This is a genomic window from Pseudomonas syringae pv. tomato str. DC3000 (genome assembly GCF_000007805.1).
Lineage (GTDB): Bacteria > Pseudomonadota > Gammaproteobacteria > Pseudomonadales > Pseudomonadaceae > Aquipseudomonas > Aquipseudomonas avellanae.
This window is the reverse complement of sequence record NC_004578.1, coordinates 5,596,576-5,711,918: the sequence shown is the minus strand read 5'-3', so window position 1 is coordinate 5,711,918 and position 115,343 is coordinate 5,596,576. Positions and strand designations below refer to the sequence as shown.

General features: G+C 59.0%; 82 protein-coding genes, 4 pseudogenes and 1 riboswitch (2 of these 87 only partly in view). Of the genes and pseudogenes, 59 read left to right on the top strand and 27 right to left on the bottom strand.

Features of this window, described 5'->3' with window-relative positions; all coding sequences use genetic code 11:
- Positions 1-340: the final stretch of a dermonecrotic toxin domain-containing protein gene (locus tag PSPTO_RS25965; protein ID WP_011105273.1), read on the top strand. Its footprint begins 2,282 nt before the window's first position; 340 of the gene's 2,622 nt are visible here — the last part of the coding sequence; its start codon lies off the left edge, out of view; it ends in the stop codon at positions 338-340.
- A 22-nt stretch (positions 341-362) separates the two neighbouring features.
- Here PSPTO_RS25965 and PSPTO_RS25960 read toward each other — a convergent pair whose 3' ends face one another.
- Positions 363-2,165, bottom strand: coding sequence for an acyl-CoA dehydrogenase (locus PSPTO_RS25960; RefSeq protein WP_011105272.1), 1,803 nt, complete (start codon positions 2,163-2,165; stop codon positions 363-365).
- 213 nt (positions 2,166-2,378) lie between these two features.
- Here PSPTO_RS25960 and PSPTO_RS25955 point away from each other — a divergent pair.
- A protein-coding gene (locus PSPTO_RS25955) for an IS3-like element ISPsy9 family transposase (protein WP_086005074.1) occupies positions 2,379-3,754 on the top strand; the annotation gives its coding sequence in 2 pieces (ribosomal slippage) (positions 2,379-2,850 and positions 2,850-3,754; 1,377 coding nt in all).
- A gap of 123 nt (positions 3,755-3,877) precedes the next feature.
- Here the strand turns inward: PSPTO_RS25955 and putA are convergent.
- Positions 3,878-7,831: a trifunctional transcriptional regulator/proline dehydrogenase/L-glutamate gamma-semialdehyde dehydrogenase gene (gene putA, locus PSPTO_RS25945; protein ID WP_011105271.1), complete on the bottom strand. Its 3,954-nt coding sequence runs from the start codon at positions 7,829-7,831 to the stop codon at positions 3,878-3,880.
- Positions 7,832-8,281: 450 nt separating this feature from the next.
- Between putA and putP the strand changes: the two genes are divergently transcribed.
- Positions 8,282-9,769, top strand: coding sequence for a sodium/proline symporter PutP (gene putP / locus PSPTO_RS25940; RefSeq protein WP_005762940.1), 1,488 nt, complete (start codon positions 8,282-8,284; stop codon positions 9,767-9,769).
- Between the two features lie 96 nt (positions 9,770-9,865).
- Here putP and PSPTO_RS25935 read toward each other — a convergent pair whose 3' ends face one another.
- The gene (locus tag PSPTO_RS25935; RefSeq protein WP_005762942.1) at positions 9,866-10,537 is read right to left on the bottom strand and encodes a polysaccharide lyase family 7 protein; all 672 of its coding nucleotides are present in this window, start codon (positions 10,535-10,537) and stop codon (positions 9,866-9,868) included.
- Between the two features lie 314 nt (positions 10,538-10,851).
- Between PSPTO_RS25935 and PSPTO_RS25930 the strand changes: the two genes are divergently transcribed.
- Genes PSPTO_RS25930 through PSPTO_RS25920 form a run of 3 tightly spaced genes read left to right on the top strand, consistent with a single transcriptional unit; the run spans position 10,852 to position 13,900 of the window.
- On the top strand, positions 10,852-12,990 hold the full coding sequence (locus tag PSPTO_RS25930; RefSeq protein WP_005762944.1) for a two-component system response regulator: 2,139 nt from the start codon (positions 10,852-10,854) through the stop codon (positions 12,988-12,990).
- A gap of 32 nt (positions 12,991-13,022) precedes the next feature.
- Positions 13,023-13,547 (top strand): M48 metallopeptidase family protein, encoded by a 525-nt coding sequence (locus tag PSPTO_RS25925; RefSeq protein ID WP_007244569.1) that lies wholly within the window; start codon positions 13,023-13,025, stop codon positions 13,545-13,547.
- A gap of 56 nt (positions 13,548-13,603) precedes the next feature.
- Positions 13,604-13,900: a winged helix-turn-helix domain-containing protein gene (locus PSPTO_RS25920; protein ID WP_005762949.1), complete on the top strand. Its 297-nt coding sequence runs from the start codon at positions 13,604-13,606 to the stop codon at positions 13,898-13,900.
- A gap of 57 nt (positions 13,901-13,957) precedes the next feature.
- Here PSPTO_RS25920 and PSPTO_RS25915 read toward each other — a convergent pair whose 3' ends face one another.
- Positions 13,958-14,416 (bottom strand): GNAT family N-acetyltransferase, encoded by a 459-nt coding sequence (locus PSPTO_RS25915; RefSeq protein ID WP_005620970.1) that lies wholly within the window; start codon positions 14,414-14,416, stop codon positions 13,958-13,960.
- Positions 14,417-14,641: 225 nt separating this feature from the next.
- Here PSPTO_RS25915 and PSPTO_RS25910 point away from each other — a divergent pair, with 225 nt between their 5' ends.
- Positions 14,642-15,397 (top strand): substrate-binding periplasmic protein, encoded by a 756-nt coding sequence (locus PSPTO_RS25910; protein WP_005762952.1) that lies wholly within the window; start codon positions 14,642-14,644, stop codon positions 15,395-15,397.
- Here PSPTO_RS25910 and yccS read toward each other — a convergent pair.
- The 5 genes from yccS to aceE form a co-directional block, all read right to left on the bottom strand.
- The gene (gene yccS, locus PSPTO_RS25905; protein ID WP_007244571.1) at positions 15,360-17,558 is read right to left on the bottom strand and encodes a YccS family putative transporter; all 2,199 of its coding nucleotides are present in this window, start codon (positions 17,556-17,558) and stop codon (positions 15,360-15,362) included. The genes PSPTO_RS25910 and yccS overlap by 38 nt on opposite strands.
- A gap of 135 nt (positions 17,559-17,693) precedes the next feature.
- Positions 17,694-18,872: an NAD(P)/FAD-dependent oxidoreductase gene (locus PSPTO_RS25900; RefSeq protein ID WP_005762954.1), complete on the bottom strand. Its 1,179-nt coding sequence runs from the start codon at positions 18,870-18,872 to the stop codon at positions 17,694-17,696.
- A 176-nt stretch (positions 18,873-19,048) separates the two neighbouring features.
- Positions 19,049-20,428, bottom strand: a complete 1,380-nt coding sequence (gene dbpA, locus PSPTO_RS25890; RefSeq protein ID WP_005762956.1) for an ATP-dependent RNA helicase DbpA — start codon at positions 20,426-20,428, stop codon at positions 19,049-19,051.
- Positions 20,429-20,790: 362 nt separating this feature from the next.
- Positions 20,791-22,437 (bottom strand): dihydrolipoyllysine-residue acetyltransferase, encoded by a 1,647-nt coding sequence (aceF, locus tag PSPTO_RS25885; RefSeq protein ID WP_007244575.1) that lies wholly within the window; start codon positions 22,435-22,437, stop codon positions 20,791-20,793.
- Between the two features lie 142 nt (positions 22,438-22,579).
- Positions 22,580-25,225 carry a pyruvate dehydrogenase (acetyl-transferring), homodimeric type gene (aceE, locus tag PSPTO_RS25880; protein ID WP_003377141.1) on the bottom strand — a complete coding sequence of 882 codons (2,646 nt, stop codon included), beginning with the start codon at positions 25,223-25,225 and terminating at the stop codon, positions 22,580-22,582.
- A 384-nt stretch (positions 25,226-25,609) separates the two neighbouring features.
- On the opposite strand from aceE, the gene glnE reads away from it, so the two are divergent.
- The 8 genes from glnE to PSPTO_RS25840 all read left to right on the top strand — a co-directional run bounded on the left by glnE (position 25,610) and on the right by PSPTO_RS25840 (position 35,693).
- Positions 25,610-28,567, top strand: coding sequence for a bifunctional [glutamate--ammonia ligase]-adenylyl-L-tyrosine phosphorylase/[glutamate--ammonia-ligase] adenylyltransferase (gene glnE / locus PSPTO_RS25875; protein ID WP_005762959.1), 2,958 nt, complete (start codon positions 25,610-25,612; stop codon positions 28,565-28,567).
- 129 nt (positions 28,568-28,696) lie between these two features.
- Positions 28,697-29,731, top strand: a complete 1,035-nt coding sequence (waaF, locus tag PSPTO_RS25870) for a lipopolysaccharide heptosyltransferase II (protein ID WP_011105268.1) — start codon at positions 28,697-28,699, stop codon at positions 29,729-29,731.
- A gap of 2 nt (positions 29,732-29,733) precedes the next feature.
- Positions 29,734-30,798 carry a lipopolysaccharide heptosyltransferase I gene (waaC, locus tag PSPTO_RS25865; protein ID WP_007244577.1) on the top strand — a complete coding sequence of 355 codons (1,065 nt, stop codon included), beginning with the start codon at positions 29,734-29,736 and terminating at the stop codon, positions 30,796-30,798.
- The gene (locus PSPTO_RS25860; RefSeq protein WP_011105267.1) at positions 30,798-31,919 is read left to right on the top strand and encodes a glycosyltransferase family 4 protein; all 1,122 of its coding nucleotides are present in this window, start codon (positions 30,798-30,800) and stop codon (positions 31,917-31,919) included. Before waaC ends, PSPTO_RS25860 begins: the two co-directional genes overlap by 1 nt.
- The gene (gene rfaP, locus PSPTO_RS25855) at positions 31,919-32,725 is read left to right on the top strand and encodes a lipopolysaccharide core heptose(I) kinase RfaP (RefSeq protein WP_005762963.1); all 807 of its coding nucleotides are present in this window, start codon (positions 31,919-31,921) and stop codon (positions 32,723-32,725) included. Before PSPTO_RS25860 ends, rfaP begins: the two co-directional genes overlap by 1 nt.
- Positions 32,725-33,459, top strand: coding sequence for a lipopolysaccharide kinase InaA family protein (locus PSPTO_RS25850; protein ID WP_007244579.1), 735 nt, complete (start codon positions 32,725-32,727; stop codon positions 33,457-33,459). The genes rfaP and PSPTO_RS25850 overlap by 1 nt, the downstream gene beginning before the upstream one ends.
- A complete protein-coding gene (locus PSPTO_RS25845) occupies positions 33,456-34,217 on the top strand; it encodes a lipopolysaccharide kinase InaA family protein (RefSeq protein WP_005762965.1) in 762 nt (253 codons plus the stop codon). The genes PSPTO_RS25850 and PSPTO_RS25845 overlap by 4 nt, the downstream gene beginning before the upstream one ends.
- A gap of 30 nt (positions 34,218-34,247) precedes the next feature.
- Positions 34,248-35,693 carry a lipopolysaccharide kinase InaA family protein gene (locus PSPTO_RS25840; RefSeq protein WP_011105266.1) on the top strand — a complete coding sequence of 482 codons (1,446 nt, stop codon included), beginning with the start codon at positions 34,248-34,250 and terminating at the stop codon, positions 35,691-35,693.
- 15 nt (positions 35,694-35,708) lie between these two features.
- Here PSPTO_RS25840 and PSPTO_RS25835 read toward each other — a convergent pair.
- Positions 35,709-38,588, bottom strand: a pseudogene (locus PSPTO_RS25835) (type III effector); the annotation flags it as partial.
- A 101-nt stretch (positions 38,589-38,689) separates the two neighbouring features.
- On the opposite strand from PSPTO_RS25835, the gene tnpB reads away from it, so the two are divergent.
- A complete protein-coding gene (gene tnpB, locus PSPTO_RS25830; protein WP_003409203.1) occupies positions 38,690-39,049 on the top strand; it encodes an IS66 family insertion sequence element accessory protein TnpB in 360 nt (119 codons plus the stop codon).
- A gap of 17 nt (positions 39,050-39,066) precedes the next feature.
- A complete protein-coding gene (locus tag PSPTO_RS25825) occupies positions 39,067-40,620 on the top strand; it encodes an IS66-like element ISPsy5 family transposase (protein WP_003409202.1) in 1,554 nt (517 codons plus the stop codon).
- Positions 40,621-40,676: 56 nt separating this feature from the next.
- Here the strand turns inward: PSPTO_RS25825 and PSPTO_RS25820 are convergent.
- Positions 40,677-43,901: pseudogene (locus tag PSPTO_RS25820) on the bottom strand (DUF6543 domain-containing protein); the annotation flags it as partial.
- A 302-nt stretch (positions 43,902-44,203) separates the two neighbouring features.
- Here PSPTO_RS25820 and PSPTO_RS25815 point away from each other — a divergent pair.
- Genes PSPTO_RS25815 through PSPTO_RS25785 form a run of 7 tightly spaced genes read left to right on the top strand, consistent with a single transcriptional unit; the run spans position 44,204 to position 52,334 of the window.
- Positions 44,204-45,961: a carbamoyltransferase family protein gene (locus PSPTO_RS25815; protein ID WP_003377131.1), complete on the top strand. Its 1,758-nt coding sequence runs from the start codon at positions 44,204-44,206 to the stop codon at positions 45,959-45,961.
- Positions 45,945-47,075, top strand: a complete 1,131-nt coding sequence (locus PSPTO_RS25810; protein WP_011105263.1) for a glycosyltransferase — start codon at positions 45,945-45,947, stop codon at positions 47,073-47,075. Before PSPTO_RS25815 ends, PSPTO_RS25810 begins: the two co-directional genes overlap by 17 nt.
- A complete protein-coding gene (locus tag PSPTO_RS25805) occupies positions 47,075-47,971 on the top strand; it encodes an antimicrobial resistance protein Mig-14 (RefSeq protein WP_005762970.1) in 897 nt (298 codons plus the stop codon). The genes PSPTO_RS25810 and PSPTO_RS25805 overlap by 1 nt, the downstream gene beginning before the upstream one ends.
- A complete protein-coding gene (locus PSPTO_RS25800; protein WP_046463793.1) occupies positions 47,968-49,377 on the top strand; it encodes a PIG-L deacetylase family protein in 1,410 nt (469 codons plus the stop codon). Before PSPTO_RS25805 ends, PSPTO_RS25800 begins: the two co-directional genes overlap by 4 nt.
- A gap of 30 nt (positions 49,378-49,407) precedes the next feature.
- The gene (locus PSPTO_RS25795) at positions 49,408-50,364 is read left to right on the top strand and encodes a glycosyltransferase (protein ID WP_011105261.1); all 957 of its coding nucleotides are present in this window, start codon (positions 49,408-49,410) and stop codon (positions 50,362-50,364) included.
- 31 nt (positions 50,365-50,395) lie between these two features.
- Positions 50,396-51,169, top strand: a complete 774-nt coding sequence (locus PSPTO_RS25790) for a glycosyltransferase family 2 protein (protein ID WP_005762973.1) — start codon at positions 50,396-50,398, stop codon at positions 51,167-51,169.
- A complete protein-coding gene (locus PSPTO_RS25785) occupies positions 51,159-52,334 on the top strand; it encodes a membrane protein (protein WP_011105259.1) in 1,176 nt (391 codons plus the stop codon). Before PSPTO_RS25790 ends, PSPTO_RS25785 begins: the two co-directional genes overlap by 11 nt.
- Before the next feature lie 41 nt (positions 52,335-52,375).
- Here the strand turns inward: PSPTO_RS25785 and PSPTO_RS25780 are convergent, their stop codons facing one another.
- Entirely contained in the window at positions 52,376-53,014 is a 639-nt protein-coding gene (locus PSPTO_RS25780; protein ID WP_005762975.1) for a hypothetical protein, read from the bottom strand.
- Between the two features lie 312 nt (positions 53,015-53,326).
- Between PSPTO_RS25780 and msbA the strand changes: the two genes are divergently transcribed.
- Both msbA and hldE read left to right on the top strand, forming a co-directional pair.
- On the top strand, positions 53,327-55,129 hold the full coding sequence (msbA, locus tag PSPTO_RS25775; protein ID WP_010213170.1) for a lipid A export permease/ATP-binding protein MsbA: 1,803 nt from the start codon (positions 53,327-53,329) through the stop codon (positions 55,127-55,129).
- Positions 55,130-55,253: 124 nt separating this feature from the next.
- Entirely contained in the window at positions 55,254-56,678 is a 1,425-nt protein-coding gene (gene hldE, locus PSPTO_RS25770) for a bifunctional D-glycero-beta-D-manno-heptose-7-phosphate kinase/D-glycero-beta-D-manno-heptose 1-phosphate adenylyltransferase HldE (protein WP_005736892.1), read from the top strand.
- Positions 56,679-56,751: 73 nt separating this feature from the next.
- Here hldE and PSPTO_RS25765 read toward each other — a convergent pair whose 3' ends face one another.
- From PSPTO_RS25765 to PSPTO_RS25750, 4 genes are read right to left on the bottom strand one after another with little or no spacing between them, the layout of a single operon-like run.
- Positions 56,752-57,708, bottom strand: a complete 957-nt coding sequence (locus PSPTO_RS25765; RefSeq protein WP_003377120.1) for a hypothetical protein — start codon at positions 57,706-57,708, stop codon at positions 56,752-56,754.
- Between the two features lie 36 nt (positions 57,709-57,744).
- Positions 57,745-58,560, bottom strand: coding sequence for an aldo/keto reductase (locus PSPTO_RS25760; RefSeq protein WP_011105258.1), 816 nt, complete (start codon positions 58,558-58,560; stop codon positions 57,745-57,747).
- Positions 58,557-59,732 (bottom strand): NAD(P)/FAD-dependent oxidoreductase, encoded by a 1,176-nt coding sequence (locus PSPTO_RS25755; protein WP_011105257.1) that lies wholly within the window; start codon positions 59,730-59,732, stop codon positions 58,557-58,559. The genes PSPTO_RS25760 and PSPTO_RS25755 overlap by 4 nt, the downstream gene beginning before the upstream one ends.
- Before the next feature lie 48 nt (positions 59,733-59,780).
- Positions 59,781-60,113, bottom strand: a complete 333-nt coding sequence (locus PSPTO_RS25750) for an SMR family transporter (RefSeq protein ID WP_005762979.1) — start codon at positions 60,111-60,113, stop codon at positions 59,781-59,783.
- Positions 60,114-60,181: 68 nt separating this feature from the next.
- Here PSPTO_RS25750 and waaA point away from each other — a divergent pair.
- A pseudogene (gene waaA, locus PSPTO_RS25745) lies at positions 60,182-61,459 on the top strand (lipid IV(A) 3-deoxy-D-manno-octulosonic acid transferase); the annotation flags it as partial.
- A gap of 123 nt (positions 61,460-61,582) precedes the next feature.
- On the opposite strand, the gene PSPTO_RS25740 reads toward waaA, so the two are convergent.
- Complete coding sequence (locus tag PSPTO_RS25740; RefSeq protein ID WP_005762981.1) at positions 61,583-63,022, bottom strand: TolC family outer membrane protein; 1,440 nt, start codon at positions 63,020-63,022, stop codon at positions 61,583-61,585.
- A 162-nt stretch (positions 63,023-63,184) separates the two neighbouring features.
- Positions 63,185-63,289: riboswitch (TPP riboswitch) on the top strand.
- A 156-nt stretch (positions 63,290-63,445) separates the two neighbouring features.
- Here PSPTO_RS25740 and thiC point away from each other — a divergent pair.
- Positions 63,446-65,335 carry a phosphomethylpyrimidine synthase ThiC gene (gene thiC / locus PSPTO_RS25735; protein ID WP_011105255.1) on the top strand — a complete coding sequence of 630 codons (1,890 nt, stop codon included), beginning with the start codon at positions 63,446-63,448 and terminating at the stop codon, positions 65,333-65,335.
- A gap of 126 nt (positions 65,336-65,461) precedes the next feature.
- The gene (gene cytX, locus PSPTO_RS25730; RefSeq protein ID WP_011105254.1) at positions 65,462-66,751 is read left to right on the top strand and encodes a putative hydroxymethylpyrimidine transporter CytX; all 1,290 of its coding nucleotides are present in this window, start codon (positions 65,462-65,464) and stop codon (positions 66,749-66,751) included.
- Here the strand turns inward: cytX and PSPTO_RS25725 are convergent.
- Positions 66,720-67,466, bottom strand: coding sequence for an RsiV family protein (locus PSPTO_RS25725; RefSeq protein ID WP_005736885.1), 747 nt, complete (start codon positions 67,464-67,466; stop codon positions 66,720-66,722). The two genes, cytX and PSPTO_RS25725, sit on opposite strands and share 32 nt — an antisense overlap.
- Positions 67,467-67,674: 208 nt before the next feature.
- On the opposite strand from PSPTO_RS25725, the gene PSPTO_RS25720 reads away from it, so the two are divergent.
- From PSPTO_RS25720 to PSPTO_RS25710, 3 genes are all read left to right on the top strand, one after another.
- The gene (locus tag PSPTO_RS25720; RefSeq protein WP_003377112.1) at positions 67,675-68,292 is read left to right on the top strand and encodes an NUDIX domain-containing protein; all 618 of its coding nucleotides are present in this window, start codon (positions 67,675-67,677) and stop codon (positions 68,290-68,292) included.
- The gene (locus PSPTO_RS25715; RefSeq protein ID WP_003377111.1) at positions 68,283-68,735 is read left to right on the top strand and encodes a DUF1249 domain-containing protein; all 453 of its coding nucleotides are present in this window, start codon (positions 68,283-68,285) and stop codon (positions 68,733-68,735) included. The genes PSPTO_RS25720 and PSPTO_RS25715 overlap by 10 nt, the downstream gene beginning before the upstream one ends.
- 302 nt (positions 68,736-69,037) lie before the next feature.
- Complete coding sequence (locus PSPTO_RS25710; RefSeq protein WP_007247571.1) at positions 69,038-70,015, top strand: IS5-like element ISPssy family transposase; 978 nt, start codon at positions 69,038-69,040, stop codon at positions 70,013-70,015.
- 129 nt (positions 70,016-70,144) lie between these two features.
- Here the strand turns inward: PSPTO_RS25710 and PSPTO_RS25705 are convergent, their stop codons facing one another.
- Positions 70,145-75,118: an RHS repeat domain-containing protein gene (locus PSPTO_RS25705; RefSeq protein ID WP_161797791.1), complete on the bottom strand. Its 4,974-nt coding sequence runs from the start codon at positions 75,116-75,118 to the stop codon at positions 70,145-70,147.
- A gap of 32 nt (positions 75,119-75,150) precedes the next feature.
- A complete protein-coding gene (locus PSPTO_RS25700; RefSeq protein ID WP_011105252.1) occupies positions 75,151-78,003 on the bottom strand; it encodes a hypothetical protein in 2,853 nt (950 codons plus the stop codon).
- A 287-nt stretch (positions 78,004-78,290) separates the two neighbouring features.
- Between PSPTO_RS25700 and PSPTO_RS30425 the strand changes: the two genes are divergently transcribed.
- The 11 genes from PSPTO_RS30425 (at position 78,291) to PSPTO_RS25645 (ending at position 89,015) form a co-directional block, all read left to right on the top strand.
- Complete coding sequence (locus PSPTO_RS30425; RefSeq protein WP_226992663.1) at positions 78,291-78,842, top strand: hypothetical protein; 552 nt, start codon at positions 78,291-78,293, stop codon at positions 78,840-78,842.
- Positions 78,835-79,281 (top strand): hypothetical protein, encoded by a 447-nt coding sequence (locus tag PSPTO_RS25690; protein ID WP_046463652.1) that lies wholly within the window; start codon positions 78,835-78,837, stop codon positions 79,279-79,281. Before PSPTO_RS30425 ends, PSPTO_RS25690 begins: the two co-directional genes overlap by 8 nt.
- A 293-nt stretch (positions 79,282-79,574) precedes the next feature.
- A complete protein-coding gene (locus PSPTO_RS25685) occupies positions 79,575-80,237 on the top strand; it encodes a beta/gamma crystallin domain-containing protein (RefSeq protein ID WP_011105250.1) in 663 nt (220 codons plus the stop codon).
- Positions 80,238-80,371: 134 nt separating this feature from the next.
- Positions 80,372-80,758, top strand: a complete 387-nt coding sequence (locus PSPTO_RS25680; RefSeq protein WP_005762987.1) for a hypothetical protein — start codon at positions 80,372-80,374, stop codon at positions 80,756-80,758.
- Positions 80,759-80,845: 87 nt separating this feature from the next.
- Complete coding sequence (gene cpdA, locus PSPTO_RS25675) at positions 80,846-81,652, top strand: 3',5'-cyclic-AMP phosphodiesterase (protein ID WP_080946587.1); 807 nt, start codon at positions 80,846-80,848, stop codon at positions 81,650-81,652.
- A gap of 87 nt (positions 81,653-81,739) precedes the next feature.
- Positions 81,740-82,357: a YqiA/YcfP family alpha/beta fold hydrolase gene (locus PSPTO_RS25670; protein WP_011105248.1), complete on the top strand. Its 618-nt coding sequence runs from the start codon at positions 81,740-81,742 to the stop codon at positions 82,355-82,357.
- A gap of 89 nt (positions 82,358-82,446) precedes the next feature.
- The gene (gene parE / locus PSPTO_RS25665) at positions 82,447-84,351 is read left to right on the top strand and encodes a DNA topoisomerase IV subunit B (protein WP_003377107.1); all 1,905 of its coding nucleotides are present in this window, start codon (positions 82,447-82,449) and stop codon (positions 84,349-84,351) included.
- A complete protein-coding gene (locus tag PSPTO_RS25660; RefSeq protein ID WP_046463655.1) occupies positions 84,351-85,340 on the top strand; it encodes an esterase-like activity of phytase family protein in 990 nt (329 codons plus the stop codon). Before parE ends, PSPTO_RS25660 begins: the two co-directional genes overlap by 1 nt.
- The gene (locus tag PSPTO_RS25655) at positions 85,337-85,870 is read left to right on the top strand and encodes a retropepsin-like aspartic protease family protein (protein ID WP_011105246.1); all 534 of its coding nucleotides are present in this window, start codon (positions 85,337-85,339) and stop codon (positions 85,868-85,870) included. The genes PSPTO_RS25660 and PSPTO_RS25655 overlap by 4 nt, the downstream gene beginning before the upstream one ends.
- A 10-nt stretch (positions 85,871-85,880) precedes the next feature.
- Positions 85,881-88,136, top strand: a complete 2,256-nt coding sequence (parC, locus tag PSPTO_RS25650) for a DNA topoisomerase IV subunit A (RefSeq protein ID WP_005762992.1) — start codon at positions 85,881-85,883, stop codon at positions 88,134-88,136.
- Positions 88,137-88,319: 183 nt separating this feature from the next.
- Positions 88,320-89,015 (top strand): PqiC family protein, encoded by a 696-nt coding sequence (locus PSPTO_RS25645; protein ID WP_007244601.1) that lies wholly within the window; start codon positions 88,320-88,322, stop codon positions 89,013-89,015.
- A gap of 311 nt (positions 89,016-89,326) precedes the next feature.
- Here the strand turns inward: PSPTO_RS25645 and PSPTO_RS25635 are convergent, their stop codons facing one another.
- Complete coding sequence (locus tag PSPTO_RS25635) at positions 89,327-90,868, bottom strand: HAMP domain-containing protein (RefSeq protein ID WP_007244602.1); 1,542 nt, start codon at positions 90,866-90,868, stop codon at positions 89,327-89,329.
- A 130-nt stretch (positions 90,869-90,998) separates the two neighbouring features.
- Here PSPTO_RS25635 and serB point away from each other — a divergent pair, with 130 nt between their 5' ends.
- A complete protein-coding gene (serB, locus tag PSPTO_RS25630) occupies positions 90,999-92,213 on the top strand; it encodes a phosphoserine phosphatase SerB (protein WP_003380690.1) in 1,215 nt (404 codons plus the stop codon).
- Between the two features lie 36 nt (positions 92,214-92,249).
- Here serB and PSPTO_RS25625 read toward each other — a convergent pair whose 3' ends face one another.
- From PSPTO_RS25625 to PSPTO_RS25615, 4 genes and pseudogenes are all read right to left on the bottom strand, one after another.
- The gene (locus tag PSPTO_RS25625; RefSeq protein WP_011105244.1) at positions 92,250-94,037 is read right to left on the bottom strand and encodes a hypothetical protein; all 1,788 of its coding nucleotides are present in this window, start codon (positions 94,035-94,037) and stop codon (positions 92,250-92,252) included.
- A 251-nt stretch (positions 94,038-94,288) separates the two neighbouring features.
- A complete protein-coding gene (gene asd, locus PSPTO_RS30420) occupies positions 94,289-95,152 on the bottom strand; it encodes an archaetidylserine decarboxylase (protein WP_046463663.1) in 864 nt (287 codons plus the stop codon).
- 165 nt (positions 95,153-95,317) lie between these two features.
- Positions 95,318-96,130: pseudogene (locus tag PSPTO_RS30415) on the bottom strand (rhodanese-like domain-containing protein); the annotation flags it as partial.
- Between the two features lie 45 nt (positions 96,131-96,175).
- Positions 96,176-97,711 carry an HDOD domain-containing protein gene (locus PSPTO_RS25615; protein ID WP_011105242.1) on the bottom strand — a complete coding sequence of 512 codons (1,536 nt, stop codon included), beginning with the start codon at positions 97,709-97,711 and terminating at the stop codon, positions 96,176-96,178.
- A 206-nt stretch (positions 97,712-97,917) separates the two neighbouring features.
- Between PSPTO_RS25615 and motA the strand changes: the two genes are divergently transcribed.
- Positions 97,918-98,769, top strand: a complete 852-nt coding sequence (gene motA, locus PSPTO_RS25610; protein ID WP_005763001.1) for a flagellar motor stator protein MotA — start codon at positions 97,918-97,920, stop codon at positions 98,767-98,769.
- 3 nt (positions 98,770-98,772) lie between these two features.
- Positions 98,773-99,798, top strand: coding sequence for a flagellar motor protein MotB (motB, locus tag PSPTO_RS25605; RefSeq protein ID WP_005763003.1), 1,026 nt, complete (start codon positions 98,773-98,775; stop codon positions 99,796-99,798).
- A gap of 63 nt (positions 99,799-99,861) precedes the next feature.
- Here the strand turns inward: motB and rsgA are convergent, their stop codons facing one another.
- Positions 99,862-100,893 (bottom strand): small ribosomal subunit biogenesis GTPase RsgA, encoded by a 1,032-nt coding sequence (gene rsgA, locus PSPTO_RS25600; RefSeq protein WP_005763005.1) that lies wholly within the window; start codon positions 100,891-100,893, stop codon positions 99,862-99,864.
- A 108-nt stretch (positions 100,894-101,001) separates the two neighbouring features.
- Between rsgA and orn the strand changes: the two genes are divergently transcribed.
- Complete coding sequence (gene orn / locus PSPTO_RS25595) at positions 101,002-101,538, top strand: oligoribonuclease (RefSeq protein ID WP_005763007.1); 537 nt, start codon at positions 101,002-101,004, stop codon at positions 101,536-101,538.
- 96 nt (positions 101,539-101,634) lie between these two features.
- Positions 101,635-102,246: a trimeric intracellular cation channel family protein gene (locus tag PSPTO_RS25590; protein ID WP_003380698.1), complete on the top strand. Its 612-nt coding sequence runs from the start codon at positions 101,635-101,637 to the stop codon at positions 102,244-102,246.
- 101 nt (positions 102,247-102,347) lie between these two features.
- On the opposite strand, the gene queG is transcribed toward PSPTO_RS25590, so the two are convergent.
- Complete coding sequence (gene queG / locus PSPTO_RS25585; RefSeq protein WP_007244608.1) at positions 102,348-103,436, bottom strand: tRNA epoxyqueuosine(34) reductase QueG; 1,089 nt, start codon at positions 103,434-103,436, stop codon at positions 102,348-102,350.
- 63 nt (positions 103,437-103,499) lie between these two features.
- Between queG and PSPTO_RS25580 the strand changes: the two genes are divergently transcribed.
- The 11 genes from PSPTO_RS25580 to PSPTO_RS25530 all read left to right on the top strand — a co-directional run.
- Positions 103,500-104,990 carry a bifunctional ADP-dependent NAD(P)H-hydrate dehydratase/NAD(P)H-hydrate epimerase gene (locus PSPTO_RS25580; protein ID WP_011105241.1) on the top strand — a complete coding sequence of 497 codons (1,491 nt, stop codon included), beginning with the start codon at positions 103,500-103,502 and terminating at the stop codon, positions 104,988-104,990.
- Positions 104,978-105,448 (top strand): tRNA (adenosine(37)-N6)-threonylcarbamoyltransferase complex ATPase subunit type 1 TsaE, encoded by a 471-nt coding sequence (gene tsaE / locus PSPTO_RS25575; RefSeq protein ID WP_003380701.1) that lies wholly within the window; start codon positions 104,978-104,980, stop codon positions 105,446-105,448. Before PSPTO_RS25580 ends, tsaE begins: the two co-directional genes overlap by 13 nt.
- 14 nt (positions 105,449-105,462) lie before the next feature.
- Positions 105,463-106,878, top strand: coding sequence for an N-acetylmuramoyl-L-alanine amidase (locus tag PSPTO_RS25570; protein ID WP_005763015.1), 1,416 nt, complete (start codon positions 105,463-105,465; stop codon positions 106,876-106,878).
- Entirely contained in the window at positions 106,878-108,815 is a 1,938-nt protein-coding gene (gene mutL / locus PSPTO_RS25565; protein WP_011105240.1) for a DNA mismatch repair endonuclease MutL, read from the top strand. Before PSPTO_RS25570 ends, mutL begins: the two co-directional genes overlap by 1 nt.
- The gene (miaA, locus tag PSPTO_RS25560; protein ID WP_011105239.1) at positions 108,816-109,787 is read left to right on the top strand and encodes a tRNA (adenosine(37)-N6)-dimethylallyltransferase MiaA; all 972 of its coding nucleotides are present in this window, start codon (positions 108,816-108,818) and stop codon (positions 109,785-109,787) included.
- A gap of 92 nt (positions 109,788-109,879) precedes the next feature.
- On the top strand, positions 109,880-110,140 hold the full coding sequence (gene hfq, locus PSPTO_RS25555) for an RNA chaperone Hfq (RefSeq protein ID WP_002551819.1): 261 nt from the start codon (positions 109,880-109,882) through the stop codon (positions 110,138-110,140).
- A gap of 12 nt (positions 110,141-110,152) precedes the next feature.
- Positions 110,153-111,454, top strand: a complete 1,302-nt coding sequence (gene hflX / locus PSPTO_RS25550) for a ribosome rescue GTPase HflX (RefSeq protein ID WP_005736856.1) — start codon at positions 110,153-110,155, stop codon at positions 111,452-111,454.
- 96 nt (positions 111,455-111,550) lie between these two features.
- Positions 111,551-112,738, top strand: coding sequence for an FtsH protease activity modulator HflK (gene hflK, locus PSPTO_RS25545; RefSeq protein ID WP_011105238.1), 1,188 nt, complete (start codon positions 111,551-111,553; stop codon positions 112,736-112,738).
- On the top strand, positions 112,738-113,607 hold the full coding sequence (gene hflC / locus PSPTO_RS25540) for a protease modulator HflC (protein WP_005763025.1): 870 nt from the start codon (positions 112,738-112,740) through the stop codon (positions 113,605-113,607). Before hflK ends, hflC begins: the two co-directional genes overlap by 1 nt.
- A gap of 268 nt (positions 113,608-113,875) precedes the next feature.
- Complete coding sequence (locus PSPTO_RS25535) at positions 113,876-115,063, top strand: ATP phosphoribosyltransferase regulatory subunit (RefSeq protein WP_005763027.1); 1,188 nt, start codon at positions 113,876-113,878, stop codon at positions 115,061-115,063.
- Between the two features lie 54 nt (positions 115,064-115,117).
- Positions 115,118-115,343: the 5' end (the start) of an adenylosuccinate synthase gene (locus tag PSPTO_RS25530; protein ID WP_003422343.1), read on the top strand. It continues 1,067 nt past the right edge of the window; only the first 226 of its 1,293 coding nucleotides appear in the window; it begins with the start codon at positions 115,118-115,120; the stop codon falls past the right edge of the window.

Sequence of the window (115,343 nt, the reverse complement as noted above, 5' to 3'; positions counted from 1 at the left end):
CACCTCAGTGGTCTTCGTTTTGCCCAAGGGCCGATACTTGAGGGCCACACCGATTGCGCCGTTTTCAGCCTCGCCGGAGGAGGCCGAATCGATCTTTTTGCCCGGCTGCTACTTTCGGATCGACAGCATCGAGGAAGTAAGCGGCGAGTTCTATCGCATCATGAAAATCCAGCTGCAGGAGGTCGATCGGCCAGTTCAGGGACGGGCGCTTTACGACATGCGCACGGGCGAACCCTTCACTCGGGAGCAGTACGCGCTCAAGCTAGGCGCAGACGCCAAGGGACTGGTCGACCGTTTTTTTCCGCAAAAACCGCTGACTGACCTGTTCAGCCCTCACTGATCAAGCGCTAGCCAGGTTTTCATCAGAACCAGTCATCGCGCATTGCCAGACAGGTGTCATCGCGGTTTTCCAGAATCGCCAGTTCATGATGGCAGCCCGGTACTTCCCACGTCAGGAAATACCGGGCTGCTTTCAACTTGCCCTGGTAAAAATCACTGTCCGCCGAATTACCTTTGCCCAGGCCTTCCTCGGCGCGGATTGCCTGTTCCAGCCAGCGCCAGCCGATTACCGTGTGACCGAATGCCTTGAGGTACAGCGCCGAGTTGGCCAGTGTGCTGGTGATCCTGCCTTGCGCCAGATCGCCCAGCAGCCCCAGAGTGACAGCCTGCAAGCGAGCAACCAATTGTTCCAGAGGCTGGCGCAGTTTAACGAGTGACTCGTGAGCCTGCGCGCGCTCGCAGGTGTTGGCGATCAGGCGCAGCAGTTGCTTGAGGGCGGTGCCACCGTTCTGCGCGAGCTTGCGCCCGAGCAGGTCCAGTGACTGGATGCCGTGAGTGCCTTCATGAATCGGATTGAGCCGGTTGTCGCGGTAGTACTGCTCAACGGGATACTCGCGGGTGTAACCATGACCGCCGAGCACCTGAATCGCCAGTTCATTGGCCTTCAGGCAGAACTCCGAAGGCCAGGATTTGACGACGGGGGTCAGCAAGTCCAGCAGCTCATGGGCGTGCTTGCGCACGTCTTCGGTTTCCCCGGTCTGGGTGTCGTCGAACAGCCGTGAGGCATACAGGCACAGGTCGAATGCGCCCTCTACGTAAGCCTTCTGGGTCAGCAACATGCGCCGCACGTCAGCGTGCTGAATGATCGGCACGGGCGCGCTCTCGGGGCTTTTGCTGTCGGGCAGGCGACCCTGAGGTCGATCCCGGGCGTAATCCAGCGCATACAGATAACCGGAGTAGCCCAACATGACAGCGCCCAGGCCAACGCCGATACGCGCTTCGTTCATCATCTGGAACATGTAACTCAAACCGTGATGCGGCTTGCCAACCAGATAGCCGACACATTCACCGTTATCGCCGAAATTCAGCGCTGTAGAGGTAGTGCCTTTCCAGCCCATCTTGTGAAACAGCCCGGCAAGCAGCACATCATTGCGCTTGCCTAGGCTGCCGTCGTCGTTGACCAGAAACTTGGGCACGATGAACAGTGAGATGCCTTTGACGCCACCTGGCGCATCCGGCAGTTTCGCCAGCACCAGGTGCACGATATTTTCCGACAGCGAATGATCGCCCCCGGAAATGAATATCTTGTTGCCACGCAGCCGATACGTACCGTCATCTGCCAGTTCGGCGCGTGTGCGGATGTCTGACAATGATGAACCCGCATGGGGCTCGGTCAGCGCCATCGTGCCGAAAAAGCGCCCCTCGATCATCGGTTGCAGAAAACGTTGTTTGTGCTCGTCACTGCCAAAACTTTCGATCAGGTTGGCGGCGCCCATGGTCAGAAACGGATAGGACGTGGTCCCGACGTTGGCGGCCTGAAAGTGGGCAAAGCAGGCTTGCGACAGCAGGGTAGGCAATTGCATGCCACCTGCGTGGAAATCACGCGATGCGTTGAGAAAGCCCGCCGCAATAAACGCATCCACCGCAGGCTTGACCTCCGGGATCAGAATCGCCTCGCCATGTTCATAGCGCGGTTCGTTTTCGTCGGCCTTGCGGTTGTGCGGTGCAAAGTACTTTTCCGCGATGACGCGCGCTGTCCCCAGGGCTGCGTCAAAGGTTTCCCGCGAGTGCTCGGCAAAGCGCTCGCGACCCGTCAGACCTTCGGCGTCCAGCACTTCATACAGCTCGAAAGCCAGGTTTCGGGAACTGAGCAGCGACTCGGACATGATGGCGTACCTGTTCTTGGAATAGGCTCAGTCTAGGTTGCGTCGCGGGAAGAGGGTAGCAAGATTGATGAGGGTGATAGGCGAGCGTCGGAGAGAGGTATTGCTGTGAATAAAAACGGCACGCCGACACGGAGCGTCGCACGATAGTTGAGATTATCGTTCCTCACGCTCTGGTGTGACCCCCGAAGGTTGGATGCAACCTTTGGAGGCGTCATGGGTAAATACACAGAGCAGGCAAAACTCGCAGCCGTGAAAGAGTATTGTGCCGGCAAGGCAGGTTTGAGGGATGTTGCGCATCGCCACGATGTGGACTTTTCCTGCCTTCGTCAGTGGGTCGCGGCTTATCAGATCCACGGCCCAGCCGCTCTTAAAGAGAAAAGGCGGCAGCGTTACAGTGACGAATTCAAGCTGGCTGTTTTGAAGCGCATGCATGATGAGCGATTATCACTGCGCCAGACAGCGGCCTTGTTCGATATCCGTCAGTTCGGCATCATCAATCTATGGCAGCGCCTTTTTGACGAAGGTGCCCTTAACGCATCCTCAAAGCCCCCTAAGAAAGCTGGACGCCCAAGAAAGATGACGACGCCCCTTCCCCCTGTGAACTCCTCTCCGATCAACGATGAATCGCGCTCGCGTGACGAGTTGCTTGCCGAGGTGAAGCAACTGCGGATGGAGGTCGATTATCTAAAAAAGCTCGATGCCTTGGTTCAGAAGAAGCAACGAATAGCGCAGCAGAAAAAGCGCAAATCGTGATGGAACTGAGGCCTTTGCATTCTCTGGACGGCCTGCTGAAGTTTGCCGGTCTGGCACGCAGCACTTTTTACTATCAACAAAAGGTACTGCTGGCAGATGACAAATACGCCGGGCTGAAAGACCTGATTCAGGCAACTTTCTACGAGCACAAGGGCCGGTATGGCTATCGTCGCATCACGGCAGCTTTGCGCAGGGCGGGCCATCTTGTGAACCACAAGACGGTGCAGAAACTAATGGGGCAGCTAGGCCTGAAGAGCCTGATACGCGTGAAGAAATACCGTTCCTACAAAGGCGAAACAGGCAAGGCCGCGCCTAACCTGCTAAAGCGTGATTTCAAAGCGCAATACCTTAACCAGAAATGGGCCACCGACGTGACCGAATTCAAAGTAGGAGGCCAGAAACTCTATCTGTCGCCGATCATGGATCTGTACAGCGGCGAAATCATTTCCTATGCGATTGCCAGGCGCCCGCTGTACTCCATGGTCGACGAAATGCTTGAAGGAGCATTTAAGCGGCTTGGACCGCATGAAAAGCCGATTTTGCATTCCGACCAGGGCTGGCAATATCGGATGCCTATTTACCAGCGACTGCTCAATGAGAATTCGATCACAGCCAGCATGTCGCGCAAGGGTAACTGCTACGACAACGCGGCTATTGAGAGTTTTTTTAGCACGCTGAAATTCGAATTTTTCTACCTGAACAAATTTAACGATCTGGATGAGCTTCAAGCGGGTATCGAAGAGTACATTGAGTATTACAATCACTCACGCATAAAACTGAAGCTTAACGGCCTGAGTCCTGTGGAATACAGAATGCAGGCCGCCAAGGCAGCGTAGGTGGATAATTGTCCAACCTTCGGGGGTCACACCACTCCAGCGTGGGAATGCCTTGCGTGACGCTCCGCGTCACAAATCTGTGCCACGCTGGGGACTCAATATCAGTCCCCAGCTCCTATCGCATCATCCTATCGTCATCAAGCTCGCATTGCCCCCCGCAGCCGCCGTGTTGACGCTCAGTGCCCGTTCGATCACCAGGCGTTCCAGAGGGACGTTGGTTTCGCCGTGGGACAGACCGTTGACGCCGACGATTGCGCCGCTGCGCTGGGCGATCTGTTGGCAGATGGCGCGCAATTGGTCGGAGTCGCCGTGGTGCAGAACAGCGTCGATAGCGACTTCGTCCTTGGCCCAGTCAGGCACCAGCTTGATGCGAGCCTGAACTTCTTTTGGCAGGCGAGCGAAGAGCGGTTTGCTGATGTCGGTTTCCGGCCATACGGCTGAGCTGCCGACAGCCAGTACGGCTGCCAGTTGGGTCAGCAGGTCGTTCTCGTCGTCAGCCAGGCACAGCACGTGTTCGCGTGGCAGAATGGCGTAGCTGTTGCGCTCGCCGGTCGGGCCGGCCAGTTGGCGGGTGATGCCGCTTTGCGATTGCTCGGCGTACTGGCCGCACAGCACATCCAGTTCGGCGTGCTGGCTGCTCGCTGCCCAGGCCTTCAAGGCTTGCAGCGGTTTGCTCATCACTTCGCGCAGACGTGTATCAGGTGCAACCAATGCATCGCCACGCACAAACGATTTTTCGATGGCATCCAGCGGTCGTGTCGACAACAGGCGATACAGGTACAGCGGGCCACCGGCTTTAGGGCCGGTGCCAGACAGGCCTTCGCCGCCAAACGGCTGAACCCCGACCACGGCACCGACGATGTTGCGGTTGACGTAGACGTTACCGGCGTTGACGTTATCGATGACCTTGGCGATGGTTTCGTCGATGCGCGTGTGAACGCCGAGCGTCAGGCCGTAGCCGGATGCATTGATCTGGTCGATCAAAAGGCCGAGCTCCTTGCGCTTGTAGCGCACCACGTGCAGCACCGGGCCGAAGATTTCGCGTTGCAGTTCATCGAAGCTTTCCAGCTCGATCAAGGTTGGCATCACGTAGGTGCCGCGCTTGAGTTCGGCGCTTTCGGCGATGGCAACCTGATAAACCGTGCGGCCCTTGTCGCGCATCGCCTGGATGTGTTTCTCGATGCCGGCCTTGGCCTCGGCATCGATCACCGGCCCGATGTCCACGGACAGGCGTTCCGGGTTGCCCAGACGGCTTTCGGCCATCGCGCCCTTGAGCATTTCAATGACGCGATCGGCCGAATCTTCCTGCAGGCACAGCACGCGCAGTGCCGAGCAACGTTGCCCGGCGCTGTCGAACGCCGAGGACACTACGTCGATGACCACTTGTTCGGTCAGCGCCGAGGAGTCCACGATCATTGCGTTCTGGCCGCCGGTTTCGGCGATTAGTGGGATAGGGCGACCCTGAGAGTCGAGGCGATCGGCGACATTGCGTTGCAGCAGGCGGGCGACTTCGGTGGAGCCGGTGAACATCACGCCCTTGACGCGCTCATCGCCCACCAGCCCGGCCCCGACGGTTTCACCGCGACCGGGCAGCAATTGCACCACGCCTTCCGGGATCCCGGCTTCAAGCAGCAGGCGTACCGCCTGAGCTGCAATCAGCGGCGTCTGCTCGGCGGGTTTGGCCAGTACCGGGTTACCTGCAGCCAATGCAGCCGCCACCTGACCACTGAAGATTGCCAGCGGGAAGTTCCATGGGCTGATGCAGACCACCGGGCCCAAAGGACGGTGCGCATCATTGGTGAAGTCGTTGCGCGCCTGCACTGCGTAGTAGCGCAGGAAGTCCACCGCTTCACGCACTTCGGCGATGGCGTTCGCGAACGTCTTGCCTGCTTCACGGACCAGCAGGCCCATCAGCGGCTGAATCTCGCCTTCCATCAGGTCGGCGGCGCGCTCCAGAATCGCGGCGCGTTCGGCGGGCGGCGTGGCCTGCCAGATCGGGCCGGCGCTCAAGGCGCACTGGATGGCATTATCGACATCCTGCAAGGAGGCTTCCTGCACATGGCCGACCACGTCACGCAGATCCGACGGGTTCAACGCCGCAGCAAGTGTGCCTTCACTGGCCGGGCAGCCGAGCATTGGCGCAGCTTTCCAGTCGTTGTGCGCGGTCGACAGCAGGGCTGAGGACAGCGACGCCAGACGATGTTCGTTGGCCATATCGATGCCGCTGGAGTTGGCGCGCTCGGTGCCATACAGGTCGCGCGGCAGCGGAATACGCGGGTGTGGCAAGCCGAACCCGCCTTCCTGCGTTGCCATGCGTTCGATCTGGTTGACCGGATCGGCGACGAGTTCCTGAATCGAGATCGAATGGTCGGCAATCCGGTTGACGAACGAGGTGTTGGCGCCGTTCTCCAGCAGGCGCCGGACCAGATAGGCCAGCAGCGTTTCGTGAGTGCCAACCGGCGCGTACACGCGGCACGGACGGTTCAGCTTGCCGTCGGCGACTTTGCCAACAACCTGCTCGTAGAGTGGCTCGCCCATGCCGTGCAGGCACTGGAACTCGTACTGGCCGGGGTAATAATTCTGACCGGCAATCTGGTAGATGGCCGCCAGGGTGTGGGCGTTGTGGGTGGCGAACTGCGGATAGATGACTTCCGGTGCGGCCAGCAGTTTGCGGGCGCAGGCGATATAGGAAACGTCGGTGTACACCTTGCGGGTGTAGACCGGATAGCCTTCCAGACCTTCAACCTGCGCACGCTTGATTTCGCTGTCCCAGTACGCGCCTTTTACCAGGCGGATCATCAGGCGATGACGACTGCGCCGAGCCAGATCGATCACGTAGTCGATCACATAAGGGCAGCGCTTCTGGTAAGCCTGAATCACGAAACCGATACCGTTCCAGCCGGTCAGTTGCGGCTCGAAGCACAGGCGCTCAAGCAGATCAAGCGACAGCTCCAGGCGGTCGGCTTCTTCGGCGTCGATGTTCAGGCCGATGTCGTACTGTTTGGCCAGCAGGGTCAGCGACAGCAGGCGCGGGTAGAGCTCGTCCATGACGCGCTCGTACTGAGCGCGGCTGTAGCGCGGATGCAGCGCCGACAGCTTGATGGAAATACCCGGGCCTTCGTAGATGCCGCGACCGTGGGAGGCTTTGCCGATGGAATGAATGGCCTGCTCGTAGGACGCCAGATATTTCTGCGCGTCGTGTTCGGTCAACGCTGCTTCACCCAGCATGTCGTAGGAGTAGCGGAAGCCCTTGGCTTCGAAACGACTGGCATTGGCCAGAGCCTCGCCAATGGTTTCGCCGGTGACGAACTGCTCACCCATCAGGCGCATGGCCATGTCGACGCCCTTGCGGATCATCGGTTCGCCGCGCTTGCCGATGATCCGGCTCAGCGAGGAGGTCAGGCCTGCTTCGTTGTGCGTGGCGACCAGCTTGCCGGTCAGCAGCAGGCCCCAGGTGGCTGCGTTGACGAACAGCGACGGGCTGTTGCCCAGGTGCGGCTGCCAGTTGCCGTTGCTGATCTTGTCGCGAATCAAGGCATCGCGAGTGCCTTTGTCGGGAATACGCAGCAGTGCTTCAGCCAGACACATCAGGGCAACGCCTTCCTGGGAGGACAGCGAAAACTCCTGCAGCAGGCCTTGAACGATGCCTGCGCGCCCGCCCGCGCTTTTTTGATTGCGCAGTTTTTCGGCAATCGACGCGGCGAGCTTGTTGGTCGCTTCGGCGACAGGCGCTGTCAGGCGTGCCTGTTCCAGCAGCATAGGCACCACTTCCTGCTCCGGGCGACGGTAGGCGGAAGTGATCGCCGCACGCAGCACTGACTGCGGCTGAATGCTTTCGGCAAAATCCAGAAAGCATTGCAGGCCTGCATCTTCTGCCAGCTCACCACGGTCTTCGCTGTCTTTGCCTGTCGCGCCGTTCAGCTCAAGCAAGGTTGCACCACTTTCCAGCTTTTCCAGGTAATTGAAAATCGCCTGCTTGATCAACCAGTGCGGCGTGCGGTCGATCGAATGGGCGGCGGCTTTCAATCGCTCGCGGGTAGGGTCGTCGAGCTTGACGCCCAAAGTGGTGGTGGCCATGTATTGTCCTCATTGTAGCCACTGCAAGTGTGGCGTCGGCTTTCACGCAGATTAGCGTCGAGGCGGGGGTGGGTGCAACCGAGTGCAACCCGTTTTCGAGAATATTTTGTGACATTTCTGTCAGGCAGTCAGATGAGCACCTGCTGTGCCCGGTGATGGTGCGCAATTTTTTGTAACTTATATCGAAAACGCACTAAAGGGGCGCGAAAACGCACAACTGTGTATTTTTTGTAACAGGTGCAACTCATGAGGTGAAATGGGTTGCACCCTGTGCGCTTTGTTTAATAGGATTCGCCCCTGCGGAGCAACCGCCAGTCATTGATTGCCGTACCTCACGGAGCGGTCAGTCAGCGCGGTGTCGGGTGCAAAGGCGCGTATGCACTGATAAGTCGGTCGCTACCCCCTTTTGGCATCGGGTGCCAACATAAAAACAATGCCAAGGCAGAACTCATGAGTGTCAGCAACCCTACCTTGATCACGTTCGTGATCTACATCGCGGCAATGGTATTGATCGGCCTGATGGCGTATCGCTCCACCAACAACCTGTCGGATTACATCCTTGGCGGACGTAGCCTGGGCAGTGTGGTCACTGCTCTTTCGGCGGGCGCCTCGGACATGAGCGGCTGGCTGCTGATGGGTTTGCCGGGGGCTATCTACATGTCCGGCCTGTCGGAAAGCTGGATCGCCATCGGTCTGATCATCGGTGCGTACCTGAACTGGCTGTTCGTCGCCGGCCGTCTGCGCGTGCAGACCGAGCACAACGGTGATGCGCTGACCCTGCCGGATTACTTCAGCAGCCGTTTTGAAGACAACAGCGGCCTGCTGCGCATCATTTCGGCCATCGTGATTCTGGTGTTCTTCACCATTTATTGCGCCTCTGGCATCGTTGCGGGCGCGCGTCTGTTTGAAAGCACCTTCGGCATGTCCTACGAAACCGCCCTGTGGGCCGGCGCTGCGGCGACCATCGCCTACACCTTCGTCGGTGGTTTTCTGGCTGTGAGCTGGACAGACACCGTGCAGGCCACGCTGATGATCTTCGCCCTCATCCTGACGCCGATCATCGTTCTGCTGGCGACCGGCGGGGTCGACACGACCTTCCTGGCGATTGAAGCGAAAGACCCGACCAGCTTCGACATGTTCAAGAACACCACATTCATCGGCATCATTTCCCTGCTCGGCTGGGGCCTGGGTTATTTCGGTCAGCCGCATATCCTGGCGCGCTTCATGGCGGCGGATTCGGTCAAGTCGATTGCCAGCGCCCGACGCATTTCTATGGCCTGGATGATCCTGTGCCTGGGCGGCACCGTGGCGGTCGGCTTCTTCGGCATCGCTTATTTCTCCGCGCACCCGGAGGTCGCCGGGCCGGTTACCGAGAACCCGGAGCGGGTGTTCATCGAGCTGGCCAAGCTGCTGTTCAATCCATGGGTTGCCGGTGTGCTGTTGTCGGCCATTCTGGCTGCGGTGATGAGTACGCTGAGCTGCCAGTTGCTGGTGTGTTCCAGTGCGCTGACCGAAGACTTCTACAAGGCTTATCTGCGCAAGGGTGCTTCACAGCTTGAGCTGGTATGGGTCGGCCGCGCGATGGTGCTGCTGATCGCGATCATCGCCATTTTGCTGGCTGCCAACCCCGAGAACCGCGTGCTGGGTCTGGTGAGCTACGCCTGGGCGGGCTTCGGCGCAGCATTTGGTCCTGTGGTACTGATTTCCGTGCTGTGGAAGGGCATGACCCGTAACGGCGCGTTGGCCGGTGTGATGGTCGGTGCAGCCACCGTGGTGCTCTGGAAGCAATTCAGCACCATGGGCCTGTATGAAATTATCCCCGGTTTCATTCTTGCCAGCATTGCCATCGTGGTGTTCAGTCTGATTGGTACACCGGCATCGGCTTCGATGAAAGCGCGCTTTCTGGCAGCCGAGCAAGAGTTCAAAGCCAACCGTTGATCACGCGCTGTTTGAATAACGGCTGAAATAAAAGCGGCCCGCACTTCCTGTGAAGTGCGGGCCGTTTTTTTTGCTTAAGCGGTGCCTGCGCGCCATTCAGCTTTTGTTGTGATCGATATCAAGGTTATAGAACGTGGCCTTGCCGCCCTCCGAGGTGTACCCGGTATTGTCCTGGGTATAAACACCTGCCTTGAAGTACAGCGGCTTGTCGCGCCAGGTCTTGCTGATGCTCTTGCTCCAGTCGGTGTCGTTGATGCTGACCGTCAATTTGCCGCCCTTGCTCAGGTGAATGACGTAATTGAAGGTCTGATTCAGCTTCACACCTTCGACTATCGTATAGACCTTGCTGTCGTCGTCATCATAACGATTGCGAACTTTCGCAACGATGTCGCCAGTCTTGGTGTCTTCCTTGTACTGGTACTCGACTTTCAGAAGCGGTTCGGTGCTTTCGTAGGCGTGGATCTGGCCGATCACGATCTTGCCCGACGAAGGTACCTGATCGACTTCCAGTTTGGCGTTCAGGTAATTGTCCGCATCCGGGTACACCCAGTTACGCAGCGTGCCGTCGGACCATGTTTCCCGTAACTCGCTGCGTGAATACTTGGCGTTTTCGGTCTTGGTCCCGGTTACCGGTGACCAGAACACAATGGAGTCCGATTTGGATTTGAAGTATTTGCCGTCATAACCTTTCACAAGCTGAGCGGTTGTAATGGTCTTGGGGGGTGAGCCCACTGGAATGCTGAGTTGGTACGATCCGAGATCGATCATTGCTTATCCTTCCGCGCATGTTTTTTTGCTACCAAGGGGGGCCTCTAGCGAGAGGGTTTGAGGGCGTTTTATACGGATTGTAGGGCAATTTGTTAATGGAAAGTTGTCGAACCAATGACGTCAAAGTGCTGTCACTTTTCCTGCAGGGCAGGCCCTGTAAGGCGTGCAGAGAATGACCGTTAGTCGGTTAGATCGAACTTTGAGGGTAGGGAAGAGGTGCCTTGCTTCTGCTTTTGGCGAGACGGGGCTAGAGTTATTCCAAAGTATGACGGTCATCCTGAAACCCAGGCGTCATGCCCACACAGAGAAGCAGCATGGAACGCGTGCCAACCCAACCTCATGATGGCTCTTCGGTTTTACTGGTAGTAGACGATTACCCGGAAAATCTGGTGACGATGTGCGCCGTTCTGCAAAGAACGGACTGGCACATCGTGACTGCAAGCTCAGGAATCGAAGCACTGACAGTGCTTCTGGAACAGGAAGTCGACCTGGTTCTGCTGGATGTGCAGATGCCGGGTATGGACGGTTTCGAGGTTGCACGCCTGATGCGTGGCAGCCAGCGTACCCGTCTTACGCCGATCATTTTTCTCACGGCCAATGAGCAGACTCAGGATGCCGTGCAGAAGGGCTATGCCAACGGTGCGACGGATTACCTGTTCAAGCCCTTCGACCCCAATGTACTCAAGCCCAAGGTGCAGACCCTGCTTGAGCAGCAGCGCAACCGTCGTGCGCTGCAACAATTATCGATGGAGCTGGAATCGGCTCGTGCATTCAACGCGTCAGTGCTGGCCAACGTGGCCGAAGGCATTCTGGTGGTCGATGAAGCGGGCAATATCAGCTTCGCCAACCCGGCCATCTGCCAGTTGTTGAACGCCTCGGTCGATCAATTGCGCGGAACGCAGGTGCTCGACTATGTCATCGAGCCGCAAGTCAGCAGTTGGCTGGAGTCGGGTTTCTACCAGCACTATCGCAAGGCCGACACTTATCGCGTACACGACGCCATCCTGCGTACCGCACAGGGTTCGCAATTACCGGTGGCGCTGTCATGCGCGGCGCTGCCTGCCGAACAGAAGGCGATGGTGTTGACGGTGCTCGACATGTCGGTGGTGCGTGATCTTTATCAGCAACTGGAAAAGCAGGCGGTTACCGATGCCTTGACCGGTTTGCTCAACCGGCGCGGGCTGTATCAGGCGGTTGAAAGCATGCTGTTGCGCAACGAGCGTGCAGACAAATACCTGGTCGTGCTGTTCATGGACCTGGACGGCTTCAAGCAGATCAATGATGCCCTGGGCCATGATGCCGGCGATCAGGTGTTGCTCTGGGTCGCCGAGCAGTTCAAGGACAGCATGCGGCCCTATGACGTACTGGCGCGTATCGGTGGCGACGAATTCACTGTGGTGATCGACGGGCTTGATTACCCCGAACAGGCGGCCAAAATCGCCGAAAAGCTCATTGAACGTGTGTCCGGGCGGCGGCAAGTCAACGGTGTCGACATCACCCTTGGCGCCAGTGTCGGGATTGCCACCTTCCCCGATTGCGGCTCGAATCTGGACGGTTTGTTACGTGCGGCAGATATCGCCATGTACGAAGCCAAGCGTGCCGGGCGTCAGCAATACCGGTTCTACGACCAGAACATGAACGGCCGCGCCCGCTCCAGGTTGATGCTTGAAGAGAGTGTGCGCACGGCCATCGACGGCAAGGACTTTTCGGTGGTGTATCAGCCGCAGATCCACGTCGGCGACGGTCGGCTGCGCGGTTTCGAGGCGCTGTTGCGCTGGCAGCACCCGGCGGTGGGCGAAGTGCCTCCGGCGTTGTTCATTCCCTTGCTCGAAGAAACCCGACTGATTAACCGGCTGGGTGGCTGGATCTTCGATCAGGGCGCCGAGCAGCGTCAGGCATGGAACGGCGTGTTTGCCCCTGATGTGGTGCTGAGCGTGTGCGTCAGCCCCACACAGTTCTGCATGCCCAATCTGGCGTCCGAACTCAAGCGTGCTATGGATCGCTTCGGGTTGAAACCAGGGCAGATTGAGGTGGAAATCACCGAAGGCTCGCTGGTGCACAACCTCACGCACAGCCACAAGCAACTGAAGTTGCTGCATGAAGTCGGTGTGCGCATTGCACTGGACGACTTCGGAACGGGTGAGTGTTCGCTGTCGCACCTGCGCAATCTTCAGCTTGATACGTTGAAGCTGGACAGGCGTTTTGTGGCCAACATCGTGGAGTCCAGGCGAGAGGCGGCAATGGCCAGAAGCATCATCGATTTGAGTCGCAACCTCGATATGCTGGTCATCGCCGAGGGCGTCGAAACCATCGAGCAATATCAGTGGCTGGCCGATAACGGCTGCCAGGTCATGCAGGGCTTTCTGATCGCTCATCCGATGGTGGCGGAAGAAGCCTTACACTTTCCAGCGCACTTTGAGCCGGCAGGCTTGAAGAAGGGTGGTTTGCTGTAGAATGGCGTCTTTCGATTTAATGCCAAGGCCCCATGACTGCATCCAGCCAGGCTCCACTCAAATACCTGCAGGCCTACCCGCAGGCGCTGCAGGATCAGGTGCATCAACTGATCGCACAGGATCGCCTGGCCGATTACCTGCAACAGCGTTACCCTGCGGGCCATCAGATTCAGAGTGACAAGGCTCTTTACGCTTACGCACTGGCCCTCAAGCAGGACCATCTGCGCAACGCGCCAGCCATCAAAAAGGTCCTGTTCGATAACCGCCTGGACCTCACCCACCGCGCGCTCGGGCTGCACACCAAGATATCCCGAGTGCAGGGCGGCAAGCTCAAGGCCAGTAACGAGATCCGCGTGGCGGCCTTGTTCAAGGAAGCCCCGGCAGAATTTCTGAAGATGATCGTGGTTCACGAACTGGCGCACTTTCGCGAGTCGGACCACAACAAGGCGTTCTACCAACTGTGCGAGCACATGCTGCCCGGCTATCACCAGCTGGAATTCGACCTGCGCGTTTATCTGACCTATAACGAGCTGCGAGCTTCAAGCGGCAAGTTTTGAGCTGCAAGCTACGGGCTTGTAGCCGGGCGTTGAATGCATTTAAAAAGGATTCATTGATGGAGATCAGCAAGACCAAAAGCAGCTTCTATCGTCGCCTGTATGTGGCGTACCTGATTGATTCAAAGCTCGCCTGCAGCGTACCGGAACTGACCGCAGTAACCGGCATGCCCCGCCGCACCGCGCAGGACACCATCAGTGCGCTCGCCGACCTGAACATTGAGTGTGAATTCGAACAGCAGGAAGGTGCCCGCAATCACGCAGGCGCTTATCGCATTCGCGACTGGGGCGCCATTGACAAGACCTGGATCGCCCGCAACCTGACCGGCATCAAAGACGTGCTCGGGTATCCCTGAGGAGCCGCTGTGAAAGGGCGTAAAGCAAGGCTTGCAGCTGAAAGCTTGCAACGGCCCCTACTCCAGATCGCGGCGCATGCCGATGTGCGGGATGTCGTCTTCCAGATAGACTTCGCCCACCGGGTTGAAGCCATAACGGCTGTAGTAGCCCTGCAAGTGCGCCTGAGCCGATAGATAGATCGGTTGGTCGGGCCATTTGCGCTCGGCGTTTTCCAGTGCCTGAACCATCAGCTCGTGGCCAATGCCTCTGCTGCGTATCGAAGGCGCGGTCACAACCCGGCCAATGGTCACATCACCACCCTGCTGAATCGGGTCCAGCAAGCGCAGGTAAGCAACCAGTTTGTCTTCCTGCCAGGCCATCAGGTGGCAGGTATCGCCTGTCAGGTCCTGTCCGTCCACGTCCAGATATACGCATTGCTGCTCAACCACAAACACCTCGGCACGCAATTGCAGTACGGCGTAGAGCTGCTGGATGCTCAGCTCGGTGTGATGTTTGCAGATCCAATTGATAGACATGTCGCAGACTCGCAGGGAAACCAGAAGCGAAGTCTAAACGTATCCAGCGACATTCCCAATAAACCCTGTCAACGAAGTGTGTGGCGTTGCAGAACGTGTTCACCTCGCCAGTTGTCTACCGCCGGCTTCAGGTCTTCAATTAAAAGCAGCGGGCACTCTAATGCGTCGCGGTTTTGCTGCCGATAGGATTGCATCGGGCATACCGCTCTTTTCAGGAACCTGAGCATGTCGCAGTGGCTTCGAGCGGTTGGGTTGCTGGTCTTTCTGCTGATGGCAAACGCCACTGCAGCCGAAAAGTTGCGTCTTGTCGCTGACCCCTGGCCTCCGTTCACCGATGCGCTGCTGCTCAATGGCGGGCTGGCGACCGATATCGTCAACACGGCGTTGAAGCGCGCCGGGTACACGACCCTCTACGAACAGGTGCCTTGGGCACGAGCGCTGCTGGGGTTGAGCGAGGGGCGTCACGATGTACTCATCAATGCGTGGTTCAGCGAAGATCGCAAAAAAATAGGCCAGTTTTCTGCCGAATACTTGCTCAATCGTATTCGCTTCATCAAGCGCAAAGAGTCGCCCATCGACGCTCTGACTCACGAGCAACTGCACCATTACCTGATCGCCGTTGTGCGCGGCTATGCCTATTCGCCCGCATTCGACAGCGACGTTCTGCTCAAAAAGGTCCCGGTTCAGAACTTCTCCACGGCAGTGCGCATGCTCGCTGCTGAACGCGTGGACCTGACCCTGGAGGATGAATACGTGGCGCGCTACAACCTTGCGCTGGAGGCCAACGAGGTTCGTGCTCGTGTCGAGTTTCTACCGGGCTCGTTGAGCGAAAACAGCCTGCATATTCTGGTCAGCCTGAAAAACCCCCATCACGCAAAGATCGTCGCCGACTTCGACCGGGAAATTGCCGCCATGAAAGCCGACGGCACCTATGAAGAACTGCTCAGACTGCACGGTCTGCAAGGGCCTCCGGAGCTTTGATCAGGTGAGCGGCGAGGGTGCGCAGCGGCGCCAGTTGACGGCAGATCAAGGCCAGTTGGGCCTGTACCAGACGCTGGCTTTCGTCCATCTCTTCGGGGAGCTGTTCCAGCTGAGTGGCCAGCGCTTCCTCGACGTCGCTTTGCACGGCGACAGACTTCTTGTCGGCCAGTCCTGCGGCAATTTCGTCAATACTGGCTGCCAGTGAGGTGCCCACGTTATCGATCAGGTGCTCGCGGACATCGCTCGGCAATTGAGTATCGCGGTGGGCACCGAGGCCCGACAGGTAGCTCAGCAGCGTGTGTGACAGCACCAGAAAGCGGAAACCGACGTCTGCCTCCTTGCGGAAGTGACCGGGCTCCATGAGCATGTTGGCCAGGGTGGTGGACAGCGCGGCATCGGCATTGTGCGCGTTGCGCCTGGCCAGTCGGTAGGCCAGATCGTCACTTTTGCCCTTGGCGTATTGCTGCATGATCTGCCGCAAATACACGCTGTTGCAGGTCAGGGTATTGGCCAGCACCTTGTTCAGGCGTCGTCCCTGCCAGTCGGGCAGGAACAGGAACACTGCGAGCCCGGCGATCAGGCTGCCCAGCAAGGTGTCGAACAAGCGTGGCAGGAACAACCCGTAGCCGTCGCCGACCTGATTGAAGCAGAACAGCACCATGACCGTGATGGCGGCGGTCGAAAGCGTATAGCGGGTAGTGCGGTTAACGAAGAACACCACGCCAGCCAGCACCGCGCACATCGACTGCAGAATCGGGCTGGTGACCAGATCGAACAGCACCCAGCCGACGGTCAGGCCGATGGCCGTGCCGATGATCCGCTGACCTAGCTTGCGCCGGGTGGCGCCATAACTGGGCTGGCAGACAAAAACCGTGGTCAGGATGATCCAGTAGCCTTGCGACGGGTGAATCAGGTGCACCATCGCGTACCCGATGGTCAGCGCCAGCGGCAGGCGCAGTGCATGGCGGAACAGCAGCGAGGTCGGGGTCATCTGCAAACGCAGGCGCGTCCAGACGTCCTTGAGGTTGCGCGGCGAACGGTCGAGCAGGCTGCTGTCGGTGGCGTCGGCCACGGCGTCGGGGTTGCTGGCGTCGCTGATCAGGCGATCCAGCGTGCCGAGGTTGGCGGCCAGTGCACGCAGCGAGCGCAACAGGCCGCGCCATGCCGGGTTGCTCTGGATGCGCAGGTGCTCAAGCGAGGCCTGCAGGTCTTCCATGGCTTCTGCGAAGCTCGGGTCGTACACGAACGGCTGACGCAGCTGGATGGACTCTGACAGCGCCTGACAGGCAACGCCTTGCTGACGCAGCAGTCGCTGACAGCGGAACAGCACATCGCTATGGAAGAACGCGTCGGCCAGCGAGTTGTAAGGGTAGTGCGATGAGCTGGCGCGCTCGTGGATGTCCTGAGCGATGAAATACAGTTTCAGGTAGCGGCTGACTTTCGAGCCGGGCCGACCACTGCCAACGCGGTGCAGAATGATTTCTTTGGTGGAGTTCAACGCCGCAACAACACGACCGTTCTGCTGCGCCAGTTCCAGGCGGCGGGCCTCCACATTGAGGGTGCGAATCGGCTCGAACAGCGTCGATTTGAGTTTCAGGTACTGCCCCAGTTCGCGGAACAACCGCGCCAGCGCCTGCTGCACCGGCTGGTTGGAAAACAGCATTTGCCACAGCACCGACAACAGGCCGTACCACGCGGCGCCTGCCACCAGCAGCATCGGCTCGTGCCAGAAGTCCAGCACCTCACCGCCGCGCTGATCGACGCCGATCATGGTGTAGACCGAGAGAATCAGCGTGCCGTAGGCAATCGCGCCATAGCGCTCGCCCAGCGCGCCAAGCATGGTCAGGCAGAAGCTGGCCAGCGCCAGAGAGCAGACGAACAGCCAGGGGTAGGGGAACAGCAGCTCTACAGCGAGTGCGGCGATGCTGAAGCACACCAGGGTCACGGCCAGTGCATTGAGCCGGCCTTGCCAACTGTCATCGGTCTCGGCCAGGGCGCTGGCGATAATCCCCAGGAACAGCGGGATCAGCAGGGCCATCTCGTTTTGATACCAGCACAGCGCCATGCTGCCGGTCAGTGCGATAAAAACCCGAACGCTATAGCTGAATTTATCCAGCGCCCACAATCGACGGAGAGTATGACGGAGAGATTTCGATGCCATGGATAAGCTGACGGCCCTGTTCGCAATTGATCGATCGTGCAGAAGGATATGTACAGGCCAAACGGCTGGCTGTACATCCGCTTCGCACGATTTGTACCGGTCTGCGGTGTTGCGATGTTAGTTCAAAACGTTACGTCAGGCGTATTGCGCTGCTGCATAGGCCGACGCCCAGGCCCACTGGAAATTGAAACCGCCCAGATGACCGCTCACGTCCAGCACTTCGCCCACAAAATAGAGGCCGGGTGATTTCAGTGATTCCATGGTCTTGGACGACACTTCACGGGTATCGATGCCACCCAGCGTTACTTCGGCGGTGCGATAGCCTTCGGTGCCTGCCGGGACCACCTTCCAGCTCGCCAGTTTTTCAGCGATGTCGGCCAGTTCAGCGTGGGTGTATTGCTTCATGGGCCTGGAAACGAACCAGTGTTCGGCGATCAGGTTGGCCATCTTCTTGGTGAAGATTTCCCCCAGTAGGGTTTTCAGCTCGCTGTTCGGGCGTTCGGCCTGTTGTTGCGTAAGCCAGGCGGGCACGTCGTGGTCGGGCAGCAGGTTGATTTCGACGGTGTCGCCGGGCTGCCAGAACGAGGATATCTGCAGAATCGCCGGGCCACTGAGGCCACGGTGCGTGAACAGGATGTTTTCGCGAAAGCTGGTGTCGTGGCAGCTGACCAGACAATCCACCGAGGTGCCGGACAGCTCGGTGCACAGCTCCTTGAGCTGATCGGTGATGGTGAACGGCACCAGCCCTGCGCGGGTGGGCAGCAGCGTGTGGCCGAACTGCTTGCCGACCTGATAGCCGAAGCCGGTGGCGCCCAGCGTCGGGATCGACAGCCCGCCTGTGGCGATGACCAGCGACTCGCAGCTCAGCGTACCCAGCGTGGTGTGCAGGCTGTAGCCGGATTCGGTTTTGTCGATCTGCTGCACGGAAGTGTCCATGTGCAGACTGACACCGGCCTGACGGCATTCCTCAAGCAGCATTTCCAGAATGTCACTGGACTTGTTGTCACAGAACAGCTGGCCGAGTTTCTTCTCGTGATACGGCACGCCATGTTTGGCGACCAGCGCGATGAAATCCCACTGGGTGTAGCGGGCCAGGGCCGATTTGCAGAAGTGCGAATTCTGCGACAGGAAATTGGCCGGCTCGGTGTACATGTTGGTGAAGTTGCAGCGCCCGCCACCGGACATGAGAATCTTCTTGCCGGGTTTGTTGGCGTGATCGATCAACATCACCTTGCGCCCGCGAGCGGCAGCGGTGAACGCGCACATCAAACCTGCGGCGCCAGCGCCAATGATTACAACGTCAGTAACGGGCACAGCGTGTTTCCTCGATCTGTAGGTCGCGATCGTTCCCACGCTCCGCATGGGAATGCCTCTCGTGACGCTCTGCGTCACCTATCTGCGCCGCACCAACTATTCAAAATCGGACGCAGGGCGTCCAGAACTGCGTCCCCACGCGGGGCGTGGGGACGATAATCCAGCTAACGACTATTTCAGAGGATTCGTACGCGCAGCGATTTGCCTTTGATCTTGCCGTTGTTCAGTCGCTCCAGCGCCTGTTTGGCCATGCTGCGTTCGACGGCGACGTAGGCCTGAAAGTCGAAGATTGCGATCTTGCCGACCTGGGTGCCCGCAATACCCGCTTCGCCGGTCAGTGCGCCGAGGATGTCGCCCGGACGCAGTTTGTCCTTGCGCCCGGAACCGATGCACAGCGTGGTCATGGCGGGCAGCAGCTTGCCGCCTTCCTTGATGCTCAGGCTGTCGTACTGCTGCCAGTTCAACGGGGCTTTCTGCAATTCTTCGATGGCGCGGGCGCGCTGGCTTTCCGACGGTGCCACGAGGCTTACCGCGATGCCTGTCTCGCCTGCGCGACCGGTACGGCCTACACGGTGAATGTGGATTTCCGAATCGCGGGCCAGTTCGACGTTGAGCACCATATCCAGTGCATCGATGTCCAGACCGCGCGCGGCTACGTCGGTGGCGACCAGTACCGAAGTACTGCGGTTGGCGAACATCGCCAGCACCTGATCACGGTCACGCTGTTCCAGATCGCCATGCAGGCCGACCGCAGACATGCCTTTGGCGGTCAGGTGGTCGACCACTTCCTGAACCTGCTGCTTGGTGAAACAGAACGCGACGCAGGACGTTGGACGGAAATGGCCGAGTACCTTGACCACGGCTTCCAGGCGCTGCTCGGGGGAGATCTCGTAGAAAATCTGCTCGATCTGGCTGTCGGCGTGCAGCGCTTCGACTTTGACAGTCTGTGGATCGCGCATGAACTTCGACGACAGTTGCTTGATACCGACCGGGTAAGTGGCCGAAAACAGCAGGGTTTGGCGGCGCTGCGGGGTCTGCTCGATGATATCGGCGATGGAATCGTAGAAACCCATGTCCAGCATGCGATCGGCTTCATCGAGAATCAGCGTGTTCAGGCCGTCAAGCACCAGCGAGCCTTTGCGCAAATGCTGCTGAATGCGGCCTGGCGTGCCAACGATGATGTGCGCGCCGTGCTCCAGCGAGCCGATCTGCGGGCCAAAAGACACACCGCCGCAAAGGGTCAGCACTTTGATGTTGTCTTCCGAGCGGGCCAGACGACGGATTTCCTTGGCCACCTGATCCGCCAGCTCGCGGGTCGGGCACATGACCAGTGCCTGGCAGCCGAAGAAGCGCGGGTTGATCGGGTTGAGCAGGCCGATGCCGAACGCAGCGGTCTTGCCGCTACCGGTCTTGGCTTGCGCGATCAGGTCCATGCCCTTGAGGATCACCGGCAGGCTCTGCGCCTGAATCGGCGTCATTTCGGCATAACCAAGCGACTCCAGGTTAGCCAGCATGGCAGCAGACAGAGGCAGAGAATTGAAAGCGGTGTTAGTCACGACGGTGGACCTGCAAAACAAAAATGTCGCGCAGTGTATCACCCGCCAGCCAGACCTGGCACCGACCGCTCGGAATCGTACGCAGAGTTGCCAGAACGGCGAGGCTTTTGTGGACCGGGCGAAGCTTCGCTTGTCCGCGAAGGCGGTGTTTCAGACGGCGCATTTTCGGTGAACATACCGCCCCCTTCGCGGACAAGTCCGCTCCCACAGATAGTGAGTTTCAACTTTAGGTCGAGCGAATCTGTGTATGACGCTGGATAGCCAGACAAAAAAATCCCCGCTGGAGGGCGGGGTTGAGGTTCGAGCGTGGCAGCTCGCAAAGGTGTACGGCCTGGCCCGTCGTGGTGACGGGCCTGGCTGGCTTACAGCAGGATTGTGCGGATGTCCGTCAGCAATTCGCTCAAGCGCTTGGTGAAGCGGGCAGCAGCTGCGCCGTTGATCACGCGGTGATCGTAGGACAGCGACAGCGGCAGCATCAGTTTAGGCTGGAAGGCTTTGCCGTCCCAGACAGGCTGGATGGTTGCCTTGGAAACACCGAGGATCGCCACTTCCGGCGCGTTGACGATCGGCGTGAAGCCGGTGCCGCCAATGTGGCCGAGGCTGGAGATGGTGAAGCACGCGCCCTGCATGTCGTTTGCGGTCAGTTTCTTGCTGCGCGCCTTTTCAGCCAGTACGGCTGCTTCGGCTGCCAGTTGCAGCAGGCTCTTCTGATCGACGTCGCGGATGACCGGGACCAGCAGGCCGTCCGGGGTGTCCACGGCGAAGCCGATGTGCACGTACTTCTTGCGGATCACAGCCTTGCCGCTGGGTGCCAGCGAAGCGTTGAAGTCCGGCAGTTCCTTGAGCAGATGCGCACAAGCCTTGAGCAGCAGCGGCAGCACGGTCAGCTTGACGCCAGCTTTCTCGGCAGCGCCTTTCTGCGCAACACGGAAAGCTTCCAGGTCGGTGATGTCGGCCTGGTCGAATTGCGTGACGTGCGGGATGTTCAGCCAGCTGCGATGCAGACCCGACGCACCCAGTTGCATCAGGCGAGTCATTGGCACTTCTTCGATTTCGCCAAAACGGCTGAAATCGACTTCCGGAATCGGCGGGATGCCCGAGCCGCCGCTTGCGCCGCCTGCTGGAGCTTCCTTGGCCTTCTGCATCATGGCCTTGACGTAAACCTGAACGTCTTCTTTCAGTACGCGACCGTGCGGGCCGGTGGCGCTGACTGCGCTCAGCTCGACGCCGAACTCGCGTGCCAGCTGACGAACAGCCGGGCCTGCGTGAACCTTGGCGCCGTCTTTGGCCGGTGCGGCCGGAGCGGGTGCAGCTTCGGCTTTAGGTGCAGGAGCAGCGGCCGGAGCAGCGGCTTCAGCCTTGGCCGGTGCGGCGGCCGGTGCGCTGGCGGCAGGCGCCGGTGCAGCAGCAGGCGCTGCGCCTGCGACTTTCAGTTTCAGGATCAGGTCGCCGGTGCCGACTTCCTGGTCCAGCTTGACTTCGATGCTTTCGATAACGCCTGCGGCAGGAGACGGGATCTCCATGCTGGCCTTGTCGGACTCAAGGGTGATCAACGATTGATCAGCCGTGATGCTGTCACCGACCTTGACCATCAGTTCGATGATCTTGGCCTTGCCTGACGAACCGATGTCCGGAACATGAATGTCTTGAACGGTGGCGGCGGCAGCCGGAGCTGGCTCGGCAGCAGCGGGTGCGGCTTCGGCAGGTTTTTCAGCAGCGGCAGGGGCCGCGGCGGCTGCAGGTTCGGCAGCAGGTGCCGGCGCGGCAGAGGCTTCGCCTTCCACTTCCAGCTCGAACAGCTCGTCGCCTTCTTTCAGGCGGTCGCCCAGCTTGACCTTCATGGCCTTGATGACGCCAGCCTTGGGAGCAGGGATTTCCATGCTCGCCTTGTCCGATTCAAGCGTCAGAACGCTCTGGTCGGCTTCGATGCGATCACCGACCTTGACCATCAATTCAATGACTTCGCCTTCACCGTTGCCGATGTCGGGTACGCGAATTAACTCACTCACTATGTCTCTCCTTAGGAGAACCTGTTCACTCACGAATACGCTGGCTCAGTTACAACGAAACAGCCTGGATGCTCATTTACGGTGGGTAAATTCCGCATCCTCGGCTGTTTACGCTCTGATCAGCGCTCTTGAAGCAGAGCCTTTAGCAATCCAGTGGATTGCGTTTTTCAGGATCGATGCCGAACTTGACGATGGCTTCCGCCACGACTTTAGGTTCGATATCGCCACGATCAGCCAAGGCTTCCAGAGCTGCCAGCACAACGAAGTGGCGATCGACTTCAAAGAAGTGACGCAGCTTCTTGCGGCTGTCGCTACGGCCGAAACCGTCGGTGCCCAACACTTTGTATTCCTTGGTCGGAACCCACTGACGAATCTGGTCCGCGAACAGCTTCATGTAGTCCGTCGAGGCAATGACCGGGCCTTTGCGACCGTTGAGGCATTGCTCAACATAGCTCAGTTCCGGCTTCTGGCCCGGGTGCAGGCGGTTGTTGCGCTCTACAGCCAGACCGTCGCGACGCAGTTCGTTGAAGCTGGTCACGCTCCACACGTCAGCACCGATGTTGAACTCGTCGCGGAGAATCTTCGCCGCTTCGCGAACTTCACGCAGGATGGTGCCCGAACCCAGCAACTGGACGTGGTGCGCCGCTTCTCTGGTGTCTTCTTCGAGCAGGTACATGCCCTTGACGATACCTGCCTCGACACCGGCCGGCATGGCTGGCTGCGCGTAGGATTCGTTCATCACGGTCAGGTAGTAGAAAACGTCCTGCTGTTCTTCGAACATCAGGCGCATGCCGTCCTGGATGATCACTGCCAGCTCGTAACCGTACGTCGGGTCGAAGGTGCGGCAGTTCGGGATGGTCGATGCCAGGATGTGGCTGTGACCGTCTTCGTGCTGCAGGCCTTCGCCGTTCAGGGTAGTACGGCCGGCGGTGCCGCCGATCAGGAAGCCACGGGTGCGGCTGTCGCCAGCGGCCCAGGCCAGGTCACCAATGCGCTGGAAACCGAACATCGAGTAGAAGATGTAGAACGGAATCATCGGCTGGTTGTGGCTGGAATACGAAGTACCGGCAGCGATGAAGGAGGACATGGCGCCCGCTTCGTTGATGCCTTCTTCGAGAATCTGGCCTTTCTTGTCTTCGCGATAGAACATCACTTGTTCTTTATCGACTGGCTCGTAGAGCTGGCCGACCGACGAGTAGATGCCCAACTGGCGGAACATGCCTTCCATGCCGAAGGTACGTGCTTCGTCAGGGATGATCGGCACGATGCGCTGACCGACTTCCTTGTCCTTGACCAGTTGCGTCAGGATGCGCACGAAGGCCATGGTGGTAGAAATTTCGCGGTCGCCCGAGCCGTCAAGGATGGCCTTGAGGGTGTCGAGTGGCGGGGTCGGCAGGTTGAAGCTCTTGGCGCGACGCTGCGGTACGAAGCCACCCAGCGCAGCACGACGCTCGCTCAGGTAACGGGCTTCGGCGCTGCCTTCTTCCGGCTTGTAGAACGGCAGGGCTTCAAGCTCTGCGTCCTTGACCGGGATGTCGAAGCGATCACGGAAGTGACGCAGGCTGTCGACATCGACCTTCTTGGTGTTGTGCGCAGTGTTTTTAGCTTCGCCGGCACCGGTGCCATAACCTTTGATGGTCTTGGCCAGAACCACGGTCGGTTGACCCTTGTGGTTGACGGCTTCGTGGTACGCCGCGTAGACCTTGTACGGGTCGTGGCCGCCACGGTTGAGTTTCCAGATTTCGTCGTCGGACAGATCGGCAACCATTGCCTTGAGTTCAGGCGAATTGAAGAAGTGCTCGCGAACGAACGCGCCGTCCTTGGCTTTGTAGTTCTGGTACTCGCCGTCGATTACTTCGTCCATACGACGTTGCAGGATACCGTCGACGTCCTTGGCCAGCAGTGGGTCCCAGAAACGGCCCCAGATGACTTTGGTGACGTTCCATTGCGCGCCACGGAACACGCCTTCCAGTTCCTGGATGATCTTGGCGTTGCCGCGAACCGGGCCGTCGAGGCGCTGCAGGTTGCAGTTGACGACGAAGATCAGGTTGTCGAGCTTCTCGCGACCGGCCAGGGCGATGGCGCCCAGGGATTCCGGTTCGTCGGTCTCGCCGTCACCCAGGAAGCACCAGACTTTCTGCTTGCCTTCCGGAATGTAACCGCGGTGCTCCAGGTACTTCATGAAGCGCGCCTGGTAGATCGCCTGGATCGGGCCAAGGCCCATCGATACCGTCGGGAACTGCCAGAAATCCTTCATCAGCCACGGGTGCGGGTAAGAAGACAGGCCTTTGCCGTCGACTTCCTGACGGAAGTTGTTCATCTGGTCTTCAGTGATGCGGCCTTCGAGGAACGCACGGGCGTAGACGCCTGGCGATGCGTGACCCTGGAAGTAGATCAGGTCGCCGCCGTGTTCGTCGGTCGGGGCCTGGAAGAAGTAGTTGAAGCCGATGTCGTACAGGGTGGCGCTGGAGGCGAAGCTGGAGATGTGGCCGCCCAGATCCGGGTCGCCGATGTTGGTTTTGACAACCATGGCCAATGCGTTCCAGCGCACCAGCGAGCGAATGCGGCGTTCCATGAACAGGTCGCCAGGCATGCGTGCTTCGTGGGTGACAGGAATCGTGTTGCGGTATGGCGTGGTGATGGCGTACGGCAGCTGCGAACCACTACGGGTGGCCAGCTCGCCCAGACGGGTCATCAGGTAGTGAGCGCGGTCTTCGCCTTCTTTGTCGAGAACCGATTCCAGGGCGTCCAGCCATTCCTGGGTTTCGACGGGATCGAGGTCTTGCATGGCTTGCTCCAGGGCGGAAAGGCTTCCAGAATCGGTTGCCTGAGTTTGCGACTGGCCTTGTGGGCAGACGACATAAATTCTTGGATTACCGGAGGGTGGGATCCGGCGGCGTGTAGTTTTACTACAAATCGACGACGATTTCAGCCCTCCGAGTATCGGACCCAGTAGTAAAACTACAGAGAAGCGACTCAATCGCTCCTGTTGTCTTGTAACTTAAAACGTTACTGTTGATCGCTATTGAATATCTTGCAGGGAAAAAACGGATTTTTATGCTTCTAATTTGATTTTTCCAGCAATTTATAACCTTTGTTCGACAAGCGGTGCTGGCAGACGTATCTCGCCGTCATGGCGAGCGGCCGTTTGCACGCCGATCAAGGATAGACCATGAGCCTACCTTCACTGGCCGATTTTCCGGCTATTTTGCTGCCGTTTATTACCCGTGCCCGGCAAACCTGGCGCACCGCCCTGACTGAATTGTCCGCTGAAGCGCTGGCGTCTTTCGAGGCCTGGCCCGAGGCACGCCGCACGGCATTTGACCGGGTGTGCGCGGCCAGCGACTTTGTTACTGAGCAAATCTGCCGCGATCCGCAGATGCTCCTGCAGCTGGCCGGTTCGGGCGAGCTGGAGCGTAGCTTTTCTGTCGGCGAGTTGCGCGGGCAAATTGCCGATGCGCTGTCGAGCGCCGTCACCGAGGACGAGCTGGGGCGTAATCTACGTCGGCAGCGCGCACGCCAGCAAGTGCGAATCATCTGGCGCGATCTGACCCGTCAGGCAGATTTGATCGAAACCTGCCGCGATCTATCTGAAATGGCCGATGCTTCGATCGACCTTGCCTACCAATGGCTCTATCCGCGCCATTGTCAGCAGTTCGGTACGCCGACCGGTCGCCATTGCGGCCTGCCGCAACAGATGGTCATTCTCGGCATGGGCAAACTCGGCGCGGTCGAGCTGAACCTGTCGTCGGACATCGACCTGATTTTTGCCTACCCGGAAGGCGGCGAGACGGTCGGCACCAAGCGTGCATTGGACAATCAGGAGTTTTTCATTCGCCTGGGCCAGCGGCTGATCAAGGCGCTGGACCCGGTGACGGTTGACGGCTTTGTGTTCCGCGTTGACATGCGCCTGCGGCCCTACGGTTCATCCGGGGCGCTGGTGCTCAGCTTCAATGCGCTGGAGCAGTATTACCAGGATCAGGGCCGCGACTGGGAACGCTACGCGATGATCAAGGCGCGGGTGGTCGGCGGTGATCTGGCGGCGGGTGCCGAATTGCTGGAAATGCTGCGCCCGTTTGTGTATCGCCGCTACCTGGATTTCTCGGCCATCGAAGCGCTGCGCACCATGAAGCAGTTGATTCAGCAGGAAGTGAAACGCAAGGGCATGGCGGAAAACATCAAGCTGGGTGCTGGCGGAATTCGCGAAGTCGAGTTTATCGCCCAGGCGTTCCAGTTGATCCACGGTGGCCGCGACCTGAGCCTGCAACAGCGTCCGCTGTTCAACGTGCTGAAAACCCTCGAAGGGCAGGGCTATCTGCCTTCGGCGGTGACCGAAGAGCTGCGCGAAGGCTACGAATTTCTGCGTTACACCGAGCACGCCATTCAGGCGATTGCCGACCGCCAGACGCAAATGCTGCCTGACAACGAGCAGGATCAGGCGCGCATCGCCCTGATCATGGGCTTTGCCGACTGGGCCAGCTTTCACGAGCGCCTCATGTACTGGCGCAGCCGGGTGTCCTGGCATTTTCGTCAGGTCATCGCCGATCCCGATTCTGATCCGGACGACGAGCTGCAGGACGACAGTGAAGTGGTTGTGGGCGGCGAGTGGCTGCCCTTGTGGGAAGAGTCCCAGGATGAAGACGCAGCAGGCCGTCAGTTGTTGCAGGCAGGTTTCGTCGATACTGGCAAAGCGCTTAAAAGTCTGGCCGACCTGCGCAGCAGTCCGAATCTGCGCTCGATGCAACGCCTGAGCCGTGAACGTCTGGATGCCTTCATTCCCCGGCTGCTGGCGCAGGCGGTGGAGCATGAAAAGCCCGATCTGGTGCTGGAACGGGTGTTGCCGTTGGTGGAGGCCGTTGCCCGGCGCTCGGCGTATCTGGTGCTGCTCACTGAAAACCCTGATGCGCTGCGCCAGTTACTGACCCTGTGCGCCGCCAGCCCATGGATCGCCGAACAGATCGCGCGCTTCCCGCTGCTGCTCGATGAATTGCTCAATGAAGGTCGTCTGTTCAATCCGCCGTTGGCACCGGAACTGGCGGCTGAGCTGCGTGAGCGGCTGGTGCGTATTCCTGAGGACGACCTCGAGCAGCAAATGGAGGCCCTGCGCCACTTCAAGCTGGCGCACAGCCTGCGGGTCGCGGCTTCCGAGATATCCGGCAGCCTGCCATTGATGAAAGTCAGTGATTACCTGACCTGGCTGGCCGAAGCGATTCTGGATCAGGTGCTGGCCCTGGCGTGGCGCTACAGCGTGGCCCGTCACGGCACGCCCTCCCGGCCCGACGGCACATTGTGCGATCCGGGTTTTGTGATTGTCGGTTATGGCAAGGTCGGCGGCATCGAGCTGGGTCACGGCTCCGATCTGGATCTGGTGTTCATCCATGATGGCGATCTGCAGACCGAGACCGACGGCGCCAAACCTATCGACAGTGCGCAGTTTTTCACCCGGCTGGGGCAGCGGGTGATCCATTTACTCACCACGCAAACCAACTCCGGTCAGTTGTATGACGTCGATATGCGCCTGCGCCCCTCCGGTGCATCCGGGCTGCTGGTCAGCTCGCTGGGTGCCTTTGCCCGCTATCAGGCCAATGAAGCCTGGACCTGGGAGCATCAGGCGCTGGTCCGCGCGCGCGTGCTGACCGGTAGCCGTGATGTGGGTGAGCAGTTCGAGAAAGTCCGGGCCGATGTGCTGGGTCGCGAACGTGATCTGGACACCCTGCGTGCCGAAGTCAGCGAGATGCGCGCGAAGATGCGTGACAACCTCGGCACCCGGCTGACGGCGGCGGGCAGGGCGGCCAATGCCTTCGAGGCGTCGGTGCCATTCGACCTCAAGCAGGACGCCGGTGGTATCGTCGATATCGAATTTATGGTGCAATACGCCGCCTTGGCGTGGTCCAGAGAGCATCCCGCGCTGTTGCAACACACCGATAACATCCGGATTCTCGAAGGGCTTGAAGAGGCCGGGCTGTTGCCGGATGTGGACGCCAGCCTGTTGCGCGAAGCCTACAAGGCGTACCGCTCGGCGGCGCACCGTCAGGCCCTGCAGAAGCAGGCGGGCGTGGTCGGCGGCGATCAGTTTCATGCCCAGCGGCGTGAGGTGATGCGGATCTGGGCGCAAATGGGATTGAGCTGAGCCGCAAGGCCGCGCCGTATTCCGCTGCGCCGCTATATAAAGCTATGACAGGGAGGCGACAGGTTGTGTGGGAATGTCACGCAGTCTGCTCGGCCTCCCTGATCGTTTCTGGTCGTTTTTGGATGAAACATGAAAATTCTGATCGTTGGGCCTAGCTGGGTCGGTGACATGGTGATGGCGCAAACGCTGTTCCAGTGCCTGAAACAGCGTCATCCCGAGTGCGAAATCGACGTGTTGGCCCCTGAATGGAGCCGTCCGATACTGGAGCGCATGCCAGAGGTTCGCGCTGCGCTCAGCTTTCCGCTTGGTCACGGTGCGCTTGAACTGGCGACCCGTCGGCGCATCGGCAAGTCCCTCGCTGGCCAGTACGACCAGGCCATTCTGCTGCCCAACTCGCTGAAATCCGCGCTGGTGCCGTTTTTCGCCGGTATCCCGAAACGCACTGGCTGGCGCGGTGAATTTCGTTACGGCCTGCTCAATGACGTGCGCACCCTGGACAAGCAGCGCTACCCGCTGATGATCGAGCGTTTCATGGCGTTGGCCTTCGACAAGGGCACCGAGCTGCCACGTCCTTACCCTCAGCCCAGCCTGCGCATCGACTCCACGACGCGCGATGCGGCCTTGGGCAAGTTTGGCCTTAGCCTCGACCGTCCGGTGCTGGCGCTGTGCCCTGGCGCCGAGTTCGGCGAGTCCAAGCGCTGGCCGGCCGAGCACTACGCGCAAGTGGCCGAAGCCAGCATTCGTGAAGGCTGGCAGGTCTGGCTGTTCGGTTCTAAAAAAGATCATCCGGTCGGTGAGAGCATTCGGCAGGAACTGATCCCCGGCCTGCGTGAAGAGTCCGTCAACCTCAGCGGCGACACCTCGCTGGCCGAAGCCATCGACCTGCTGTCGTGTGCCGACGCCGTGGTGTCCAACGATTCGGGCCTGATGCATGTGGCCGCCGCGCTGAATCGCCCGCTGGTGGCGGTCTACGGTTCCACATCGCCAGGCTTCACGCCGCCGCTGGCCGACGAAGTCGAAGTGGTCCGCCTGGGCCTGGAATGCAGCCCCTGTTTCGAGCGTACCTGCCGTTTCGGCCATTACAACTGCATGCGTCTGCTTGAGCCGGACGCCGTGATTCAGGCTCTGACCCGCCTGAGCAGCACTCCGGTCGAGGTCGCCTGATTTTGCGGGTACTGCTGATCAAGACGTCTTCACTGGGTGATGTGATCCATGCCTTGCCGGCGCTGACCGATGCGGCCCGGGCCTTGCCCGGCATCCGCTTTGACTGGGTGGTCGAGGAAGGTTTCGCCGAAATTCCCGCCTGGCATCCGGCGGTCGATGCGGTCATCCCGGTCGCGATCCGCCGCTGGCGCAAAAACCTCTGGCAAACCTTCCGCTCAGGCGAATGGCGGCGCTTCAAGGCGCGTGTCCGCGAGCAGCGTTATGATCTGGTGATCGACGCTCAAGGCCTGTTCAAGAGTGCCTGGCTGACGCGCTACATTGATGCGCCGGTGGCGGGTCTGGACCGCGATTCGGCACGCGAGCCGGTGGCCAGTCGCTTTTATGACCGTGCCTTGCCGGTGGCACGCGGGCAGCATGCCGTCGAACGGCTGCGTCAGTTGTTTGCCCAGGCGCTGGGCTATCCGCTGCCGTCCGGTATGGGCGATTACGGGCTCAAGCCACTGGCGGCTCTGGACGACACGTTGCAGGCACCGTTTGTGCTGTTTTTGCACGGTACAACGTGGGACACCAAGCATTGGCCCGAGCTTTACTGGCGTCAACTGGCCGAATTGATGGTCGCACGTGGCTTGCATGTGCAGTTGCCGTGGGGCAATCCGACCGAAAAAGCGCGTGCCGAACGCATCGCCGAAGGTCTGGAGAGCGCCCATGTGCTGCCGAAACTGAACCTGGCGGGCGTCGCGCGGGTACTGGCCAGCGCGCAGGCCTGCGTAGCGGTCGATACCGGCATCGGGCACCTGGCCGCAGCGCTGGATGTGCCGACTGTCTCTCTCTTCGGCCCGACCAATCCGGGCCTGACCGGGGCCTACGGCAAGTCGCAGGTGCATCTGGCCAGCGACTATCCGGGCTGCACGCCGTGCCTGCAAAAGAAATGCACCTACCAACCGAGCGCCGACGATCAGCGCCGGTTCGACCTTAAGCGCGAGTGGCCGTTGTGCTTCACTCGCTTGAATCCCGAGCGAGTAGCGAGCCAACTGGGCGCGCTGTTGCTGGCAAAGGAACCTGGCTGATGCAACTGGCTTTTGTACTCTACAAATACTTTCCATTTGGCGGCCTGCAACGCGATTTCATGCGCATTGCGCTGGAATGTCAGCAGCGCGGCCATCAAATTCGCGTTTACACGCTGATCTGGGAAGGCGACGTGCCGCCCGGTTTTGAAGTGCTGGTGGCTCCGGTCAAGGCGTTCTTCAATCACCGGCGCAACGAAAAGCTCACTGCGTGGATGGAAGCGGACCTGGCTGTACGCCCGGTGGACCGTCTGATCGGTTTCAACAAGATGCCAGGGCTGGACGTGTATTACGCCGCTGACGGTTGTTTCGAGGACAAGGCGCAAAACCTGCGCAGCCCGCTGTATCGCAAGTGGGGACGGTATCGCCATTTCGCCGATTACGAGCGCGCCGTGTTCGCCAGGGACTCGAAAACCCAGGTCTTGATGATCTCCGAAGTGCAGCAACCGCTGTTCATCAAACATTACGACACCCCGTTGTCGCGCTTCCACCTGCTGCCACCGGGCATTTCCCAGGACCGTCGCGCACCGCCAGACGCTGCCGCCATTCGCGCCGACTTTCGCAAGGAGTTCGGCCTTGCCGACGATGACCGGTTATTGGTGCAAATCGGCTCCGGTTTCAAGACCAAGGGCGTAGATCGCAGCCTGAAAGCACTTGCGGCTTTGCCGGCAAACATGAAGAAACACACTCGCTTGTTTGTAATCGGCCAGGACGACCCCAAAGTATTCCAGTTGCAGAGCGCTGCGCTGGGGTTGGGCGATCAGGTGACGTTCATGAAAGGGCGCAGCGATATTCCGCGCTTCCTGCTCGGTGCCGACTTGCTGATCCACCCGGCCTACAACGAAAACACCGGCACGGTATTGCTCGAAGCACTGGTGGCCGGGCTGCCGGTACTGGTCAGCGCAGTGTGTGGTTACGCCCATTATATTGCCGAGGCCGATTGCGGGCGGGTTCTGGATGAGCCGTTCGATCAGGTGCAGCTCAATCGCTATTTGACCGACATGCTTCAGGATGATGCTGCACGCGGCGCCTGGAGTCGCAACGGTCTGGCCTTTGCTGACACAGCAGACCTTTACAGCATGCCGCAACACGCTGCGGATGTGATTCTGGCGGAGCACTATTGATGAAGTTGTTCCTTGCTGAACCGTTCAAGAGCCTGTGGGCCGGGCGCGATGCATTCGCTGAGGTCGAGGGCCTGAGCGGTGAGGTCTACCGCGAGCTGGAAGGACGTCGCACGCTGCGCACCGAAGTTGACGGGCGTGGCTACTTCGTCAAGATCCACCGCGGCATCGGCTGGGGCGAAATTGCCAAGAACCTGGCAACCGCCAAATTGCCGGTGCTGGGGGCAGGCAAGGAATGGGACGCCATCGAGCGTCTGCATGAGGTCGGTGTGCCGACCATGACCGCTGTAGCGTACGGCGAGCGTGGCAGCAACCCCGCCGCGCAGCACTCGTTTATCGTCACCGAAGAGTTGGCACCGACCACCAGCCTGGAGGACGTCAGCCTCAACTGGCGCACCGAGCCACCCGAGCCGCGCCTGAAAAGGGCGTTCATTGCCGAAGTCGCCAGACTGGTCGGGATGATGCACCGGGCTGGCGTCAACCATCGCGATTGTTACATCTGTCATTTTCTGTTGCACACCGACAAGCCGGTGACCGCTGACGATTTCAGGCTGTCGGTAATCGATCTGCACCGTGCCCAGACGCGTCGGGCGATCACGCCACGCTGGCGCAACAAGGACCTTGCGGCGCTGTACTTCTCGGCGCTGGACATCGGCCTGACCCGGCGCGACAAGCTGCGTTTTCTCAAGGACTATTTTCAGCTGCCGCTACGCGAGATTCTGCTCAAGGAAGCCGCGCTGCTGACCTGGCTGGATAAAAAAGCCGACAAGTTGTATCAGCGTAAAGTGCGCTACGGGGATGCGCTCTGATGGCGGGTTGGAACCTTGAGCCGGAGTACACTTCTCTGGCGCGGGACTTCGGAAGCCTGGACGCCGTGTTCGCCTTGCAGGGCCAGCAGTTGACCCGTGATCCGCTTTCCGATGTCATCCGTGTCGAGCGTGCCGGCGTCTACTATTTCGTCAAACGCTACGTGGGCGCGGGCAAAGGCCTGCGCCGTTACATGGGCAAGCCCAGAGTCAAGTCCGAGTGGCAGAACCTCAAGCGCTTCGCCAAATGGGGCATTCCAACGGCCGAAGTTGTGGCCTGGGGGCTGGAGCGCAATGGCGCAGCGTACGATCGCGGCGCACTGATCACGCGTGGCTTGCCGAACACCGAAGACTTGTCGGCGCTGGCGCAACGCAAGGACCCGCGACTGGCCGATCGCCAGTGGGTCGATGGCATCAGCCGTCAGTTGGCGGCTTATACCCGGATCATGCACGACAACCATTTCACACATAACGATTTGAAATGGCGCAATCTGCTGGTCGATAACGAAGACAGACTGTTTTTCATCGATTGCCCCAACGGCGCATTCTGGTGGAGCTTCATGCTGCGCTACCGGATCACCAAAGATCTGGCGTGCCTGGACAAGGTTGCCAAGTATCATCTGTCGGCCACCCAGCGCCTGCGCTTCTACTTGCAGTACCGTCAGCGAGCGCGTTTGAACGCCGCCGACAAAAAACGAATTCGACACATCGTCAGCTTTTTCGAGGGCCGTGAATGAGCGTTTTTATTGCCAGTGCCGATCAGCCTTTGCTGATGCGTCACGACCTGGCTGATTTTGAATCGCTTTGGAATATCCGGCTCGATGCAGTCGATGAGCCCAACACCGGTCGAGGTGGCTGGAGCAGTGTGTTTCGCCTTGATCTGGACGGCCAGGGTTTCTACCTCAAGCGCCAGAGCAATTACCTGACGCACACGTTGCATCACCCGTTTGGCGAGCCTTCGTTTTCGCGTGAGTTTCGTAATATCAGCCGCTACCGCAAGCTGGGTATTCCGGCGCTGCAAGCGGTGTTTTACGGCGAGCGCAAGGTCGACGGTGAGCGCCGTGCAATCCTGATGACCCGCGCGCTGGATGGCTGGACCGATCTCGATGAGCTGTTGCAGCAATGGAGCGCGCTGGCCTCGGAGCAGCGTTCGGGGATACTTCAGGCCTGTGGTCTTCTTGCACGTACGCTGCATGGTGCGGGGCAGGTGCACGGCTGCTTCTACCCCAAGCATATTTTTCTTCAGGCGGTTGGCGCGGGCTATCAGGCGCAGTTGATCGATCTTGAGAAAACGCGCCCGGTGATCTTCGGCAAGCGTGACCTGGCCAGGGATCTGGAGCCGCTGCTGCGGCGTGCCCAGGTATGGAATGACGCCGAGCGGCGCGAGCTGTTGGCGGCTTACCTGCAAGCCACGCCCGACAGCCTGCTGGTCGACGCCTGGAGCGGGCGTCTGGGCAAGCGCAGCGCTCACAAACGTGACCTTCAACACCGATGATTTCAACACCGACGATAAAGAGACCCGTTGATGCGCTTGTCTGAACTCAAGAACGCGGGACGCACCCCCGAGTTGCCGATGAGCCTGACGCTGGCCGATGCGGCCGGCCCGGCCAAGTTGCAATTGCTGAGCTTGCTGCGCGTGTTGCCGGGGCAGCGTTATGTGGGGGCCGGTGTGTGGCGAGGCAGAACCGTGCTGGCAAAACTGCTGGTTGGCGACAAGGCCGCCCGGCACTTTCAGCGTGAACTGGCCGGGGTGCGTCTGCTTGCCGAGCAAGGCTTGACCACACCGCTGTTGCTGGCCGACGGCTTGCAGGAAGGCGAAGGTGGCTGGCTGTTGTTCGAGTTTCTGGAGCAGGCGTCAAGTTTGGGCGATGCCTGGACTGAGGTTGAGGAACTGCCGCCTCTGGCCGACGAGCAGCAAGCGGTGCTCGGCGAGGCGCTGACCGCCATCGCTCAGCAGCACGCCAAAGGCTTGTGGCAGGAAGATCTGCACCTGGACAATCTGCTGCGTCATAAGGGGCAGCTGTACCTGATTGATGGGGCGGGTATTCGCGCCGAGCAGGCCGGCAAGCCGTTGTCGCGGCAAAAGGTGCTGGAAAACCTCGGGGTATTCTTTGCTCAGTTGCCCAAGGCTTTCGAGCCGTTCACGGAAGAGCTGCTGGTGCATTATCTGCTGAGCAACGGCGAACATGGTTTGCCGATGGAGGCGCTGCAACGGCAGATCGACAAGGTTCGCAGCTGGCGGCTCAAGGATTTTCTCGGCAAGACCGTGCGCGATTGCAGCCTGTTCAGCGTCGAGGACACCGCATCGGTGTTTCGCGCCATTCGCCGCAACGAAGAAGCGGCTATGCTGCCGGTGCTTGAGCAGGCTGACGCCTTGCTCGGCAAAGGGCACTTGTACAAGACCGGTGGCGCGGCGAGCGTGGGGCGGGTCGAGGCCAGCGGTCGCACGCTGGTCATCAAACGTTACAACATCAAGAATTTCAGCCACTGGCTCAAGCGCTTCTGGCGCCCGAGTCGCGCCTGGCATTCGTGGCGCGAAGGCAATCGCCTGATGTTTCTCGGCATCGCCACGCCCAAACCGCTGGCGGTTCAGGAGCGGCGCTTCCTTGGTTTGCGCAGCAAAGCCTGGCTGGTCACCGAGTTTATCGACGGGCCGGACATCATCGAGCGCTTCGCGCCCTATGTCGAAAGCGGTGATGCACCTGAGGCCGAGTTGCTGGCCCTGGACACGCTGTTCGCACAACTTATCCAGGCGCGCATCAGCCATGGCGACTTCAAAGGGCACAACCTGTTCTGGCACAAGGACCGCTGGGCGATGATCGACCTGGATGCCATGCAACAGCACAGTTCGCAATCGTCCTTTGCAGCAGCCTACGCGCGTGACCGGGCGCGCTTCATGCGTAACTGGCCAGTGCACAGCGCGCTGCACCAGAAGCTGGAGCAGCGCTTGCCGAAGATCGAGCCGGCCTGAGGCTGAGGCTGCGCGTCAGCCTACCCGCGTCAGGTTCATCTCCTCCAGCGCCGCTACCAGCGCGTCCATGTCATCAAAGGGTTTGAGGTGGATGCGCGGCCAGCGCACGCGCTCCAGGTACAGCTTGCCCTCGGCATTGACCAGCACCGGCGTGCGGTGAATCCAGGTGTCGCGAGCGCGGTGGACAATGGTCAGCAGATTGCCCTCACTCTCTTCCACCAGAAACAATCCCGGTCTGGCCAGTCGCTGTTCGAGGGTAACAGGCTGGGGTGGCCGAATGGCATCCTTCGCACGCGGTATTTCTATCTCCACTCGATAATCGCCTTTGATGTGTACTTTGGTTCTCGAGATGTCTGCCGAGACCAGCTCCCCCAGGTCGTGCATGACACCCTTCGACTGCCCCGGTGCCACGTCGATAACCCGCAGGCCGATGCCGCCTTCCAGCTCGGCGATACCAGGCACGACGCCTTGATAGACATTGGAATGGCTGTTGCCGACCAGCGCGATCCACTTGTGTGAGCCCATGACGTCCTGATGCCTGCGCAGGGTGCGCGACGCAAAGTAGTTCATCATTTGCTGACGGGTGATTGAACCATCGTTGTCAAGGCCACTAAGGTGGTAGCTGGCTGCGCAGTCGATGGCGCGGACTTCCATGCCGTGCTGCTGCGCCTTGATGACCAGTTGCTCAAAGGTGTAAACCTTGTCCGGGTCGGTGCGATGGCCCCGATCCAGCACTTTCAGGTCGTGAAGCAGGGTTTTGCTCATTTGCCCTGTTTCGAAAAAGCGATCCAGATCCGCCTGATGCAAGTCGGTGAGCAAGTGCTCCATGTACAGCGTTCGTACGTTTTGCTGCGACAGCAACGGCAGGTTGTCGATGATCATTTTCTTGCTGGCGACCGAAAAATGCGACTCGCCGATCACGATGCCATCGGTGTGCTGGTACAGCGTTTCAAACAGCTGCGCCGTGGTCGTCCGAGGGTTGACGGCCGGCATCGTCGGACGAGGCGGCAACTGTACAGCGCTGATCAAGGCCGCATCCTGTTGCAGCTTTTTGCGGTGCAGGGCGAATACGTTGCGAACAGTTTCGTACTGGCTTTCTTCAAAGAAATACTCCATGTCGAGCCCCCTTCTTTCGAAGTTCGCCAGCGTATGAAGCGTTGTTCGAGTGTCCAGTGGCATCTCATAGACAGGGTCGGTCAGGGATTGCTGGATTGCCGTCATCGGGCTGTCTGCGGGCCAGTCCTCAGGCGCGATCCACCGCCAGGCACCGTCCTCGTCACGGATGAATCCGTACTGGCCGGCCCAGCGTTCGCCCCCGGCACCGGCAGATTGGCCCCTCAGTTCTCTGAGCAGCATGTCGTCCAGTTTGGTACCGTGCGGGTGAGGCGCCTGGGGCACAATCAGCGTCGGATCGGAAAACGCAATCGTGAAGTCGCAGCGGGCCTGCGTGCCCTCGCGTGGCAGTTCGCCTGTGCCTTTAGTGATGCGCGTCGGCCGGCCTGCCGGGATGTCGCGGACATGCACACTGACCACGCCCTGCATTTCGGCAATGCCTAATACCCCGTCGTGGGTCGTGGCCAGCTTCTGGTCGAGCAAGGCAACCCAGCGTTTTGTCGGCGCGGATGCGACATCGCTGCTGATGAGCGTATGGCCGAAAAAATTGCTCATTTTTTGTACTGCAGTCGTGTCGTTGGCTGCGCTCAATACCGGATGGTCCAGAAACGGGTAGCTGATCGACGAGCTGAACGGTCGCACCTCGATACCATAGCGATGCGCTGCCTTGATGAGGTGGTAATAGTCGTAGTCGGTGCTGGAATTGTTCAGCGTCCCGCGGTTGAGATCGTGCAGGTAATGCTTGAGTTCGTGCGAGCCTGAGCGGCTCTTTTTGCCCAGTTGACGATACCTGGCCAGTTTAGACAGGTGCTTGTCGGTCAGCAGGTGCTCGATATACAGAATCTTGACACGCTGTTCGGCCAGCAGCGGCATGTTGAGTAACAGCAGCCGTTTGCTGGCGACCGACTTCGGTGCTTCACTCAAAACCAGGCCGTTACCCTGCGCGAAGACGTGTTCAATCAGGGTGTCGATGGCAACAGGTGGCGCCAGCGGAGGCAATTGCGGCTTTGGCGGCGGAGAAAAACCGGCGAAAAATGTCCGGGCATCCTCATAAAGCTTTTCCCTGCGCGCCACAAAACTCTGACGCAGATCCACGAAATAGCTCTCAAAGTAAGACTCCATGCCAATCCCGGTCGGGTCGTAGGGCTTGTTGCTCAACACGACATCAAGGCCTGCCTGCATGGCGGCCGGCATTTCGTAGTCGCTCGGAATCGAGCCTGTGCTGGAGCCCGGTGTTTCTTCGGGCAGGTGGGCATGGCTGGAGTCACCTACGCCACCGCCACGCAGACGTCGACGGGCGACAAGCTGCCATTGCCCCTGTTCATCTAGGCGCACCGGCTGCTGGCCAAAAAAGGCGAACGGGTTTTCTGGATCGACAATCTGCCAGCCGCGCAGATGTGTGTCGTAATGGACTTGAAAGGTTCTACCGGACAGCTCGACATAGTGCCGGCCGTTGACCACGCACACGCCTTCTGCATGGCCGGCGACGATACGCGGCACGTCATGCAGGGAAAGGTTGACTGCCAGCTCGATCCGCAGGCCCGAGGGTGCACGAGGCGCAAGGTTGGGCGAGGGGAGCAGGGGTTGCCAGGCACCGCCCGCCTGCCGCGCTGCAAACTGGCCGGTTGCCTTGGGTGGCGCCGATGAGCGATTGGGTACCTGGAAAACCGCAGCGTGTCCGTTGGCATTGGGCCTGCTGATCAGGAATACCTGCTCCTGCAGTTCCACCGGGTACAGGTCCTCGTAGTGCGGCAATGACGACTGTCGCTGGAACGAGCGCAGCACCGGGGCTGACTCACGGTATCCGATCCACGAACCCCACATTTCAAGCCACTGGCTGACGCCTGATGCTGTGCTCCCGTTTTCTTTCAGGAGCCAGCACCATGATGCGACCCGACGCCAAAGTCGAGAAAGTCTACCTCTATCCCAAACCCGTGGATTTCAGAAAATCCATCGATGGCTTAGCTGCTTTGGTCGAGTTGGATATTAAAGTGGCGGTCTTTGATCCGGTGCTCTTTGTCTTTCTCAACAAATCCCGGAATCGAGTGAAGATTTTGTATTGGGAGCGTAACGGCTTCTGCCTTTGGCTCAAGCGTCTCGAGTCCGAGCGTTTCAAAATCTCGCCAGATGATGTCGACGAAGCCATTGTGCTGACGGTTCAGGAATTGAATTGGCTGCTGGATGGATTTGATCTGTGGCGCAACCGTCCTCATAAGATTTTGACTCCAAGGTTTGTTGCCTGACGGGTATAATCCAGGGCATGCGACCATTGCCCGACAACCTTCCTGACGATCCCGTATTGCTCAAACAGATGCTGCTTGAGAGCTACGAAGCACGCTCGCGCGAACAGGAAGTTAAAGACGCCTACGCCACTCACATCGTTGATCTCAAAGAGCAGATCAAGCTGCTGCGTGACCGTATTTTTGGTCGAAAGTCCGAACAAACCGTCGAGCCTAATACCCCTCAACTTGCCTTGTTCAATGAACCTGAAAGCGAGCCTATGCTCCCGGTCGGCGATGCTGATGAGGAAGTAGTTGCTCCTGCGCCACGCCGTGGCAAGCGCAAGCCACTGTCGGCTGATCTGCCGCGCATTGAAGTCATCCACGAGCTGCCCGAACACGAACTGACCTGTGCCTGCGGTTGCCGCAAGCATGTCGTCAGCGAGGAAACCAGCGAGCAACTGGATATCGTGCCGATGCAGATTCGGGTGATCAAACACATCCGCAAAGTCTACGGCTGTCGTGGCTGTGAGTCGGCACCGGTCACAGCCGGCAAGCCTGCGCAGTTGATTGAAAAGAGCATGGCCAGCCCCAGCGTGTTGGCCATGCTGCTGACCACCAAGTATGTCGACGGCTTGCCGCTGCATCGTTTTGAAACGGTGCTAAGCCGACATGGCATAGAAATCCCGCGTCAAACGTTGGCCCGCTGGATTATCCAGTGCGGCGAACATTTGCAGCCGCTGTTAAATCTGATGCGTGATCGATTGCTGGAAAGCCCGGTCATCCACTGTGACGAAACCCGCGTTCAGGTACTGAAAGAACCAGATCGAGACCCGACCAGCCAATCCTGGATGTGGGTACAGGCCAGCGGGCCTCCAGATCATAAAGTCGTATTGTTCGACTACACTTCCAGCCGCGCGCAGGACGTACCGTTACGGCTGCTGGAAAGTTATCGCGGCTATGTGATGACTGATGATTACGCGGGCTATAACGCGCTGGCGTTACAACCGGGCGTGGAGCGCTTGGCGTGTATGGCCCATGCGCGGCGCAAATTTGTCGAAGCACAAAAAGTGCAACCTAAGGGCAAGACCGGGCGTGCCGATATCGCGCTGACGATGATCAATAAGCTGTACGGTATCGAGCGCGAATTGAAAGACGGCAGCGACGAACAGCGCTTTACCGGTCGGCAGGAGAAAAGCCTGCCAATCTTGGCTCAGTTGAAAAGCTGGCTGGATAAAACTCAGTCCCACGTGACGCCGCAAAGCGTGCTGGGCAAGGCAGTTGGTTATCTGGCGAATAACTGGAGTCGGCTGAAGCGTTACGTGGAAGCCGGCTTTTTACCGATCGACAACAACCCGGCAGAGCGCGCAATAAAGCCGTTTGTTATTGGGCGCAAAGCCTGGCTGTTCAGCGACACGCCTAAAGGCGCCACCGCCAGTGCACAGATCTATAGCTTGGTCGAGACCGCCAAGGTCAACGGCCAGGAGCCCTATACGTGGCTGCGCCACGTACTGGAGAGGTTGCCACTTGCGCAGTCGGTGGCCGACTATGAGGCGTTGCTGCCGTGGAACTGCTCACCGGAAATGCCAAGATAAACGGAAGCCGCATCTGATGGTAGGTGTGGTTGGTGGATCGCTTACGACTCACGACCGTGCTCAAGGTGATGCAACACGCCGCCAAACCCTTTCAGGCCGACCAGCAGGTCGCTGCCAGCCCCTATTCCATTGAACAGCGCGGACAGCATGTACGCCGTAGCGCGTCCGTGTTCACCTTCGGTCAGGGCCTTGATTGCGCGCCCGCTGTCATGCAACGACAGCAGGCTGCCGACGGCAAAGCTTGCCGGCGGGAAGGGTAGCGTCAGCGCAGTGGCGATGATCTCGACGCTGACCCAGATCAACTGGTTCAACATGTCATTGCGCCCGGTGGTGGTTTCTTCCACGTCACGCAGCCTGCGCTCGAGCGGCCTGTTGAAACAGGTTTCGGCGAAGTCTGAAATGAATGCCTTGGGAATGACCGGAGGCTTGTTGGCCTTGCCCTGCTGCATGTCGCGAAGGAAGAACGACAAGGTGCGTCGCGCCTTGATCCGGCAGCGATCCTTGTAGTAGTCGATCATGCCGTCGCTATCGAGCGAGCGCACAAAGGCGCTGAACAGGCGAAACTCGATACCGTCAGGCGCCTGCGGTGTGTAGAGCAGCGCGGCATGGCGAATCTGTGTCGGCAGGATCACCAGGCAGCCCTGCACGGTTTCCACGTGCGTGAGTAGCGGGCTGGGGATGACCAGTTGATCGACGCCGTTCAGCCCCGAGGCGATAAGCGGTTTATCCACATGCACCTGCAAAGGGTAAAGCGGGTACTGCTCCCGTGATGCCGGATCGTTCAGGTGCGCGTTATCCAGCGACTGCTTCAGCCAGGCATATTGCGCTGCCTCGATATGCCCCTTCAGCACGCTGCGCAATGCCGCGGCCTTCATCTGCAACTGAGTGATCAGCGTATTGATCTGGCGGCGATAGGCATAACCCTCGCTTTCGGGGTTGAGCAGCGTGCTTCGGATCAGGGCAATGTAGTCATCGGCCAGCCACCGGCCGCGCACCGAGCCTGCAACGGCGGCGGGTGACAACGCGCTCAGGTCAATGCCATCCGGGCCGCTGAAGGTTGCCTGTGTGTCGGCGGAGGTGCGAACAGGGTCGATGCTGTCGTTATAACCATTGAGCAGCATGTCTGTGTACGTCAGCGATTCGCGCTCGCTGGTGATTACGATCAGGTCCGGGTCTACGTTTGCGGCGGGTACGTTCAGCAGTTGGGCGATCTGCTGGCTGGCACGCTGATGAACGTAATTCTTGAAGGGCTGAACCTGCGTGTGCGGCTGGGCCTGATAGTGACCGAGTGCGCCGCCAATGGCTTCTTCAAGAGCCTGCAGTTCCCGGCGCTGAGCGCGGGTGGCGCGTAGATACCAATCCGGGGTGTGGCGGGCCTGCTCGGAGAGCATTACGCGCGTTTGTTCGTCGGTGAAGCCGCGCAAGGCCGTCTCACAGTCCGGGTGGTCAATGAACTGCAGAAAATCTTTCTCTGGCTGAGGTTTGAGCGCCAATGCGGCCAGCTTTTGCTCCAGTTCCGGGCGGGCGCTGACTTCCACCTGGTCGAGCAGGTAGGCAGTCATCGACGGTGATGCGCTCCAGCCGACCACTTCATGGAGCAATTGGGTTTCAGTGTCGAATGCCTTGAAGGGCTGCCCTGGAGCGTCCATCGCGACCATGATCAGTCTTTCGGTTCGGCCCTGGGCGTCCTGCTTACGGAATGCGAGCAGTCTGGCCATCACGTTATGGCCGTTCAGGCGGATTTGCTGCACGCACAGCGCCGGGTCTGACGCGCCCTGTGTCGGGCTTGCCAGTTGGGCAACGATGGCAAAATCCTCAGGCTGAATGTGCCCCTGCATCTTTGCCGCCCAGCCCTGCGCAGTCAGCCGGGTTCTGGCCAGGGCGCGCAGCAGTTGCTGGCTGTGTTCCTGCTGATAGGCCGCCTGTTGAAACTCGCCAAAGACCGCCCGCAGGTCCAGTTCATCGATCAATCCGGCAAGGTACGCCGGGTTCAGGGGGGCGTAAGCGGCGTCCAGCGGTTTGTCATTCAGGGTGATGACGGTCTGCTCGAGGAAGTCCGAGCCTGCGACCTCGTCGTCAGGGTGCAGGCCGTAAAGCGCCAGTTCGACCAGCGAGCGTGTCATCAGGTAGGTTTTATCGGTGGACGGCAGCGTGCGGCGGGTGGCGATGGTCAACGCTCGCGGGTGCAGATCATGGCCCAGGTCATTGGCCAGCCGGGTGCGCAAATGGGTTTCGGCAAATTGCTCTGGAGAGGCTGCGCTGCCCAGCACGCTTAGCATGGCGGCATGCGCATCGTCGTAGCGTCGCAGGTGATCAGCGTAGGTTTGCAGATCGGCCTCGCTGGCGATTTTCAGCCAGTCCGGCATGTCCCTGTGGTACTGACGTTGCCGATTGGTCAGTTCTCGCAGTTCGAGCATGTAGGAGGGGCCGAGCAGGCCGCGCATATCGATGGCTTTCTGAATCAGCCCCCGACGTGCTTCCCGGTCCTCGATATCCGGTCGCTCACACGCATGGCGAATGTCGTTGCGCTGCTTATTCAGCAGGCGATCCAGGGCATGCATGAAAGGGGCGGTGGTGACTGCCTGTAATTGCAGGTCAGCAGCCGTGAACGGCTCCAGGTACAGATCTGCTTCCTGGCTGATCGTGAAGAGTGGGTCTTGATGATCCTGTTCCAGCGTATTCAGAAGAGCATCCTGCAACGTCGGCGTATTGAGCCAGCGCGCCACGGTCGCGAGCATCAGGGCCTGGGTGGCAAAGCCGATGATGCCAAGCCCCGGCAGCATCAGCAGCGTACGCTCCTGTTCCTGGGATATGGCCAGCACCCCGGCCATTTCGACGTGTTCGTCATCATGTAACTGCACGTGCAGCGAAGCGTAAGTGAGCGCCGGGCTTTGCGGCTGCCCGGACGAGTCTGGCAGACAGGCCAGATAGCCGCTCTCCAGATCACGCTCGTGAATCCTGACACTTGCTTCATCACGCAAGGCCCGCTGCAAGGCAGGCACAAGGCGGTCACGGCGGCTTTCAGCGGTTTCGCCAGGGGCTGTCCAGTAGTCGTCGATCTGTTGCAGCAGGCTGAATATTTCCAGCTCCCGTTCGGAAGCGTCGGATCCGCCAAGCGCAGTCAACAGCGCCTCACTGGGGCCGGGCTGCGTCTCAAGCTCGCTGGCCAGAAGAGTGCGCAGTTCATCAAGCCTTTTCAGGGCGGCCGATGCCGCAGGCCAGGTATCGGCAGGTGTCAGCGGTGTAGGCGTTATAGCCAAAGGGGGCAGTTTTTGTGTCATGACAGGTTTCCCATTGCGCGCTTGGGGCGCTGAGGTTTGAGCGACGACCTGAAGGCCGGCGACGATGGGCCTCAATTAATCAGAAGCAACGGGCGGCAAGTCGTAGATAGTTATTGGCGTTGATAAAGAGACCTTTCCTACACCGTCTGGCGGGCACCCCGAGCGACATTTCAGCCCGTCGAGCCAATCCTCGGCCATTACGTTATAATCCCGCCCTTTAGCTGCCCTCAGCCCGCTGTGCGGGGGCACACCTTTTCTCGGGCGCGATGCGCCTGCATGCAGACTAAAGAGGCTAGACCCTAGTGGCATTGACGATCCTTGGCCTGTCCGGCGCCCTTAGCCATGATCCTTCCGCAGCGCTTTACATTGACGGCAAGCTGATAGCAGCGGCCGAAGAAGAGCGCTTCGTTCGTGATAAACACGCAAAGAACCGCATGCCCTACGAGTCGGCGAAGTTCTGTCTGGAACAGGCAGGCATCAAGCCTTCGGACGTCGATGTGGTCGCGATTCCGTTTGCCCCGATCAGCCTGTTCGGCAAGGCGCGCTGGCACTACGCCAAGCGTTACTGGTACGCCCCGGATCGCGCACTCGACGCGCTGCTGATGGGCAACCGCCGTTACAAGCGCTATCGCAACAAGATCGTCTGGTGCCTCGAGCAACTGGGCTTCGACCCGAAAAAAATCAAGATCGAGCCCGTCGAGCACCACCTGGCACACGCCTCCAGCGCCTACCACTGCTCCGGTTTCACCGAAAAAACCGCGATCATGGGCATCGACGGCAAGGGCGAGTACGCCACCACCTTCTTTGGCTACGGCGAAAACGGCAAGATCCACAAGATCAAGGAATTCTTCGATCCAGATTCGCTGGGCGGCCTGTACGGCGCGATCACCGAATTCCTCGGTTTCGAGATGCTCGACGGCGAATTCAAGGTCATGGGCATGGCGCCGTACGGCGATGCCAGCAAGTATGACTTTTCGCGTCTGGCCACCTTCGAGAATGGTGAACTGATCATCAACACCGAACTGGCCAACGTCATCGGCCTGCGTCGCTACAAAGAGAACGGCAAGGGCTTCTACTTCTCGCCCAAGCTGATCGAATGGCTGGGCCCGAAACGTGTGGGCGATGTGGCCGATGAGCCTTACATCCATTACGCCGCCAGCATGCAGGCGCTGTTCGAAAAACTCGCCTTGCAGATGATGGACCACTATCTGGGCGACATCCTCAAGGAAACCGGCAAGATCGCCTTCGCCGGGGGCTGTGCGCTGAACGTCAAGCTCAATCAGCGCATCATCGCCCGTCCGGAAGTCAAGGAACTGTTCGTCCAGCCTGCGTCCGGTGATGCCGGCACGGCAGTCGGCGCCGCAGCTTATGTGTCGCACGCCCGTGGCGTGCCGGTCGAGAAGATGGAACACGTCTACCTCGGCCCTTCCTACAGCAACGAAGACGTGATTGCCGCCTGTGCCCGCCACCCGAGCAAGCCGGTCTGGCGCCAGATCGACAACACGCCGCAGCGCATCGCTGAAATCATGGTCAAGGGCAACCCTGTTGCCTGGTTCCAGGGGCGCATGGAGTTCGGTCCGCGCGCGCTGGGCGGTCGTTCGATCATCGGTTGCCCGAGCGTGGCCGGCGTGGCCGACCGCATCAACCATCAAATCAAGTTCCGCGAGCGCTGGAGGCCTTTCTGCCCGTCGATGCTCGACACCGTTGCGCCGCAGATGATCAAGATCGATCACCCTGCACCGTTCATGACCTTCACCTTTGAAGTCGCCGAAGAGTGGAAAACCCGCGTGCCGGAGGTCGTCCACGAAGACGGCACTTCCCGTGCCCAAGTGCTCAAGCGCGAATACAACCCGCGCTACTACGACATGATGAAAGCGCTGGAAGAACTGACCGGTAACGGCGTTTCGCTGAACACCTCGCTGAACCGCCGTGGCGAGCCGATGATCTGCTCGCCGACCGATGCCCTGAACATGTTTTTTGGCTCGGACCTCGAGTACTTGATCATGGAAGACATCCTGGTGGTCAAAGAGGGCGTCGAGGCTTATGACACGCTCGGCTGATCGTCACGTGCTGCAGTTCTGCCACGGCTATGACGGGCCGTTTCTTGACTGCGCACGGCAATACGCCAGCCTGTTTGTCGGCAAGGGCTATCGGGTGACGACGGTGTTTCTGACCGGCGCCGCCGACCCCGATGTGGTCGCCGACTGCGGTTCGGACGAAGTGCTGTTCATGGAGTACAGCTCCAGTGCCATTCGCGGCCTGAAGCTGGGCGCTATCCGGGACCTGTGCAAAATCGCCGCCACGCGCAGTTTCAGCTTCTGCATCGCCCACCGTTTCAAACCGGTGTACATCGCCCTGCTGGCGACCAGCCTGCCGGTGATCGGCGTGCACCATGCGTTCGGCGACTACAAACGCCGTACGCGCAAACTGTTTGCTACGCTGTTTCGCAAGCGCCTGAGCCTGCTCGGCGTGTCCGATGCGGTGCGCGATGACATGCGCAGCAGCCTGCCCAAGTGGCCGGCCGAGCGCATTCAGACCCTGTACAACCGCATTGATGTCGAGCAACTGCAGGGCAGTCAGTTTTCCGCTGAAGATGCCCGCACAGAGCTTGGCCTGTCGCCGTCGGCGTGGATTGTCGGCAACGTCGGTCGTCTGCATCCCGACAAGGATCAGGCCACGCTGTTACGCGGTTTTGCCGAGGCGTTGCCCAGCCTTCCCGAGAACAGCCAGTTGGTGCTTCTCGGCAAGGGTCGCCTGGATGAAACCCTCAAGTCGCTCGCGCTGGAACTGGGCATAGGCCCGCATGTGCTGTTTCTCGGGCAGGTGCCTGACGCCCGCCGTTACTTCAAGGCGTTCGACGTGTTCGCCTTGAGCTCGGATCACGAGCCGTTCGGCATGGTGCTGCTGGAAGCGATGGTGGCCGGTGTGCCGCTGGTTGCGACCTCGTGCGGCGGCGCGAAGGAAGTGGTGGAAGATGTCGGCCTGCTGTTCCCGCTGGGCGATGCCCACAGCCTGGCGCATGGGCTGGTGCACATGGCCGGGCTTGACGTCGAGCAGCGTCAGGACTGCGCCGAGCGCATGCTGCTGCGCCTGCGCGAGCGTTTTTCCGATCATGCGGTACGCGATGTCTTCTGGCGCTTGCCGCAAGTCTCCAGCCTGACAGCGGGGGCCTGATGCTCAATCGATTCAAAAGCTGGCGCGAGCGTGGCTGGGTGCCGATCGACGCGGCGGCTTACGAACTGGCCTGGCAGCGCTTGGGTGGCAGTGTGGCCACTCACCCGCTGGTGGTTGCACGTTTGTCGGAGTTTTCCGGCATCCCGGTGCGCTATCTGGCCTGGGAGCAGGGCGGTGAAGTCAAGGCGGCGATCGCCACCTGGGGGCGCTCGCTGGCGCTGTCCAAGGACGAACTCAAGCGCCACGGCAAGAAAGGCCTGTTCGATCTGGGTAATGCCGAGCTGATTCTGCCGGTGGCCGAAGGGGTGCAGGTGCCGGTTCGCCATCGGGCTCGTTACGTGTCGGCGCTCAACGAAGGCCGGATCAGCACGCTCAAGTCGCAGACCGAATCACTGGCAATGGCGCGCACGCCTGAAGAGCTGTCGAAGAAGTTTCGTTACAACCAGCGCCGCGAACTTCGCTTGCTGGAAGAGGCGGGCGGTACGGTGCGGCCGGTCAGCGAGTTCAGCAGCGCCGAACTGGCGAGCATGTATTGCGACCTGTTTCAGCGCCGCTGGGGCTTTGAAGCCACCGGTGCCCGGGACAAGGCCCAGGTCATCGAGTTGCTGCGCGACCTGTTGATCGGCTCGGTGGTGTTTCTCAACGACGCGCCCATCGCCATTCAACTGGTGTACCGCGTCGAAGCGCCGCAGTGGGTCAGCATCGAGTACGTCAACGGTGGCGTCGACCCCGAAACCCGTGATTTCAGTCCGGGCAGCGTGCTGAGCTTCGTCAACACCCAGTCCGCCTGGGAAGACGCCAGGGCGCTGGGCAAGGCACTGCGGTTTTCCTTCGGTCGTGCCGACCGCGAGTACAAGGACCGTTGGTGCAACCCCGTTCCGGTATTCCAGCTTTGAGCCGCAAGCAACAGTTACTCAAGCGCCATCGCCGCAACAAGCGGCTGGCGTTGTTGGCGGGGCTGTTTGTGTTGATTGCGCTTGGCGTGTGGGTGGCCTGGTGGCTGGCGCCAGTTGTGGCGATTGGCGTATGGGTCGCTCACGAAGCTTGGCTTGCCGATCACCTGTTCTATTCGCCCTCCGACGACTATCAGTACACCTTTCCCGCCGACAGCGAGGTGCCAGGCGTGCGTCTCGACGGTGACACACTGTTGCTGGATACTCCGCTGCAACTGGCCGGTGACGATACGCTGATCCTGGCGCTGACCATCAAAAGCACTTGGCTGGGGCGTTTTCTCGACCCGTTCGTCGAGCTGCACGGGCTGGACCTGCATGACCGCCAGGCTTTCGAGCGTGGCGTTTCTGGCGTGCGTTACCTGAACCTGACCGGGCTCGGCGAGCCGCTGGGCGCCGGTGCGCTGCAATTGCGCGGGCGTTTCTGTCGCCTGTCAGCTACGCCGCGCCTCTGGCTGTTCCGTCAGGCGGATGCGCGCCAGCAGCGCGTGATGGTCATCGCGCCGCATGCCGACGATGCCGAACTGGCCGCGTTCGGGCTGTACAGCCAGGCGAAGGAAGCATGGATTGTCACGCTGACCGCCGGTGAAATCGAAGCCGAGCATTATCAACAGATGGGCATGCAGCGCGCCGAGGCTGCGCGCATGAAGGGTCGTCTGCGCGCCTGGGACAGCATTGCCGTCGCGCGCTGGGGCGGTGTGCCGGAGTCGCAGTGCGTGCAATTGGGCTATTTCTGCCTGCAACTGCCCGCAATGCAGGCTGCGCCGGACACGCCGGTCAGCTCGCGCGAGGCGGATCTGAGCGATACCCGGTTGTTTCGGCAGTTCAACACCCTGGCATTGCCCGGCGATGACGGTCAGCCGACCTGGAACAACCTGCTGGCCGACCTGCGTACGTTGATCCTCAAGGCCAGGCCGCAGGTTATTGTCATGCCGCACCCGGCCATCGACCCGCATCCTGACCACATTTGCGCCCAGGCGGCGGTGCGTGAAGCGCTGGCCGGGCTTGAGTGGCAGCCAGAGGTGATACTCGGTTACGCCAACCACCTGCACGACAATGACCGCTGGCCGATGGGCGACGCCTACACGGGCATCAGCCTGCCGCCGGTATTCGATGCCCAGTTGCCGCTGGTGCCCTACAGCCTGCAATTGTCGGTGGCGACCCAAAGAGACAAGGCGATGGCGCTGGGCATGATGCATGACCTGCAGCCGCCCATGCCGTTCAAGCGCCGAGTGCGCCGCACCTTGCAGAGCATGCTGGCCGGTCGCCGCTGGCCGGCCGAGGGTGAAAACGAATTCTTCCGCAAGGCGGTGCGACGGCACGAGTTGTTCTGGTGCAGCCGTGATATCTGATTCAGCAGGCGCAGTACTGCAAGGAAAACCATGAAAGTTCTACTTCTGGTCCAGAAAGAGCAGCGGGCCATTCTCGACCGTCTTTATGAAGGCATCGCCGCGTATTGTGAGTGCGAGGTGCGTTGGCTGAGCTCCGATGAGCAGCGCAACCTGCGTGGCTATTTCCGCCGTGAAGTGGATGTCGAGCGTTATGACCGGATCGTGTTTTTTCTGCGCTTCAAGCAGGAAGTCCGTCAGGTCGGGTTCATCCGCACGATTCCCAATCTGGTCATCCTTGAACACGATGCCTACCAGAACTACATCCCCTGCAAGTACACCGGCAAGTTCAGCGCGCACTATCGCAAGCTGCCCTGGGCGCGGGTGATCTGTTCGGGCTTCATGGTCAGCGAACGCCTGCGCGAAGAAGGCTTTGATGCGGTGTTCGTGCCCAAAGGCTATGACCAGAGCCTGTTGCAGTTGCAAACCCGCGAGCGCGATATCGAACTGGCCTTTGTGGGCAGCACCAACAGTGTGGCCTACAGCGGCCGCAAGGCATTGCTCGATGAGCTGGGCCAGGTCGAGAACCTGCTCGTCACGCGCACCAAATCCGGGGAAGAGTATTGCGACACCCTCAACCGCATCCGCTTTTTCGTCAGTGCCGATGTCGGTATGGGCGAATACATGATCAAGAATTTCGAGGCCATGGCTTGCGGTTGCGTGCTGCTGGCCTTTGATCAGGGCGCCGAAGAAAATCGCGCGCTGGGTTTTGTGGACATGCATAACATCGTGCTTTACCGCGACATTCCACAGCTTCGCGAAAAGCTGTCGCAGTTGCGCGAGAACAACCTGCTGGCCGGCGAAATATCCCGTAATGGGCAGACTTTGGTCGAGGAACGCTTTACATTCCACGCACTTGGGAAAGCCATCGTGGACGCCATGCAAGCGCCGCTGCGCAGTATGCCCGCGATCAGTTGGGTCGACCGTCTGCGGTCACGCTTGGGCTGGTAATGGCTTATGAATATTCAATGATTGGGAATGAATGATGGTATTCAGCGAAAACAGCGACATCACGCTGGTGGTCACCAGTTGTGGTCGATTCGACTTGTTGAAGCGCACCCTGGAAACGTTCGACCGTTTCAACACTGCGCCCATACGCCACGTGCTGATTACCGAAGACTCGGGCGATGCTCAGGTCGAGACCTGCATTCCCGAGCACTGGCGCGCGCACACGCGTTTCATCATCAACAACCCCAAACTGGGGCAGATGCGTTCTGTCGATGCGGCGTATTCACTGATCGAGACGTCCTGGGTTTTCCATTGCGAAGATGACTGGGATTTCTACCGTCCGCACTTCATCGAAGAATCGATGACCCTGCTGAAGCACGACCCGCAGGCGTTGCAGGTCTGGTTGCGCAGTTACAATCATGATCTGTGTGTGCATAGCCCCTATGTCTATCTCAACGAGCGGGAAGTGGTTGAGGGCATCGCGTTTTACAAGCTGGGTTCGCACAAGCCGGAGTGGCAGGGTTTTTCGTTCAATCCGGGGCTGCGTCGTCTGGCGGATTACCAGCAGCATGCGCCTTATGCAGGGCATGGCGGGGAGAAGAAACTTTCACAATTATTCGCCGCGCAAAACCGTTACGCTCTGATTCTGGAAAATGATGCCGTCTTGCATACCGGTTTCGGTGAGCATGTGGTGGTGCCGCAGGAGCGGCTGGATAAACAGCGCCGCAAGCGTCGGGATCGCCTCAAGCTGATCGTCGCTGTGCTCGTTGCCTTTGTAGCAGGCTGGTTGCTCAATAATGTCAGTTGACCGAATTACACTCCCCGGCAGCAAAATACAGACGTATTTCACCGCAGTGCTTATCGTCTTTCTGTTGAGTTTTATCCTCAACTCGTCGGCCAAGATCACCAACAACCTGTTTTATGCGCTCATCGCTTTGCCGGGCTTGTTCTTTCTGATTAAGTACCGCGGCGCTGGCGTGTTTGCCAGGCCGCTGAGCATTGCCTGGGTTGTGTTCATGGCGTGCTTTCTGGTCCCGGCGCTGCAGGTGCAGGAGTTCCAGTATTACAAGCACATTGTCTACGTCAGCCTGTTTGTTTTTGCCGTATCAGGGCTGACGGACAACGGAGTCTTCCGGCGCGGGCTGTTTGTGCGGGGGATGTTCTGGGTCATCGGTCTGTACATCCTGCTCAGCAGCATTCATAGCTGGGTGACCGGGCAGTTCGTGTTCGGTCAGCGTGTGGCGATTCTGCCCGGCCGTATGGAAAACGTGATTTATGCCAGCGGCTGGCTGGTCTGCAGCCTTGCGCTTGCATTGCCGCTGTGGGCAAAGGAGCGACGCTGGGTCGAGGCTGTGTGTGCGGTGTTGTTCACGCTGCTGATCACCGCCTTCGTCGTTCAGACCCGCACCGCATTGGTGGGCATGGCCTTTCTGTTCCTTGCCTGCACGGCGTATTCGCTTTACCGCTTTCCGTTGCGCACCGTTGTGGGCTTGCTGGTATTGGGCGTGGTTGCGGCGGCAGGCTTCTGGATCGTGAAGGATGAGCAGTGGGTTGCCCTGCTAATGGTCAGGGGCGATTCCTACCGTATCGAGCTGTTTGAAATCATGACCGGCGAGTGGCACCGCTGCGGCTGGATTCTGGGCTGCGGTGTCGATTTCTACACCACCAAGACCCTGACTGGCGGCGTACCGATCCAGCACCCGCACAACATCTTCGTCTCGTTGGGGCTGTACACCGGCGCGGCTTCGCTGGTGATGTTTCTGGTTGTAATGGCCATGACGCTGTGGAACGCCTTGCGCAACGCTGACGCGTGGGGCCTTTATCTGGCGTGTGCGCTGCTGATGCTCAATTTCGACGGTGGCCAGTTGGTGGGTAACCCGGATGAGCTCTGGGTGCTGGTCCTGTTACCGGCAACCATGGTGCTGGGGCGCGTGGTGCAGACGCATCGGCTGAGGCGACCAACAGAGGTTTGATCGCTGACAAGAATGGCCGCCTTTAACAAGCGGCCATTTTTTCAGTTCATTGCCTGAGTCAGTTCAGTGCTGTCGCAAAGGCTCTGAGCGCTCATGTAGCCCTCCAGAAACGCCGGGTTGCCGTTATCCAGCAGCCACTGACGGTCCTCCTGATAACGCAGCATGTGCTTGAAGTTGCGCAAGCGCAGGCTTTTGCGCAGCGCGCGGCGGAAAGTTTTCATGTCAGCGATGTCTATCAGGCCGAGGTTGCCTTCCGGGGTGAGAATCACATTGCCCAAGTGCGCTGAACGGAAATAGATGCCTTTTTCGTGCAGTTCGGCGATAAAACGCCCCAACTGCCAGCGCAAGCTGTCATCGCTGAGCGCGCTGCCCAGCAACTGGCGCAGGGTGTAGCCGGCCAGCGGGTCATAATGCACGGCATCGCGTTCGATCTCGGCGATGCGGCAGACGGTGAGCACACGCGGGCACGGGATGGCGCGCTGGGCCAGCGTTACACAGTTGTCTGCAAAGCGTTGGGCATACGGATACCAGGCTGCCGAGCTGACAAGACGTTTGCGCCGAAACAATTTCAACATCGAACCGTCACGCAGACGTAGTACTTTGTCGCCCGTGCCGTCGGCTTCAAGCACTTCGGCACCTTGAACCAGGTCAAGGTAATGGGCGTGGTCAAGCGCTTGCATCGATACTCCGGTTTTTACGCCCCAGGGGCCACTGGTCGTCATACACAAGCCTGCTGTTGATTCTGGCCAAGGGCCGTGGGAGCGAAGGGGCCCGTGCATTCAATAGAATGTGCGGCTTGAAACAACGTCTTCGCGAGCAAGCGAAGCGTCGCCCGGCTCATTCCCACGCCCTTCGGGCAGAAGCCGGATTTGCAGGCTTCAGGCAGCGATCAGAAACCCCAGGGAATGGACGGGCTGCCTATGTTACCGCAGCAGGCAGCCGCGAAAACCGCTGTGATACAATTCGGCCTCTTTTTAATACAACGGACTCTCATGACAACTCCCGAATCGTCCGCAACTTCCAGCGTGAAAATCTATTTCCGCCTGTTGTCTTATGTGCGTCCGTATGTGGGCATTTTTCTGCTCAGCATCCTTGGCTTCGTGATCTTTGCCTCGACTCAGCCGATGCTCGCCGGCATCCTCAAATACTTTGTCGATGGCCTGAGCAACCCTGAAGCGGTGCTGTTCCCCAACGTGCCTTATCTGCGCGAACTGCAACTGTTGCAGGCGGTGCCGCTGCTGATCGTGCTGATCGCCGCATGGCAGGGGCTTGGTTCGTTCCTGGGCAACTACTTTCTGGCCAAGGTTTCCCTGGGGCTGGTGCACGACCTGCGCGTTGAGCTGTTCAACAAGTTGCTGGTATTGCCCAATCGTTATTTCGACACGACCAATTCCGGCCATCTGATTTCGCGCATCACCTTCAACGTCACCATGGTGACCGGCGCTGCCACCGATGCCATCAAGGTGGTGATTCGCGAAGGCCTGACGGTGGTGTTCCTGTTCATCTATCTGCTGATGATGAACTGGAAACTGACCCTGGTCATGCTCGCCATCCTGCCGCTGATTGCCGTGATGGTGAGCAGCGCGAGCAAGAAATTTCGCAAGCAGAGCAAAAAGATTCAAGTGGCGATGGGCGATGTCACCCACGTTGCGTCGGAAACCATTCAGGGCTATCGCGTGGTGCGCAGCTTTGGTGGCGAAGCTTACGAGCAGAACCGTTTCGCCGAAGCCAGTGACAGCAACACCCGCAAGCAACTGCGCATGACCAAGACCGGCGCAATCTACACGCCGATGCTGCAACTGGTCATCTACAGCGCCATGGCCGTGCTGATGTTTCTGGTGCTGTTCCTGCGCGGCGACGCGACGGCGGGCGATCTGGTGGCTTACATCACCGCTGCCGGTCTGTTGCCCAAGCCAATTCGCCAGCTGTCGGAAGTCAGCTCGACCATCCAGAAAGGCGTGGCCGGTGCCGAAAGCATCTTCGAGCAACTGGACGTGGAGGAAGAGGTCGACACCGGTACGATCGAGCTTGATCGCGTCAGCGGCCATCTGGAGGTGAAGAACCTCAGCTTCTTCTACCCGCAGACCGAGCGTCAGGTGTTGAACGACATCAGTTTCTCTGCAGCGCCCGGGCAGATGATCGCGCTGGTGGGGCGTTCCGGAAGCGGCAAATCGACTCTGGCCAACCTGATACCGCGTTTTTACGGGCACGAGATGGGCAACATCCTGCTCGATGGCGTCGAAATCAACGATTACCGTTTGCGCAATCTGCGCAAGCACATCGCCCAGGTCAATCAGAACGTCACGCTGTTCAATGACTCCATTGCCAACAACATTGCCTATGGCGATCTGGCCGGTGCGCCGCGTGCCGACATCGAAGCGGCCGCCGCCGACGCTTACGCCAAGGAGTTCATCGACCAGTTGCCGCAAGGGTTCGACACTCAGGTCGGCGAAAACGGTGTGCTGCTGTCAGGTGGCCAGCGACAACGCCTGGCCATCGCTCGCGCGTTGCTCAAGAACGCGCCGCTGCTGATTCTCGATGAAGCCACGTCGGCGCTGGACACCGAGTCCGAGCGGCATATCCAGGCCGCACTGGATCACGTCATGAAGGGCCGTACCACACTGGTCATCGCCCACCGCCTTTCGACCATCGAAAAGGCCGACATGATTCTGGTCATGGATGCCGGGAAGATCGTCGAGCGCGGTACTCATACAGAGTTGCTGGCGCAGAACGGTTACTACGCCCGCCTGCACGCCATGGGGCTGGACGAGCCAGCGCCTGCCGGCGCGGTTTGACCTCATTATCAGGCGGGCTGACGCAGCCCGCCTGCCTTTCAGCGGTGTGATTCAACAGCCTGCCGGTTGCAAACCCCTGTGCTAAGATTCCGCCCCTGTCCATTTTTCACGTACGGGTTGTTCCATGAAGCTATCCATGCCGCGCTTTGATCAGGCCCCTGTCCTGGTGGTTGGCGATGTCATGCTCGACAGATACTGGCATGGTGGTACCTCGCGTATTTCCCCCGAAGCGCCGGTGCCTGTGGTCAAGGTCGATCAGATCGAAGACCGTCCGGGCGGTGCCGCCAACGTTGCCTTGAACATCGCAGCCCTGGGCGCTCCGGCGTCGCTGGTCGGTGTGACCGGCGACGACGAGGCTGCAGAAAGCCTGACCAACAGCCTGAAAGCTGCGGGTGTCGTGGCGCGCTTTCAGCGTATTGCCGATCAGCCGACCATCGTCAAACTGCGTGTCATGAGTCGCCATCAGCAATTGCTGCGTATCGACTTCGAAGAACCGTTCAACACGGATCCGCTGGCCCTGAGCGCAGAGGTTTACAGCCTGCTGGACGGCATCAAGGTGCTGGTCCTGTCCGATTACGGCAAAGGTGCGTTGAAAAACCATCAGGCATTGATTCAGGCAGCACGCAAACGCGGTATTCCGGTGCTGGCTGATCCCAAGGGCAAGGACTTCGCGATTTATCGCGGGGCCAGCCTGATCACGCCGAACCTCAGCGAATTCGAAGCCATCGTCGGCCATTGTGAAGACGAAGCACAACTGGTCACCAAGGGTGCGCAGTTGATGCAGGAACTTGATCTGGGCGCCTTGCTGGTGACCCGTGGCGAGCACGGCATGACCCTGCTGCGTCCTGACCAGCAGGCCCTGCACCTGCCAGCTCGCGCTCGTGAAGTGTTCGACGTCACTGGCGCTGGCGACACGGTCATTTCTACCCTGGCGGCGGCCATAGCGGCGGGCGAGGAACTGCCGCATGCGGTGGCGCTGGCCAATCTGGCGGCAGGCATTGTGGTCGGCAAACTCGGTACAGCGGCCATCAGCGCACCGGAACTGCGTCGCGCCATCCAGCGTGAAGAAGGCTCCGAGCGCGGCGTGCTGGGCCTGGAGCAATTGCTGCTGGCGGTCGATGACGCGCGTGCGCACAAGGAAAAAATCGTTTTCACCAATGGCTGCTTCGACATCCTCCACGCAGGCCATGTGACCTACCTGGAGCAGGCGCGCGCGCAAGGTGATCGTCTGATCGTAGCGGTCAACGATGACGCCTCCGTCAGCCGTCTCAAAGGCCCGGGCCGCCCGATCAACAGCGTTGACCGGCGCATGGCCGTACTGGCCGGGCTGGGCGCGGTGGACTGGGTCATTAGCTTCCCTGAAGGCACCCCGGAAAACCTCCTGACCCACGTCAAACCCGACGTACTGGTCAAAGGCGGTGATTACGGAATCGATCAGGTGGTCGGTGCCGACATCGTCCAGGCCTATGGCGGAGAAGTGCGGGTGTTGGGGCTGGTGGAAAACAGCTCGACCACCGCGATCGTCGAAAAGATTCGAGGGCAGGGGTAGGGTTAGCTGCAAGCTACAAGCTACAAGCTGCAGGCTTGAGGCAGAAGCAGATCAAACGCTTGAAGCTTGTCGCTTACAGCTTGCCACTAATGGCGTGCAACAGCTCCCGGGCCTTGCCGGTCAGGCGTTTGAGTCCGGTCTTTTTCGCCGGTGGGGTCATGCCCTGCTGGCGCAGCCAGTCCTTCCAGCGAATCCGCTCTTCACGTACCACCCAGCCATCCTGTGCGGCAAAGCTTTCTGCCAGGTACAACCCGCGAGTGCCTGCCGGGGTCAGTTTGTCGCGCTTGAGTGTGTAGAGCTCGGGCAGTGGCGATCCGTTTTCCAGCGGCATCAGGTACAGGTCGGGCTTGCTGCGGTTGAGGCGGGCGACCAGTTGATCGTTTTCCAGTGCCTCATCAACGTGAAACAAACTGATCGGCCGCGCCTCCTTGGGGATTTCCAGGCGCATGTCGTAAATCAGCTGCAATGAAGCCGTCGGCAAATGCACGTAAGCCCGAGGTCGCTCGATCAGTGTCAGGTTGCCGCTGCGCACTGGCCGCGCAGCGCCGGACAGCGGGCTTAGCCGAAAAGGCATGGCTTCACGATAATGCAGCGCGGCGGCATAGGGCGCTGGCAGCCAGGTTTCCTTGAACAGCCCGCTCAACCAGCCCTGAGGCGTCTCGATCAGGCACTCTTCGGCCACTTCCTGAATTGCCGTGTGCAGCGGCAGCGTCAACTCGTGCGCCGGAACGTAACCCGAAATCAGCTTGAGCACCACGTCGCCACGGTCCTGACGACGCTGGCGAACCAGCACCCAGTAATCGCGATTCTGCCAACTGACGGTCAGGCGCACCGACACGCCCAGATTGGCCAGTTCAGTGGCAAAGCGCTCGGTATCCGGTACGTCGATCTTGCGCCGCCGCTGCAGGGTCTGGGAGAAGTTCATCGGCATGCCGACGCTCTGGTAACTCAGGCTTTCCGGAGTGGCTTCAACGAACAGCGGCAGGGTCTTGAAGTTACTGGGGTTCTTCCGGATCAGTGTTCGCGGCATTACGGCTCCTTCTTGCGTTGGGGTCGGCCGCCTCAATCAGGCTTGACGGCAAATCACGGCAGCGGCAGTGGCGACGTTATGGGCCAGGTGCAATGGGTTGATGGTGCCGACAATAGCACTGGCAACCCCGGGATGTTCAAACAGAAGCTGGAAGCTGGCCTGCACCGGGTCGATCCCCGGCGTCAGGCAGGCATGCCCGCTGGCCAGCGCTTTCTTGACCAGAATGCCTTTGCCGTGCTCGGCAGCGTAGTCCACGACAGGTTTTTCACCCTGTTCGTCGAGGTTGTAGGTGACCATCGCGCAATCCCCGTCGCGCAAGGCCAGCAGGCCGCCTTCGACAGTTTTGCCGGAGAAGCCGAAGCCGCGAATCTTGCCTTCGCGCTTGAGCTCTGCGAGCGTCTGGTAGACCTCTGTGTCGTTGAGAATGGCCAGATCGTTGCCGTCAGAATGCACCAGCACCAGATCGAGAAAGTCAGTTTCAAGACGTTTCAGGCTGCGCTCCACTGACTTGCGCGTGTGCGCCGCGCTGAAGTCGTGGCTCGACTGACCGTTGTCGAATTCTTCGCCCACTTTGCTGACAATCACCCACTCCTGGCGCTGGCCGCGCAGCAACGGGCCGAGGCGTTCTTCGCTGGTGCCGTAAGCCGGCGCGGTGTCGATCAGGTTGATGCCCATGTCACGCGCCATGCGCAGTAGCATCTGTGCCTGCTGGTCGTCTGGAATCTTGAAGCCGTTGGGGTATTTGACACCTACGTCGCGGCCAAGCTTGACGGTGCCCAGGCCCAGCGGCGAGACGCTCAGGCCGGTGCTGCCGAACGGGCGATGCAGGTCATGCAGGGTTTTCAGGCTCATGGCAGCAGTTCATCCCAGACAGGTATGGCCAACGGTGGCCGCGGCACATCCACCAACGGGGCTTGCGGTGTCGGATGGATGTCGTCTTTCGACAGGTGCGACAGCACCCGGTCGGCGAAGTCCGGTGCCAGCGCCAGTTTGGTCGGCCAGCCCACCATCAGGCGACGCTGGCTGTCGAGAAAGGCGTTGTCCGGGCGCACCAGACCCGATTGAGCCGGTTCGGCGCGGTCTACGCGCAGGGTCGCCCACTGCGCCTGACTCAGATCGACCCACGGCAGCAAGGCTTCAAGTTCCTTGCGGGCGACGGCTATTTGCGCGTCCGGTTCACGCGCAACGCCATCGGCCTCGGCCAGATCACCGCCCAGATACCACACGCACTGGCCATCGGCTGCAGGGTGGGTCGTCACTGTAATGCGCGGCTTGGGCCCGCCGCCCAGGCAATGGGCGAACAGCGGCTTGAGCGTCGGCCCCTTGACCAGCACCATGTGCAGCGGGCGGCGCTGCATTTGTGGCTGTGACACGCCCAGCGCGTTCAGCAGATCAGCAGTGCCGCCGCCGGCACTGAGCACGATGCGCTGGGCATGAATATCGCGACCGTCGACGCGCAGGCCGATCAGTTCATCGGCCTCGTACAGCGGTTCGATCTTTTGTCCGGCCAGCAAGCTGTCTTCGGCCAGCTCTGCGAGGCGTTTGATCAGGCTCGGCACATCGACCACCAGTTCAGCGAGTCGATAGACCTTGCCTTTGAATTTCGGGTTTTGCAGGGCCGGCGGCAGTTGCTCGCCTTTGACCTGATCCACGCGGCCACGTACCGCCTTGCTGGCGAAAAAGCTGGTCAGGTTGCCGGCGATAGTGCCAGGCGACCACAGGTAATGAGCCTCGGACAGCAGGCGCACGCCCGACAGGTCCAGCTCGCCCTTGCCGTCGAGCGCCTCACGCCAGCGGCGGGGCATGTCGGCGATGGCTTCGGAAGCACCGGACAGCGCGCCGTGCAATGCGTACTTGGCACCGCCGTGAATAATCCCCTGCGACTTGAGGCTCTGCCCGCCACCCAGGCTGGCGCTTTCTACCAGCACTGTCGAGAACCCTTGACGACGCAACCGGGCATTGAGCCAGAGACCGGCGACGCCAGCCCCGACAATCAGCACGTCAGTGGAAATAACCGATGGCATGAGCACCTCAGTGAGCAAAAAGTACGAGCATTATAAGGGATCAGGTTTTCAATGCCCGGCGGTTTTCGAGAACAGCTGAATGACCGCGACCCCGGCGACAATCATCCCCATGCCGAGCAGTGCGGGCAGGTCGAGTTTCTGGCCGTAAATAAAGTACGCCGCGACGCTGACCATGACGATGCCCATGCCTGACCAGATGGCGTACGTGATACCGACCGGGATCGTGCGCATCACCAGAATCAGCATCCAGAACGCAATGGCGTAGCCGGTGATCAGCAATATCAGAGGCAGGGGCGTGCTCAATCCCTTGACGGCCTTCATGGACGTGGTGGCGATGACTTCCGCGCAAACGGCGATGGCCAACAGGTAATAAGCGTTCATGGTGCATTCCTTTTCGTCAGGCTGCGCATTCTAGCGACTTGTGATGGCGGGCTGATAAACTCCGCGCCATGAATAGAACTCTTTATACCGTGCTGTTTCATCTGGGCCTGCCCTTGGTCGCCCTGCGCCTGTGGTTGCGCGCGCGCAAGGCCCCGGCGTATCGCCAGCGCATCGGCGAGCGTTTCGCCAGTGGCCTGCCTGCCATGCAGCGCGACGGCATCTGGGTGCATGCGGTGTCGGTGGGCGAGAGCATCGCCGCTGCGCCGATGATTCGTGCGCTGCTGGTACAGTATCCGCAACTGCCGATCACTGTGACTTGCATGACGCCCACAGGTTCGGAGCGAATCAAGGCGCTGTTCGCCAACGAGCCGCGCATTCAGTACTGTTACCTGCCGTATGACCTGCCGTGGGCCGCCGGGCGTTTTCTCGATCATGTGCAGCCGCAGTTGGGCATCATCATGGAAACCGAGTTGTGGCCCAACCACATTCATCAATGTGCGAAACGCGCAATTCCCGTGGTGCTGGCCAATGCTCGACTGTCGGAACGTTCGGCGCGGGGCTATGCCCGTTTCGCCAGGCTGACGCAGCCGATGCTGGCTGAAATGGCCTGGTTTGCGGTGCAGACTGAAGTGGAAGCGCAGCGCTTTCGTGATCTGGGTGCGCGAGCGGAGTGTGTTGTGGTGACGGGCTCGATCAAGTTCGACCTGAACATCGACCCGCAGCTGCTGGAGCGCGCTGCGCAATTGCGCGAGCAATGGCAGGCGACGCAGCGCCCGGTGTGGATCGCAGCCAGTACCCATGCGGGCGAGGATGAAAGCGTTCTGTCCGCTCATCGCACTTTGCTGGCCAGCCATCCCGATGCGCTGTTGATTCTGGTGCCGCGCCATCCCGAGCGTTTCGACAGCGTGCATGCGCTGTGTCAGCAGCAGGGCTTCAAAACGGTTCGGCGCTCTTCCGCGCAGGCCGTCACGCCAGATGTTGCGGTGCTGATGGGCGATACCATGGGCGAGTTGCTGTTTCTCTATGCGCTGGTCGACATCGCCTTCGTCGGCGGCAGCCTGGTGCCCAACGGCGGGCACAACCTGCTGGAGCCCGCGGCGCTGGCCAAGCCCGTACTGAGCGGCCCGCACCTGTTCAACTTCCTCGAGATCGCCGCAATGTTGCGCACTGCCGGTGCGTTGCAAGAGGTCAGCGATGCGACCGCGCTAGCCACTGCGGTGCAGCGCCTGATCGACCAGCCACAACAGGCTCGCAGTATGGCCGATGCCGGGCTGGCAGTGATGAAGGCCAATCAGGGTGCGCTGCAACGCTTGCTGGACGGAATCGAGCGGTTGATGGCCAAACGCCGAGTCGCGGAGGACGCAGAGCGTCCAGAACGGCATGCCCACGCAGAGCGTCGGCACGATAGTTGAGATTCTCGTTCCTCACTCCAGCGTGGTAACGCATTTCGTGACGCTCTGCGTCACCTGTCAGCGCTGCGCCGGCCGCTCGAAATTCTTCTGCGCTGCAGTCGCCAAATCCGGCGGCAGGAAGTCCTTGTCCGGGTTGTAGTCCGGTTTGAGGTAGCGTGACAGGTCCTGCAAGTCGCCCGGGTTCAGGGTGCCCGCTGCCTGCTTGAGGCGCAGGTTGTCGAGGATGTAGTCATAGCGCGTGTTGTTGTAGTCACGCACCGAGGCATACAACTGACGCTGGGCGTCCAGCACATCGACGATGTTGCGGGTGCCGACCTGATAGCCGATTTCCGTGGCTTCCAGCGCACTCTGGTTGGAGATGATCGACTGTTTGCGCGCCTGAACCTGCTCGACATCAGTGTTCACCGCACGGTGCAGGTTACGGGTGTTTTCCACCACCTGACGTCGCAGGCTTTCGCGGCGCTGCTCGCTCTGGCTCAGGCGCGAATAAGCCTCACGCACCTGTGAACTGGTCAGGCCGCCGCTGTAGATCGGGATATTCAACTGCACGCCAATGCTGCGTTGCTCGACGTCGCCGCCGTAATTTTGCCCGGTGTAGTTGGGGTTGTTGAAACCCAATGCATCGTTGTCGCCACGCTGGTAAGTCGCCACGGCATCAAGGGTGGGCGCGTGCCCGGCCTTGCGCTGGCGCAGGGTTTCTTCGGCAGCGCTGACGGCGTAGTTGCTGGCCAGCAGGTTGAGGTTTTGTTGCGCTGCCGTATCCACCCAGGCCTTGGCGTCGTTGGGCGTTGGTGCCAGCACCGGCAAGGTGTGCACGATGCCTTCGATGGAGTTGTATTCGCGATTGGTCAGGGTCACCAGCGCCTGAAAGGCATCGTCCACCTGACGCCTGGCGATCAGCCGGCTGGCGCGCGAGGTGTCGTAGCTGGCCTGGGCCTGCAGCACATCGGTCTTGTCTGACAGACCGACATCGAAGCGTTCGTTGGCCTGATCGAGCTGGCGTTTGAACGCCGCTTCCTCAGCCTTGGTCGAGGCCAGATTGTCCTGCGCGCGCAACACACTGAAATAGCTCTGCGCCGATTGCAGGATCAGGTTCTGCTCGGTGGCCGACAGTTCCAGCGCGGCCTGTTCGTTGACCGCTTCGGCAGCCTGCAACTGGAACCAGCGGTCGGCGCGAAAGATCGGCTGGCTCAGGGTGGCCTGATAAACCGTGCCGCTGCGGGTCGCCACGGCGCTGGGGCGGTCGATGCTGGTGCGGGTGTTGGTGTTCTGGACACTGCCGGAAATATTCGGCAGCAGGCCGGCTCGGGCCTGTGGCACGGCTTCCTTGCGGGCATCGTAATCGGCACGCGAGGCCGCGAGGTCGGCGTTGTTGTCTACCGCCTGCTGATACACATTCAACAGACCGGTTTTGGTTGGCAGCGGCAAGTCGGCAGCCCAGGTCAGTCCGCTGGACGCCAACGAAACAGCCACGACCAACGAAAGTTTGCGCAACATGAGGCATTCCCTGTTCATGAAGAAAGTAGTCACAGTTCGGAGAGAAACCGGGTTAGCGAGTGTAGAGCCAGACGCTTTCAGCAACAATCGACGATTTGCGCCATTTATCGAGCCCCTTGCAAATAGGCTGGCATTACGACCGCGCCCCGGCATAGACTGGCCGCGTTCTTGTCGGGGTGCCTTGCTATGAGGCTGAGATCGGTTAAACCGGATCCCGTTGAACCTGATCAGGTTAGCGCCTGCGTAGGGAACAAGATTTCTCGTCTCCCGGCGAGTCCTCTTGAGTGTCGTCCGGGGTCGATTGTTCAAATAATGAACAGTTTCGCCTTCTTTCGATGCTCAGCACCAGCACTGGTGCACCCGTCCGTCATGATCAGGTCACTCCGACAATAAATCCGCAACCGGATGTCTGGAGAGCCCGTGATGAGTACAAAACCAAAAAACGCAGCCCATTTGAGCGAGTCGGCACAAGTCGATTCCGGATCGGTACAGCCGTTTACCCGTTCGCAGAAAATCTACGTTCAGGGCTCACGCCCGGACATCCGCGTGCCGATGCGCGAAGTGACTCTGGATGTCACGCCGACGGACTTTGGCGGCGAGATCAACGCGCCGGTTACCGTTTATGACACGTCAGGCCCGTACACCGACCCCAACGTGATCATCGATGTGCGCAAAGGCCTGGCGGATGTTCGCTCGCCGTGGATCGACTCGCGCAATGACACCGAGCGCCTGCCGGGCTTGAGTTCCCACTTCGGCCAGCAGCGCCTGAGTGACGCCGAACTGACCGCGCTGCGCTTTGCCCATGTGCGCAATCCGCGTCGCGCCAAGGCGGGCGCCAACGTCAGTCAGATGCACTATGCGCGTCAGGGGATCATCACTGCCGAGATGGAATACGTTGCCATCCGCGAGAACATGAAACTTCAGGAAGCCCGCGCCGCAGGCCTGCTGACCCAGCAGCACGCCGGGCACAGCTTCGGGGCGAGCATTCCGAAGGAGATCACCGCCGAGTTCGTGCGCGAGGAAATCGCCCGGGGTCGAGCCATCATTCCGGCCAACATCAACCATGTCGAGCTGGAACCGATGATCATCGGCCGTAACTTCCTGGTGAAGATCAACGGCAACATCGGCAACAGTGCGCTGGGTTCTTCCATCGAAGAAGAAGTCGCCAAACTGACCTGGGGCATTCGCTGGGGTTCGGACACGGTCATGGACCTGTCCACCGGCAAGCACATTCACGAAACCCGCGAATGGATCATCCGTAACTCGCCGGTGCCGATCGGTACGGTGCCGATCTATCAGGCGCTGGAAAAAGTCGGCGGCGCGGCCGAGGATCTGACCTGGGAGCTGTTCCGCGACACGTTGATCGAACAGGCCGAGCAGGGCGTCGATTACTTCACCATTCACGCCGGTGTGCTGCTGCGTTACGTACCGCTGACCGCCAAGCGCGTGACCGGGATTGTCAGCCGTGGTGGTTCGATCATGGCCAAGTGGTGCCTGGCGCATCACCAGGAAAACTTCCTGTACACCCATTTCGAAGACATCTGCGAAATCATGAAGGCCTACGACGTCAGCTTCTCGCTGGGCGATGGCTTGCGCCCCGGCTCGATTGCCGACGCCAACGATGCGGCGCAGTTCGGTGAGCTGGAAACCCTCGGCGAACTGACCAAGATTGCCTGGAAACACGACTTGCAGACCATGATCGAAGGCCCAGGCCACGTGCCGATGCAGTTGATCAAAGAGAACATGGACAAGCAGCTGGAGTGCTGCGACGAAGCGCCGTTCTACACCCTCGGCCCGCTGACCACTGATATTGCACCGGGTTATGACCACATCACCTCGGGCATCGGCGCGGCGATGATCGGCTGGTTCGGTTGCGCCATGCTGTGTTATGTCACACCCAAGGAACACCTGGGTTTGCCGAACAAGGATGACGTGAAGACCGGCATCATCACCTACAAGATCGCGGCCCACGCAGCGGACCTGGCCAAAGGGCATCCTGGCGCGCAGATTCGCGACAACGCGCTGAGCAAGGCGCGTTTCGAGTTCCGCTGGGAAGACCAGTTCAACCTCGGCCTGGACCCGGACACTGCGCGTTCATACCACGATGAAACCCTGCCCAAGGACTCGGCCAAGGTCGCGCATTTCTGCTCCATGTGCGGGCCGAAATTCTGCTCGATGAAAATCACCCAGGAAGTACGTGAATACGCCGCCAATCAGCGCATTGAAGCAGTGGATGTCGACGTCGCCAGGGGCCTTGCCGAACAGGCCGAGCGCTTCAAGCAGGAAGGCAGCCAGTTGTACAAGAAGGTGTAGGGAACTACAGGTGCACGACAGAACACCGCTAGCTGCATCGCTCCCACGCTCTGCGTGGTAGCGATGTTCTGGAAGCTCCGCGTCCGATCCCGAATCACCGATCAACACCTCGCACGAGACACAAACGTGAACACACCCGGCACCTATTCCCCCGATACCCCCATCCCCGCCAGCCAGCGGGTGTTCGGCGGGCGGGACCTGTTTTCTCTGTGGTTTTCCCTTGGCATCGGCCTGATGGTGCTGCAGACCGGGGCCTTGCTGGCGCCGGGGTTGGGCATGTCCGGCTCGATGCTGGCGATTTTTCTGGGCACGCTGGTCGGGGTTCTGCTGCTCGCCAGCGTGGCCGTGATCGGCAGTGACACCGGTTTGTCATCCATGGCCGCGCTCAAGCTCAGCCTGGGCAGCAAAGGCGCGTCGCTGCCGGCGGTGTTGAACCTGCTGCAACTGATCGGCTGGGGCTCGTTCGAGATCATCGTCATGCGCGATGCCGCCAGTCTGTTGGGCGCTCGTGCTTTTGCAAACGAAAGCCTCTGGGCTAACCCGGTGCTGTGGACACTGTTGTTCGGCGCGCTGGCGACGCTGTTGGCTATCAGCGGGCCGTTGACCTTCGTGCGCCGGTTTCTGCGTCAATGGGGGCTATGGATTCTGCTGGCCGCCTGCTCGTGGCTGACCTGGAACCTGCTTGCCAAGGCCGATCTCGCAACCTTGTGGTCGACCTCCGGCGATGGAACCATGCAGTTTGCCTCGGGTTTCGACATTGCCATCGCCATGCCGCTTTCCTGGCTGCCGCTGATTGCCGATTACTCGCGCTTCGGCCGACGCGCGAAAAGTGTCTTTGGCGGCACTGCTGTGGGCTTTTTCATCGGTAATGCCTGGCTGATGAGCCTGGGCGTTGCCTACACGCTGGCGTTCGCGCCGAGTGGCGAGATCAATGCGTTGCTGCTGGCACTGGCGGGCGCGGGGCTGGGGATCCCCTTGCTGTTGATTCTGCTGGATGAAACCGAAAACGCATTCGCCGACATTCACTCGGCGGCGGTATCCAGTGCGCTGCTGACACGCCTCAACGTTGAGCATCTGGCGTTGGTGATTGGCGTGATCTGCACTTTGATCGCCTGCCTGGCACCGTTGGCCCAATACCAGAACTTCCTGTTGCTCATCGGCTCGGTGTTTGCGCCGCTATTCGGCGTGGTGCTGGTCGACCATTTCATTCTGCGGCGTCGCAGTGGTCAGATTGCGCAGGGCGGTTTGCGCTGGATGAGTCTGCTGGCATGGCTTGGCGGCATCAGCACCTACCACTTGCTGGCCAATCTTTATCCGCAGATTGGCGCAACACTGCCAGCGCTCATCGTCGCTGGCGTGTTGCAACTGTTGATCGGCAGCGCAATCAGCCGCGGCCGGGGAACAGTTCCGGCTTGAGGATGCCATTGAGCTGAGGATAAGGAACCTTCAGCTCGATATGGCCCATCGAGTACGGCGCGATGGTGTCCACCGAATACTTGAGGATGACCGCGCCGTAGGTCAGCGCAATGTGTGGCGTACGCTTGAACGGCCAGGTCTTCATGAACTCGCTGTCTTCATTCAGCTTGCCTGACACCAGCCAGCTCTGGTGGGCCAGTTGCGCCTTTTGCCAGAACTCGCTTTCCTTGCCCGGCACGATCATGTCTGCCAGGGTCAGAACCTTCTGTTGCGGGCGCGAATAGTTGATGAACGCCCGGCCAGGGTTGCCGTGAGCGCCACCGTTATCCAGGTAGCTGGAGAGTTCGACAACCACGATACCGTCATGCTGTTCGCGTACCTTGGCCTGCAGATAACTGCTGTTGCGCCCCTGGGCCTGGCTCAGAAACTGCTCCTGATAGGCTTTGATGGACGCAGGCGGCGATGCGCTGGTGTCGGCAACAGTCAATTGCAGCAGCGTCTTCTGAACGATAGCGTCCAGTCGCGGCTCATCGGCAAAGTGCACCGTGTCGATGTTCACCAGCGGGCAATCCGCCGTGGTGCAGCCCGGCTTGATCAGCTCGGACGCATCGCGCTGGACTTGCAGCGGTGTGCGCATGTTGGGCGTGAAGAGGCTTTGGCAGGCGCCGAGCAACAGGGCCAGGCAAGCCAGTGAAGTGATCCTCAATAACGACATGTTGATCCTTGGCAGTGTCAATAAAGGCGGTTGCGTTGTGCGTGTGCAGGCTGGTTGGACTGTAAACAACGTGTTCGGTTCGCTAGATGGCAGATTAGAATTGTTTTCGGCCCCGGCCGTCTACCCTGCATGTTCAAGGGGGCTGCATCCGACTGCCGATGCGCGTTAGGATGGGCCGATGTTCAAAATGGCGGCAAGCGAGAATTCCATGACCCAGACCACACGCACCGTACCCACTGCTTTTGAAACCATCAGCCGTGAAAACTGCTTCAAGGGCTTCTATAAACTGGACAAGCTGCATGTGCGCCATGAGCTGTTCGACGGCAGCATGAGCAAGCAGATCAGTCGTGAATTGTTCGTTCGTCACGACGCGGTTTGCGTGCTGCCTTACGATGCCAAACACGATAATGTGGTGCTCATCGAGCAGTTTCGTGTGGGCGCGATGGAAAAGACCAGCAACCCGTGGTTGATCGAACTGGTTGCCGGGCTGATCGACAAGGATGAGCAGCCGGAAGAAGTTGCTCACCGAGAAGCGGAAGAGGAAGCTGGGCTGGTGTTCAGTTCGCTTTGGCCCATCACAAAATATTTTCCGTCCCCGGGTGGCAGTAACGAGTTTGTTCACTTGTACTTGGGGCAGTGCGACAGTGAAGGCGCAGGCGGCATTCACGGGCTTGAGTCCGAAGGCGAAGACATCCGTGTCACCGTCTGGTCGTTCGATGACGCAATGGACGCCATGAAGAACGGACTGATCAAGAACGCATCGACGATCATCGCCTTGCAATGGCTGGCGCTGAATCGTGCAGAGATAAGGGGGTTATGGTCGTGAATCTATTGCGCGAGCGCTACCGTGTCGATCTTGCAGGACTGCAGGCTGCGTGCGAGGCCAACTACGCGCGCCTGATGCGCCTGTTGCCCGACATGCGTAACGAACAACGTTCGCGCCGCGTCGCCGTTACCCAGGGTGATCAGATGCTGGGCGTGCTGGCCGTCGAAGTGCTGCTCGACTGCCCGTACACCACCACCCTGCAAGTCCGCCAGGAACACAGCTTGCCCTGGCTGCCGGTGCCGGTGCTTGAAGTGCAGGTTTATCACGATGCGCGCATGGCCGAAGTCATCGGTGCCGAACATGCGCGGCGCTTTCGCGGCATCTACCCATACCCTAATGCTGACATGCACCAGCCGGACGAAAAAGTTCAGCTCAATCTGTTTCTGGGTGAATGGCTGAGCCATTGCCTGGCGTGTGGGCATGAGTTTGAAGCAGTGCGGTAGCATGCGTGCTAACCGCACTCTCTTATTTCTGACGCCTCGTAAACGTTTATGTCAGGTCAAATTCATCGTCCGATTCAAATATATTATAGGGTTGCCTATTGCCTGAACTTGTGCCCGCACTTGCTCCGTGGGCGAATTGATCCTCAGCTGCAGATGCACCTGTCCGTGTTTTGGTTACACTGACTCCGTTTAAGAATCGTCTAGGTAGATAGTTGTACCCGGCTGGTGCTTCCTTAGGGAAACTCTGAAAAAGGTTTCCTGATTTGGCAAAATACCCCAACACCTTTCACCGAGCTTCCCTGATGAAACAGATGACCTTCGCCGATGCCGAGTACGCGGGTAAACGTAAGCATACCCGCCGCGAGCGCTTTCTCATCGAGATGGATCAGGTTGTGCCCTGGAAAGGCTTGATTGCCCTTATCGAACCACATTATCCAAAGGGCGAAGGTGGCCGTCCGGCTTATCCGCTGATGGCGATGCTGCGTATTCACCTGATGCAGAACTGGTTTGGTTACAGCGATCCGGCGATGGAGGAAGCACTTTACGAGACAACGATCCTGCGCCAGTTCGCAGGGTTGAGTCTGGATCGAATCGCCGATGAAACCACGATTCTCAACTTCCGGCGTCTGTTGGAAAAGCATGAGTTGGCAGGCGGGATTTTGCAGGTCATCAATGGCTATCTGGGTGATCGAGGTTTGATGCTGCGCCAAGGTACGGTGGTCGATGCGACGATCATTCATGCGCCGAGCTCGACCAAGAACAAGGACGGCAAACGCGATCCCGAAATGCATCAGACGAAGAAAGGAAACCAGTATTTCTTCGGCATGAAAGCGCATATCGGCGTCGATGCCGAGTCGGGTTTAGTCCATAGCCTGGTGGGTACTGCGGCGAATGTGGCGGACGTGACTCAGGTTGATCAATTGCTACATGGTGAGGAAACCTATGTCAGCGGTGATGCGGGCTACACCGGCGTGGACAAGCGTGCGGAGCATCAGGATCGTCAGATGATCTGGTCAATTGCGGCCCGCCCAAGCCGTTATAAAAAGCATGGCGAGAAAAGTTTGATCGCACGGGTCTATCGCAAAATCGAGTTCACGAAAGCCCAGTTACGGGCGAAGGTTGAACATCCGTTTCGCGTGATCAAGCGCCAGTTTGGTTATACGAAAGTCCGGTTTCGCGGGCTGGCTAAAAACACCGCGCAACAGGCTACTCTGTTTGCCTTGTCGAACCTTTGGATGGTGCGAAAACGGCTGCTGGCGATGGGAGAGGTGCGCCTGTAATGCGGAAAAACGCCTTGGAAAGGTGCTGTTTGAAGGAAAATCGATGAGTTAAGAGCGGAAAACGTCTAATTATCTGATCGGGCGAGCTTTTTTTGAACCTCAGGCCATGAGAGCGTCAAAAATCGATGCCTACTTCAGACCTTCCTTAGAGAAGCCCGGTTCATTACTAATCACTTTTTTTATCGTTTCTTGTGGAGTTGATTTCAGTTGCTCTTGAACTGCCTTGATTTGGTCTGGGCCTCTTACCCCTCGGAAAGCGTCCATTGAGTCTTCCATGCCAAAACGCGTGTCAACCACTCCCTCATAGCCCTTTACCGGTTTATTTGTGAGCTTTGAAAATGTGGCGGCGAATGATTTTTCCCCCCCGTCTGCTGAGTGACACATTATCAGCCGTACTTTCTCATATTTATTGAGGTCTACTTTTTTTGATTTCAGGAAATCAAAAAACGAATAGGCTGAAAATGATTTTCCACTGTAAGGCCCGCTTCCGCTGTATTCCTCAATCGCCATCATTGCTGCGTCCCCGACGTCGTCAGGCTTCACACCGTGAGCCATAAACGTAACGCGTTTTCCTTGCTTGTCTACTGTCATGAAGAGCGCATTTTCCAGTTTTTCAAACTTATCAAGCTTGCCTGGTGCCCAGCGGGTAACGTTGCTTGCTCCATAAGACGACATCCCTGGCTTGAGTACCTTTATCGTTCCGGTAAGGAGCTTTAGCTTTGGTCCCTTTGTAAATATGGACTCAACCCTCGAGATAAGTCTGCCGGTCCTGCTTGACGTCCAGCGTAGCAGCCGACCGCCCAATCTTAATCCCGCTCTAAAGGGGGCATTCGATATAAAACCCAGAGCGGTAGCGGCGGTTCCCAGTTTTCGGGCCAATTCGGGGTTGACGTCTTCCAGTACGTAACTGGCTATATCAAGACCTGCGGAAGCAACAGCCAATGTTGTCGCGAGGACGCCAGCAGCAAATCCCAAAGAAGACCCTCCTGTGAGGGGGACCATCAGGACGCCCGCGACGGCGACGCTTGCGTTGACCGCAAGGCCTCTCCAGAAATGGCCCAGTGGTTGAGGACTGGTTTCCTGTAATGCCTTCGTCAAGTCACTGATCATATTACTGGCGCCCCAGCGGCTGATCATTACATGCCCGCTGGGGTCGAACAGGTTGACCGGGTCGCCTGCGCAGTAGGCGGTATTGTTGATGCCGCCTGCTCCAAAGGGGCTCCAGCTGTCGGGTTGCAACCAATGTCGCTGTGCCGGACTATACGTCCTGTAGCCGTTGCCCAAGTGATACCAGCCCAATACTGGGTCGATACGCTCGCTATTGAAGCCCAGCCGACATCCGCTATCGAGGTTGGTGCTCTCGCCATAAGGGGTATAGCCAAGTGGGTGCAGTTTTACTCCAGCCGTTCCATCATGCGCGCTAAATCCAACGACACCGCTGCCGGGGTCGGTGAGGACGAAGTCTGACCGCACGGTTTCGCCAATACAGGTTTGCTGTACCATATCCTCGCTGAACAGGATACGTTTGAATTCCCTGTTCGCATCGTCGAACCATGCTTCTCCCGTCAGTTGCGTGCCGTCATACAGCAGCTCACAGGTGTGCTTTGTGGCGCCGATGTATTGAGATATAAGACGGCCAAATGCATCATAACTATAGCGAGTCAACAGTTTGCCGTCGTTGTCTTTAACGCTCGCCAATTGCCCCAGTGGCGTATAGGCCAGCGTGCGTCCTGATTCGTCAGTGGTTTGATTGCCGTTGGCGTCGTAAGCGAGCGTAGCCGTCTGTGTCGATGTTGTTTGGGAGCCTGACCTCAATTCGGTTTTTACAGACAGTCTTCGAGTCGGATTTTTAACGGTGTCATACGTGTATGTTTGAATACAGGTGCTGCCATCGGCGTAGGTCGAAGAGCATTCGCTCAGGTTGTGTAATTCGTCATAACCATAGCTCTGCTTCGAAAGGCTCTTTCCAGCCTGATCCTGAGGCCAGTCTGCAACGTCAGTCGTGCATTCGTAGCTGTTCAGTCGATCCCGGGCATCGTAGGAGAAGCCTTCCGTGCGTTGGAGCACTCCTTCACGCGTCAGGGTTTTACTGCTCACTTGGCCATTGGCCAGGTAACTGTTCGTCAAGGCCAATAACGGTTTGTTGTTGAGTGTATATTCGCGTGCTATCTCTTGGCCGAACGCGTCCCACGTAAAGCGAACGTCAAGGCGTTCACCGCTTGCCTGATTGACCACCGTGCGTTGTAGCGGCTCACCAAACGCGGACCAGAGATAGTGATAGTGCAATTCACCAAGAATCACACGAACTACACGGTCCAGGTAGTCGCGAAATACCCGCATCTGGCGACCATCTACTGCCGTGTTCGTCAAGAGCCTGCCCTTCAGTGATCGGGTCATTTCGGCCTGCCGACTTCCTCGGGGCGATGTTTGGGTAATACTCGTTAACCCCAGACTTTGCGGTGAACTTGTAAGGCTGGACCACGCCTCGGCGCTGGGTACCGATACAGGGTCCACAGTGACAGTCAGTACGTTGGGTTGAGAGATTACCCGTTGTGTATGAACTTTCTTGTTGATCGAAAGAGTTGCTGTGTGTCCATCTGCTGAGACGGCTGATTCGAGCAGGGTCTTATCCGGCCTGACGACTGTGCTGGCGGACCCGCCCGGGAATTCATACGTTAACTCTCCTACGGTAGTCTGCCTGGCGGCGGCGGTCATTTTTTGCGTGCCAAGCACAGTGGATCCGACGTTGAGTTGTGTGATGTAGTCGCTGAGTTGGTGGTACTTACGTTCTGTGCGAGTGCCGTCGGGAGCGATGATAGCTACTGCACGCTCCAACTCGTCATATTCGATGCAATGTTCACTGGTGTTGCTGGTACGGATTTTTATCAATCGCCTTTCATCGTCGAACGTGCGCTCGATAGTCCGGTCGGTTGATGCGTCCCTGGCAGTAGATGGCCGGAGTGTTTCGAGTAGCGCGGTGTGGCTCTTATCTAAATTCCGTCCGGAAAGCTGCCTTATGAGTTGGGCGCCGCTGTCAGCGCCGATAACTTGCTCATTTATAAGGATTCCTGCATCTTCCCGCGTGTAATCGGCCATCCAGGCCAGTTTTGAGGCGTCCACAGCCGCCTCAGGTCTGGCATCTTTAGTGCGGCGTAACCCGCCGGGCAAGTAATCGTATAGTGTCTGATTGGTGGCATCGGGACCGTCATATTCGATGCGCGAGATCACACAGAACGCCGAATCAGGCAATATCGTCCGCTTTATGGCCACCCAGACAGGGCGCTGCAAACCGTCATAAAGCGTGCGTACCTGTTGCTCAGCTTCGGTGACAGTGACTTGTAATCCCTCGGCGGTAATACTGTAGTCAGTCGTTTCGACCGCGTCTGCTTTCCATGCACCCGCTTCGGTGGTACCCCGTTCCTGTCTCACCAGTCGCCCCAAACTATCGTGAACATATCGGAATTCGAGGCCGTCTCTGGTTTCTGACAGCGGTCGCCCGCTCAATCGAGAGAAAATCCGACTGGATATAATCTTCCCCTGTGCCTCGGCGCGAACGGTGCGCCCAACAGATGGATTGTCGTCATAGAGCATGCTTGTGGTCAGCGTATTCCGTTGCATACCCAGCCAGGAGTTCTGTACAACGGATTCTTTCCAGGCAGTTGTATTTTCGGTCGCGACGTCGGGAATCGAGCGGCTGATAACCCGCTGTTCAATCAATGCGTTTTTGCGACCCTCCATTAATGAGGGCAGCATGGTTGTAGTGTCGAGCGTAACCCCGGTCAAAACAACGACTGTTGAGGGCACGAGGACTGAGCGTTGATTGACCGGGTTTTCCCTGGCCTGGTAAGCATAGGCTGTGATTTGCTGACTTTTCGGATAGGCCGGATCATGGACGTACTCTACTTTCACCGGAGGCATATAGCCTTCGGATACTTTCGGGCAGGTCAGGGTCACCAAGTCTTTCGATAGCGGTTTTTCGGCGATCAGCGATATGTCCAGCCCTTGCCCGCCAGTGTCGGGGTAATACAACCATTCAGTGACAACCCCGTCGACAGCGATACTCTTGGTGAGTTGGCCGATGTTGTTGTAGGCCAGTGTCTGGACGGTAGTGGTTCTTTCTGTGTTCGGGTGGCTGAGGTCGGTATAGTCGGTCGTAATTTTAGTGGGCAACCCGAATACCTTCTCACCCGGACTTGCATTGGCGAACTCCCAACTGATGACCTTCTCGGCCTGAAACTGGACCTGGAGATCTTCTCTGACTTGAAGATGATTTTTATTGAACGCGTGCCGTGTAGAGACAATATGGTCCGGGTTCTGACGCAGAATCTGAACATAATAGCCTTCATCGTCGACTAACTCGCGAAGTTCAAGCCGTTCATAATATAGGCGGTTTTGGTGAGCATCAGGAGGCTCGCTAAAGCCTAAATAATTGGTTCCTGAATAAAAATAGTGATCAGTGATATTGCTCTGGCAAGCGCCGGGAAATAAGCTGTGCAATGTTACGCATGGAAGAGGTGGCTGTCGATAGTATGGAAATGGCATGCCCCCTTCACGGTATGTGACAAGCTCAATCGAGCCATCCTCCTCTTCGATTCTATTGAGCACCCGGTCCAGCGTGGGGTCCGCACAGTAACCGTATTTTAGTTTTTGTGAGACCTTTAGGTTTTTTTCTATTCGTGTCAAACCTGTTAACGCGTACGAGGAAAGTTCAAGTCTGACCGTGTAAGCCTCATCCGTTTTTGGCCACACGCTGATCTCAACTGTACTGGTGTCTGATGAGGGCGCGCTGTAGGTTGAAGAGAGGATGACGTTACCGTCGCTTGATATTTTTTTAAGGAGAAATTGGCCTTGGTTACGGCTCCATTCAATAGACAGAGTTCCTCCTTGCGGTGATGTCACTTCCGACGGAAGCAACTGACCAAACGCTCTCTCCCAGTAAGCAATTTTTTTCAAGAGACCTGCTTTGTCTTTCTTCCACTCAGTAACGGATGCACTCCAGTCGACAATACCGGCTCCCATGTAAAGCTGAGGTAGAAACCCGGCGAGAATGGCTTCGCCAGTGTTGGCATCCTGATACAGTTTGATCAGGTTGGCGTCAGGCATGGATACTGCGTAGATGGCTTTTAAAAGGATGATCATTTTTTACGGAAGGTATCGTTCGGCTCCATCTGATCGCCTTGCGGGGCAGTCAGGACTTCTCGCTTGCCGTTGAGATGGTCCAACTTGAACGTGGTGTAATCGGCATTGCTGCTGAGCCAATAGCCAGGTTTGGACAGGGTTTTACCTTTCGCCAGATCTGCCCATTCCTGGTCGGTCAGCTCACACGTCTGGCCTGTCGCCAGCGTCAGGCGTCTATCTCGAATTTCCAGACTGGAAAAGCGAAAGGCCCAGCCATCCCCCAGGCCCGCTTCGTTGCCACGTAATGCGGAATAGTGCAAGGTAAGATCAATATCCGGGCCTTGACCATTCAATCCAGTCAGGTTTGCGATGGGGTAATGAGCATGAAACAATCCGGTGCGAGGGTCAACACCGTTGTCAACCTCGCCGCTCACATCAAACACTTCCGAGCGAAAAGTCGAACCATAATCTTCACACAATGGACTTGTTGGCGCTGAGCTGTCTTCAATTTCTTTTGCGGGTAAACGTACCGCCTGTGAGTCAATGGTGTTGCCCTTTTGGTCCAGTCTCAGCACATGAGCAACTGTCAGATCCTCAATGCTTTGAGGTATATCCAGATACAGAAAACAAGCTGCTTGATTACTTGCAAGTGCCTCATGTCTGTTTGTTTTTCTGGTGATAAACCTGTCTGTATCAGGCGCGCTTGATAGGTTCTTGAAGTTACAGCAGTCGATAATACTGATTCCAATTTTTTTGGCTTCGTCAGTCAGTTTGAATAATTGAGTTGAACTCGCTTTTTTTGCGTAGATTGCCAGGCAGTTATTTGGTAAAAGGGTGTGGCTAACGCGTGTTGGGTATCGGCGTGTGTTAGGACTATTAAAGTGTATCGTGGGTCGGTAATGGATGCCTTGAGGATACAAGGAGAAAAGTTGTTTTATAGGATTTACATCAATGAACGTTTCCTCATATTTTTTTGAAATGGCAAGGAGCTTTTCATCGTCGAGCAGGCTGCTTAGCGTGGGGTTTTTGTCGCTTTTGCAGGCCTCGAATAACGCGACAGGAAAGCTTCGCGCTTTAGCATAGGCTGGGTTGTTATTACGGTCGAAAAAGCTAAAAACCCATTCCGTGTTTTTGAGTTTTTGTTCTACGTACTCTATGGTTTCCCGGTCAAGGACTTTCGAATAAGAATAGAGATCGGCGTCTGTAATGGAGGCGGCAAGCATGTACGCTACAAAAATTCTTGATTTATATTTTTCGATTAAGAATATTGTAAGATTCTTTTGGCTGGTTGCATCTTCATCTTCATCTTCATCTTCATCTTCATCTTCATCTTCATATTCATATTCATCCACGGATGCAGCCACGGCTGCAGGGGGCGAAACACAAACCAGCCCCGTAAAACCGGGTGCTGACATCCTGACCTGCAATGTCCCCTCCACTTGCCAGACGACTCCGTACGTTGCGGCGGGATCTGACAAGGTCGATGCCTTGACCTTTGCTTCTCCAATCCGTACATAAATATCCACTGGTGAAGCTTTAAGCGAAGAGGCCCATGTCATCAGCCATTGTGACTTCTTGCGCTCTTTTTCATCAGTAGGTTTGTAGATGTGCTCAGCGATCAAGGTATTGGAATACTCATCCCAGACTTGGGTGCGTAACTCCTCACCGTCGTTCAGATCGCGTGAAGGCGTTACTTCCAGGCGGGTGGTCCAGATGGTTGGCGTCAGTGTGACCGCAATGTCCGATACCTGCGGTATCCACAGTGCGTTACCCGATGCCGCGGCGGAAATTTTACCGTCGGCATTCTGTGTACCTGTTTTGGTAAAGCGGCAATCACGATTGAATTGGCTCATCAAATCCATCTGCCAGTCAACCGTGTTCAACCGCTTTGGATCAGGCGTAAAGATGAAGTGTTCGTGCAGCGCCTGAGTACTGATGTCTCTGACCTCTAGCCTTAGCTGGGTATCTGCCTGAAGGGGGTGGTCAGGCAGTGCGAGCCCTTCGACCCAGTTGTTTTTCACGGCGGCCGTGGTGAATGCACGGTAAGCGTTACTGTAATGCCAAAGTCGCGGTTGGCCATCGGACGTTGAAAAAACTCCAGAAGTGTCCATATGACCAGCCTTCAGTTTACTGCCTTTCTTGTTGATCTCATGTGCAAACGCAATGGGCCATGTCGCCTTGCCTTTGTTTGCAGCGGTCGCTATAAACTCGATGGTCTCCACCAATGAGCCGTCTACAAGGCGAACCAGCCAGGCGAAAAGTTTTTCGCCGATATCAAGATCACGATCTGCGCGTATCAAGCTGGGGCTTGTCCACCCGTGAGCAGCCGCACTTGCGCCGTCCGGGTCAAAGCCTGTCATATCCGGCAGCGTGTCGTTGGGCTGGTTCGTGAGTGTGTTGACTGGCTTGGGCGGGGTGTTAAAAGGCTGTGCATCAGTGCCGGTTTTTGGAGCAGCGTCGGTTGCCGGAGGCGCTTTGATTTCCTGATAAATACCGGTTTTCGGATCAAAGACACTCGCCGCCAGTTTGCCGTAATCGGCTTTTAATGCGCGTCTGGAAAATTCCCGATCGTTGATTGCGTAGACGTTGATCATCGAAACCGAGACTTCGGTGTCGCCAGGCTTCTCGATGATGATCAGTTTGTCAGTCTTGAAATCAATTTGTTTGACGATACCGGACACAGAGTCACTCTTGCCATATTGGAGCTGTAAGCCCAGCGAGGAGGCCCGAGTCTTTTCGTCGAGTTCGTGTGTCTCGAAATAAGTAGCGTATTCGGCATCGAGATATTTTTTGATTTCCACTTCACGCCGTGCATTGATGTCAGCGATCAGTAATTGGGTGTCTTCGGTTTCTTTTTTTGAAATATCCATAGTAGCGCTACCCGCCCTTTATTCATGCTAAATTTATATAAGGTTCGTAGGTATGATCATCGCCACTGCACGAACACTGACTCGGTCAAGCTACTCCCAGAAATGGCGCCTGTGACCTGTCATTTTTGTCAGGTGCTGATTCCCCTGAAGCGGAGTACGCTGAACATTTTTAAAGTCACTCCGTAATGAATCGCTGAATGTCCGCTTGCCATTGTCGTAAGTCGACGCTTGTGCTCACAGGACATCTCTGCCCCCAATGCCATATGGGCACATTTCACGGGGCAGCGTTGGGCAAAGGGTTCCTTTATGGCGCATGGGGGCTCGTCAAGTCAGTTGCAGAATTTTCAGACCTGATCAATCCGTTTGATGCGCTCTCCAATGCTGCTGTGTCGGCATGGAGCGCAGAAGTATTGCCGGGTGGCAGTTGGCTCGATTCCTTTATCGAACAATATTCCGCTGCTCAGCACCGTGAGCTGGCAGAAGCGCTGGGTTTTGATCCCGCTACGATCAGCCGCGAAAAGATGGCGCATGCCTACGAAGTCGCGAGTTATGTCTTTCAGGACAATGAAAGCCAGCTTGCTCTGGGGCATTTCGCCAGAGAGTACGTCAAGATTCAAAATCACGAATCCATTCTGCACTTTACCGGAGGAATGGTTTTCGAGATCGTGCTCGCCGCGCTGCTAGTCTACTTGACCGGTGGAGTGGGGCTGGCAGCACGGGTCACCGCTGCCAGCACACGTTTAACTCCAACGCTCAAGCGGCTTGGCGAAGTGCTGGAAAAGCTGGGGCGTGATCTCAAGATTGCGCGTGTTCACGCAGAAGGCCATGCTAATGAGTGACTCAAAAAAGAATATCAGTTATGCGGAGTACGCTTCTCTGAATGACGGGAAGGTATCCAGATTTAAGTACTTATATATGGTGCTCGATAGCGAGAATATTCATGACGATTTTAAGTGCATTCTTTTTGGTTTGTTTAATCCGACTATTTTCTTTCTGAATGAAGGCTATTTCATTGAAGAGAATTTCACGCAGGATCGCTACGATCAAACGGTAGCGCAAGGTCTTGCACCATTAGAGATTCCTGTCTGGTTGAATATGATCGAGATTACCAGTTTGCTCGGTGATGTCGGTTATGACGAAGCCGCCGAGCTTGGTGCGTTAATTCGAGACTGTTGGAATACAAAGCTGAATCGACAGTTTCCTGACTCGTGTTTCGAAGCAAGGCTTGTGCTGGAGGATGACCTGGATGAGGTGTGGGTTACGTTGTGTAAGCAATAACTCGGCCTTCTTTACGCTGGCGTCATGTCTCTGACCGTTGGCAAGGTGCGCTGGGGGCGTTCCTTTTATATCTATCATTGGCAGGTTCATCGGTATTGTGTTGCTCATGCTGAGGCGTTGTGTGCATTTGATCGGGTTGCCTCGTATGACCTCATGAGGGATTGTCGTCTGGTTCGTCAGGTTTTTATGAGCAGCGTGTCGTTGGTCCGTTCAGCTTGCAAAGTGTCGGAAGCTGCCTAATCTCATAGGTACACAGGCCAATGTGTGCCCATAGAACATAAGGGAATATGATCATGAGTCTAGAACACGGTGCCATATTTTACATGGACGTCAATTATTCAGGCGAAGGCTATGCGTATGAAGAATCGGTTATTCAAAATAACCTTCCGCCAGCGCTGAATGACAGGTTTCGTTCGGTGGACATAAAGCCCCGTTCCAAAGTTTATGCATGGAGGCACTACGGGGACGGTTTCGATCAGTATTATGATTTTGATGTTTCTCAGCCTGATATTCAAAGTGTGGGCGGTGTGTCTACGATCCTGGTCGCCCCTAAAGACTCAGCGTTGTTTGCGATAAGGCTTGTAGGTCAGGCCGGTGATGACAGGAAATATCATGCATTTGTCAGGACTTTTACCATTACGAATCCTAAAGAAATAGAATCAGGCTCAGGCTATGAAATCGTTGGACTGATTCCCATCGATGGGAGGGATTATGTGACGGATATAATCATCTTTGATGCCGGTGATATACCTGTTCTTCATGGTGCTGTTTATGTACGTTATGATGCAAGCAAAAAAACACTTCTCAGTACGATCTACAGTGAGCTTTTTCCCATAGGGGAACTCGAGTTTAATAAGGTGTCGGATTACCAGTTTGACCTGAAGATCATTTCCATTCCGGGTGTGCTCGGTGCACGGTCGGTAGATTTTAAGATGCTAAAAGAGCAGCTGTCTTAAGCAGTAATATCTGTCAGTCTTTGTGCTGGGGGCTTGTAGGTTGTTTCTGAATAGACTTTAAAGCGGGTCGCGCGTTCTTGAATTTGAAATTCTATGGTTTACATTCGCTATGATTTCATCTGCAGGTAGAACGAATGAGCGTTTTGGAGAGGTATCTGGATTTTTTTCAAACATTGATAGCCTGTTTCGCTGGCGTCATTTTCGGTATTTTCCTCTACTTCGGGCTGATGACCTTGCTGGACGGTGCTCTGCGTTGGGAGCACTCCCTGTATGCATCCATTGTGGGTGCGGTCATTGGTGTTTTTTCTCTGAGGCTTATGCCGTGGGCCGTTCATTTGGCAGGGTTGGCAGGAATGGTTCTGGGCGTGTTATTGGCGCTCGTGCTCGCAGGGTATGTCTGGCCCGAGATGCCCTATGAGCACATTCCAGGTTATTTCCTGATCGCCGGGTTGGCAGGCATGCTCTGCGCAGGGCTTTTGGTTTACCGGGTGCTCAAGGTCCGACCCAATCAACAAATGTGAACCAATCATCACCCGCACCCACATTCCCGGTTTACCCGCCCGTTGCCGCATCACATAATCGCGCTGAATCCTCTCTGGGAGACGGCCTTGCCAAGCGCAGCCCTTTCATCGTCAGTTTTGCTGGTGCAGATATCCGATAGCCACCTGTTTGCCGAGGCGGACGGGGCATTGCTGGGTATGAGCACCCGCGACAGTCTGGAAAAAGTCGTTGATCAGGTGCTGGCCGAGCAGCCGCACATCGATCTTGTGGTCGCCAGCGGCGATATCTCGCAGGATGGCAGCGTCGAGTCTTACGAAGCGTTTCGTCGGATAAGCGGGCGGATCGATGCGCCAGCGCGCTGGTTTGCCGGCAATCATGATGAATTGCCGCAGATGGAGCACGTCGCTCAGGGTGAGGGGCTGCTTGATCCGGTTGTAGACATCGGCCGGTGGCGGGTGACGTTGCTGGATTCGGCGGTGCCTGGCTCGGTACCGGGTTTTCTGGCAGATGGGCAGTTGCAGTTGCTGGAACGGTCGTTGAGCGAGGCGCCAGACCGGCATCATCTGGTTTGCCTGCATCATCATCCGGTGGCCATTGGCTGTGAATGGATGGCGCCCATTGGTCTTCGTAATGCTGATGCGTTGTTTGCGGTGCTGGACCAGTTTGTGCAGGTAAAGGCCGTGCTCTGGGGGCATGTGCATCAGGAGTTCGACCAGGTGCGTAACGGCGTGCGCCTGTTGGCATCGCCTTCGACCTGCATTCAGTTCGCGCCGGGCAGTGTGGATTTCAAGGTGGACACGTTGGCGCCTGGCTATCGCTGGTTGCGACTGCATGATGACGGACGGCTGGAAACCGGTGTTTCCAGAGTGGTCGGCATGGTCTTTGAAGCGGATTACGGCGGCACCGGTTACTGAATCAGGCGACGAAGTATTTCCAGTGAGGTGTTGTAGCGTAAGTCCCTGTAAACTACACGGCTTTGCCTTGCACTCAGGAGCGACAGCGTGACCAGTGACACACCTGCCTTGCTGTACATCCACGGCCTGAACAGCTCGGCCCAGTCGAAAAAAGCCTGTCAGCTGATTGCGCTGATGAAATCGCTGGGGCTGGCTGATCGCCTGCAAGTACCTGAACTGCATCACCATCCGCGTCAGGCCATGCTGCAACTCGAGTCCGCTATCGGGGCGTTGGGCAGGCCATTACTGGTCGGCAGCTCCCTCGGCGGCTACTATGCGACTCACCTGGCGCAGCGCCACGGCCTCAAGGCGGTGCTGATCAACCCGGCGGTCAACCCGCATCAATTGTTCGACGGGTTTCTCGGCATGCAGCAAAACCTGTACACCGGCGAGCAGTGGCAGTTGACCGAGGACCATATTAAGGCGCTGGCCGAGCTGGAAGTCCCGGCCCCGCAAGACCCACAGCAGTTTCAGGTGTGGTTGCAGACCGGTGACGAAACCCTTGATTATCGGCGTGCCGAGAAGTTTTACCGCGCCTGTGCCCTGCGTATTCAGGCGGGTGGCGACCACAGCTTTCAGGGGTTTGCCGAGCGGTTGCCTGCGCTGCTGAGCTTCGCCGGTTTTGCGCCCGACCTGCTGCAAGGGATCGACCTGTCGGTGCTATAAGCGGTTGATGCAAGCGGTTGATGCCCGTTCACACGAATGCAAGAACATTGAATCCCCGAAATTTCATGAAAGATTGATAACGAGAACCCATGGCCAATCCCAGCGCTAGCTCTTATAACGCAGACGCCATCGAAGTCCTCTCGGGCCTCGATCCGGTTCGCAAACGTCCGGGCATGTACACCGACACCTCGCGCCCCAATCACCTGGCGCAGGAAGTCATCGACAATAGCGTCGACGAAGCCCTGGCCGGTCATGCGCGCTCGGTGCAGGTCATCCTGCACGCCGACAACTCTCTGGAAGTGTCCGACGACGGTCGCGGCATGCCGGTGGACATCCACCCGGAAGAGGGCGTGTCCGGCGTCGAGCTGATCCTTACCAAGCTGCACGCGGGTGGCAAATTCTCCAACAAGAATTACCAGTTTTCCGGCGGCCTGCACGGCGTGGGGATTTCCGTGGTCAACGCGCTTTCCACTCAGGTCCGGGTGCGGGTCAAGCGTGATGGCAACGAATACGAAATGACCTTCGCCGACGGCTACAAGGCCACCGAGCTGGCTGTCATTGGCACAGTCGGCAAGCGCAACACCGGCACCAGCGTTTATTTCGCGCCTGATCCGAAGTATTTCGATACGCCCAAGTTTTCGGTCAGCCGCCTCAAGCACGTGCTCAAGGCCAAAGCCGTGCTGTGCCCTGGCCTGCTGGTCAGTTTTGAAGACAAGTCCAGCGGCGAGAAAATCGAGTGGCATTATGAGGACGGCCTGCGCTCTTACTTGCAGGATTCGGTCACCGAGTTCCTGCGCCTGCCCGACGAGCCGTTCTGCGGCAGTTTTGCCGGTAACAAGGAGGCGGTCGATTGGGCGCTGCTGTGGTTGCCCGAGGGGGGCGACAGTGTTCAGGAAAGCTACGTCAACCTGATCCCGACCGCGCAGGGCGGCACCCACGTCAATGGCTTGCGCCAGGGCTTGCTGGATGCCATGCGCGAGTTCTGCGAGTTCCGCAACCTGCTGCCGCGCGGCGTAAAGCTTGCGCCGGAAGACGTCTGGGAGCGCATCGCTTTTGTGCTGTCGATGAAGATGCAGGAGCCGCAGTTCTCCGGCCAGACCAAAGAGCGTTTGTCGTCCCGTGAAGCGGCGGCGTTTGTCTCGGGTGTGGTCAAGGATGCGTTCAGCCTGTGGCTCAACACCCATTCCGAGCTTGGCCTGCAGCTGGCCGATCTGGCGATCAACAACGCCGGGCGTCGTCTCAAGGCCAGCAAGAAAGTCGAACGCAAGCGCATCACCCAAGGCCCTGCGTTGCCGGGCAAACTGGCTGATTGTGCCGGGCAGGATCCAGCGCGCTCCGAGCTGTTTCTGGTCGAAGGTGACTCCGCCGGTGGTTCGGCCAAGCAGGCACGCGACAAGGAGTTTCAGGCCATCCTGCCGTTGCGCGGCAAAATTCTGAACACCTGGGAAGTGGATGGCGGCGAAGTGCTCGCCAGCCAGGAAGTGCACAACATCGCTGTCGCCATCGGTGTTGATCCAGGCGCAGCGGACATCAGCCAGTTGCGCTACGGCAAGATCTGTATCCTCGCCGACGCCGACTCGGACGGTCTGCACATTGCCACGCTGCTGTGTGCGTTGTTCGTCCAGCACTTCCGCCCGTTGGTCGATGCCGGCCATGTGTATGTCGCCATGCCGCCGCTGTACCGGATCGACCTGGGCAAGGAAATCTACTACGCGCTGGATGAAGCCGAACGTGATGGGATTCTTGACCGTCTGGTAGCCGAAAAGAAACGCGGCAAGCCGCAGGTCACCCGATTCAAAGGGCTGGGTGAAATGAACCCGCCGCAGTTGCGCGAAACCACCATGGACCCGAACACGCGGCGTCTGGTCCAGCTCACGCTGGATGACTATGCCGCGACGTCGGAAATGATGGACATGCTGCTGGCCAAGAAGCGCGCCGGTGATCGCAAGTCCTGGCTTGAGTCGAAGGGCAACCTTGCTGAGGTCCTGACTTGATGCGAGCCTGGCTCGCCGCTTTGGCTTTTGCTGTTCAGGCTCTCATCATTGCGCCGGTTTTCGCCGTGCCGCTGGAAGTCCTGAAACTGCAATCCGAGCATCCGGTGGACGGCATGGTCGGCGGTAATCTGTCCGGGCTTGCCCTGTGCAACGGCCGGCTGTGGACGGTTTCCGACCGCGACGACAACCTGCTGTACAGCCTCGATGTGTCGGAAAACACCTGGAAAGCCGAGCCACAGCGCATCGATGCGCCGACACCTGATAGCTACCTGCCGTTGAAGCTGCGTTCACTGGCGGGCCTGTCTTCGGTAGTGCGCGGCGGTAATCTTGATTTCGAAGGCGTCAGTTGTGACGCTGCGGGCAATCGGTATCTGGTCAGCGAAGCCTATGGCACCGTCCTCAAGGTGCCGGTCAGCGGCGCGCCTTCATGGCTGCCACTGCCCAAGGAATTGATCGAGCAGGCCCGCGCGCGAGGCATGCTGCAACACTTCAACGCGATTTTCGAAGGAGTCGCGGTGAACGCCGCTGGCGACCGCATCTGGCTGGCTGCCGAACGCGAAAAGCGCGGTTTGCTGGTGGTCAGGCGTGATCAGGATCAGTGGACCTGCGGACAAAGCTGCGTGCTGCTGTCCGAGTCGGGTCAGGAGCAACTGCCGCCCGAACAGGGCAGCAAAAAGGTTTCCACGGATTTTTCCGATCTGTCGCTGTACAACGGCAAGCTGTTCACGCTGGAGCGCGCGGTGTATCGCATCTGCCGGCGTGACCTTGAGACCGGGCAGATCGAACGCTGCTGGTCGTTTGCCAAGGAAGCGATGGTGCCGTCGCGTCGTTACGATCAGCCTTACGGTCTGACCGAGGCGTTGGTGGTGGATGAAAGCGGAGCTTGGGTCGGCATCGACAATAACTTCGGTGCCCGCGCCGATGGCGAGAAACGCCCGATTGTCTGGCGCTTTGCTGCACCGAAAGCGGGCTGGAGTGACGGTCAGTGAGTCAGTCAGAAAATCATCCGCAACCCGGCAAGCGCGCTGGCAAGGTCTTGATGATCGTGGCCTGGGCGGCGGGACTGTTTTTGGCGACCCGTTTTTTCGGCGGCTGGGAAGACAAACAGCAAAACCCTAACGCCGTGGTGTCTTCGCAACACGGTGACGGCTACATAGAAGTGCAACTGGTCGGTAATCGCCAGGGGCATTTTGTCAGTACCGGACAGATCAACGGCCGGACAGTGGAATTTATGATCGACACCGGGGCGACCGACGTCGCCATACCCGGTGACATGGCCGACAGCCTCGGTTTGAAGCGCGGCCTGCCGGTCACGGTCAGCACCGCCAATGGCAACAGCCAGGGCTTTAGAACCACGCTGGACCGCCTGCAACTGGGCGATATCGTTCTGCACAACGTGCGTGCCCTGGTAGCGCCTGGTCTGGAAGGTGAACAGGTACTGCTGGGCATGAGCGCATTGAAACAACTCGAATTCACACAGCGCGGCGGCAACTTGCTGCTGCGCCAGTCAACGAAATAAAGAGGCCCGCATGAGCGACTCCCTTGACCTCAGCCTGGACGGCGTAGAACGCCGATCACTGGCTGACTTCACCGAACAGGCCTACCTCAACTACTCCATGTACGTGATCATGGACCGTGCCTTGCCGCACATCGGCGACGGCCTGAAACCGGTACAGCGGCGCATCATCTACGCGATGAGCGAGCTGGGCCTGGGGGCCGACGCCAAGCACAAGAAGTCGGCGCGTACCGTCGGTGATGTTCTCGGCAAGTTCCATCCGCACGGCGATTCGGCCTGCTACGAAGCCATGGTGCTGATGGCTCAGCCGTTCAGCTATCGCTACACGCTGGTAGACGGGCAGGGTAACTGGGGTGCGCCGGATGATCCCAAGTCCTTCGCTGCCATGCGTTACACCGAGGCGCGCCTGTCGCGCTACTCCGAAGTGTTGCTCAGCGAACTGGGTCAGGGGACCGCGGACTGGGTGCCGAACTTTGACGGCACGCTCGACGAGCCCGCAGTGTTGCCTGCACGGTTGCCGAATATTCTGCTCAACGGCACCACCGGTATCGCCGTCGGCATGGCCACTGATGTTCCGCCGCACAACCTGCGCGAAGTTGCCAGCGCCTGCGTGCATCTGCTCGACGAGCCCAAGGCCACGATTCCAGAGCTGTGCGAGCATATTCTGGGGCCGGATTATCCGACCGAAGCCGAGATCATCACGCCGCGTGCCGACCTGCTGAAAATCTATGAAACCGGTCGTGGTTCGGTGCGTATGCGTGCCGTGTACCGCATCGAAGATGGCGATATCATCGTCACGTCGCTGCCGCATCAGGTTTCCGGTGCCAAGGTGCTGGAGCAGATCGCCGCGCAGATGCAGGCCAAGAAACTGCCGATGGTTGCCGACTTGCGTGACGAGTCGGACCACGAAAACCCTTGCCGCATCGTGATCATCCCGCGCTCCAACCGGGTTGAGCTGGACGAACTGATGCAGCATCTGTTCGCGACCACGGAGCTTGAATCCAGTTATCGGGTCAACATCAACATCATTGGCCTGGACGGCAAACCGCAGCTCAAGAACCTCAAGACGCTGCTCAGCGAATGGCTGACGTTCCGTATCGGCACTGTGCGTCGTCGTTTGCAATTTCGTCTGGACAAGGTCGAGCATCGCCTGCACCTGTTGGACGGTTTGCTCACGGCTTACCTGAATCTGGATGAGGTGATCCACATCATCCGTACCGCCGAACATCCCAAGGCGGAGCTGATTGCGCGTTTCGGTCTCTCGGAAATTCAGGCTGACTACATCCTCGACACCCGCCTGCGCCAATTGGCACGTCTGGAAGAGATGAAGCTGCGCAGCGAGCAGGATGCCCTGCGTAAAGAGCAGGCCAAGCTTCAGGCGTTGCTGGGCAGTGAATCCAAACTGCGCAAGCTGGTGCGCGCCGAGCTGATCGCCGACGCTGAAACCTATGGTGATGACCGTCGTTCGCCGATCGTTGCCCGCGCCGAAGCCAAGGCGCTGTCTGAAAACGAATTGATGCCCACTGAGCCGGTGACCGTCGTGCTGTCGGAAAAAGGCTGGGTGCGTTGCGCCAAAGGTCATGACATCGATGCCACCGGGCTTTCCTATAAAGCCGGAGATGGCTTCAAGACGTCGGCCATTGGCCGTTCCAACCAGTTTGCGGTGTTCATCGACTCGACCGGACGCAGCTATTCGGTTGCCGCGCACACCCTGCCGTCCGCACGGGGGCAGGGCGAGCCGTTGACCGGCAAGTTGCAACCGCCACCGGGCGCGACCTTTGAATGTGTGTTGCTGCCCGAAGACGACGCGCTGTATGTGATCGCCTCCGATGCCGGTTACGGTTTTGTGGTCAAGGGTGAAGACCTGCAAGCCAAGAACAAGGCCGGCAAGGCGCTGTTGAGCTTGCCGGGCGGGGCGAAAGTTATTCTGCCGCGCCCCGTGGCTGACCGTGAGCTGAACTGGCTGGCGGCGGTGACCACCGAAGGTCGCCTGCTGGTCTTCAAAGTCAGCGATTTGCCGCAACTGGGCAAAGGCAAGGGCAACAAGATCATCGGCATTCCGGGCGAACGGGTCGCCAGTCGTGAAGAATATGTAACCGATCTGGCAGTGATCGCACAGGGCGCTACGCTTGTGCTTCAGGCGGGCAAACGAACGCTGTCGCTCAAGCCTGAAGACCTCGAACATTACAAGGGAGAGCGCGGTCGCCGTGGCAATAAACTGCCAAGGGGCTTCCAGCGGGTCGACGCATTATTGGTGGAAAATAGCTGAAAACATTGATCTGGCACCAACGTTCTTCGTTTTGCCATGAAGTACGATGCATAATCGCTGGAGTCATGATGCATATTCACGGATGATATGGGGTCTTGGGGTGCATGCGTGGCTCAGTGCCTGCATGGGTCTTGAAAGTACTAATACTGTGGCTTGTCTGTGGACGGCCACCTGGATGGGATGATGAATTTTCTACGCCTTCCCCTGATCTTGCTGATGACTGGCGTTCTGGGTCTGGCTGGTTGCAGTTCGCGCCAGCCGACCGCGCTGTATCAGCTCGATAGCGGTGAGCCTGGTCAGCCGAAACAGAGTAGCGGTCTGGCAGTATTGCTGGGTCCTGTTTCGGTGGCCGACTATCTGCAACGCGAAACCCTTTTACAACGCCAGCCGGATGGCACCCTGACCGCATCGCCTGACGGGCGCTGGGCGGGCAACCTGTCTTCGGATATCGACCAGTTGCTCCTGCGCCAACTGGCCTGGAAACTGGACAGCCAGCGAGTCGTAATGGCGCCTGCGGTTGCCAATTTCACGCCGGACGTTCAGGTCGTATTGTCGATCACCCGTCTGGACTCCGGTGCCAAACAGCCTGCGGTTCTGGATGCGCAATGGCGTCTTCTGGACCGCAAAGGCCATGTCCGCGACAGCCGACTGGTCCACCTTGAGCAAGTCCATGCCGGCAGCTCTGCCGACCAGGTCAAGGCGCAAGGCATGCTCTTGCAGCGCCTGGCCGATCAGGTCAGCACGGCGATCAAGCCGATTTCCTGGCAGCCGCTCGAAGAGCCAAAAAAGGCCCCGGTGGCCAAGGCCAAAGAGCCTGACAAGCCACGCATGCCAATGGCATCGCCGATACGTACCGACCTTGAGGTGTTCCGCTTCTAGACTGAATCGGACAAACAAAAAAGCCCGCAGCGATGCGGGCTTTTTGTTGGGGGTTCGGACGCTTCTCGTTTCAGTCCGGGTACCTATCGTTCATCACGTTCCAGAGTAGGAATGCCGTGCGTGACGCTCTGCGTCACAAATCTGCGCCACGCCCCCCGCCCTCAAGATCGGACGCAGAGCGTCGCACGATAGGTTATCAGCAGCACGATAGTTGAGATTGTCGTTCCTGACGCTCAGTGTTCAGAACGACATGCCGACGCAGAGCGTCGGCACGATAGTTATGGTGATGTGATGGGCGCCAGAGGCGACTGTCAGCCTTTGTTGGATTCGTGCATGCGCGACAGTTGGCGTTCGAGCATGGACGGGTAGGGCTCCATCAGACGCTCCACACAGCAGGCACCTTCCGGGCTTGCGATGGGGCGGATGCGGGCGCGCTGGCGGATCAGCGGGTCATCGTTGATTCGCCGCTCGACCAGCAGCAGGTTGCGGCTGTGCTGAGACAACGCCAAGGCGTCCTGCGCCGTTTCAGTCAGCAACAGGTCTATCTGGCTCAGGCCGCTGAGGTTCTCACCCAGGGTCAGGCCCAGTTGCAGTTGCAAGGTAATACCGCTGTCGGCCACTTCGATCTGCAAGGCGTGGCTTAGCGCGCGCAGCAACTCGCCGCAGCAAATGGCGTTGGTCAGGTAGTCGTCACCGCTTTCGTGGCTGTGGAACAGCATCAGCGTGCTGCCGTCGTTCAGCGTGTGCAGCTCGCCTTCGTACACCGAGGCGGCCTGATCGACACAGTCGCGATAGCGCTGCAGCAGTTCGGTCAAGCGTGCGCGCGGCAGACGGCGTAACTGATCCTGTGCGCCCAGCTGAACAGCCAGCACGGCACTGTTGTGCGGCTCTTGTTGAGCGACAGGCGATGCAGCAGGGCGCGCAACGGGTGTGCTGCCTGAGGTGTCACGCAGGTCCGCGAACGGGTCTTCGTCATCATCCTCATCTTCTTCTGCGACGATGCGACGCTGGACGGGCGGCGCCGGCAGGCGAGGTTTTGCTTCGCTGGCGCGTGCAGAGGTGGGTGGGGCAGGCTTTTCTTCCGGCTCCAGGTAGGGATCCTCGCCTTCGTCTTCGTCGCCTTCATATTCAGGCTCGGGCAGCGGTTCTGGCTCCGGCACTGGCGGTGCGAACGAGGTGCGCAGTTGCCGGGCCAGATCGCCGATTTCATCCTGACGGTCTGTGGCTGGCGTATACGGGTCGATATCGCGCAGCCAGATGCGCATTTGCATCAGCGGGGTGGAGATATGGCGACCGAGGCGCAGGCTCAGGGCCAGCGCCAGCGCCAGCAGGATGCCCGCCAGAATGCCCATGCTCTGCAGGCTGATGGTCATCGGTTGCTGGAACTGCGACATGTCGAGGCTGATGCGCAGATGACCCGCCATCACGTCCTGGAACGTGATCTTGATTTCATACAGGCCCTGCGCCTCGCCCAGAAGCCCGTTTTTCGGGCGCTGGCCGGCTTCCGCCAGAATGCGGTTATCCACACTGTAGATAGCGGCATGCGCTACCAGCGGGTTTTTGACCAGATTGCCCAGCAGCACGTTGAGACTGAGGATGTCGTTGGACACCAACAGCTCGGTAGCCGAGGTGGCGGTCTGGGTCGTCAGGGCCTGCCCCAGCGCATCCGCCTGTTCGTGCATGGCCTGCTTGAACTGCAGGCCCATGACACCGGCGTAGATCACCAGCGCCAAAGCGACCAGGATCACGTTATGGCTGGCAATGCGCAAAGCGATCGGTACACGGCGATGACGCAGGGCACGAAAGATGAGCAGGAAGAAATTATCGGTTTTAACAGGCGTGGGCCGGTTCACAGAGCACGGCTCTTTCGGTGAAGTTGTCGCGCAGTATAACGAGCGACCCAGTAGCGGCAAAGCGCTGCCTGTGCCCGGTGGTCACTGAATGTGGTTAGAATGCGGTTTTTTTCCACTGCGGGGGTGCGCCTTGCGCGAAATTGTCCTGATTAACATCACCGGTGTCGACCGTCCAGGTCTCACTGCGGCTATCACCGGCGTCCTGGCTCAGGGTGGCGTGAACATTCTCGACATCGGTCAGGCGGTGATCCACGACACGCTGTCGTTCGGCATTCTGGTTGAAATTCCGGATACCGTGCAGGGCTCGTCCGTGCTCAAGGACATCCTGTTTACCGCCTACAAGCTGGACCAACAGGTGCGTTTCACGGCCGTGTCCGAAGAAGGCTATCAGCATTGGGTCGAGGGCCAGGGCAAGGCACGGCACATCGTGACGCTGCTGACCCGCAAGGTCACCGCCGAGCAATTGCAGTGTGTCAGCGCCATCACTGCCAAATACGGGTTGAATATCGACCAGATCGATCGCCTGTCCGGGCGCATGCCGCTCGATACCCCGGCTGACAAGGGCAAGGGCTGCATCGAGTTCACCGTGCGCGGCGAGCCTGCCGACCCGAAAGCCATGCAGGCCGAGTTCCTCGCCGTGGCCCAGGAGCTGAATGTCGATATCGCCTTCCAGCAGGATTCGCTGTTCCGCCGCAACCGGCGTCTGGCGGTGTTCGACATGGACTCGACGCTGATCGAGGCCGAAGTGATCGACGAGCTGGCCAAGGCCGCAGGCGTCGGCGAGCAGGTTGCCGAGATCACCGAACGGGCAATGCGCGGCGAACTGGATTTCAGTGAGAGCTTCAAGGAGCGTCTGGCGTTGCTCAAGGGGCTGGACGTCGGCGTGCTGGATGAAATCGGTGCTTCGCTGCGGCTGACCGAAGGCGCTGAAACGCTGTTCTCCGAGCTCAAGCGGCTGGGTTACAAGACCGCGATCCTGTCCGGTGGCTTCACTTATTTCGCCAAACAGCTGCAAGCGAAGCTGGGCATCGATTACGTGTATGCCAACGAACTGGAAGTGGTCGATGGCAAAGTCACCGGCGTGGCCGTCGAGCCTATCGTCAATGCTCAGCGCAAGGCTGACCTGCTGCGCGAACTGGCGCACAAGGAAGGCTTGAGTCTGGAGCAGACCATCGCAGTCGGCGACGGTGCCAATGACCTGCCGATGCTGGCCATTGCCGGGCTGGGTGTCGCGTTCCGTGCCAAGCCGCTGGTCAAGCAGTCCGCCAAACAGGCGATTTCAACTTTGGGGCTGGATGGGGTTCTGTACCTGCTGGGCTTTCGCGACCGCGAAGGAAAACGCTGAGTCGCAGTCGTTGCGATCTCCAGGGTATTGCAACGACTACAGCGTGCCCCACAGGGAATCGAATTCCTGCCCCGGCTTCGCCTGTTCGACCTCGGCGGCTTTCGGCGCGTCGTAGATCTGATACTCGAACTGGTTGTAACTGGCGCTGCTGATGCGCCGGTTGCTCAGTGAGGCGCGGCGCTCTTCACCATCGACGTTGATCATCACCTTGCTGCCTTCCTGAAACGGCAGACGTGGTGCGAGCACGGTCGGCGGTTTTTCCATCGCGCGTACTTCCGGCAGCATCAACGTGCGCAGGTATTGGCTGTTCTGCTGTTCGCGTATCAGTTGCATGCCGCATGGCTGGGCGAAGGGAGCGATCAGCTCGATGCCCATTTGCGTGCCGCCGCTGCGTACCTGCCGGACCCAGCGCACGATGGCAACGCTCCAGCCCAGGCCTGAGTCGTCCTGAATGCCCACCAGCTCGCCGGCCTGCAATTGCTGTGGCACTTCCTTCTGCCATGCCAGGCAGTAGCCGCCCGGGCTGTGGTTGACGATATTCAGGTCGAAGGTCGGAAACGCGTGCTGGCCGTTGGAAAGCGAGTCGTTGTCGCCCTCAATCTTCGGGTATTCGATCTCTTCGTAGGGCAGCAGCACGGATGAAGTCTTGCCGCGATGTGTGTCGAAGGCGGAGGACCAAGGGTCATCCTCTTCATCAGTATTGGCGATCTTGAGCGAGAAATTCGCAGCACCGCTCGCGCTGTTCAATTGCAGCAAATCGCTGAACGAGCGCTGGCCCGCCACGTAGAAATGCAGCGCACTCATGCCGATGCACAGTTTCAGCGTGCCCTGGCCTGGCGTGCGATGAAAGGTGCGTTCAGCCACATCGCCCCAGGCGACCGCCAGATGTTGCAACAGGTCAGTGTTGATGCCGGTCGGAATCAACAGCGTTGAAGGGGAGCGTTGATCGTCCGGCAGCGCCAGATACTGGTTGATCGCCTCTGCCAGCGCGAAGGTATTGATGCCCAGCAGCCTGGACGATTGCTCATCGGTGAATAACGCGTGGTACAGCGGCGGCTTGTCGACCGTCGGGTCCAGGGCGAACAGGCCGTTTTGCTCGGCAGGCCATTGCAGTTTGACCAACGGGCTCCACGCTTCCAGGGCATCGGCCAGCTTGCCGATGTTCAACTGACGCATCTGATTGCAACGCGAGCAGCCCATCAATAACGCGATCACATACGTCTGTTCAATGCTCAATGCTTTGGTGTGGTGCGCCAGCGGCTCATCGACCAGCGCATGGTGCAACTGGTACTGGCGGGCAATCTGGTAAATCTGGTGCAGTTCGAGCCAGAGGCCGTCTTGAACAGGGCAGTACAGCTGATTGGCACGAATCAGCGGCCCGGTGAGCCCGTGCAATGCGCGTTGCAATGCCATGCTGAACAGCCCGGCCTGATCTCGGGTGTAGCGCGACGCTACTTGTTGGATGATCTGCTTGTAACCGGTTGCCAGGTGGTTTTGCAGGGCCTGGCAAAGATTGGCAACCTTGCGCGGGCGCTCGTCGAGCACGATGGCCTGATTGAGAAAGTGACGCTCAAGGTGCTTGCAGACGAAATAGACTTCCGGCCGCAGCAGTTCCAGCAGTTGCAGGCGATTGTCGCCAGGGGTGATCAACTGGTTAAGCTCGGTCAGGCCCTGATAGAGCTGACGGGCCATTTCCCCGAGGTTTGCCTTGGGCAGCCTGGAGATCCAGCGCTTGATGTCGCGGGGGTTTGCTTCACAGAATGTCAGGCTCGACTGCGTCGGCGTGTGGGCACGCAACAGCAGAGGAAGGCTAAAATTACTCATGTGACAGGCTGACTCCAACAACTCACTGGCCCGGACGGTGGCTTTAAATGGGGGATGACTTCATCGCGGATCAGCGATCTGTCGAGCATACGCCCATGAAAGTGCGAAGTATCCTACAACACCGGTTGGACGACTTTAACAGTATCGGCATCACCCTGCAGTAATTGTGGCATTAGGCCGGTATGTATGGCTTCAAGTTTCATGAGCGTTGCTGTCCATGCAGCGCTCATGCCCTGTCAGTGTCGCCGCGATCAGGCCTGAGCTGGAGCTGCCAGCGCCTGGCCCATCTGAACCTTGGAGCCTGCGGTCAACTGTTCAGCCCATTTCACCTGGTTTGGTCCGAACAGCACAATGGCGGTAGAACCCAGTTTGAAGCGGCCCATTTCGGCGCCTTTCTCCAGATGAATCGGCGCACGCGCGGCTTCGTCGTAGCTGAAGGTCTTCAGTTCGCGCTTGGGTGGCGTGACCAGCCCGGCCCAGACCGTCTCGACCGACGCTACGATCATCGCACCCACCAGCACCACGGCCATCGGCCCGCGCTCGGTGTCGAACAGGCAAACCACGCGCTCGTTACGGGCGAACAGCTCCGGCACATTTTCAGCGGTGGTCTGGTTGACCGAGAAGATACGGCCCGGCACATAGACCATTTCGCGCAGCGTACCGGCCAATGGCATGTGTACGCGGTGGTAGTCCTTCGGCGACAGGTAAACGGTCGCGAACTCGCCGCCCATGAACGGCGCGGAGAGCTTTGGATCACCGCCCAGCAGCTCAAGCACGCTGAAGCTGTGGCCCTTGGCCTGGAAAATGCGGCCGTGATCGATAGGGCCCAACTGGCTGATGGCGCCGTCGGCTGGCGAAAGAATCGCGCCAGGCGTGGTGTCCATCGGGCGGGCATCGGCTTTCAGCGCGCGGGTGAAGAACGCGTTGAAGTGTTCGTACGAGGTGAGGTCCTCGACCAGCGCTTGAGACATGTCCACTTGATAGCGGCGGGCGAACCACGCTGTAAACGCGTTCTTGAACCAGCGCACGCGGCATTCGGCAACGCAGCCGGCCAGGCGGGACAGCAGATGGTGCGGCAACAGGTGCTGACTGAGAATAAACAAGCGGTCTTTCATTGAGGGTCCTGAAGATGAGTGTCCTGAAGATGAATGTCCTGAAAATTTTTGAGAACCCTTACTCCATTCAGTGGCGCGAACAGGCTCAATGGTTCCGGCTGGCTGGACAGGCGCTGCCGGTTCAATGACCTCAGCCGTTTCAATGGGTGCAACGGCCACGGTGGGTACTTCAACCGGCGTATCAGGATGATTGCCCCATTCTCCCCACGAGCCGGCGTAAGCCTTGACCCTTGGGTAGCCCAGCGCCTTGGCCACCAGATAGGTGAAGCCCGAGCGGTGGTGAGTCTGACAATGGGTGATCACTTCCTTGTCAGGCGTGATGCCCAGGTCTTGCAGAATCTGCGGCATGTCCTGACGAATGCGCAGGTTGCGCGCTTTGTCCATGCCCGCCGTCCACTCGAAGTTGACTGCGCCGGGAATGTGTCCACCTTTGGCGGCGACCACTTTTTCGCCCGAATATTCGGTAGGTGCGCGTGCGTCCCAGATTGCCAGGTCATCTGCGCCCAGGCGGCTCTGCAGGTATTCACGGGTGGCGGTGGGTTCGTCGTGCAGTGTCAGCGCAACCGGGCCGCCAGCAACCGGCGGCACCTCGGTGCTCAATGGCAGTGCTTGCGCTTCCCAGGCCAGCACGCCGCCGTCCAGATAGTGGTAGCCGCTATGGCCGATGACATCCAGCAACCAGATGAAACGCCCGGCCCAGCCACCGCCCTCGTCATCGTAGACAACGTAGACCGCATCGGGGTTGTGGCCCAGCTCGCCGAACAACTGCTCCAGGTCGGCCGTGTCCGGTAGCAGGCCGGGCGCCGGTGGCTTGCCCAGTTGCGTACGTTTCGGGTCGACGAAGCGAGCGCCGCGAATATGCCCGGCTTCGTAGCGAGCGCTGCTGGTCAGATCCACGAGAATCAGTTCAGGGGCGTCGAGACGCTCAAGCAGATCGTTGGGTTCGATGACCAGCGACAAGCCAGTGAATGCGGACATTTGCAGCCTCCGATGAAAAGAAAGACGCGAATTGTACGCCAGGCCTCACGCTTTGCGATGACTAAAGATGCCAAGTGCCCGTTCAATGCATTGCGCGGTTTTTCCGAAGGCCTGAACGGAAATTTCCGACAAGGCCCCTCCACCCTGATCGGCGACCACCAGCAACATGACCTTGCCGTTGTTGCTCAGCGAGCGAATCAGCCAGTGCTGGCCACTGAACAGCGTTTTTAGCGGCGCAGGCAGCAGCGCAGAAAACTGCGCAATGTTGGCGGGCGTCATGCGCAACTGCGTCGGTTGGGTCAGCAGGCGTTGCAGTACGGTGCTTTCCTTGGTGAACAGCTGCATGGCCGCCGCTTCCGCTGGCAGGCCGGCGGTCTGATTGACGCGCAGCACGGTGGAGGTCTTGTCCAGCATCAGCAGCATGACCCGTTCCATGCCGCACGACATGAACGCGTCGCGAGCGGTGGTGGTCAGGTGCATAGCGTTGATGAACGGGCTGGGTTCTTGCAGCAATTGGGCGCAATGTTTGCGCCACAGTTGCAGGGCGTCGGCCGAGGGCGGCGGTGCCGGTTCGTTGTCGCGTCTGACGCGCCGTGCGTCCCAAGGCCATATCAGCGATTCGGCCGGGTGCCAGAGGTCTTTTTCCGAATGAATGCGTGCGCTGCTGGCGGCGTTCTGGTGCGCCTGCTGCTGCACATCGCTGAGCGGTTGCTGCAGGTACAGGCTGGTCAGCCGCTCCCAGCGCAGACAGTGCGGGCTGTTCCAGGCATTTTGCGCCGCCAGTGCCAGGCCGTTGCCCAGCAATACGGTGTTGGCCGGCTGATTCAGCCAGCGGCGCAGATTCGGGTCGGCGTCCATCAGTTGCTGCTGTTGCAGCGGGCTGTTTTTTTCGCGAGAAATACGCAGCACCTTGGCCAGGTCGCGCCGTTCATTGATCAGCAGTTTGTAGCCGCGTGTGACCCAGATCGGCAGGCGCCAGAACTCGGCGAGGGCCAGGCACAGTTCCAGCAGGTTGACGCCAAACAGCTCTTTTTCCACCGCAAGGCTGGATTGGCCCTTGTGGATGACCCGCAATTCCAGTTCTTCCAGCAGTTTCGGGTAAGCCAGCGCCATCGGCCACAGCGGCGAAAGAAACAGCAGGCTGCCCATATGGATGTCCTGCCAGAGCCGTGCAAGGCGGCTGGCAAACAGCCCGTTGGCCTGTTGCGTGGCGTGCTGGCTGACCAGAATCAACTGTCGGTAGGCGGCCGGGATTTCCTCGGGCGGTTTGGCCGGCAGGCGTCCCAGAAGCGTTTCGGTACGCGCCAGCCCCAGACGGTTTATCGCGATTTCGAGGCTCTCGGCCTGTTCGGTCAAGCCATGAGTGTGATGATTGGCCTCGCGCATCACGCTGAGCACCAGCGCAGGGCTTTCCTGCATCATTTCGGCGATTTCACGCAGCGAGCGGCGGCTGTCGTTCAACGCTGAACGAACGTGAGCATGATTGACGGCCGGCACCGGCAGCGCGATGCCGTCAAGCTGTTTGACCCAGGCATCAAGCGTCTTGGGAACCAGATGATGTGCTACATGTGCTGTCGACATTCTATGGCCTGTGCGGCTGATTATCCGGGCTGGAAGACTGCCAGTGTGCGGGGTTGGACAGCCAGTTTCCCCTTTTTATCGGACCGGGAAAATGGTTTTTCACAAGAACCGGCTATAGTCTGGCCCAGTTAGGCCGATAAGGAGAAGAAGAGATTCAAGAACTTCCGGACTGTCCCTGAACCCGACTCAGTAAAGTATTTTTTCCTATGGCTAAAATTATCGGCATCATTGTCGTTATCGCGAGTGTCCTCGGCGGATACGTACTGTCCCATGGCAAGATCATGGCGCTGTTCCAGCCCTACGAGGTCTTGATCATCGGCGGTGCAGCACTGGGCGCGTTCCTCCAGGCCAACCCTGGCTACATGTTCATGCACGTGTTCAAGAAGTCGCTGAAGATGTTCGGTACGCGCTTCACACACGCCTATTACCTCGAAGTGCTGGGGTTGGTCTACGAAATCCTCAACAAGAGCCGCCGTGAAGGCATGATGGCGATTGAAGGAGATATCGAAGACGCGGCCTCCAGCCCGATCTTCGCCAAGTACCCCGGTGTGCTTAAAGATGAACGCATGACTGCGTACATCTGCGACTACCTGCGCATCATGTCGTCCGGCAACATGGCTCCCCACGAGCTGGAAGGCCTGTTCGACATGGAACTGCTGAGCATGAAAGAAGATCTTGAGCATCCATCCCACGCCATTACCGGTATCGCCGACGGTATGCCCGGCTTCGGCATCGTGGCTGCGGTACTGGGTATTGTGGTGACAATGGCGTCGCTGGGTTCGGGCGACAAGGCTGCGATCGGTATGCACGTAGGTGCGGCGCTGGTCGGTACGTTCTTCGGTATTCTCGCGGCTTACGGTTTCTTCGGCCCTCTGGCCACCAGCCTTGCGCACGACGCCAAAGAAGAAATGAACGTCTATGAGAGCATCAAGGCGTCGCTGGTGGCTTCAGCCTCCGGCATGCCGCCTTCGCTGGCCGTCGAGTTTGGCCGCAAGGTTCTCTATCCGCTGCATCGCCCCAGCTTCAGCGAGCTGGAACAAGCGGTTCGCGGTCGCTAAGTCATGGAAAATAATCAGCCGATTATCATCAAGCGCGTAAAGCGCTTTGGTGGCGGACATCACGGCGGTGCCTGGAAAATCGCATTTGCCGACTTCGCGACGGCGATGATGGCGTTCTTTCTGGTGCTGTGGCTGATGTCCTCTGCAACGCCGGAGCAGCTGCTCGCGGTGGCCGGTTACTTCAAAGACCCGGTCGGCTTCTCCGACAGCGGCTCACCGTATGTGATCGACCTGGGCGGCTCGCCGGAAATGTCGCCGAACCAGACGCTCAACCCTGAGGTCAAGACCACCCCTTCGCCAGACACGGTGCCTATTGAGGCCGAAACGTCGGAAACCAAGGCCGAGGCGGTCGAGCAGGAGCGTCTGGAGATGCTGTTGCAGGAGCTGCAGAACAAGGTCGAGGAAAACCCGCAACTGCAGAAATTCAAGGACCAGATTCTGTTCGAGATCACCCAGGACGGGTTGCGTATCCAGATAATGGACGCCGACAACCGACCGATGTTCGACTCGGGCAGTGCGCGTCTGAAGCCTTATTTTGAAGACATCCTGCTGGCGCTGGCTGACACGATCAGAAGCGTGCCTAACAAGATCAGCATCAGTGGCCACACCGATGCGACGCCATTCGTTGGTAACAACGGCTTTGGCAACTGGGAGCTGTCGGCCAACCGTGCCAACGCTGCGCGCCGTGCGCTGGTCGCTGGTACTTATCCGGATTCACAGGTGGCCAGAGTCGTGGGTTATGCCTCGTCGGCGCTGTATGACCGCGAGAACCCGACCAACCCGGTCAACCGCCGCATTGATATCGTGGTGCTGACCAAAAAGGCTCAGCATCGTATCGAAGGCGATCAGAACTCCGGTGGTGCACCGCCAGTCAAGCCTGCACCAGCGCCTGCCGGTGGTCCCGCTGCGCCAGGCGCTTCGACTGCCGCGCCGGTCGATCCGCAGGCCTACGCCCAGCCACACGAGATCCGGCAGAAGCTGAACATCTTCGATGAGGGCAAGTTACGGGTCGAGCCGGCCCAGAACTGAGCCGCAACACACTCACACAAGAACGCCGCGATCATCGCGGCGTTTTTGTGTGGCTTTCAGGTGTCAGTAACTGTCTTGCGGCAGGCTGGCGATGATCGAGCGATAGCTGTTCATGCGCTGCTGTTGCACGCGACCGTCTTCCAGGCCCTTGAGCAGGGCACAACCTGGCTCGCGGTCGTGTTTGCAGTCGCGGAAACGGCAAGTGCCGATCAGGTCGTTGAACTCGATGAAGCCGGCTTCGACGTCTGCCCGGCTGACGTGACCCAGGCCGAACTCACGAATACCCGGTGAGTCGATCAGGTCGCCGCCGCGGGGAAAGTGAAACAGGCGGGCGGTGGTGGTGGTGTGCGTGCCCTGGCCGGACACTTCGGACAGCGGGCCGACGCGGGTGTCGGTTTCCGGTAGCAGGCTGTTGACCAGCGAGGACTTGCCGACACCGGACTGACCGACGAACACACTGATGTGGCCATCGAGCTGGCTTTGCAGCGACTGCATGCCGTCGCCCTGGTGCGCGGACACTTCCAGCACCGGGTAACCGAGCGTGCGATAAACCGCCAACAGCGCATTGAGCGCCGGCGCGTTCTGTTCGTCGATCAGGTCGGCTTTGTTGAGCAGCAGCAGCGGATGAATGCCGGCGTGCTCGGCGGCGACCAGATAGCGGTCGATCAGGTTGGCGTGCGGCTCGGGCATTGGCGCAAAGACGATCACGATCAGATCGACGTTGGCCGCCACAGGCTTGAGCTGGCCGCGGGAGTCCGGGCGACGCAGTTCGGTGGTGCGCGGCAATTGCGCGACGATCACACCGATGCCCTGATTGCCGGCACGCCAGACAACGCGATCACCGGTGACCAGCGCGGGCAGGTTGGCGCGCAGGTGGCAGCGAAATACCTTGCCGACGTCTTCGCCTTCCTGGGCCTCGACTTCGACCTGTACGCCAAAGTGCGCGATTACCAGGCCTGTCTGCTCGGGGCCGAGGTCGCCGCCCTCCAGTGTTTCAAGCGTGACGGACTCGCGCTTTGCCGCACGGGCCGCACGTTCGCCCTGAATTTTTTCGATGCGCCAGTTCTGACGACGATTGAGTTGGCGTTTGGCCATGGGTGTTCCGATGTGAAGTAAACAATGAATTAGGCAGTACGTTTGATCGGCAGGAGTCTAGCACGGCAGGGTGAGCTAAACTGCGCGCCTACGCTGAGGAGTCGACACATGCAGAACAAGCAGAATCTGATCTGGATCGATCTGGAAATGACCGGTCTGGACCCTGATACCGATGTCATCATCGAAATGGCCACAATCATTACGGACAGCGAGCTGAACACCCTGGCCGAAGGGCCGGTGATCGCCGTGCACCAGAGCGATGAAACGCTGGCAAAAATGGATGAGTGGAACACTCGCCAACACGGCGGCTCGGGCCTGACCCAGCGCGTGCGCGAAAGCACCATCAGCATGGCCGACGCCGAGGCGCAGACCCTGGCGTTCATCAAGCTGTGGGTGCCGGAGCGCAGTTCGCCGATCTGCGGCAACAGCATCTGCCAGGACCGCCGCTTTTTGTATCGCCACATGCCGGCACTGGAAAACTACTTCCACTACCGCAACCTGGACGTCTCGACCCTCAAGGAGCTGGCCGCACGCTGGGCTCCGGAGCTGAAATTCAAGAAAGGCAGCACACATCTGGCGCTGGACGACATTCGTGAGTCGATCGCCGAGTTGCGCTTCTATCGCGAGCACTTCATCAAGCCTTGATCACGACGCGCGCGTGCAGTGAATAATCTTCGCTGCACTCTTTCAGTGCGCAGGTCCGCTGGTTAGACTGCGCGCCCTTGTCGCAGAGTCGCCGCCATGTTGCTGATGCTTTATCTGATCGCCATCACCGCTGAGGCCATGACCGGCGCGCTGTCTGCCGGGCGTCGCGGGATGGACTGGTTCGGCGTGGTGCTGATCGCCTGCGTGACTGCGCTGGGCGGTGGCTCGGTGCGTGACGTGCTGATCGGTCATTACCCGCTGACTTGGGTCAAGCACCCGGAATACCTGATGCTGACCAGCGTGGCGGCGTTGGTGACGATCTTTATCGCACCGCTGATGCGCCACCTGCGCTCGCTGTTTCTGGTGCTCGACGCACTGGGGCTGGTGGCCTTCACATTGATCGGCTGCATGACGGCACTGGAAGCCGGACATGGTCTGGTGATCGCGTCGGTGTGCGGCGTTATTACCGGGGTATTCGGTGGCATCCTGCGTGACATCTTCTGCAATGACATCCCGCTGATCTTCCGCCGCGAGCTGTACGCCAGCGTGTCGTTTCTGGCCGCGTGGTGTTTTCTGCTGTGCCAGTACCTGCAGTTGCCCAACGAACAGGCCGTGCTGATCACCCTGTTTGGCGGCCTGTTGCTGCGCCTGCTGGCCATCCGCTTCCACTGGGAAATGCCCAAGTTCGTCTATAAAGACGAGCCCTGAAGAGGACGCAGTGGGTTAAGAGTTGCATGCCCACGCGGACTACTCACAAGTCTTGTGGGAGCGAGCTTGCTCGCGAAGAGGCCAGCACGCGCGCTGCCAATTTAAAGCGGCGCCACGCCATGCCGCTGCAACGCCCATTCCACATGTTCCCTGACCAGCTCCGACGGGTAATCGCGCCGTGCTTGGAGGGCTTCGATCACCGGGATGGTGGACGGCGCGTTGCCCAGTCCTACGGCCAGGTTACGTAGCCAGCGCTCATAACCCGCCCGGCGCAGTGGCGAGCCTTCGGTGCTGCCGAGAAACTTTTCTTCATCCCACAGAAACAGCTCGGCCAGCCCGGCGTTGTCCAGGTTATGGCGTGGCTGGAAGTCGCTTTGATCGGTTGGGCGGGCGAAGCGGTTCCACGGGCAGACGATCTGGCAATCGTCACAGCCAAACACCCTGTTACCAATCAGCGGGCGAAGCTCTTCGGGAATTGCGGTTTTAAGCTCGATGGTCAGGTAGGAGATGCACCGTCGCGCATCCAGCACATAAGGCCCGACAAAGGCCGCCGTCGGGCAGATGTCCAGGCAGGCGGTACAGCGCCCGCAGTGTTCAGTCGCGTGAGGTGCATCCACCGGCAGCGGGATATCGACAAACAGCTCGCCGAGGAAGAAAAAGCTCCCGGCCTTACGGTTGAGTACTAGTGTGTTCTTGCCGATCCAGCCCAGCCCTGCCTGCTCGGCAATGGCTTTTTCCAGCACCGGCGCGCTGTCCACGAACGCTCGAAAGCCAAAGGGTCCGATAGCTTGCTGGATGCGCTCGGCCAGTTGTTGCAGGCGCTTGCGGATCAGCTTGTGATAGTCGCGGCCCAAGGCGTAGCGGGACACATAGGCTTTTTCCGGCTCGGTCAGGCGTTGCGCCATTTCGGTGTCGCCGGGCAGATAGTCCATGCGCAGCGACACCACGCGCAACGTTCCCGGCACCAGTTCGTCCGGGTGGGAACGTTTGCTGCCGTGGGCGGCCATATAGTCCATTTCGCCGTGATAGCCTGCGTCAAGCCAGCGCTGCAAGTGCTGCTCGTGCTCTGCCAGGTCAAGCCCGCTGATCCCTACTTCCTGAAAGCCCAGCTCACGCCCCCACGCCTTGATCGACAAGGTAAGGGTGGCAAGATCATCAAGTGTGGGGAGTGGAGCAGTAATAGCGGACATGCGCAGAGAGAAACCGGGACCAAGGTGCGTATAATTCTGCCAGACATCGGAGCCTATAGACGCATGTTCGACACTAAACCTCATTTACCCGACGCGCTGTACAGTGCGGCGCAGGTCCGCGACCTTGATGCCCGGCTGATTGCCGCCGGTACGCCAGGCCTGGAATTGATGCAGCGTGCAGCCCACGCCACGTGGCGCGCGATACGCAGGCGCTGGCCCGAGGCGAACCAACTGACGGTGCTGGCCGGACGTGGCAACAATGCCGGCGACGGTTATCTGGTGGCCGCGCTGGCGCACAAGGCGGGCTGGCAGGTCAACGTGCTGGCTGTCAGTGATCCGGCTGGGCTGACAGGCGATGCAGCGTCCGCGCACGCCGCGGCTTCGGGTATTGACACGCAAGCCTGGGGCGGGCAGCCGCTGGCCGGAGTGGTGCTGGATGCCCTGCTTGGCACTGGGCTCAACGGCGAGGTGCGCGAGCCCTTCCTTTCGGCCATTAACGCGATCAATGCCAGCGGGCTGCCGGTTGCAGCCGTGGACATTCCCTCGGGCCTGAGCGCCGACACCGGGCATAAATCGGGTGCGACAGTACGCGCCGACCTGACCGTCACCTTCATAGGCCTCAAGCTGGGGCTGCTGACCGGCGATGCGGCAGATCTGGTCGGCGAGCTGGTTTTTGACGATTTGCAGGCCGATCCGGCACTGGTTGCGCAGACGCCCGCCAGCGCCAAGCGTCTCGATGCGCACAACCTTCCTTATCTGGCACCGCGTCCGCGCACAGCCCATAAAGGTCTGTTCGGGCGCGTGCTGGTTATCGGTGGCGATCACGGCTTTGGCGGTGCGGCGTTGCTCTGCGCTGAAAGTGCCCTGCGCAGCGGTGCGGGCATGCTCACGCTGGCGACCCGCGCCGAGCATGTTCCGGCAGCCCTGACACGCATGCCGGAAATCATGAGCGCGGCCATTCGCTCGGCAAACCAGTTGATGGCGTTGATCGAGCCGGCCAGCGTGCTGGTGGTCGGGCCTGGCATGGGGCAGGGCAGTTGGGGGCGCAGCCTGTTGTCGGCTGCCGCCAACGCCGACCGGCCGCAGGTCTGGGACGCCGATGCGCTGAATATGCTGGCGGCCGGGCAGGTGAGCCTGCCGAAAAACAGCGTCATCACTCCGCATCCGGGCGAAGCCGCGCGTTTGCTGGGTGTCGGTATCAAGGACATTCAGGCCGATCGCCCTGCCGCTGTACGGGCGCTGGCCCGTAAATTCAATACCGTTTGTGTACTCAAGGGCTCGGGCAGCCTGATTGCCGATGCCGACGGGCGGCTGGCCCTGTGCAATCATGGGCACCCGGCGATGGCCACTGCGGGGCTCGGCGATGTGCTGGCCGGGTTGATCGGCGCGCTGATGGCGCAGCACCTGACGCCATTCGATGCTGCCTGTCTGGCCGTGTGGCTGCACGCCAGCGCCGGTCAGAAAGTGGGTGAATCCGGTCGCGGGCTGGCTGCCAGCGATATTATTCCCGCCATTCGTCAGTTATTGGAGGAGCTGCAACCGTGTCTGATTTAACGCTGCATGTGGTTGGCGAAGAGGCAATGATGAGTTTTGGTGCACGCCTTGCGCAGGTCACCGAGGGCGCAGGCGTGATCTTTCTGGACGGCGATCTGGGCGCCGGAAAAACCACCCTTTCGCGGGGCATGATTCGCGGGTTCGGGCATGCCGGGGCTGTCAAGAGCCCGACTTTCACGCTGGTCGAGCCTTACGAAATCGGTGCAATACGCGTGTTTCACTTCGACCTGTATCGGCTGGTCGATCCTGAAGAGCTCGAGTACATGGGCGCACGCGATTACTTCGATGACGATGCACTTTGCCTGATTGAATGGCCCCAGCGTGGTGCAGGCTTTTTGCCAAAGCCTGACCTGACCATTACCATTGGGCCGCACGGTGAAGGTCGGTCCGTGATATTGAGCCCGCTGGGCTCGCGTGGTGAGCGCTGGTGTGCCACTTTGGCTTTGGAATTCAAATAGATATGGGGTTAGGTATGCGCATGCGCGCGCTGGTTACTGTAGTTGGTCTGCTGTTGATGGCCCTAGCTGTCGAGGCGGTTGCCGCTACGCAAGTACGAAGTGTCCGCTTATGGCGAGCGCCGGATAACACGCGTCTGGTGTTCGACCTGTCCGGGCCTGTCCAGCACAGCGTATTTACCCTGACGTCGCCTGATCGTCTGGTGATCGACATCAATGGCGCCACTTTGGGTGGTCCGCTGAACGTGTCGACCGCCAATACGCCGATCAGCAGCATGCGTTCTGCTCAGCGCACGCCTACCGATCTGCGCGTGGTCATCGACCTGAAAAAGGCCGTGACCCCTAAAAGCTTCACGCTCGCGCCGAACCAGCAATACGGTAACCGTCTGGTGGTTGACCTGTTCGACAGCGCCGCCGACGCCAATCCGACGCCGGTTATCCCCGATACCGCCGCCAATACTGCGCCAGCGGTTCCGGTCAGCCCGGCCAAGCCTGAAATCAAACTGACGCCGGTGCCTAACGGCAAGCGCGACATCGTGATCGTGATCGATGCCGGGCACGGCGGTGAGGACCCGGGGGCCTCGGGTGGCGCAGGGCAGAAAGAAAAGAACGTGGTGCTGTCGATCGCCAAGGAGTTGCAGCGTCAGGTCAATGCTGAAAAAGGCTACCGCGCCGAGCTGACAAGGACCGGCGACTACTTTATTCCGTTGCGCAAACGCACCGAGATCGCCCGTTCCAAGGGCGCCGACCTGTTTGTGTCGATTCACGCTGACGCCGCGCCGTCCACGGCGGCCTTTGGTGCGTCGGTGTTCGCGCTGTCTGATCGCGGCGCGACGTCTGAAACCGCGCGCTGGCTGGCGGACAGTGAAAACCGTTCCGACCTGATCGGGGGCGCCGGTGCGGTAAGCCTCGATGACAAGGACCGTATGCTTGCCGGTGTGTTGCTGGACTTGTCCATGACCGCCTCGCTGTCTTCAAGCCTGAACGTCGGCCAGAAAGTGTTGAGCAACATTGGCCGAGTGACCTCGCTGCACAAATCCCGCGTCGAGCAGGCCGGCTTCATGGTGCTCAAGTCGCCGGACATTCCGTCGATTCTGGTGGAAACAGGCTTCATCTCCAACGCTAATGAAGCTAACAAGCTCTCTTCTGCGTCGCACCAGCAAGCCTTGGCGCGTTCGATCAACTCTGGCGTGAAACAGTTCTTCCAGCAGAATCCGCCGCAGGGCACCTATATCGCCTGGCTGCGTGACACCGGCAAGCTGGCCCAGGGGGCGCGCAACCATGTGGTGCGCTCCGGCGAAACCCTGGCCATGCTCGCGGCGCGCTATGACATGAACATCGCCACGCTGCGCAGTGCCAATAACCTGAAAACCGATGAATTGAAAATCGGCCAGGACCTGCGAATTCCGAGCGCCGAGGTTGCGACCCAGTAATGACCGATCTTCTCCTCGACGGCAGCGAAGCCGATAACGCGCAGACTGTCCTGAACGCTGCACGCATTGAACTGCTCAGCCCGCGTCTGGCCAACCAGATTGCCGCGGGCGAGGTGGTCGAGCGTCCGGCTTCGGTGATCAAGGAACTGCTGGAAAACAGCCTCGACTCTGGCGCTCGGCGCATTGATATCGATGTCGAACAGGCCGGCATCAAGCTGCTGAAAGTGCGCGATGATGGCGGCGGTATCTCCTCCGACGACCTGCCGCTGGCTCTGGCGCGACACGCGACCAGCAAGATTCGTGACCTGGAAGACCTTGAGCGGGTCATGAGCCTGGGTTTTCGCGGCGAGGCGCTGGCGTCGATCAGCTCCGTGGCGCGCCTGACACTGACCTCGCGCACCCGCGACGCCGATCAGGCCTGGCAGGTCGAGACCGAAGGGCGCGACATGGATGCGCGCGTGCAGCCTGCTGCGCATCCGGTGGGCACGTCTGTGGAAGTGCGCGACCTGTTCTTTAATACGCCCGCACGGCGCAAGTTTCTCAAGGCCGAGAAAACCGAATTCGATCACCTGCACGAAGTGATCAAGCGCATGGCGCTGGCGCGTTTCGATGTCGCCTTTCATTTGCGTCACAACGGCAAGACCGTGCTCAGCCTGCACGAAGCCCATGACGACACTGCCAGGGCGCGGCGCGTCTCGGCCATTTGCGGGCCGGGCTTTCTGGAGCAGGCGCTGCCCATCGAGATCGAACGCAACGGCCTGCATCTGTGGGGCTGGGTCGGGCTGCCGACGTTTTCGCGCAGCCAGGCTGATCTGCAATATTTCTTTGTGAATGGCCGTGCGGTGCGCGACAAACTGGTCGCCCACGCGGTGCGTCAGGCGTATCGCGATGTGCTGTTCAACGGCCGTCATCCGACGTTCGTGCTGTTTTTTGAGGTTGACCCGGCGGCTGTCGACGTCAACGTTCACCCGACCAAACACGAAGTGCGTTTCCGTGACGGGCGCATGGTGCATGACTTTCTGTATGGCACGTTGCACCGCGCTTTGGGTGATGTGCGCCCTGAAAACCAATTGGGCGGCAGCGTGCCGGCCGCCGCCGAACCTCGGCCGACCGGGCCTGACGCCGGTGAGTTCGGGCCACAGGGCGAAATGCGTCTGGCCAACAATGTGCTGGAGCAGCCCCAGGGTGAGCCTTTCGCCAGGCCTGCGGGCGGCGGTTCCGGCAGCGGCTATCAGTATTCGCCACGGCCCACCACGGGCGTGCCGGTTGCCGAAGCGCAGAGCGCCTATCGAGAGTTTTTTGCGCCGCTGCCCGGCACCACGCCGTCAGCGCTGCCTGAGTCGCCCAGCGACATTCCGCCGCTGGGCTACGCACTGGCGCAGCTCAAGGGTATCTACATTCTGGCTGAAAACGCCCACGGGCTGGTGCTGGTGGACATGCATGCCGCTCACGAGCGGATCATGTATGAGCGCCTGAAAATTGCGATGGCCAACGAAGGCCTGAGCGGCCAGCCCTTGCTGGTGCCCGAGTCCATTGCGGTCAGCCAGCGCGAAGCGGACTGCGCCGAAGAGCACATCACAACGTTCCAGCGCCTGGGTTTCGAGCTTCAGCGGCTTGGTCCGGAAACCCTGGCGATTCGACAGATTCCTGCGTTGCTCAAGCAGGCCGAAGCCAATCGGCTGGTCAGTGACGTATTGGCCGACCTGATGGAATACGGCACCAGCGACCGGGTGCAGGCGCACATGAACGAGTTGCTCGGCACGATGGCGTGCCACGGCGCTATTCGCGCCAATCGGCGTCTGGCCATTCCGGAAATGAACGGCCTGCTGCGCGACATGGAAAACACCGAGCGCAGCGGACAATGCAACCACGGTCGTCCTACCTGGACGCAGATGGGTCTCAGTGACCTGGACAAATTATTCCTGCGCGGTCAATGAATGAACGCTTTACCTCCGGCCATCTTTCTCATGGGGCCTACCGCGGCAGGCAAGACCGACCTTGCGATTGAACTGAGCAAAGTGCTGCCCTGCGAGCTGATCAGCGTCGATTCGGCGCTGGTCTATCGCGGCATGGACATCGGCACCGCCAAGCCGTCGAAAGCGCAACTGGCTGAATTCCCGCACCGCCTGATCGACATTCTCGACCCCGCGCAAAGCTACTCCGCCGCTGACTTTCGCAGTGACGCACTGGCCGCCATGGCGCAAATCACCGCACGCGGAAATATTCCTTTGCTGGTCGGCGGCACTATGTTGTATTTCAAGGCTCTATTGGACGGGCTGGCGGATATGCCAGCGGCCAATGCAGCGGTTCGGGCGCAGCTTGAAGCTGATGCGCAGGCCTTTGGCTGGCAGTCGTTGCATGATCAACTGGCGGTGGTCGACCCCGTTTCGGCGGCACGGATTCACCCCAATGATCCACAGCGACTGATCAGGGCTCTGGAGGTTTATCGGGTGAGCGGAATGAGCATGACCGCACACCGCGAGCAACAAACTGCGCAAAGTACCGAAGCGGCCGCATCAGGGTGTCAGCAATTGCCCTATACTGTCGCAAATCTTGCTATCGCTCCGGCTGATCGCAAGGTGTTGCATCAACGCATCGCGTTACGTTTCGAGCAAATGCTGGATCAGGGGTTTCTGGACGAAGTACTGGCATTACGCTCAAGAGGCGACCTGCACGCCGGGTTGCCCTCGATAAGAGCAGTCGGTTATCGCCAGGTCTGGGATCACCTGGATGGAAAGCTGACGCGGGAAGAAATGCAGGAGCGCGGCATCATTGCAACGCGCCAGTTGGCCAAAAGGCAGTTCACCTGGCTACGTAGCTGGGACGATCTGCACTGGTTGGACAGCCTGGCCAGCGACAATCTGTCGCGCGCCTTGAAATACCTGGGATCGGTCTCCATATTGAGCTGAGTCTCTGCAATAGCCGTCTATCCTTGGGGGGTGGCCGGTAAGCCAATCGAATTCGATTTATTATTTTATTGATCCTTAAAGGAGTGCGGCACATGTCAAAAGGGCATTCGCTACAAGACCCTTACTTGAATACCTTGCGAAAGGAGAAGGTCGGCGTCTCGATCTACCTGGTCAACGGTATCAAGCTGCAGGGAACGATCGAGTCTTTCGACCAGTTCGTCATTTTGCTGAAAAACACTGTCAGCCAGATGGTCTACAAACACGCCATTTCCACCGTCGTACCGGTTCGCCCGATTCGCCTGCCTAGCGCTACCGACGCTGACGGCGCTGACGCCGAGCCAGGTAACGCCTGATAGGAGTCTGCCTTGTTCTTTGAGCGCCACAGTGGTGGTGAACGCGCAATTCTCGTTCATCTGGATGGTCAGGACCCTGAGGCGCGCGAAGATCCGCAGGAGTTTCAGGAGCTGGCCATATCGGCAGGTGCTGATACCGTTGCGTTTATCAACGTGCCGCGTCATCGGCCTTCGGCCAAATACCTGATTGGCTCTGGCAAGGTCGAGGAACTTCGCGACCAGGTCAAGGCCGAACAGGCCGATCTCGTTATCTTCAATCACACCCTCACGCCCAGTCAGGAACGTAACCTCGAACGTGTTTTCGAGTGTCGCGTGCTTGATCGCACGGGTCTGATCCTCGATATCTTTGCGCAGCGAGCGCGTACTCACGAAGGCAAGCTGCAGGTCGAACTGGCCCAGCTTGAGCACATGAGTACCCGTCTGGTCCGTGGCTGGACTCACCTTGAGCGACAGAAAGGTGGTATCGGCCTGCGCGGTCCGGGTGAAACCCAGCTCGAAACCGACCGTCGTCTTCTGCGGGTTCGCCTGCGGCAGATCAAGGGGCGCCTGGAGAAGGTCCGCAGTCAGCGGGACCAGGCACGTCGCGGACGTCGGCGCGCCGACATTCCTTCGGTTTCACTGGTGGGTTATACCAACGCCGGCAAATCGACGCTTTTCAACTCGGTGACCGATTCGGACGTGTTCGCCGCCGATCAGCTGTTTGCGACCCTCGATCCAACCCTGCGTCGTCTGCAACTCAACGACCTTGGGCCGATCGTACTGGCTGACACAGTGGGCTTCATTCGCCATCTGCCGCACAAACTGGTAGAAGCCTTTCGGGCGACACTTGAAGAATCGAGCAACTCCGATTTACTGCTGCATGTGATCGACTCGCACGAGCCTGACCGCATGTCGCAGATCGAGCAGGTTATGGCTGTGCTCGGTGAGATCGGTGCCGAGGGCTTGCCGATCCTCGAGGTCTATAACAAACTCGATCTGCTTGAAGGCGTTGAGCCTCAGATACAGCGCGATGCCGATGGCAAACCGCAGCGTGTCTGGGTCTCTGCCCGTGATGGTCGAGGGCTGGACCTGCTCAAGCAGGCTATTGCCGAATTGCTCGGCGACGACCTGTTTGTCGGCACGCTGCTTTTGCCTCAAAGTCTTGCCCGGCTGCGTGCCCAGTTTTTTGAACTGGGTGCGGTGCAGAGCGAAACGCATGATGAGGACGGTGCCAGCGTGTTGGCGGTGCGATTGCCGCGCGTTGAACTCAATCGTCTGGTGAGTCGCGAAGGATTGCAGCCGCTGGAGTTCATCGAACAACACACTTTGCAATAAAAGCGCGAGAAAGCCGTTGTACGGCTTTCTCGAGCATTCTGTAGCATTGGCCGGCGCGCCGCGGGCGCGTCTTTGCTTTATCAGATGGAGAGCGCTATGGCTTGGAATGAGCCGGGTGGCAACTCGAATAATCAAGATCCCTGGGGTGGAAAACGCCGTGGCGGCGACCGCAAGGGGCCACCTGATCTCGACGAGGCCTTCCGTAAGCTGCAGGAAAGCCTGAAGGGGTTGTTCGGCGGCGGTAACAAACGTGGCAGCGATGGCGGCAGCGGCAATGGCGGTGGTTCAGGCAAGGGCGGTGGCTTTGGTCTGCTCGGCATTGGCTTGGTCGTGCTCGTCGCGTTCTGGCTCTACAGCGCTATCTATGTTGTCGATGAGCAAGAACAGGCTGTCGTGTTGCGTTTTGGCCAGTACCACGAAACCGTGGGGCCGGGCCTTAACATCTACTTCCCGCCGTTCGATCGCAAGTACATGGAAAACGTGACTCGCGAACGTGCCTACAGCAAGCAGGGCCAGATGCTCACCGAAGACGAGAACATCGTTGAAGTGCCACTGACCGTGCAGTACAAGATCAGCAATCTGGAAGCTTTCGTCCTGAACGTCGATCAGCCTGAAATCAGCCTGCAGCACGCGACTGAAAGTGCGCTGCGCCACGTCGTGGGTTCCACTGCGATGGATCAGGTACTGACTGAAGGCCGTGAACTGATGGCCAGCGAAATCAAGGAGCGTCTGCAACGTTTCCTCGATACCTACGGCACCGGTATCACCGTTACTCAGGTAAACGTGCAGAGCGCTGCCGCGCCACGCGAAGTTCAGGAAGCGTTCGATGACGTGATCCGCGCCCGTGAAGACGAGCAACGTTCACGCAACCAGGCTGAAAGCTACGCCAACGGTGTCATTCCGGAAGCCCGCGGTCAGGCTCAGCGCATCCTCGAAGATGCCAACGGCTACCGTGATGAAGTGGTTTCGCGCGCCAAGGGTGAGGCTGACCGCTTTACCAAACTGGTCGCCGAATACCGCAAGGCGCCTGAAGTCACTCGCCAGCGTCTGTATCTGGACACCATGCAGGAAGTCTTCAGCAACACCAGCAAGGTTCTCGTGACCGGTGACAAAGGGCAGAACAACCTGCTTTACCTCCCGCTCGACAAGATGATCGAAAGCAGCCGCAGCACTACCGGCAATGGCTCAGCTACCGGCACGCCATCTCAGTCCAATACTGATACTGCCGCGCGAGCGGCCGATACTCAGCAGCGCGGTGAAGTGCGTACAAGGGAGACTCGCTGATGAGCAATAAATCGCTGATCACCCTTATTGTTGGTGTGGTACTGGCAGTCGTTGCCTGGAACAGCTTCTACATAGTGTCCCAGACCGAGCGTGCGGTTTTGCTGCAGTTCGGCAAGGTGGTTCAGACTGACGTCAAGCCGGGTCTGCACGTGAAGGTCCCTTACGTGAACCAGGTGCGCAAGTTCGACGGACGTCTGCTGACGCTCGATGCGCCTACCCAGCGTTTTCTGACGCTGGAAAAGAAAGCCGTCATGGTTGATGCCTATGCCAAATGGCGCGTGAAGGATGCGGAGCGTTTCTATACTGCGACTTCCGGCCTCAAGCAGATTGCCGACGAGCGCCTGTCGCGTCGTCTGGAATCCGGCCTGCGAGACCAGTTCGGCAAGCGCACCCTGCATGAAGTCGTGTCGGGTGAGCGGGATGCACTGATGGCTGACATCACGGGTTCGCTGAACCGCATGGCTGAGAAAGAGCTGGGTATCGAAGTACTCGATGTCCGGGTCAAGGCCATCGACCTGCCCAAGGAAGTGAATCGCAGCGTTTTCGAGCGGATGAGTACCGAGCGTGAACGTGAAGCGCGCGAGCACCGTGCCAAGGGTAACGAGCTGGGTGAAGGCATCCGTGCCGACGCCGATCGTCAACGCCGTGTATTGCTGGCAGAAGCCTATCGCGAGTCTGAAGAGGCGCGTGGTGATGGTGATGCCCAGGCTGCGGCGATCTATTCCAAGGCCTACGGTCAGGATCAGGAGTTCTACGCGTTTTATCGTAGCCTGCGTGCCTACCGCGAAAGCTTTGCGAACAAGAGTGACGTGATGGTGCTTGATCCAGACAGCGAATTCTTTCGCTACATGGAAAAAGCCAAGCCGTAATTAATCACCCGCCGGGCGGCAAAACCGCCCGGTGGGGTGAACGTACGGTGAAACGTGTGTATCATGCGGCAGCCGGGAAATTCCCGGCTTTTTTGCGTCTGCACGATTGATTGGCCGTCTCTGAATCAGAATGCGGCAAAGTTTTTCGAGGAAAGTGGTCCAAGGCCTGTCTCGGGCATTTGTCGTGCCCGTCATACGGCGCACCACTTTCTGCTTCACTCAAGGCTGGCCTGTAGGCTGGCCGCCTGGATCACAGGGGAATGGCGTAATGGCAACGGTTGACCGCTGGCTGCTACCAGATGGCATCGAAGAAGTACTGCCACCGGAAGCGGCGCGCATTGAAGTAGCGCGTCGTCAGGTGTTGGATCTGTTTCAGAGCTGGGGCTATGAGTTTGTCGTCACCCCGCATATCGAGTATCTGGAGTCCTTGCTGACAGGGGCGGGTTCGGATCTGGATCTGCGCACCTTCAAGGTTATCGATCCGCAATCGGGCCGGCAGATGGGCTTTCGCGCCGACATCACGCCACAGGTTGCACGCATCGATGCCCACACGCTTAAACGTGAAGGCCCGAGTCGTCTGTGCTATGCGGGCAGCGTACTGCACGCTCAGCCGCGCGCGCTGTCTTCGTCGCGCAGCCCGATTCAGCTGGGTGCCGAGTTGTACGGCGACGCAAGCCCGAGCAGTGATGTCGAGGTCATCAGTCTGATGCTGGCCATGCTGCAACTGGCCGATGTGCCAGATGTGCACATGGACCTCGGGCATGTCGGCATCTACCGTGGTCTGGCGCGTGCCGCCGGCCTGTCGGGCGAAGTCGAGCAGCAGTTGTTCGATGCATTGCAACGCAAGGCCATCGACGAAGTGGTTGCCCTGACGGCCAATCTGCCGCCAGAGCTGGCTTCGATGCTGCGTGCACTGGTTGATCTGTGCGGTGGTCGCGAGGTGCTGGATGCGGCCCGTGACCGTCTGGCTGGCGCACCTGCGCCGGTGCTGGAAGCGCTGGATGACCTGCTGGCCATCGCCGATCGTCTGGCGGCGCGCTTCCCGCAACTGCCGTTGTATTTCGATCTCGGCGAGCTGCGTGGCTACCACTACCATACCGGTGTGGTATTCGCCGTGTTCGTGCCGGGTGTGGGGCAGTCGATTGCCCAGGGCGGTCGTTACGATGACATCGGTGCCGATTTCGGTCGTGCCCGCCCGGCGACCGGCTTTTCCACTGACCTGAAAACCCTGGTCACCCTTGGGCAGGCAGAAATCGTATTACCGTCCGGTGGCATCTGGATGCCGGACAGCACGGATGCGGCACTCTGGCAGCAGGTTTGCCAGTTGCGCAGCGAAGGTCAGCGTGTGGTTCAGGCCTTGCCTGGGCAGCAGGTGAGTGCGGCGCGTGAAGCCGACTGTGACCGGCAATTGATTCAGCATGGCGAGCACTGGCAGGTAATGCCGCTGGCTTCTTGAGTATTCCTGCCGGCCGCCGCCGGCACCAAGTTTGCGTGAATGAGGACAAGTGTTATGGGTAAGAATGTCGTAGTCCTGGGCACTCAATGGGGTGATGAGGGCAAAGGCAAGATCGTTGATCTGCTGACCGAACATGCTACCGCCGTAGTTCGCTATCAGGGTGGCCACAATGCGGGCCACACCCTGGTGATCGACGGTGAGAAAACCGTATTGCACCTGATTCCGTCCGGTGTACTGCGCGAAGGCGTGCAGTGCCTGATCGGTAACGGTGTGGTGGTTG

What these genes read in the sequence shown, in the direction of transcription:
- PSPTO_RS25960 (WP_011105272.1), bottom strand. Translation starts at nt 2,165, where the DNA reads ATGTCCGAGTCGCTGCTCAGTTCCCGAAACCTGGCTTTCGAGCTGTAT.
- putA (WP_011105271.1), bottom strand. Translation starts at nt 7,831, where the DNA reads ATGGCCACCACCACTTTGGGCGTCAAGCTCGACGACCCTACCCGCGAG.
- putP (WP_005762940.1), top strand. Translation starts at nt 8,282, where the DNA reads ATGAGTGTCAGCAACCCTACCTTGATCACGTTCGTGATCTACATCGCG.
- PSPTO_RS25935 (WP_005762942.1), bottom strand. Translation starts at nt 10,537, where the DNA reads ATGATCGATCTCGGATCGTACCAACTCAGCATTCCAGTGGGCTCACCC.
- PSPTO_RS25930 (WP_005762944.1), top strand. Translation starts at nt 10,852, where the DNA reads ATGGAACGCGTGCCAACCCAACCTCATGATGGCTCTTCGGTTTTACTG.
- PSPTO_RS25925 (WP_007244569.1), top strand. Translation starts at nt 13,023, where the DNA reads ATGACTGCATCCAGCCAGGCTCCACTCAAATACCTGCAGGCCTACCCG.
- PSPTO_RS25920 (WP_005762949.1), top strand. Translation starts at nt 13,604, where the DNA reads ATGGAGATCAGCAAGACCAAAAGCAGCTTCTATCGTCGCCTGTATGTG.
- PSPTO_RS25915 (WP_005620970.1), bottom strand. Translation starts at nt 14,416, where the DNA reads ATGTCTATCAATTGGATCTGCAAACATCACACCGAGCTGAGCATCCAG.
- PSPTO_RS25910 (WP_005762952.1), top strand. Translation starts at nt 14,642, where the DNA reads ATGTCGCAGTGGCTTCGAGCGGTTGGGTTGCTGGTCTTTCTGCTGATG.
- yccS (WP_007244571.1), bottom strand. Translation starts at nt 17,558, where the DNA reads ATGGCATCGAAATCTCTCCGTCATACTCTCCGTCGATTGTGGGCGCTG.
- aceE (WP_003377141.1), bottom strand. Translation starts at nt 25,225, where the DNA reads ATGCAAGACCTCGATCCCGTCGAAACCCAGGAATGGCTGGACGCCCTG.
- glnE (WP_005762959.1), top strand. Translation starts at nt 25,610, where the DNA reads ATGAGCCTACCTTCACTGGCCGATTTTCCGGCTATTTTGCTGCCGTTT.
- waaF (WP_011105268.1), top strand. Translation starts at nt 28,697, where the DNA reads ATGAAAATTCTGATCGTTGGGCCTAGCTGGGTCGGTGACATGGTGATG.
- PSPTO_RS25860 (WP_011105267.1), top strand. Translation starts at nt 30,798, where the DNA reads ATGCAACTGGCTTTTGTACTCTACAAATACTTTCCATTTGGCGGCCTG.
- rfaP (WP_005762963.1), top strand. Translation starts at nt 31,919, where the DNA reads ATGAAGTTGTTCCTTGCTGAACCGTTCAAGAGCCTGTGGGCCGGGCGC.
- PSPTO_RS25850 (WP_007244579.1), top strand. Translation starts at nt 32,725, where the DNA reads ATGGCGGGTTGGAACCTTGAGCCGGAGTACACTTCTCTGGCGCGGGAC.
- PSPTO_RS25845 (WP_005762965.1), top strand. Translation starts at nt 33,456, where the DNA reads ATGAGCGTTTTTATTGCCAGTGCCGATCAGCCTTTGCTGATGCGTCAC.
- PSPTO_RS25840 (WP_011105266.1), top strand. Translation starts at nt 34,248, where the DNA reads ATGCGCTTGTCTGAACTCAAGAACGCGGGACGCACCCCCGAGTTGCCG.
- tnpB (WP_003409203.1), top strand. Translation starts at nt 38,690, where the DNA reads ATGATGCGACCCGACGCCAAAGTCGAGAAAGTCTACCTCTATCCCAAA.
- PSPTO_RS25825 (WP_003409202.1), top strand. Translation starts at nt 39,067, where the DNA reads ATGCGACCATTGCCCGACAACCTTCCTGACGATCCCGTATTGCTCAAA.
- PSPTO_RS25810 (WP_011105263.1), top strand. Translation starts at nt 45,945, where the DNA reads ATGACACGCTCGGCTGATCGTCACGTGCTGCAGTTCTGCCACGGCTAT.
- PSPTO_RS25805 (WP_005762970.1), top strand. Translation starts at nt 47,075, where the DNA reads ATGCTCAATCGATTCAAAAGCTGGCGCGAGCGTGGCTGGGTGCCGATC.
- PSPTO_RS25795 (WP_011105261.1), top strand. Translation starts at nt 49,408, where the DNA reads ATGAAAGTTCTACTTCTGGTCCAGAAAGAGCAGCGGGCCATTCTCGAC.
- PSPTO_RS25790 (WP_005762973.1), top strand. Translation starts at nt 50,396, where the DNA reads ATGATGGTATTCAGCGAAAACAGCGACATCACGCTGGTGGTCACCAGT.
- PSPTO_RS25785 (WP_011105259.1), top strand. Translation starts at nt 51,159, where the DNA reads ATGTCAGTTGACCGAATTACACTCCCCGGCAGCAAAATACAGACGTAT.
- PSPTO_RS25780 (WP_005762975.1), bottom strand. Translation starts at nt 53,014, where the DNA reads ATGCAAGCGCTTGACCACGCCCATTACCTTGACCTGGTTCAAGGTGCC.
- msbA (WP_010213170.1), top strand. Translation starts at nt 53,327, where the DNA reads ATGACAACTCCCGAATCGTCCGCAACTTCCAGCGTGAAAATCTATTTC.
- hldE (WP_005736892.1), top strand. Translation starts at nt 55,254, where the DNA reads ATGAAGCTATCCATGCCGCGCTTTGATCAGGCCCCTGTCCTGGTGGTT.
- PSPTO_RS25765 (WP_003377120.1), bottom strand. Translation starts at nt 57,708, where the DNA reads ATGCCGCGAACACTGATCCGGAAGAACCCCAGTAACTTCAAGACCCTG.
- PSPTO_RS25760 (WP_011105258.1), bottom strand. Translation starts at nt 58,560, where the DNA reads ATGAGCCTGAAAACCCTGCATGACCTGCATCGCCCGTTCGGCAGCACC.
- PSPTO_RS25755 (WP_011105257.1), bottom strand. Translation starts at nt 59,732, where the DNA reads ATGCCATCGGTTATTTCCACTGACGTGCTGATTGTCGGGGCTGGCGTC.
- PSPTO_RS25750 (WP_005762979.1), bottom strand. Translation starts at nt 60,113, where the DNA reads ATGAACGCTTATTACCTGTTGGCCATCGCCGTTTGCGCGGAAGTCATC.
- PSPTO_RS25740 (WP_005762981.1), bottom strand. Translation starts at nt 63,022, where the DNA reads ATGTTGCGCAAACTTTCGTTGGTCGTGGCTGTTTCGTTGGCGTCCAGC.
- thiC (WP_011105255.1), top strand. Translation starts at nt 63,446, where the DNA reads ATGAGTACAAAACCAAAAAACGCAGCCCATTTGAGCGAGTCGGCACAA.
- PSPTO_RS25725 (WP_005736885.1), bottom strand. Translation starts at nt 67,466, where the DNA reads ATGTCGTTATTGAGGATCACTTCACTGGCTTGCCTGGCCCTGTTGCTC.
- PSPTO_RS25720 (WP_003377112.1), top strand. Translation starts at nt 67,675, where the DNA reads ATGACCCAGACCACACGCACCGTACCCACTGCTTTTGAAACCATCAGC.
- PSPTO_RS25715 (WP_003377111.1), top strand. Translation starts at nt 68,283, where the DNA reads ATGGTCGTGAATCTATTGCGCGAGCGCTACCGTGTCGATCTTGCAGGA.
- PSPTO_RS25710 (WP_007247571.1), top strand. Translation starts at nt 69,038, where the DNA reads ATGAAACAGATGACCTTCGCCGATGCCGAGTACGCGGGTAAACGTAAG.
- PSPTO_RS25705 (WP_161797791.1), bottom strand. Translation starts at nt 75,118, where the DNA reads ATGCCTGACGCCAACCTGATCAAACTGTATCAGGATGCCAACACTGGC.
- PSPTO_RS25700 (WP_011105252.1), bottom strand. Translation starts at nt 78,003, where the DNA reads ATGGATATTTCAAAAAAAGAAACCGAAGACACCCAATTACTGATCGCT.
- PSPTO_RS25690 (WP_046463652.1), top strand. Translation starts at nt 78,835, where the DNA reads ATGAGTGACTCAAAAAAGAATATCAGTTATGCGGAGTACGCTTCTCTG.
- PSPTO_RS25685 (WP_011105250.1), top strand. Translation starts at nt 79,575, where the DNA reads ATGAGTCTAGAACACGGTGCCATATTTTACATGGACGTCAATTATTCA.
- PSPTO_RS25680 (WP_005762987.1), top strand. Translation starts at nt 80,372, where the DNA reads ATGAGCGTTTTGGAGAGGTATCTGGATTTTTTTCAAACATTGATAGCC.
- parE (WP_003377107.1), top strand. Translation starts at nt 82,447, where the DNA reads ATGGCCAATCCCAGCGCTAGCTCTTATAACGCAGACGCCATCGAAGTC.
- PSPTO_RS25660 (WP_046463655.1), top strand. Translation starts at nt 84,351, where the DNA reads ATGCGAGCCTGGCTCGCCGCTTTGGCTTTTGCTGTTCAGGCTCTCATC.
- parC (WP_005762992.1), top strand. Translation starts at nt 85,881, where the DNA reads ATGAGCGACTCCCTTGACCTCAGCCTGGACGGCGTAGAACGCCGATCA.
- PSPTO_RS25645 (WP_007244601.1), top strand. Translation starts at nt 88,320, where the DNA reads ATGAATTTTCTACGCCTTCCCCTGATCTTGCTGATGACTGGCGTTCTG.
- PSPTO_RS25625 (WP_011105244.1), bottom strand. Translation starts at nt 94,037, where the DNA reads ATGAGTAATTTTAGCCTTCCTCTGCTGTTGCGTGCCCACACGCCGACG.
- asd (WP_046463663.1), bottom strand. Translation starts at nt 95,152, where the DNA reads ATGAAAGACCGCTTGTTTATTCTCAGTCAGCACCTGTTGCCGCACCAT.
- PSPTO_RS25615 (WP_011105242.1), bottom strand. Translation starts at nt 97,711, where the DNA reads ATGTCGACAGCACATGTAGCACATCATCTGGTTCCCAAGACGCTTGAT.
- motA (WP_005763001.1), top strand. Translation starts at nt 97,918, where the DNA reads ATGGCTAAAATTATCGGCATCATTGTCGTTATCGCGAGTGTCCTCGGC.
- motB (WP_005763003.1), top strand. Translation starts at nt 98,773, where the DNA reads ATGGAAAATAATCAGCCGATTATCATCAAGCGCGTAAAGCGCTTTGGT.
- rsgA (WP_005763005.1), bottom strand. Translation starts at nt 100,893, where the DNA reads ATGGCCAAACGCCAACTCAATCGTCGTCAGAACTGGCGCATCGAAAAA.
- orn (WP_005763007.1), top strand. Translation starts at nt 101,002, where the DNA reads ATGCAGAACAAGCAGAATCTGATCTGGATCGATCTGGAAATGACCGGT.
- PSPTO_RS25590 (WP_003380698.1), top strand. Translation starts at nt 101,635, where the DNA reads ATGTTGCTGATGCTTTATCTGATCGCCATCACCGCTGAGGCCATGACC.
- queG (WP_007244608.1), bottom strand. Translation starts at nt 103,436, where the DNA reads ATGTCCGCTATTACTGCTCCACTCCCCACACTTGATGATCTTGCCACC.
- PSPTO_RS25580 (WP_011105241.1), top strand. Translation starts at nt 103,500, where the DNA reads ATGTTCGACACTAAACCTCATTTACCCGACGCGCTGTACAGTGCGGCG.
- PSPTO_RS25570 (WP_005763015.1), top strand. Translation starts at nt 105,463, where the DNA reads ATGCGCATGCGCGCGCTGGTTACTGTAGTTGGTCTGCTGTTGATGGCC.
- mutL (WP_011105240.1), top strand. Translation starts at nt 106,878, where the DNA reads ATGACCGATCTTCTCCTCGACGGCAGCGAAGCCGATAACGCGCAGACT.
- miaA (WP_011105239.1), top strand. Translation starts at nt 108,816, where the DNA reads ATGAACGCTTTACCTCCGGCCATCTTTCTCATGGGGCCTACCGCGGCA.
- hfq (WP_002551819.1), top strand. Translation starts at nt 109,880, where the DNA reads ATGTCAAAAGGGCATTCGCTACAAGACCCTTACTTGAATACCTTGCGA.
- hflK (WP_011105238.1), top strand. Translation starts at nt 111,551, where the DNA reads ATGGCTTGGAATGAGCCGGGTGGCAACTCGAATAATCAAGATCCCTGG.
- hflC (WP_005763025.1), top strand. Translation starts at nt 112,738, where the DNA reads ATGAGCAATAAATCGCTGATCACCCTTATTGTTGGTGTGGTACTGGCA.
- PSPTO_RS25535 (WP_005763027.1), top strand. Translation starts at nt 113,876, where the DNA reads ATGGCAACGGTTGACCGCTGGCTGCTACCAGATGGCATCGAAGAAGTA.